The 98,590-nt window shown below is 69.6% G+C and carries 79 protein-coding genes and 1 pseudogene; 35 read left to right on the forward strand and 45 right to left on the reverse strand.

The genetic code is table 11. From position 1 onward, the window contains the following. Positions 1-16: 16 nt before the first annotated feature. Entirely contained in the window at positions 17-1,144 is a 1,128-nt protein-coding gene (locus ENSA5_RS16340) for an Rpn family recombination-promoting nuclease/putative transposase (RefSeq protein ID WP_106392595.1), read from the forward strand. Positions 1,145-1,347: 203 nt separating this feature from the next. Here ENSA5_RS16340 and ENSA5_RS16345 read toward each other — a convergent pair whose 3' ends face one another. Together ENSA5_RS16345 and ENSA5_RS16350 are read right to left on the reverse strand one after the other, a co-directional pair. Next, a complete protein-coding gene (locus ENSA5_RS16345) occupies positions 1,348-1,938 on the reverse strand; it encodes a methyltransferase domain-containing protein (RefSeq protein WP_106392596.1) in 591 nt (196 codons plus the stop codon). Positions 1,939-1,955: 17 nt separating this feature from the next. Next, entirely contained in the window at positions 1,956-2,762 is an 807-nt protein-coding gene (locus ENSA5_RS16350; RefSeq protein WP_181197816.1) for a CmcI family methyltransferase, read from the reverse strand. A 475-nt stretch (positions 2,763-3,237) separates the two neighbouring features. Between ENSA5_RS16350 and ENSA5_RS16355 the strand changes: the two genes are divergently transcribed. The 3 genes from ENSA5_RS16355 (at position 3,238) to ENSA5_RS37750 (ending at position 7,281) form a co-directional block, all read left to right on the forward strand. Then, positions 3,238-4,629, forward strand: a complete 1,392-nt coding sequence (locus ENSA5_RS16355) for an APC family permease (protein WP_106392598.1) — start codon at positions 3,238-3,240, stop codon at positions 4,627-4,629. 134 nt (positions 4,630-4,763) lie between these two features. Then, positions 4,764-5,543: a hypothetical protein gene (locus ENSA5_RS16365; RefSeq protein WP_181197817.1), complete on the forward strand. Its 780-nt coding sequence runs from the start codon at positions 4,764-4,766 to the stop codon at positions 5,541-5,543. 31 nt (positions 5,544-5,574) lie between these two features. Further along, positions 5,575-7,281: an IgGFc-binding protein gene (locus ENSA5_RS37750; protein WP_106392601.1), complete on the forward strand. Its 1,707-nt coding sequence runs from the start codon at positions 5,575-5,577 to the stop codon at positions 7,279-7,281. Positions 7,282-7,303: 22 nt separating this feature from the next. Here ENSA5_RS37750 and ENSA5_RS16375 read toward each other — a convergent pair whose 3' ends face one another. Then, a complete protein-coding gene (locus ENSA5_RS16375) occupies positions 7,304-8,149 on the reverse strand; it encodes a class I SAM-dependent methyltransferase (RefSeq protein ID WP_146155767.1) in 846 nt (281 codons plus the stop codon). A gap of 104 nt (positions 8,150-8,253) precedes the next feature. Here ENSA5_RS16375 and ENSA5_RS16380 point away from each other — a divergent pair, with 104 nt between their 5' ends. Continuing rightward, positions 8,254-9,393 carry an HNH endonuclease gene (locus ENSA5_RS16380; protein ID WP_106392602.1) on the forward strand — a complete coding sequence of 380 codons (1,140 nt, stop codon included), beginning with the start codon at positions 8,254-8,256 and terminating at the stop codon, positions 9,391-9,393. 433 nt (positions 9,394-9,826) lie between these two features. Here the strand turns inward: ENSA5_RS16380 and ENSA5_RS16385 are convergent, their stop codons facing one another. The 3 genes from ENSA5_RS16385 to ENSA5_RS16395 form a co-directional block, all read right to left on the reverse strand. Next, entirely contained in the window at positions 9,827-12,052 is a 2,226-nt protein-coding gene (locus tag ENSA5_RS16385) for an NADP-dependent isocitrate dehydrogenase (RefSeq protein ID WP_106392672.1), read from the reverse strand. Between the two features lie 121 nt (positions 12,053-12,173). Then, on the reverse strand, positions 12,174-12,428 hold the full coding sequence (locus tag ENSA5_RS16390) for a hypothetical protein (protein ID WP_106392603.1): 255 nt from the start codon (positions 12,426-12,428) through the stop codon (positions 12,174-12,176). An 8-nt stretch (positions 12,429-12,436) separates the two neighbouring features. Then, on the reverse strand, positions 12,437-14,188 hold the full coding sequence (locus tag ENSA5_RS16395; protein ID WP_106392604.1) for an AAA family ATPase: 1,752 nt from the start codon (positions 14,186-14,188) through the stop codon (positions 12,437-12,439). 149 nt (positions 14,189-14,337) lie between these two features. On the opposite strand from ENSA5_RS16395, the gene ENSA5_RS16400 reads away from it, so the two are divergent. After that, the gene (locus ENSA5_RS16400) at positions 14,338-16,011 is read left to right on the forward strand and encodes an FG-GAP-like repeat-containing protein (RefSeq protein ID WP_106392605.1); all 1,674 of its coding nucleotides are present in this window, start codon (positions 14,338-14,340) and stop codon (positions 16,009-16,011) included. A gap of 212 nt (positions 16,012-16,223) precedes the next feature. On the opposite strand, the gene ENSA5_RS16405 is transcribed toward ENSA5_RS16400, so the two are convergent. Then, complete coding sequence (locus ENSA5_RS16405; protein WP_181197818.1) at positions 16,224-18,374, reverse strand: DUF3604 domain-containing protein; 2,151 nt, start codon at positions 18,372-18,374, stop codon at positions 16,224-16,226. Between the two features lie 357 nt (positions 18,375-18,731). Here ENSA5_RS16405 and ENSA5_RS16410 point away from each other — a divergent pair, with 357 nt between their 5' ends. From ENSA5_RS16410 to orn, 3 genes are read left to right on the forward strand one after another with little or no spacing between them, the layout of a single operon-like run. Then, on the forward strand, positions 18,732-19,706 hold the full coding sequence (locus ENSA5_RS16410; protein ID WP_106392607.1) for an Rpn family recombination-promoting nuclease/putative transposase: 975 nt from the start codon (positions 18,732-18,734) through the stop codon (positions 19,704-19,706). Between the two features lie 28 nt (positions 19,707-19,734). After that, entirely contained in the window at positions 19,735-20,538 is an 804-nt protein-coding gene (locus ENSA5_RS16415) for a crotonase/enoyl-CoA hydratase family protein (protein WP_106392608.1), read from the forward strand. A 33-nt stretch (positions 20,539-20,571) separates the two neighbouring features. Continuing rightward, the gene (gene orn / locus ENSA5_RS16420; protein WP_106392609.1) at positions 20,572-21,141 is read left to right on the forward strand and encodes an oligoribonuclease; all 570 of its coding nucleotides are present in this window, start codon (positions 20,572-20,574) and stop codon (positions 21,139-21,141) included. On the opposite strand, the gene queC is transcribed toward orn, so the two are convergent. Further along, the gene (gene queC, locus ENSA5_RS16425; RefSeq protein ID WP_106392610.1) at positions 21,125-21,859 is read right to left on the reverse strand and encodes a 7-cyano-7-deazaguanine synthase QueC; all 735 of its coding nucleotides are present in this window, start codon (positions 21,857-21,859) and stop codon (positions 21,125-21,127) included. The genes orn and queC overlap by 17 nt on opposite strands. A gap of 21 nt (positions 21,860-21,880) precedes the next feature. After that, positions 21,881-22,219, reverse strand: a complete 339-nt coding sequence (locus tag ENSA5_RS16430; RefSeq protein WP_106392611.1) for a hypothetical protein — start codon at positions 22,217-22,219, stop codon at positions 21,881-21,883. 75 nt (positions 22,220-22,294) lie between these two features. Here ENSA5_RS16430 and ENSA5_RS16435 point away from each other — a divergent pair, with 75 nt between their 5' ends. The 5 genes from ENSA5_RS16435 to ENSA5_RS16455 all read left to right on the forward strand — a co-directional run bounded on the left by ENSA5_RS16435 (position 22,295) and on the right by ENSA5_RS16455 (position 26,676). Then, positions 22,295-23,239, forward strand: a complete 945-nt coding sequence (locus ENSA5_RS16435; protein ID WP_106392612.1) for a hypothetical protein — start codon at positions 22,295-22,297, stop codon at positions 23,237-23,239. A gap of 2 nt (positions 23,240-23,241) precedes the next feature. Beyond that, the gene (locus ENSA5_RS16440) at positions 23,242-23,631 is read left to right on the forward strand and encodes a hypothetical protein (protein WP_106392613.1); all 390 of its coding nucleotides are present in this window, start codon (positions 23,242-23,244) and stop codon (positions 23,629-23,631) included. A gap of 151 nt (positions 23,632-23,782) precedes the next feature. After that, a complete protein-coding gene (locus tag ENSA5_RS16445) occupies positions 23,783-24,907 on the forward strand; it encodes a tryptophan 2,3-dioxygenase family protein (protein ID WP_106392614.1) in 1,125 nt (374 codons plus the stop codon). Then, the gene (solA, locus tag ENSA5_RS16450; RefSeq protein ID WP_146155768.1) at positions 24,904-26,067 is read left to right on the forward strand and encodes an N-methyl-L-tryptophan oxidase; all 1,164 of its coding nucleotides are present in this window, start codon (positions 24,904-24,906) and stop codon (positions 26,065-26,067) included. Before ENSA5_RS16445 ends, solA begins: the two co-directional genes overlap by 4 nt. 378 nt (positions 26,068-26,445) lie before the next feature. Then, positions 26,446-26,676 carry a hypothetical protein gene (locus tag ENSA5_RS16455; RefSeq protein WP_106392616.1) on the forward strand — a complete coding sequence of 77 codons (231 nt, stop codon included), beginning with the start codon at positions 26,446-26,448 and terminating at the stop codon, positions 26,674-26,676. A 281-nt stretch (positions 26,677-26,957) separates the two neighbouring features. Here ENSA5_RS16455 and ENSA5_RS16460 read toward each other — a convergent pair whose 3' ends face one another. Then, entirely contained in the window at positions 26,958-27,788 is an 831-nt protein-coding gene (locus tag ENSA5_RS16460) for a metallophosphoesterase (protein ID WP_181197819.1), read from the reverse strand. Positions 27,789-27,863: 75 nt separating this feature from the next. Between ENSA5_RS16460 and ENSA5_RS37755 the strand changes: the two genes are divergently transcribed. The 5 genes from ENSA5_RS37755 to ENSA5_RS16480 are packed head-to-tail and all read left to right on the forward strand — an operon-like array spanning position 27,864 to position 32,539. Beyond that, entirely contained in the window at positions 27,864-28,127 is a 264-nt protein-coding gene (locus tag ENSA5_RS37755; protein WP_181197820.1) for a DUF3311 domain-containing protein, read from the forward strand. Next, on the forward strand, positions 28,124-29,647 hold the full coding sequence (locus ENSA5_RS16465; protein ID WP_106392618.1) for a sodium:solute symporter family protein: 1,524 nt from the start codon (positions 28,124-28,126) through the stop codon (positions 29,645-29,647). Before ENSA5_RS37755 ends, ENSA5_RS16465 begins: the two co-directional genes overlap by 4 nt. After that, entirely contained in the window at positions 29,644-31,098 is a 1,455-nt protein-coding gene (locus ENSA5_RS16470; RefSeq protein WP_106392619.1) for a formylglycine-generating enzyme family protein, read from the forward strand. Before ENSA5_RS16465 ends, ENSA5_RS16470 begins: the two co-directional genes overlap by 4 nt. 10 nt (positions 31,099-31,108) lie before the next feature. Further along, positions 31,109-31,684: a hypothetical protein gene (locus ENSA5_RS16475; RefSeq protein WP_146155769.1), complete on the forward strand. Its 576-nt coding sequence runs from the start codon at positions 31,109-31,111 to the stop codon at positions 31,682-31,684. Positions 31,685-31,690: 6 nt separating this feature from the next. Continuing rightward, positions 31,691-32,539, forward strand: a complete 849-nt coding sequence (locus ENSA5_RS16480; protein ID WP_106392621.1) for a fumarylacetoacetate hydrolase family protein — start codon at positions 31,691-31,693, stop codon at positions 32,537-32,539. 244 nt (positions 32,540-32,783) lie between these two features. Here ENSA5_RS16480 and ENSA5_RS37760 read toward each other — a convergent pair whose 3' ends face one another. Then, positions 32,784-33,173 (reverse strand): hypothetical protein, encoded by a 390-nt coding sequence (locus tag ENSA5_RS37760; protein WP_181197821.1) that lies wholly within the window; start codon positions 33,171-33,173, stop codon positions 32,784-32,786. 197 nt (positions 33,174-33,370) lie between these two features. Between ENSA5_RS37760 and ENSA5_RS16490 the strand changes: the two genes are divergently transcribed. Together ENSA5_RS16490 and ENSA5_RS16495 are read left to right on the forward strand one after the other, a co-directional pair. After that, a complete protein-coding gene (locus tag ENSA5_RS16490) occupies positions 33,371-34,456 on the forward strand; it encodes a lysylphosphatidylglycerol synthase transmembrane domain-containing protein (protein WP_106392622.1) in 1,086 nt (361 codons plus the stop codon). Positions 34,457-34,677: 221 nt separating this feature from the next. Further along, positions 34,678-36,207: a tetratricopeptide repeat protein gene (locus ENSA5_RS16495; protein ID WP_181197822.1), complete on the forward strand. Its 1,530-nt coding sequence runs from the start codon at positions 34,678-34,680 to the stop codon at positions 36,205-36,207. An 899-nt stretch (positions 36,208-37,106) separates the two neighbouring features. On the opposite strand, the gene ENSA5_RS16500 is transcribed toward ENSA5_RS16495, so the two are convergent. The 4 genes from ENSA5_RS16500 to ENSA5_RS16515 form a co-directional block, all read right to left on the reverse strand. Next, positions 37,107-37,436: an ATP synthase F0 subunit C gene (locus ENSA5_RS16500; protein ID WP_106392624.1), complete on the reverse strand. Its 330-nt coding sequence runs from the start codon at positions 37,434-37,436 to the stop codon at positions 37,107-37,109. 42 nt (positions 37,437-37,478) lie between these two features. Beyond that, positions 37,479-38,261: a F0F1 ATP synthase subunit A gene (gene atpB, locus ENSA5_RS16505; protein WP_181197823.1), complete on the reverse strand. Its 783-nt coding sequence runs from the start codon at positions 38,259-38,261 to the stop codon at positions 37,479-37,481. 187 nt (positions 38,262-38,448) lie between these two features. After that, entirely contained in the window at positions 38,449-38,916 is a 468-nt protein-coding gene (locus ENSA5_RS16510) for a hypothetical protein (protein WP_146155770.1), read from the reverse strand. Then, entirely contained in the window at positions 38,909-39,295 is a 387-nt protein-coding gene (locus ENSA5_RS16515; RefSeq protein ID WP_106392627.1) for an AtpZ/AtpI family protein, read from the reverse strand. The genes ENSA5_RS16510 and ENSA5_RS16515 overlap by 8 nt, the downstream gene beginning before the upstream one ends. A gap of 45 nt (positions 39,296-39,340) precedes the next feature. Between ENSA5_RS16515 and ENSA5_RS16520 the strand changes: the two genes are divergently transcribed. From ENSA5_RS16520 to ENSA5_RS16530, 3 genes are read left to right on the forward strand one after another with little or no spacing between them, the layout of a single operon-like run. Then, complete coding sequence (locus ENSA5_RS16520) at positions 39,341-40,378, forward strand: DUF2804 domain-containing protein (protein ID WP_106392628.1); 1,038 nt, start codon at positions 39,341-39,343, stop codon at positions 40,376-40,378. Positions 40,379-40,411: 33 nt separating this feature from the next. Next, entirely contained in the window at positions 40,412-43,897 is a 3,486-nt protein-coding gene (locus tag ENSA5_RS16525; protein ID WP_106392629.1) for a type VI secretion system Vgr family protein, read from the forward strand. Beyond that, complete coding sequence (locus ENSA5_RS16530; RefSeq protein ID WP_106392630.1) at positions 43,894-44,919, forward strand: hypothetical protein; 1,026 nt, start codon at positions 43,894-43,896, stop codon at positions 44,917-44,919. Before ENSA5_RS16525 ends, ENSA5_RS16530 begins: the two co-directional genes overlap by 4 nt. A 22-nt stretch (positions 44,920-44,941) precedes the next feature. Here ENSA5_RS16530 and ENSA5_RS16535 read toward each other — a convergent pair whose 3' ends face one another. Then, on the reverse strand, positions 44,942-46,510 hold the full coding sequence (locus ENSA5_RS16535; protein ID WP_181197824.1) for a WD40 repeat domain-containing protein: 1,569 nt from the start codon (positions 46,508-46,510) through the stop codon (positions 44,942-44,944). A 484-nt stretch (positions 46,511-46,994) separates the two neighbouring features. On the opposite strand from ENSA5_RS16535, the gene ENSA5_RS16540 reads away from it, so the two are divergent. Beyond that, positions 46,995-47,837 carry a hypothetical protein gene (locus ENSA5_RS16540; RefSeq protein ID WP_106392632.1) on the forward strand — a complete coding sequence of 281 codons (843 nt, stop codon included), beginning with the start codon at positions 46,995-46,997 and terminating at the stop codon, positions 47,835-47,837. 413 nt (positions 47,838-48,250) lie between these two features. On the opposite strand, the gene hemL is transcribed toward ENSA5_RS16540, so the two are convergent. From hemL to ENSA5_RS16620, 16 genes are all read right to left on the reverse strand, one after another. Beyond that, positions 48,251-49,579, reverse strand: coding sequence for a glutamate-1-semialdehyde 2,1-aminomutase (hemL, locus tag ENSA5_RS16545; protein ID WP_106392633.1), 1,329 nt, complete (start codon positions 49,577-49,579; stop codon positions 48,251-48,253). Continuing rightward, positions 49,576-52,284 carry a DNA gyrase subunit A gene (gene gyrA, locus ENSA5_RS16550; protein ID WP_106392634.1) on the reverse strand — a complete coding sequence of 903 codons (2,709 nt, stop codon included), beginning with the start codon at positions 52,282-52,284 and terminating at the stop codon, positions 49,576-49,578. The genes hemL and gyrA overlap by 4 nt, the downstream gene beginning before the upstream one ends. 243 nt (positions 52,285-52,527) lie before the next feature. Next, positions 52,528-53,124 carry a hypothetical protein gene (locus ENSA5_RS16555; protein ID WP_146155772.1) on the reverse strand — a complete coding sequence of 199 codons (597 nt, stop codon included), beginning with the start codon at positions 53,122-53,124 and terminating at the stop codon, positions 52,528-52,530. Positions 53,125-53,211: 87 nt separating this feature from the next. Continuing rightward, on the reverse strand, positions 53,212-53,994 hold the full coding sequence (locus ENSA5_RS16560) for a hypothetical protein (RefSeq protein WP_106392636.1): 783 nt from the start codon (positions 53,992-53,994) through the stop codon (positions 53,212-53,214). 32 nt (positions 53,995-54,026) lie between these two features. After that, entirely contained in the window at positions 54,027-55,613 is a 1,587-nt protein-coding gene (locus ENSA5_RS16565; RefSeq protein ID WP_106392637.1) for a hypothetical protein, read from the reverse strand. Positions 55,614-55,656: 43 nt separating this feature from the next. Then, positions 55,657-56,406, reverse strand: a complete 750-nt coding sequence (locus ENSA5_RS16570) for a transglutaminase family protein (RefSeq protein WP_106392638.1) — start codon at positions 56,404-56,406, stop codon at positions 55,657-55,659. A 1-nt stretch (position 56,407) separates the two neighbouring features. Then, on the reverse strand, positions 56,408-56,986 hold the full coding sequence (def, locus tag ENSA5_RS16575) for a peptide deformylase (protein ID WP_106392639.1): 579 nt from the start codon (positions 56,984-56,986) through the stop codon (positions 56,408-56,410). Positions 56,987-57,004: 18 nt separating this feature from the next. Continuing rightward, positions 57,005-59,521, reverse strand: a complete 2,517-nt coding sequence (locus ENSA5_RS16580) for a WD40 repeat domain-containing protein (protein ID WP_146155773.1) — start codon at positions 59,519-59,521, stop codon at positions 57,005-57,007. 110 nt (positions 59,522-59,631) lie between these two features. Continuing rightward, positions 59,632-60,945 carry a beta-helix domain-containing protein gene (locus tag ENSA5_RS16585; RefSeq protein WP_146155774.1) on the reverse strand — a complete coding sequence of 438 codons (1,314 nt, stop codon included), beginning with the start codon at positions 60,943-60,945 and terminating at the stop codon, positions 59,632-59,634. A gap of 98 nt (positions 60,946-61,043) precedes the next feature. Next, positions 61,044-64,301: a TonB-dependent receptor gene (locus ENSA5_RS16590; RefSeq protein WP_106392642.1), complete on the reverse strand. Its 3,258-nt coding sequence runs from the start codon at positions 64,299-64,301 to the stop codon at positions 61,044-61,046. A 97-nt stretch (positions 64,302-64,398) separates the two neighbouring features. Beyond that, positions 64,399-64,956: an ExbD/TolR family protein gene (locus tag ENSA5_RS16595; RefSeq protein WP_106392643.1), complete on the reverse strand. Its 558-nt coding sequence runs from the start codon at positions 64,954-64,956 to the stop codon at positions 64,399-64,401. Positions 64,957-64,963: 7 nt separating this feature from the next. Then, the gene (locus ENSA5_RS16600) at positions 64,964-65,428 is read right to left on the reverse strand and encodes a biopolymer transporter ExbD (RefSeq protein WP_106392644.1); all 465 of its coding nucleotides are present in this window, start codon (positions 65,426-65,428) and stop codon (positions 64,964-64,966) included. Further along, a complete protein-coding gene (locus ENSA5_RS16605; RefSeq protein ID WP_106392645.1) occupies positions 65,412-66,080 on the reverse strand; it encodes a MotA/TolQ/ExbB proton channel family protein in 669 nt (222 codons plus the stop codon). The genes ENSA5_RS16600 and ENSA5_RS16605 overlap by 17 nt, the downstream gene beginning before the upstream one ends. Before the next feature lie 20 nt (positions 66,081-66,100). Next, entirely contained in the window at positions 66,101-66,937 is an 837-nt protein-coding gene (locus ENSA5_RS16610) for an energy transducer TonB (protein ID WP_146155776.1), read from the reverse strand. A 164-nt stretch (positions 66,938-67,101) separates the two neighbouring features. Then, on the reverse strand, positions 67,102-67,977 hold the full coding sequence (locus tag ENSA5_RS16615) for a hypothetical protein (RefSeq protein WP_146155777.1): 876 nt from the start codon (positions 67,975-67,977) through the stop codon (positions 67,102-67,104). Further along, complete coding sequence (locus tag ENSA5_RS16620; protein ID WP_146155778.1) at positions 67,961-68,266, reverse strand: hypothetical protein; 306 nt, start codon at positions 68,264-68,266, stop codon at positions 67,961-67,963. The genes ENSA5_RS16615 and ENSA5_RS16620 overlap by 17 nt, the downstream gene beginning before the upstream one ends. A gap of 93 nt (positions 68,267-68,359) precedes the next feature. Here ENSA5_RS16620 and ENSA5_RS16625 point away from each other — a divergent pair, with 93 nt between their 5' ends. From ENSA5_RS16625 to ENSA5_RS16640, 4 genes are all read left to right on the forward strand, one after another. Then, entirely contained in the window at positions 68,360-68,611 is a 252-nt protein-coding gene (locus ENSA5_RS16625; protein WP_146155779.1) for a hypothetical protein, read from the forward strand. Between the two features lie 108 nt (positions 68,612-68,719). Further along, positions 68,720-71,647, forward strand: coding sequence for a serine/threonine-protein kinase (locus ENSA5_RS16630; protein WP_106392650.1), 2,928 nt, complete (start codon positions 68,720-68,722; stop codon positions 71,645-71,647). A gap of 151 nt (positions 71,648-71,798) precedes the next feature. Beyond that, a complete protein-coding gene (locus ENSA5_RS16635; RefSeq protein WP_106392651.1) occupies positions 71,799-73,166 on the forward strand; it encodes a serine/threonine-protein kinase in 1,368 nt (455 codons plus the stop codon). 9 nt (positions 73,167-73,175) lie between these two features. Beyond that, positions 73,176-74,609 (forward strand): RCC1 domain-containing protein, encoded by a 1,434-nt coding sequence (locus ENSA5_RS16640; RefSeq protein ID WP_106392652.1) that lies wholly within the window; start codon positions 73,176-73,178, stop codon positions 74,607-74,609. 202 nt (positions 74,610-74,811) lie between these two features. Here the strand turns inward: ENSA5_RS16640 and ENSA5_RS16645 are convergent, their stop codons facing one another. Then, positions 74,812-75,663, reverse strand: coding sequence for a S1/P1 nuclease (locus tag ENSA5_RS16645; protein WP_181197825.1), 852 nt, complete (start codon positions 75,661-75,663; stop codon positions 74,812-74,814). A gap of 413 nt (positions 75,664-76,076) precedes the next feature. On the opposite strand from ENSA5_RS16645, the gene ENSA5_RS16650 reads away from it, so the two are divergent. The 3 genes from ENSA5_RS16650 (at position 76,077) to ENSA5_RS16660 (ending at position 78,576) form a co-directional block, all read left to right on the forward strand. Continuing rightward, entirely contained in the window at positions 76,077-77,039 is a 963-nt protein-coding gene (locus tag ENSA5_RS16650; RefSeq protein ID WP_106392654.1) for a hypothetical protein, read from the forward strand. 94 nt (positions 77,040-77,133) lie between these two features. Beyond that, the gene (locus ENSA5_RS16655; RefSeq protein ID WP_258182880.1) at positions 77,134-77,574 is read left to right on the forward strand and encodes a response regulator transcription factor; all 441 of its coding nucleotides are present in this window, start codon (positions 77,134-77,136) and stop codon (positions 77,572-77,574) included. 318 nt (positions 77,575-77,892) lie between these two features. Next, positions 77,893-78,576 carry a helix-turn-helix domain-containing protein gene (locus ENSA5_RS16660; RefSeq protein WP_106392655.1) on the forward strand — a complete coding sequence of 228 codons (684 nt, stop codon included), beginning with the start codon at positions 77,893-77,895 and terminating at the stop codon, positions 78,574-78,576. Positions 78,577-78,696: 120 nt separating this feature from the next. Here ENSA5_RS16660 and ENSA5_RS16665 read toward each other — a convergent pair whose 3' ends face one another. The 3 genes from ENSA5_RS16665 to ENSA5_RS16675 form a co-directional block, all read right to left on the reverse strand. Then, a complete protein-coding gene (locus ENSA5_RS16665) occupies positions 78,697-79,125 on the reverse strand; it encodes a glutathione peroxidase (RefSeq protein ID WP_373422440.1) in 429 nt (142 codons plus the stop codon). A gap of 102 nt (positions 79,126-79,227) precedes the next feature. After that, a complete protein-coding gene (locus ENSA5_RS16670; protein WP_181197826.1) occupies positions 79,228-80,325 on the reverse strand; it encodes a strictosidine synthase family protein in 1,098 nt (365 codons plus the stop codon). Between the two features lie 88 nt (positions 80,326-80,413). Next, on the reverse strand, positions 80,414-81,457 hold the full coding sequence (locus ENSA5_RS16675; protein ID WP_181197827.1) for a transporter substrate-binding domain-containing protein: 1,044 nt from the start codon (positions 81,455-81,457) through the stop codon (positions 80,414-80,416). Positions 81,458-81,726: 269 nt separating this feature from the next. Here ENSA5_RS16675 and ENSA5_RS16680 point away from each other — a divergent pair, with 269 nt between their 5' ends. The 3 genes from ENSA5_RS16680 to ENSA5_RS16690 are packed head-to-tail and all read left to right on the forward strand — an operon-like array spanning position 81,727 to position 86,118. Continuing rightward, the gene (locus tag ENSA5_RS16680) at positions 81,727-84,327 is read left to right on the forward strand and encodes a pyruvate formate lyase family protein (protein ID WP_106392659.1); all 2,601 of its coding nucleotides are present in this window, start codon (positions 81,727-81,729) and stop codon (positions 84,325-84,327) included. Next, positions 84,324-85,241 carry a glycyl-radical enzyme activating protein gene (locus ENSA5_RS16685; RefSeq protein WP_106392660.1) on the forward strand — a complete coding sequence of 306 codons (918 nt, stop codon included), beginning with the start codon at positions 84,324-84,326 and terminating at the stop codon, positions 85,239-85,241. Before ENSA5_RS16680 ends, ENSA5_RS16685 begins: the two co-directional genes overlap by 4 nt. Before the next feature lie 13 nt (positions 85,242-85,254). Further along, the gene (locus tag ENSA5_RS16690; protein ID WP_181197828.1) at positions 85,255-86,118 is read left to right on the forward strand and encodes a lipase family protein; all 864 of its coding nucleotides are present in this window, start codon (positions 85,255-85,257) and stop codon (positions 86,116-86,118) included. 94 nt (positions 86,119-86,212) lie between these two features. On the opposite strand, the gene ENSA5_RS16695 is transcribed toward ENSA5_RS16690, so the two are convergent. The 9 genes and pseudogenes from ENSA5_RS16695 to ENSA5_RS37765 form a co-directional block, all read right to left on the reverse strand. After that, positions 86,213-86,845, reverse strand: coding sequence for a TetR/AcrR family transcriptional regulator (locus ENSA5_RS16695; protein WP_106392662.1), 633 nt, complete (start codon positions 86,843-86,845; stop codon positions 86,213-86,215). 44 nt (positions 86,846-86,889) lie between these two features. Further along, a complete protein-coding gene (locus ENSA5_RS16700) occupies positions 86,890-87,525 on the reverse strand; it encodes a YbhB/YbcL family Raf kinase inhibitor-like protein (protein WP_106392663.1) in 636 nt (211 codons plus the stop codon). A 222-nt stretch (positions 87,526-87,747) separates the two neighbouring features. Continuing rightward, on the reverse strand, positions 87,748-88,206 hold the full coding sequence (locus tag ENSA5_RS16705) for a hypothetical protein (protein ID WP_146155781.1): 459 nt from the start codon (positions 88,204-88,206) through the stop codon (positions 87,748-87,750). Between the two features lie 79 nt (positions 88,207-88,285). Continuing rightward, positions 88,286-88,903 (reverse strand): beta/gamma crystallin family protein, encoded by a 618-nt coding sequence (locus ENSA5_RS16710; RefSeq protein ID WP_106392665.1) that lies wholly within the window; start codon positions 88,901-88,903, stop codon positions 88,286-88,288. Between the two features lie 78 nt (positions 88,904-88,981). Continuing rightward, positions 88,982-90,409, reverse strand: a complete 1,428-nt coding sequence (locus tag ENSA5_RS16715; RefSeq protein WP_106392666.1) for a serine hydrolase domain-containing protein — start codon at positions 90,407-90,409, stop codon at positions 88,982-88,984. Positions 90,410-90,431: 22 nt separating this feature from the next. Continuing rightward, a complete protein-coding gene (locus ENSA5_RS16720) occupies positions 90,432-94,382 on the reverse strand; it encodes a UvrD-helicase domain-containing protein (RefSeq protein WP_181197830.1) in 3,951 nt (1,316 codons plus the stop codon). Continuing rightward, positions 94,379-97,786, reverse strand: coding sequence for a PD-(D/E)XK nuclease family protein (locus tag ENSA5_RS16725; RefSeq protein ID WP_146155782.1), 3,408 nt, complete (start codon positions 97,784-97,786; stop codon positions 94,379-94,381). The genes ENSA5_RS16720 and ENSA5_RS16725 overlap by 4 nt, the downstream gene beginning before the upstream one ends. A gap of 44 nt (positions 97,787-97,830) precedes the next feature. Next, positions 97,831-98,295, reverse strand: coding sequence for a hypothetical protein (locus tag ENSA5_RS16730; protein WP_106392669.1), 465 nt, complete (start codon positions 98,293-98,295; stop codon positions 97,831-97,833). 72 nt (positions 98,296-98,367) lie between these two features. Beyond that, a pseudogene (locus ENSA5_RS37765) lies at positions 98,368-98,590 on the reverse strand (hypothetical protein); the annotation flags it as partial.

Genomic DNA, 98,590 nt, shown 5'->3' on the forward strand with positions numbered 1-98,590 from the left:
CTAGCAGCCCGCAACAGTGAGGCTGGCCGGGATCAACTCACCAAGCAAAAGCGACTATCTCTCGGAGGAGCCCAAGCTCCCCATCAAAGTCGCTCCCATGACCACCAAGCCTCACGACGCGCTGTTCAAGGCCGCCTTCGAACACCCGAAGCACGCAGCCGGACTGTTCCAGAGCCGCCTACCGACAGCCGTCACGGCCGCGATCGCCTGGGACACGCTCACGAGCGAACCGGGCTCCTTCATCGATCCCGACCTCGCTGACGGCCACACCGACCTGCTGTTCTCGGCCAGGATCGCCCCTGTTGGCGGCTCGTCAGAGCAATTCGCGGGCGACGAAGCCAACGCGCGCGCCCTCCTCTACCTCCTGCTCGAGCATCAAAGCACCAACGACTACGGCATGCCCTGGCGGATGCTGGTCTATCTCGTCCGTATCTGGAAGCGACACCGCAAAGACCAAGAGGGGCCCTTCGTGCTGATTCTCCCGATGGTCCTCAGCCACGCGCCCGGAGGTTGGACGGCGCCACGCACCTTCCACGCGCTCTTCGAGCCGTCGCCGAGCTCGATCCCCGGCGTGGCCGAGTTGGTGCCCAGCTTCTCCATTCTCATCGAGGACCTCGCCGACCTCACGAACGAGGATCTACGCCAGCGAACCCTCGCGGCCTTTCCCAAGCTGGCCCTATGTCTCCTCCGCGACGCCCGAGACCCACGCGAGTTGATGCAAGACCTCGAGGTCTGGGCCGACGCTTTCCAAGAAGCGCTGCAAACGCCGAATGGCATGGATGCCGTGGCGCAATTGCTGCGCTACATCGCGCTAGTCGCTGGCGAGCTGCACTTCGATCAGTTTCGTGCAAAAATCCGCCAGCAGATCCCCGAGGTCGAGGAGCTTGCCATGACGATCGCCGAACAGCTGCGAAAAGAAGGCCGTGAACAAGGCCGCGAACAAGGCCGCGAGCAAGGCCGCGAACAAGGCCGCGAACAAGGCCGCGCCGAAGTCATCGAGAAGCTGATGATGCTGAAGTTCGGCGCCCTGTCGGATGCTGACTCTGCCCGGATCAAGGCCGCGAGCGAGGCCCAGCTCACGGGCTATATCGAGCGGATCTTGACCGCCGAGAGTCCGGAGGCCGTGTTCGCGGCGAGGCACTAGACTAGCAGCCCGGGCTGCTAGACGCGCTCCGCGCGTTGCGCGTGCGATGGACGCAGGAAACAGTTTGTCAGTCCGGCTGGGCGACCTTGCCCTTCTTGATCGGCGGCTCGGCTTCCTCGTCGGTCATGGCTGCAAGGGTCACGTGCCTTGCAAGCCCACGGAGCCCATGGAGCGGGACTGACCAGATCAGCGTGTCGCGGGGCTCACAGCCGGATCGGGTCCAACCACCAAAGATACTGGCTCGACCGAGTCGACTGCGAGTCCTCGACGCGCTCGCGCTTGCGAATGGAGAACACCCCCGCGACCAGCCGCTCGACCAACACGGGCGTCATGTCAAAGGGCGGGCCCCCCTCGTTGCCGTGATTCCACAGCAGCGCGACCATCGAGCCCTGCGGACGCAACAGCGTGGCCATGGCCTCGAGGTAGGGCCGGCGATCCTCGGGCCGCAGCGCGCACAGGCAGGTCTGCTCCCAGACCAGATCCACCCGCCCCCGCAGCGACGCTGGCGGCGCGGTCACGTCGGCCTCGAGCGCCTCGAGCTCGACGCCGAGCTCGCGCGAGCGCGCGCGCATCGACTCGACCGCCAGCGGCGCGAAGTCGAGCGCCACGACCTCGTGCCCACTGCGGGCCCACGCGAACGCATCGTGACCGTGCCCGGCGCCAGGCACGAGCACGCGCTGGCGTTCGCTGTATCCGGCGATCAGCTGCTCGAGCACCGCAGGTGGGCGCTCGAGCGTCCACTCGTCGCTGCCTTCGGCGTACCTCGCGTCCCAGGAGCTCGCGTCGTCGGCCATCGCCCGAGAGTGTAGCGCTACTTTTTCTGCAAGAAGCCGCCGCGGTACTTGGTGAAGATGAAGCGCTCGTCGAGTTTGGTGTCGCGGCGCCAGTCGGGGTGCTTCTCGAGGAACTCGTCGAGGACCTCGGCCAGGCCCTCGTAGTAGGTGTCCTGCAGGATCATGTAGCTGCCGCTGCTGACGTACTGCGAATAGAGCTCGAGCTCCGCGGCCACGTGCTTGGGCGCGTGGAGGGTGTCGAGGGTGATGAAGACCTTCTTGTCCTCGCCGATCTCGGCCTTGAGTTGCTCGTGGACCTCGGGCGCGATCGAGCTGCCCTTGTAGAACTGGACCCGCTTGGCCCACAGCGGATGGTTGCGGGCCTCGTCGTGGATCTGGTCTTCGTTGATGTCGACGGTCAGGACCTTGCCGTCGGGATTCACGAACTCGAGCATGCCCGAGTAGTAGACCGCGCTGCCACCGTAGAGCGTGCCGGCCTCGACGATGTAGTCGGGCTTGATCTGGAAGATCAGCTCGCTCATCAACCAGTTGTCGGTCGGGATCTGCCGCATCGGCAGGCCGAGGAAGCGGATCGGCTGCTTCTTGCGCAGCTTGAGCGTCATCTGGTCGATCTCGCCGAATTGGTCGATCGACTTCTCGACCTCGTACTCCGCGCCCTTGGCGTAGCGGTGACGCTTGAGCTTGCCCTTGCCCTTCCCCTTCCCCTTCTTGTTGTCCTTGGCGTCCTTGGCGTCCTTGGAGTTCTTGCCCTTCCTCGGGGGCTTGGCCTTCGCGTCCGCGTCCTGGCCTCCATCGGCCTGGGCGACGGCTTGGGGCTGAGCCACGGGAGCTGGAGTGGAGGTACGGCCAAGCAGCACACCGACGGCGACCGCCCCCACGAGCACGGCCCCACCGAGGGCGAGGGTAGTCCAACGAACAGTCACGGTCTCGCTCATTTGCCGGACCCTATCACGGGGCCCGAGCGGGGAACACGCCGTCCACTGCCTCCAAGCTACCGAGCGAAGCGGCGACTCACTTCCCGCGTAGGGTCGAGCAGCGGCTGCGCGTCGGGAGTGAGGGAGTCGTGCCCTTGGGACGCGTGCTTGGGCGACTCTCAGCAATGCTGTGATGTCGGGCAGTGGCGAGAGTATGATGAAACCACGAGCCCTTCATCTGAGCCCGACTGTCTTTAGGGCCCGACAACCTCGCTCCGCTCGGCCCCAAGGTCTTTACCGTCTCCAAGACTCGGGCCTCGTAGGGCGGCTCTGAACCCGATGAGACACCCGCGGTGATCTGGGCTAGCGTCCCCCCGACCTCGAGATGACCGACGCCCCCAAGGACTCGCGCCAACAGCGCAAACTCACCGCGTTGCCAGCGGTCGCGCTCGTCGCCGGGTCGATGCTGGGCATCGGAATCTTCATCATGCCCGGCCAGGTCGCGGCCAATGTCGGCGGGCCCTGGTCGTTCCTGGCCATGTGGATCGTCGGCGGCCTCGCGGCGCTGTTCGGGGCCTTGTGCCTGGCCGAGCTCGGCGCCATGCGACCGCGCTCGGGGGGCGACTACGAGTTCCTCCACATCGGCTGGGGCCACGGGATCGCGTTCGCGGCCGGGTGGCTGCAGCTCCTGGTCATCTTCCCGGGCTCGCTCGCGAGCGTGGCCGTGGCCACTTCCAATTTTCAGCTCCCGGTGCTGCTCGGCGACTGGGCTGGCGGCGACCTGGCGGTCCTGGGCCTGACGATCCCCGCGCCCCGGCTGACAGCCGCGGCGCTGATCCTGGGCCTGACCTTGATCAACCACTTCGGGGTCCGCATCGCCGGGTGGGTCCAGGTCACGGTCACGGTCGTGCCGATCCTCGTGCTGCTGCTGGTCAGCGTCTACGTGCTCGGCGACAGCGGCGCGAGCGAGGCTCTGCGCGAGGGGACCACGGCCACGCCCAAGGGCGACGGCGGCGGCGGGCTCTCGACCCTCGGTCACGCCTACCTCAAGGTCTACTTCGCGTACTCGGGCTGGAACGCGGCGCTCTACGTCGCGGGCGAGATCGACAAGCCGGGCCGCAACCTCCCGCGGGCGCTCGTCGGCGGGACCGCGCTGGTCACCGCGCTCTACGTGCTGCTGTGCCTCGGGTTCCTGGCCGTGTTCGGGTTCGCAGCCCTACCCGAGGTCGGTGAGGCCGGGACCGCCGCCGCGGTCGAGCTGTTCGGGCCCGCGGCCGTGACCGCGATGGCGCTGCTGATCTTGCTGGCGATGATCGGCTCGCTCAACGGCACCGTCTTGATCGGCTCGCGCATCGCCTACGCCATGTCCAAGCGCGGCGACTGCGTGAAGTCGGCCGGGACCCTGCACCCACGCCATGGCACGCCTCACATCGCGCTGTGGCTCCAGGCCCTGATCGCGCTGGCCCTGATCGCCAGCCCCTTCAACCTCGACCAGCTGATCGACTACACCTCGAGCGCGATGCTGATCACGGGCACGCTCACGGTCCTCAGCGTGATCGTGCTGCGGCGCAAGATGCCCGACGCGCCGCGGCCCTACAAGACGACCTTTCACCCGCTGCCCGCGATCGGCTACGCGCTGTCGAGTCTGGTCGTGTTCGTGCTCGTGGTCATCGACCGCGATCCCTCGGTCCTGGTCACGGTCGCGTGGTTCGGGGGCGCGTTGCTCTTCTGGCGTCTGTTCGTCAAGAAGCGCGGCGTCGAGTCGAGCGACGACTGACGGCAGGTTCTGCGGCCCGAGCTCGAGACCCGAGACACCCGCGCTCACGAGCCCGATCGCGCCTCCCAAAATTGGCCGATTTGGGGGCGCGATGGCAGTGTCCGGGCGTGCACAGGCTCCCTGCAATCTGCGCGATGTTCCTGGTCCTCGGCCTCGCTTGCCAGCGAGACCAGGCCGAGCCCCAAGCCAAGCCCAAGGCCGAGGCCGAGGCCAAGACCGAGGCCGAGGCCAAGCCCACGGCCCAGCCCACGGCCGAGGCCTTGCCGCCGAGCGCCCGTACGACGCCGCCTCAGCGCGAGCCCCGAACCCCCTTGGCCCCGACCATGAACGCTCACTTCGCCCACGCCGCGCAGCTCGAGCAGGCGGTCATTGACGGTGACCTCGAGGCCGTCGCTCTCCACGCCGAGTGGCTGGTCAACGAGCTGCCCAAGCAAGAGATGCCCGAGGCGTGGCAGCCTCAGCTCGAGCGGATGCAGGCCGCGGCGGCACAGGCCGCGAAGGCCCAGACCCTCGCCGAAGCCGGCCCGGCCGCGGCTCGGGTCGTCGAGACCTGCGGCGCCTGTCACCAGTCGATCGGCAAGGGCCCGACCCTGCCCGACCCTCCGCCCGTGCCCGAGGGTGACGACACGGCCAAGCGCATGCTCCGTCACCAGTGGGCGGCGTCGCGCATGCGCGAGGCGATGATCAGCGGGTCCGACGAGCGCTGGAAGTTGGGCGCGGGCGCGGTCTCGGTCGCGCCGCCCGAGCCCTGCCCGATCCCCGACGCCGAGATCCTCGACGCCGACACCCTCGCGCTGCGCGAGAAGATCTATGAAATTGGCGCCAAGGCCCTCGCCGCCGCCCCCAGCGATCGAACGGCGCTCTACGGCGAATACCTGACGACCTGCGCGGGCTGTCACGTCGGCGGCTGCTGAGCCCTCGAAGCCAGCGGCTACAATCCGCCGCATGGACCTTCCCGCCGACCTGCGACTGATCCGCTTCGCCACGCCCGCGGCGCTCGTGTGTGCGCTCGGCCTCGCCGGGTGTTCAGGCACCCCAGCCCAAGCCGAGGCCGAGGCCGAGGCCGAGAGCGGTGGCCAGACCGAGTCGAGCGAGAGCGAGAGCGGGACCTCGCAGCTGTGCGAGCCGGGCGAGGTCCGCTGCGTCGACGAGGGCGCGGTCGAGACCTGCTCCGACGACGGCGACGCCTGGGAGCCCACAGCGTGCGCCGAAGACGAGGCCTGCGTGGACTGCGAGGACGGCAGCTGCGTCGCGGCTTGCGTCGGGGTCTGCGATCAGGCCTGGGGTGCGGCCGGCTGCTCGTTCTACACGACAGGGCTCTATCAGGGCTCGCTCCCGCCGATGGCCGAGCCCCCGCGCGACGCGATCGTCGTCACCAACCCCGACCTCAAGCGCAGCGCGACGGTCCAGCTGTTTTGGATCAGCTACGGGCTCACGACCGAGATCCTCGACGGCAACGCCACCCTCGCGCCCGGTGAGTCCAAGGTCTTCGAGCTCGCCCCGGGCTTGACCGATCACGAGTACCCGCCCGAGATCTCGCTGCTGCGCTCGGGCGCCATGTACCACGTGGTCAGCGACTCGCCCGTCGTCGCCCACCTCCACGCGCCCTATGGCGCCGTCAACAGCAACGAGTCGACGCTGCTCCTGCCCGAGCGCAGCCTCGGCCAGGACTACGTGATCCTGAGCCATGGCGCGTGGGTCGAGCCCAACTACTTCGTGGTCATCGCTCTCGAAGACGACACGACGGTGACCTGGGAGCCGCGAGTCGAGACCGCGGGCGACGACATGCCCGTGCCCTTCGTGGACGCGGGCGGCTCCGGGGTGATGGTCCTCGACCGCTACGACAACCTCCGGGTCGAGACCTCGGCCGCGACGGGCCGGCCCAAGTGCGAGCAGGATCTCTCGGGCACCCGGGTCTTCGCCGACAAGCCGATCTGGGTCATGTCCGCGGTCCGGGGCCTTCGCCTGCCGTGGTGCGGCGGCTCGATGGTCGAGGGCTGTGACACGATCATCGACGAGACCTGCAACTTCGGGTCGGACTTTGCGATCGAGCAGGCCGTACCGCCGCAGCTGTGGGGCACGCTGTACGTCGGCGCGCACTCGCCCGTGCGCGGCGCCGAGACCCACTACTGGCGGGTCTACGCCGGAGCCGACAACCTGACCGTATCGACCAACCCGCCGCAGCCCGGCACGCCTGCAGTGCTGGCCGCCGTCGGCGACTGGGTCGACCTGGCGGCGCCGACCGGGGCCAACCTGGTGTTCAGCGCCGACGGGCCAATCTTGCCCGTCCAGTACATCAGCGGCCACCACGACAGCGCCAACGACATGGGCTCGCCGGCGATGGTCCAGGCCATCCCGACCGATCGCTTCCTCGATCGCTATGTGTTCGAGACCGGCTCGGGCTACGAGCAGCACTTCGCCCAGGCGATCCGCGCCGTCGGCGGGGCCGAGGTCACGATCGACGGCAGCCCGGTCGCCGGGTGGGAGGCGATCGGCGCCTGGGAGGTTGCGAACGTCGAGGTCAGCGAGGGCGCGCACGTGGTCGCGAGCGACCAACCCTTTGGCCTGGCGCAGTACGGCTACTCCCAGCACATCGGGCCGACCGACAACTCGTCGGGCTACGCCTACGTCGTCGGGATGCGCCTCGATTAGGACGCCGCCTCGGGGGTCCCGATCAGGGCTTGGTGAATTTCAGCACGAACTTGTCGCTGTATTCACCCGCTTCGGCGCGCTCGGGCGAGCGCCAAGGCAGCGCGTTCCAATCCCGCGTGTCCCCGGGGTTGCGCAAAAAGTCGGCCTGCTCGGACAGCACGAAACCCACGGCCTCGAGCTCGGCGATGACCAAGGCCTCCTCGATCCGATGGAGGCTCTCGGAGTCCGCCGCGCCGTGACCCGCGAGAGCGGAGGCGTCGACGATGACGTAGGTCCCACCGGATCGCAGGGCCGCGAACACGTCCGCGTTGTGAGCGGCGCGGTCGACCCCCTGCCACTCGAAGTCGTGATAAAAGAGCACGTTCACGACCCGGTCGAGGGGCTCGATGTCAGCCGGAAAGGGATCGTCGAAATCGCGCACGAGCCCGACCACGTTGGCGTTGACAGGCTTGGCCAGGCGCTCGGTCCAGCCCTCGCGGGCGAAGCGATCGAGCACGAAGGCCGTGTTGTGGCTGTAGACCACCCCCTCGGGTCCGACGGCGCGAGCGAGGAGCTCCGTCGTGTAGCCAAAGCCCGCGCCGAGGTCGGCCACCTTCATGCCTCGCTCGAGCCGCATGAAGCTCAGCAGCTCGACCGGCTTGCGCTGCGCGTCCGACTCCCGGTCGTCCGGGTCACGGTCGGAGGCGGCGACGATCGCCGCGGGGTCGAGCTCGTCGTCAGGCCCGGCTGCGGCGGGCTCAGGGGCGGCAGCGTCCGGCGTCTCGACGAGCGCGGTCTCGGTCTCGTTCGACACGGCAGCTTTGCAGCTCGCGAGCGCGAGCAGGAGGACGGCGCACGCAGCGGCGTAAGGAGGGCGCGTGGAGATCATTCGAGGCCCACGCTACCAGGCCCGGGCAGGACCGAGGCCCTCAGCCTGAGCTTCGAGCTCGAAGAGCTCCAAGCTCGCTTCGGTGGCATGATCGGGCCACGCCGATGGCCGCCCAGTCCGACGACACGATCGCCTTCGCTACGCAGCTGCTCGAGCTCGTCCACCGGGCCGACACGACCACGAGCTACAAGTACGCGCTGTTGATCGCGCTGACCGAGCTCGCCGTCGAAGGCCACGGCCGCGCGGGCAAGGGCGAGCTCACCACGCGCCAGCTCGCGACCCGGGTGCTCGAGCTCTACTGGCCGCAGGCGCGCGCCTTTCACGGCGGCGAGCACCTGCGTCAGCTCGGGGGCCGCGGCAAGTCGATCGTCGACCACATCGCCGAGTTTCGCGCGAGCCTCGACGGCGGCGCGAGCTCGCCGCAGCTGGCGGCGCGGCGCGATCGCTCCGGCTACGAGCGGCTGCTCGATCGGCTCGAGTGGCTGCTGATCCGCAACCCGATCCCTCGGCTCCAGCGCCTCGGCAAGCAGCCCCTCGACCTGCTCTACGACTCGCTGTCGTGGCCCGAAGAGCCGCCCAAGCGGCCGATCACCGCCTATCAGCGCGCGCTCGCCGACGGCGACGACGAGCTGCGCGAGTTTGACAATCGCATCACCCTGCACGAGGGCGTCGGGGCCAAGCTCGCGACCTTGGCCCCGCTGCTGCTGCCCCTCGTGCGCCGCGAGTGGACTCGCTTCGTCGCCCGTCGCAACCTCGCGCGCTGCAAGGAGGCCCAACTCGAAGACTTCCTGTTCGCGCCCAGCCGCGAGCAGCTCGGCAAGCTCCGGCCGGGCCTCACGCGATTGCAAGATCGGCGCTGCTTCTACTGCGACGAGGCGCTGACGGCTCGGTCCGAGGTCGATCATTTCCTCGCCTGGAGCCGCTGTGGCGCGAGCGCGATCGACAACCTCGTCATCGCCCACTCGGCCTGCAACGGCGACAAGAGCGATCTACTCGTCGCCAGGCACCACCTCGATCGCTGGATCGACCGCCTCGATCGACGGCGCGACGATCTACGCGAGCTCGCCGAGCGCCGACACTGGTACGCCGAACCCGGACGCATCGGCGCCCTCGTCCGGGCCAGCTACGACGGCCTTGGTCAGACCACGCCGCTGTGGGTCGCGCGCGAGACCTGGATCCCCGCTGGCGCCGAGCGCCTCGCCCCGACCCGACGCGCCCTGACCCGAGTGCTGCGCCAGCTGTGAGCAGCGATGCCCGCCGCACCACCCAGATTTTTTCCCGCGCAGTCCCATCGATACAGGAAACGGCCCGTTCAGGGTGAGCGGAGGGGGCTTCGCCGCCGCAGCGAGGGGCCTTTTTGAAAGGCCCCTCGAGGACGAGTACGAGCCGCAAGGCGAGCGTTTGGGGTGAGCGGAGGGGGCTTTGCCGCCGCAGCGAGGGGCCTTTTTGAAAGGCCCCTCGAAGACGAGAAGGCCTGAGTCGAGCGCGCAGCGCTCGATTCAGGCCTAGTACGAGCCACAAGGCGAGCGTTTGGGGTGAGCGGAGGGGGCTTCGCCGCCGCAGCGAGGGGCCTTTTTGAAAGGCCCCTCGAAGACGAGAAGGCCTGAGCCGAGCGCGCAGCGCTCGATTCAGGACTAGTACGAGCCGCAAGGCGAGCGCGCAGCGCTCGATTCAGGCCTAGACCCCCGCGATGATCACGTTGAGGGTCTCGCTCGGCCGCATCGCCTTGGCGACCAGCTCCGCGTCGGGCAGGTAGTAGCCGCCGATGTCGACGGGTGCCCCCTGGGCCGCGATCAGCTCGTCGTTGATCTTGGCCTCGTCGCGCCCGAGGGCCTCGGCGACCTTGGCGAAGCGCGCCGCGAGCTCGGGCTCGTCGGTCTGAGCCGCCAGCGCCTGGGCCCAGTACAGCGCGACGTAGAAGTGCCCGCCGCGGTTGTCGATCTCGTTGACCTTGCGCGAGGGCGACTTGTTCTCGAGCAGGTACTTGGTCGTCGCGGCGTCGAGGGTCGCCGACAAGACCTTGGCCTTGGCCTGGTCGTAGCGCTCACCGAGGTGCTCGAGCGAGACCGCGAGGGCGAGGAACTCACCGAGCGAGTCCCAGCGCAGGTGACCCTCGGCCACCAACTGCTGGACATGCTTGGGCGCCGAGCCCCCCGCGCCGGTCTCGAACAGGCCGCCGCCAGCCATCAGCGGGACGATCGAGAGCATCTTCGCGCTGGTTCCGAGCTCGAGGATCGGGAACAGATCCGTCAGGTAGTCGCGCAGCACGTTGCCCGTGACCGAGATCGTGTCCTTGCCGTCCTTGACCCGCGCGAGGCTGTAGCGCGTGGCCTCGACCGGCGACTTGATCAGGATCTCGAGCCCGTCGGTCTCGAGCCGCCCAAGCTCGGCCTCGACCTTGGCGATCAGCTGAGCGTCGTGGGGCCGCTCGGCGTCGAGCCAGAACACCGCGGGGACCCCGGTCGCCCGGGCCCGCCGGACCGCGAGCTGGACCCAGTCGCGCACGGGCGCGTCCTTGGCCTGGCACCCGCGCCAGATGTCGCCGGCCTCGACGGTGTGCTCGAGCAGCGTGGTCCCGGACGCGTCGACGACCCGGACGACGCCGTCGGCCTCGATCTCGAAGGTCTTGTCGTGCGAGCCGTACTCCTCGGCCTTTTGGGCCATGAGACCGACGTTGGACACGCTGCCCATGGTCCTGGGGTCGAAGGCGCCGTGCTCCTTACAAAAGTCGATCACGGCCTGATAGACGCCCGCGTAGCAGCTGTCGGGGATCACGGCCTTGGTGTCCTGGGTCTCGCCGGCCGCGTTCCACATCTTGCCCGAGGTCCGGATCATCGCGGGCATCGAGGCGTCGACGATCACGTCGCTGGGCACGTGGAGGTTGGTGATGCCCTTGTCCGAGTTGACCATCGCGAGGTCGGGCCCGTTCTCGAACGCGGTCTTGATGTCGGCCTCGATCTCGGCGCGCTTGTCCGCGGGCAGCTCGGCGATCTTGGCGACCAGGTCCCCGAAGCCGTTGTTCACGTCGACCCCGAGCTCGTCGAAGGTCGCGCCGTGCTTCTCGAACAGGCCAGCGAAGAACACCCGGACCGCGTGACCGAAGATGATCGGGTCGGAGACCTTCATCATCGTGGCCTTCATGTGGAGCGAGAACAGCACGCCCGAGCGCTTGGCGTCGGCGACCTGCGTGGCCAGGAACGCGAGCAGGGCCTTCTTGCTCAGGACCGTCGCGTCGAAGATCTCGCCCGCGAGCAGCCCGAGCTCGGGCCTGAGCAAGGTCGTGGTCCCGTCGGCGGCGACGTGCTCGATCCGCACGCTCGTCGCCTCGGCCACGGTCAGGGATTTCTCGTTGGCCCGGAAGTCGCCGCTGGTCATGGTCGCGACGTGGGTCTTGGAGTCACTCGACCACGCGCCCATCGAGTGGGGGTTGTTGCGGGCGTAGGCCTTGACGGCCGCGGGCGCCCGGCGATCCGAGTTGCCCTCGCGCAGGACCGGGTTGACGGCGCTGCCCTTGACCTTGTCGTAGCGGGACTGGATCTCGCGCTCGTCGTCGTTGGCCGGCTCCTCGGGATAGTCGGGCAACGCGTAGCCCTTGGCCTGGAGCTCGGCGATCGCCGCCTTGAGCTGGGGGATCGAGGCGCTGATGTTGGGCAGCTTGATGATGTTGGCCGCCGGGTCCCGGACCAGCGCGCCGAGCTCCGCGAGGGTGTCGGGGACGCGCTGCTCGGGCGTGAGCCGGTCGGGGAACACGGCGAGGATCCGGGCCGCGAGCGAGATGTCGCGGGTCTCGACCCCGACGCCTGCAGCGCCAGCGAAGGCGCGGACGATCGGCAAAAAGGACTGGGTCGCCAGCGCCGGTGCCTCGTCGGTCTGGGTGTAGATGATGGTCGGGGTCTCGTTCATCTTCGCGCTCGTCATTCCGGGCCGTGCGGCCCACTGGGGGCCGTTTATCACGGATCGAGGGAGCGCAGAACAGCCCGCGCGCTTCCCGTGGAACGAGGCACAAAACGGCGCCAGACCGCGCTCAGACCACGGGATCGCGGTCGACCCGATCGCTCTCGATCGGGATGTCGAGCGCGCCAAGGTCGAGCGGCTCGCCAGCTCCCGCCCAGCGTAGCGAGCCGTGCCCGCGCGTCTCGACCTTGGCCGCGTGCGTGATCGCGACCACGACCGCGCCCCTGCTCGGCGCGAGCGCCTGCGCCAGCGCCGGCAGCAGCTCCGACAGCGCCGCCGTCACGACCCCCGCCTCGGGCTCGGGCTCGGGCCCAGGCACGACCACCGATCGGCTCAGTTGGTGGGCGCCGTGGTCGGGCTGGCGGCGCCCCCGACCTTGGCCTCGATCTCGGCCTCGAACGCTTGCCGGGCCCGCTCGGTCGCCTCGCGACCGGCGTTGAGCTGGCGGACCATGTCGGCGACCTCGCGCTCGAAGCGGTCGCGCGCGGCCTTGTCTTCGGCCTCGACCTGGAACTCTGCGAAGTGCCTGATCCGCCCAATCACGTCATCGACTGTCACGCGTCCGCTGCATTGATCGATGATCTCGCGGCGGCGCTCGAGCGTGGCCGTGAAGTACTCGTCGGGGTATTCGAAGTCCTGGACGTGGGCGCGGATGTTGTTGGTGATGCTCTCGACGTTGCGCCCGGACAGGCTGTTGTCGACGCAGGCCTGGCCGGCCTCGATCCAGCGCTCGTCCTCGGGGTGGACGAAGCGCCGGACGTCACGCAAGAGGATGTCGCGCATGAGCTTGACGAATTCCTCGGCGGTCGTCGGGCCCGGGACGGTGAAGGGGTTTTGGGCGATGCGCGAGCGCGTGGCCTCGTCCATCTGCATGTAGTTGGCGTCGCAGATCATGAACCACTTGCCGTCCTTGGGGATCAGCGTGCCGTCGAAGATCCCGAACACCGCGCCGAGGTTGTTCTTCTCTTCCATGCGCAGGTCGCCGCTGCCGCGGCTTGCGAACGCGGTGTCGATGTCGGGCCAGTAGACCCCGACGACGCCGTCGAAGCCGTAGATCTCCTCCTTGAAGATCTTGACCAGCTGGTTGGCGCTCGCGTTTTGGTAAGCGCTGGCCCAGTCGGTCCGACGGATGACCTTGAAGCGGGCCGGGATGTCGCGCTCGCGGCAGTAGTCGAGGAAGTAGTTGCCGATCGCGTGGGCGGTGATGGTCTTGCCGCAGCCCGGGCGGCCGAGCCCGAACAGGACCGGGTTGATGCGCTTGGGGCTGGTCCCGGCCTCCAGATCGAAGGCCGCGACGTCGCGGGCGAGCTTGAGCCCGGCCTGAACGTACTCCTCGTTGCCGACGATGTCCTCGACGCGGACCGGGCTCAGGTCGGTGACCGGCTCCATCGCGTTGCGCGAGTGGAAGCCCTCGTAGCGCAGCTCGCCGACGGTGACCTTGCGCTTGGACAGCGCGACGCCGAAGGGCCGGAGACGCCCGAGGTGGGTCAGGCGCGAGACGGCGCCGTGGAGCTGGGCCGCGAAGGCCAGCAAGGTCGTCACGATCCAGCCCTCGCGGGTCTCGAGCTTGGGATCGCCGGCCTCGGGCTGCTGCTTGGCCTGGACCTGCACGTAGTTGGTCGCCATCTTGGCCAGGCGCGGGAGCAGCTCGCCGACCTCGACCTCGAGCAGCTCCTCGAGCCCGTCGGCCTCGAGGTCGCTCTCGATCCGCGGGCTCGGAGCCAGGGGCACGAGCCCGGCGCGAAGCTTGTCGAGCAAGACGGTGGTCGTGAACGCGCCGACGAACAGGCGCTGGTCACGGGTCGGCTCGGGGATCGCGAGCGAGCCGGTCTGGGCGATGTCCTCCATCAGCGCGCCCTGGATCGCTTGCCCGGCCTGCTGCGCGACGTCGAAGGCCTCGACGATCGCGTCGAGGGTCTGGAGGCTGAGGACCGTGTGACCAAAGGGCGCCTTGACGACCCTGTGGATCGCCGCGGGCAGCTTGCTCTCGCTCAGCAGGCGCCGGGCGCCGGGGCGATCGTAGCCGCCGGGCAGCGGCGCGATGTTGATCGGGGTCGGGGATTGGAGCGGGGCCTCCGCGGACATGCGCGCGAGTGTACTGGACCTGCGGGCCGCGTGGTCAACACGCTTGCGGTCACCGGTCGCCGGGCGCTAGCAGGCTGCTGAAGAGTCCAGACCTCAGGGTCGTGCTCTGGATCGTGGTGGTTTATTCAGCAGCCTGCTAGCGTGCCAGCATGAGCAACTTTCCAGTGCGTGAGCTCGGCTACGCCTGTGTCCTGGTCTCGATGATTGCGGCCTGTGGTGACGACCGCTCGTCCGCGGCCACGTCGGGCGCGGCCACGGGGATCGAGAGCGACGGGACCGGCAGCGCCGACGGTACCGCCGACACCAACGACGGCGACGGCGACGGTGATCCGGGCGACGGCGACGGTGATCCGGGCGACGGCGACACCGAGGGGCCGAAGTTCGACCTCCGCGAGATCCCCGACAACGACGACACCCCGACCGGCCCGACCTGCGAGGTCGTCGACGACATGGACGCGATCGGCAACTGCGAGGACACCGCGCCGCCCGACGCGTTCGAGCCCGACGTCCAGTGGGCGTTCATGGGCCAAGACGGCGAGACTCAGTCGATGGCGACCGTGCTGGTCGCGAACCTGACCGACGACAACAACGACGGCTCGATCGATCTGTGCGATGTGCCCGAGGTCATCGTCGGGCTGTTCGCCACCTACAGCCAGTGGACCGGGCACCTGTGGGCGCTCGACGGCGAGACCGGGGCCGTGGTCTGGAAGAGCGCGGCGACCATCGACACGACCGTGACCCCCGCGCTCGGCGACATCGACGGCGACGGCGTGCCCGAGATCATCGCCGCGACCGGCACCCACCAGCTGATCGCGTTCGAGAACGACGGCAGCGTCAAGTGGCAGAGCGACGAGACCTGGAACACGACCTACGGCTCGTTCGCCCTCGCCGACGTCGACAACGACGGCACGCCCGAGATCATCGCGGGCAACCGGCTCCACGACGTCGACGGCAGCGTCGAGGCCGCGATGCCGATCGTCGATCCGAGCTATTCGGCCACGACCGCGGCCGACCTCGACGGCGACGGCGACCTCGAGATTGTCATGGGCAACGCCGCCTACCACCACGATGGCGTGCTGCTGTGGACCACCAACCTCGACGACGGCTACCCGCAGGTCGCCGATCTCGACGGCGACGGCGAGCCCGAGGTCCTGCTGACCAACTCGCAAGGCCTGTCGGTCATCGAGCACGACGGCGCGATCAAGTACCAGGGTCTTCGGCCGACCGGCGACCCGGCCAGCAGCACCGTGTGGCGGCGGCCAGCGACGATCCACGACTTCGACGGCGACGGCGTGCCCGAGTACGCGGTCTCGTCCCAGAATCACTACGCCGTCTACGAGGCCGACGCCTCGATCTTATGGCAGGCCGACGTGCTCGATAGCACCGGGATCGCGGCCGGGACCGCGTTCGACTTCGACGGCGACAGCATCGCCGAGGCCATGTACGCCGACGAGACCAACCTCTACGTCTACGACGGCATGGGTATGGCGCTGCTCGATGTCCCGCGCAGCAGCGGGACGATCGTCGAGTACCCGGTCGTCGCCGACGTCGACAACGACGGCTCGGCAGAGATCGTCGTGGTCTCGAACACCAGCTTCGACAACAACCAGACCGCGCCCGCCGTGCAGGTCGTGCGCGACATCGAGGATCGCTGGATTCAGGCCCGGCGGATCTGGAATCAGCACACCTATCACGTGACGAACGTCCGCGAAGACGGGACCATCCCGCAGTTCGAGAAGCCCCACTGGGAGCTGCTCAACACCTTTCGGACCAACGCGCAGATCGAAGCTGGCGGCGTCTGCCAGCCGCCACCGCAGGGCTGATCGCCGCTGCGCGAAAGGGAGGGCGTCGCGGCTGTGCCCCCCGCCGCAAACGCGGCGCCCCCCACTACACGTGTTCGCCTGGGGCAGACCATGCTGAGGATGGGGGTGACTCCAAGCGCGGCACTTGCAGCACTGCAACACCCCGAGGCACGCGAACCATCGCGGCGGCAGCAGCAGCCCGTGCACGGATCACTCGGGTCCACAGGGATCGATCAGCTCACGTCAATGTAGATCGGGCTCGACCACGCGATGTGCCCGTCGACCTGCGTGGCCCGTACAAACAGCGCCGTCGTGCCCTCGGGGTCGAGCTCGACCTCCCGCTCGAGCCCGACCGCCAGGTCAGTCGGCGCCTCGGGGTAGCGAGAGATGCTCGCGCGCAGATCCAGGCCGCCGAGCTCGACGGTGTGGCCGTCGGCGTCGAGCGTGGCGAGGTCGACGGTGACCTCGCCGAGACCCGAGCGAAAGGTCACCCGGCCCCGCGCGGCCTGACTGAGCCACAGGTCGAGGCCGTCGCGGTCGCCGGTCGTGCGCGAGCGCAGCTCGACGGTCGTCGGGGTCTGGCGCTGGATCCCGTCCATCGGCGAGTCGAAGGCGAAGACCTCGGCGCGCTCGATCGTGGCCCCCTCGACCTCGACGATCCCGTCCCACTGGGCCCGGCGGCCGCGCCCGCGGATCCTCGCCCCGCCCCAGACCAGGCGGATCCGACGCGAGCTCGCGCAGTCGTCGAACGCGGGCGGGCGCGCGCTGTAAATGACCTCGCGCCCGCGCAGGAGCTCGAGCGCGTCGATCGGCCCGACGCCCCGGACCGCCGCCGCGACCTTCACCGTGCCCGACTCACCAACCAGGCACGAGCCCATCGGCGCGCCCTCGACCTCAAACGAGAGATCGATGCGCGGCCCCGTGGTGCCGTAGCAGCGCCGCTGCTTGAGCGCCTCGAACACCGCCACGCGCGTGAGCGACTCGGCCAAGATGCAGGTCAGCCCGCCGAAGATCCCGAACTGCCCGGCCCCGGGCCCCTCGGCGCCCGGCCGCCCCTTGTGGCCGTCGCTGTTGGCGACGACCCCGACCTTGTAGCCCTTGTCGAACGCGTCCCACAGCAGCCACTCGAACACGCCCCAGCACGACATGACCTCGACCAGCGGCCCGAGCTCCTCGTCAAAATACTCGCGGATGTCCGCGTAGCGCCCCCCGCAGTGCGCCGCGAGCACGACCTTGTTCAGGTCGACGTGCTCGCGCAGCTTGGCGAACAACACGTCGGCCGGGTGCGCCGGACTCCGCTCGTCCTCGGGGGTGTCGGGGATCTGCCAGTGGCTCGAGCGCAGGATCGGCATGTCCTCCTCGAGGTACATGACGTTGCGATCGCCGCCCGCGGGCGTGTTGGCCGACCACTCGTAGCCGGGCAGGACCACGAAGCGGCCGTCCTCGTGGAATTGGCGCACGACCTCGTTGAGCCGGCGCCAGTCCTCGTCGCTCATCTGAAAGTCGTTGCCCTGGTGCGACATCACGTCGAGGTGGGCCCAGCGGCGGCCGAACTCGAAGTACTCGACCTCGGTCCCGGTCCCGACGGTCGCATCGGACTGCGCGTGGAGGTCGGCCCAGAACTGGCCGTGGCGCCGCGCCTCGACGCTCGCGGTGATCGGGTTGCTGACGAAGCGCTGGCCCTTCCAGGTTGCGACCACGCGCCCGGCTCCGGCGGCCTCGCAGCGAAGCTCGCGCCCGCGCAGCTCGGCGCCGCCTTGCCCCTCCCAGCTCAGGACCGCGTCGTCGGGCGCGGGCGTCGGGTTGCCCCAGCGGTCCTCGCCCTTGACGAAGACCTCGACCGGCTGCCCGACCACCGCCTGGGTCGGCACGAGGACCACGAGCACCTCCGGCTCACCGGACACGACCGAGATCACGGGCGAGCTCGGCAGCCGCTCGACGAGGCAGGCGTTGGTCGGATCGACCAAGAAGCGCAGCTCGTGGGCCGACTCGATGAACGACTGCGCGCGGATCCCCGGCGAGCCCTGGCTGCGATCGCCGAGGGTGATCGTGACCGTGTCGCCCGGCGCGAGGCTGCCGTCGTAGACGTCGATGACCAGGCACTTCATCCACGGGCGGACGTGGGCCTTGGGGTCGTAGCGTGGGCGCAGCTTGGCCTCGCCGGTTGTCGTGACGGTCGTGAAACTCTCGGCCGTCGGGTCATCGAACTGCGGCCGCGCCCAGTCCGAGGCGAAGCGCCGGGCGAGCTTGAGCGTCCCTCCCTCGTCGATGCCGTAGCTGCCGACGGTGTAGGTCAAGGTCCACTGGCCCAGGGCGCCGGCCACGACCGGGCCGGTCGGAGACAGCGAGACGTGGCCGAGGCGATGCGTCAGGAGGTCCGTCACGCGGCCATCGTTGCCGCCAGGCTCGCGGTCGGTCAATAGCGCCGCGACCTGCTCGCCCCAGCGCGCTGCCAGTCTGTCGACACCTGGCCGCGGGGTCCGCCGCCGCGTCACCAACTCGTCGCCAGCTCCTCGCTCACCAACCTCAACGATGCCCTCGACAAGGCCGACATGGTCACGCGGCGCTTCGACCACAGCGCCGCGCCCGCCGACGTGCGCGCGGCCTTGGCCGAGCTCTCGTCCCGCGTTCGGGAGCTCGAGTGCGGCGACGCTCGTGAACATGTTCCGGGCCCACCCCGAACATGTTCACGGGTCAACTCATCCCATGAATGATACCTGCGCTCTGCAACGGAACGCACGATGACCACACGCCCCCACGATGCCCTGTTCAAAGCCGCGTTCGAGTCCCCCGCCCACGCCAGCACTCTGTTTCAGGCCATGATCCCGCCCGAGGCCAGCGCCGCGATCGACTGGACGTCGATCACCGGAGAGCCCGGCTCCTTCATCGACCCCAAGCTCGCCAACCGCCACAGCGACCTGCTGTTCTCGGTTCAGCTGTCCGGGCGCACGGTGCTCCTGTACCTGCTCCTCGAGCACCAGAGCACCGTCGCCTCTGACATGCCCCTGCGCATGAACGAGTACCTCACGCGGATCTGGCAGCGTCACCATAAAGACCACGGCCTCGCGCTCCCGCTGATCCTCCCGGCGATGGTCAGCCACGCCCCTGGCGGCTGGACAGCCGCGCGATCGATCCACGAGCTCCTCGAACCCCGCCCGGCGTCGATCCCTGGGGTCGCCGCGCTGGTCCCGAACTACTCGCTGCTCGTCCTCGACCTCACGCACTTCGACGACGCCACGATGCGCGACTGGGCCCTCGAGGCGTTCCCCAAGCTCGCCCTGGTCTTCCTTCGTGATGGCCGCGATCCCGACCGTCTGCGTCGGGACTTCGACCGCTGGCGAGACCTATTCCTCGACGTCCTCCGCGCACCGAATGGCGCCGAGGCCGTCGCGCAAGTCCTGCGCTACGTCGCGCTGGTCACCGGTGACATGCGCTTCGAAGATTTTCATGAGACAATTTATGCACAGCTCCCCGAGGTCCGAGAGATCGCCATGACCATCGCTGAACAACTTCGCCAAGAGGGTCGCCAAGAAGGTCGCCAAGAGGGTCGCCAAGCCGAGCGCGCCGAGTTGCTCGTCAAGCTGCTGACCTTGAAATTCGGCGACCTCCCGCGCGATCCCCTCGCGCGCATCCAGCAGACCGACTACGAACGCCTCGAGGGCCTCATCGCCCGGGTCCTGACCGCCGACTCCGTCGCAGAGGTTCTCGACGACTGAGCGTGTCCACAGGTAGTAGGATGCGGCGGTGTCCACCCAAGACCGGGTCACCTGTACGATCGAGGCCGGCGTCGCCGAGGTCCACCTCAACCGCCCCGACAAGCACAACGGCCTCAATCCGGCGATGTTCGACGCGATCGTCGACACCGGCGAGCAGCTCCGGGCGGACCCTTCGGTCCGCGCGGTGATCCTCGCTGGCGAGGGCCCCTCGTTTTGCGCCGGGCTCGACTTCCTCGCGTTCATGGCCGGCGGTGAGGCCGTCCAGACCAAGCTGTTGAATTGGCGAGACGATCGCATCGGCAACCTCGCCCAGCGCCTCGCCTGGGTCTGGACCGAGGTCCCGGCCCCGGTCATCGCCGCCGTCCACGGGGCCTGCGTCGGCGGCGGCCTCCAGCTGGCGCTGGCCGCAGACATTCGCGTGGTCCACCCCGACGCCAAGCTCGCCGTGCGCGAGATCGTCTACGGGATGATCCCCGACATGAGCATCAGCCAGACCCTGTCGCGGCTGGTCCGACTCGACGTCGCCAAGGAGCTGACCTTCACGGGCCGAGACGTCGACGGGCGCGAAGCCGCGCAGCTCGGGCTCGCAACCCGGCTGAGCGAAGACCCGCTCGCCGCGGCGCGAGCGATCGCCGAGCAGATCGCCGCTCGCTCCCCCCACGCCGTCCGCGCCGCCAAGCAGCTGTGGAACCGCGCCCCCCAGCTAGGCACGGAGGCCGCGCTGCGGCTCGAGACCGAGCTCCAGATGCCCTTGCTCGGCTCTCGCAACCAGCTCGAGGCCGTCCAGGCCCGGTTCATGAAGCGCGCGCCGAAGTTCGAAGACCCCACGTGATCCGTGGGTGGGGGGTAGTACCATCCCTCGCCCATGGCCGACGCACACCCCCCACTGATCTGGCTCGACATGGAGATGACCGGGCTCGACCCGGACACCGATCTCGTGCTCGAGGTCGCCACCTTGATCACCAACGCCGAGCTCGAGATCATCGCAGAAGGGCCCGACATCGTCGTCCATCAGCCCGACGAGGTCCTCGACGCGATGGGCGAGTGGTGCCGCGAGCACCACGGCGCCAGCGGCCTGACCGAGGCCTGCCGTAAGTCCACGGTCACCGTGGCCGAGGCCGAGCGCCAGACCCTCGCGTTCGTCGAGGCCCACTGCGCGCCCGGTCTGTCACCGCTGTGTGGCAACACGATCGGCCAAGATCGCCGCTTCCTGGTCCGGCACATGCCCACGCTCAACGCCTTCCTCCACTACCGCAGCGTCGACGTGACCACGATCAAGGAGCTGTGCGATCGCTGGTATCCCCAGCTGCCGGGGTCGCCGAAGACCGAGGCTCACCGGGCCCTCGACGACATCCGCGAGTCGCTGGCCGAGCTTCGCTACTACCGCGAGCACATCTTCGTGCCGGGGACAGCGGCCCCTACACGTAGCGAGTAGGGTCGGCGACCCCGGCCTGCTCGAAGCCGGCCCGCCGCAGCGTGCAGCTCTCACACCGACCACAAGCCAGGGCGACGCCCTCGCGCTCGACCGGGTCGTAACAGCTGACGGTCTCGGCGTAGTCGACCCCGAGCGCGAGCCCGCGCGCGATGATCTCGTGCTTGTGCAGCTCGATCAGCGGCGCGTGGATCTGGATGCCCTCGGCCCCGCCCGCCGAGACGCCGAGCTTGGTCGCGAGGTTCGCCGTGGTCTCGAACGCGGCGATGAACTCGGGTCGGCAGTCGGGGTAGCCCGAGTAGTCGACGGCGTTGACCCCGAGCCAGATGTCGCGGGCACCGACGACCTCGGCCCAGGCCAGCGCGTAGCTGAGAAACACGGTGTTGCGGGCCGGCACGTAGGTGCTGGGGATGTCGTCGTGACCGGCGCGGGCGCTCGCGCTCGGGACGTCGAGCTCGCTGGCCGCGACCAGCGAGCTCGCGCTCGCGACGAGCTTGCCGAGGTGGCCGAGATCGACGACCTCGTGGGCGACGACGCCGAAGCGCGCGGCCTGGCGTGCAGCTTGGCGCAGCTCAATCGCGTGGCGCTGACCGTAGGCGAAGCTCAGCGCGTGCACGCGCTGGCCGGCCTCGCGCGCGGCGATGGCCAGGACCGTGGTCGAGTCGAGCCCGCCGCTGAGCAGCACGATCGCGGGTGCGTCCTTGGGTTCACGTACGCTCATGGCATCACCTCGAAGACCGGCTCAGAGACCGGAGGTGGCAGTACAAAAATACGCATACATCTCGTTGGTGTAGCCCGGGTTGCAGGTACAAAAGGGCAAGCTCGTGTCGAGGTCGACGCCGCAGGCCCCGTTGCCGCCGCAATAGATGCCCTTGCAGGGATCGACGAGGTCGACGCAGACCTGCTCGTCGACGATGCACTCGACGCCCTGGTTGCAGACGCTGCCCAAACACTTGCCCCCGGGGAAGCCGGCCGGCGGCTGCTTGTCCTCGACGTCGAAGCCGCTGTAGCAGCCCCCGAGCACCAGGCCCGGCACGAAGCCGACGAGCGCCGTGAGCAGTAGGGAGCGCGTGCGGGTCACGACACGCGGGAGCTTAACAGACGTCGACAGAGCGCCGCCATGACAAAGGGCGCGCTCGGGTGCTAAACCTGGGTCGTGCTGCCCGGCACGCGCGCGAAGCTCGTCTGCCTCCCCGCGATCGTTACCTTGTTGGTCTCGAGCCCGGTGCTCGCGAGCGCGCCGCCAGCGTGGACCGACGGGCTCATTGACAGCTTGGGCGACAGCTTGGGCGAGCAACTCGCCAGCTTCGGCGACGAAGACATCACCCCCGAGTCCGCCAGCGAGGCGCGCTTCGGCATCGAGGAGGGCGGCCGCCAGCTGTCCGAGGCCGGCAACTATGGCGCTGCCGCGGAGCTGTTGTGGGCCAAGGGCATCGAGCTCGAGGATCCCGTCCTGATCGTCGAGGCCGCCGAGGCCTGGCGCGACCAGGCCCGGGCCGAGCGCTCGAGCGAGCTGGCCCAGACGGCGATCGATCGGGTCGCCCTCGCCCTCGACATGCTCTACTTCCTGCGCGACGGCGCGACCTCGGAGCGCTGGCAGCCGATCGCGCCCCAGCACGTCACCACGATGATCGGGCGGGCCGAGGCGGTGGTCACCGACGCCAAGGCGCTGATCACCGAGCTCGAGCAAGAGCAGGCCGCGGCCGCAGCGGCCGCCAGCGCAGCCGAAGAGGGCAACGAGCGCGGTCCAGCAAAACCGGGCACCGGCCTCATCGCTGGGGGCGCCGCGGCCATGGTCGTTGGTTTGGCCGGCGCCGGGATCGGCGTCGCCGGGCTCGCGCGCGGGGCCTCGGCACAGTCCGAAGTCGAGGATCCAACGGTCTACGAGCCCGAGCACAGCGCCGCCGCGGCCCGAGGTCGCAGCGCGAACGCGATGGCCGGGGTCGGCATCGGCCTGGCCGGCGTCGGTATCGGCGTCGGCGCGGCCCTGCTCGCGCTCGGGGTCAAGAAGCGCAAACAGGCCGACCTGGGCCCCTCGGCGACCTTCGTACCTGTGCTCGGGCCCGGCAGCGCGGGCCTCGGCGTCGTGGGGAGCTTCTAGCCATGAGCGTGACCCGTCTGATCACGATCGTTGCCCTCGCGCTCCCCTGCGTGCTCGCGCCCCCCAGCGCCCACGCAGCCGAAGAGTGCGGTCCACGAGCCTGCATCTCGGGGGCGAGCTGGTCCGCAAACGAGCAGCTCGACGACGCGACCCGCAGGCGCGAGGCCAAACGCAACCGCAAGCGCCCCGACGCGCAGCTGAGCGTGCAGCTCGACAGCGGCCGGGGCAGCGTGTTCGTCGACGGCGTCTGGATTGCCACTGCGCCCGCGCTCTACGTACCGATCAAGCCAGGCAAGCACGACCTCGAGGTCCGCGACGGTGAGCGGGTCCTCGCCCGCGGGGTGCTCACGATCCCCAAAAAGGGCGGCGAAGTGACCGTCCGCGTGCTTTGATCTGCGTGTCCGGGTCCACGTGTCGTGGTCCGCCTGCGCTGCCCCCCGAGGTCGGCCGCGTGTTTGTGAGCCGCCGCATACGCACGGGCCGGGGTTGGCGCGCGCGCGAGGGCTCGCGTCCGTCGATGGTCCGTGGCAGCGTCTGCCTGTCATGTCGCGCAAATCTCCGACCTACTGGGACTACGTCAAGGTCGAGGAGATCTTGTCGCAGCAAAAGGGCCTGTCCGACAGCGAGGATGATCTGACCAACGACGAGGTCATGTTCATCACGATCCACCAGATCGACGAGCTGTGGTTCAAGCTCGCGCTGCGCGAGCTCGTCTCGATCCGCGACCTGTTCGCGGCCGAGCACGTCGCCGAGCAGTCGCTGTCGAGCGCGGTTCGAGGCCTGCGGCGGACGGTCTTGCTGTTCAAGCAGGTCGCGACCCACTTCGAGCTGATGGAGACGCTCACGACCCGGGACTACCTGTCGTTTCGCGACAAGCTGAGCCCGGCGAGCGGGTTTCAGTCGGCCCAGCTGCGCGAGATCGAGATCATCATGGGCCTCGAGTCATCCGAGCGCATCCCCCTCGGGCACGAGACCTACCTGCGCGCGCTGAAGTACGCCGACGGGAGCGAGTCGCCGGCCTCACGCCGGGTCCGCGCGCGCCTCGAGGACCGTCCGAGCCTGCTTCAGGCGCTCGACGACTGGCTCCACCGCACGCCGATCCACGGCTCGCTACCCGACGATCCCAACGATGACGAGCACATCCGCGCCACGATCGAGGCCTTCTTGCAGGCCCACGTCGACGAGATCAACAAGGTCCGCGCGCGCGCCATCGCCGACGCGCTGACCGAGAAAGATCGCGCGCGCCTCGACGCCCGCTACAGCCGAGAGGTCGACAGCGCGCGAACCTTCCTGCTCGCCGAAGACCTCGAAGACGTCGACGACGCCCAACGCAGGAGGCGCTCACGGATCCGCGCCTCGCTGCTGTTCATCGAGAGCTACCGCGAGCTGCCGCTGCTGGCCTGGCCCCGCGAGATCCTCGACTCGATCGTCGCGCTCGAGCAAACCTTCTTGATCTTCCGCCAGCGACACGCTCGGATGGTCGAACGGGTGATCGGACGTCGGACCGGCACCGGGGGCTCGGCCGGCGTCGACTACCTCGATCAGACCGCGCTGAAATATCGCGTGTTTCGTGACGTGTGGGCCGTACGCACGCTGTTGCTGCGCAAGCAGGCCTTGCCCAAGCTCGGCAACCCCGAGTACTACGGCTTCGCCGAGGGCCGTGAGTGACGAGGCCGCCCCGAGCAGGACCACGAGTTGCGATCGTCGGCGGCGGGACGATGGGCCTGGCCGCCGCCTGGGCCCTCGCGCGCCGCGGCGCGCAGGTCGAGCTGTTCGAGCGTCACGGGCACATCCATGGCCACGGCAGCCACGGCGGCCACACCCGGGTCATCCGCCACGCCTACCACGAGGGCTCCGACTACGTGACGCTGGTCAGCGCGGCCGACCGAGAGTGGTCGGCGCTCGGCGAGCGCGTCGGAGCGGAGCTGCTCGTCCGCTGCGGCCTGCTCGAGTTCGGGGCCGCGGGCGATCCCGAGTTCGAGGCCGCCCTCGCGGCCCTGCGCGAGCACGAGATCCGTCACGAGCTCATGACCGGAGCGGCCGCTCGAGCCCGCTTCGGTCTGCGGGTCCCAGACGAGTGGCCCGCGTGTCTGTCACCGGACAGCGGCTACCTGCGCGTGACACCGTGCCTCGACGCCCTCCGCGATGAAGCTCGGGCCCACGGCGCAAAGCTCCACTACGGCGCCCGTGTACGTGAGCTTGTGTCGGGCGGCGACCGGCCTCGGCTCCTGCTCGACGAGGGCACCGTGGTCGCGGCCGATCACATCGTCGTCGCGGCTGGGGCCTGGTCCAAAGATCTGCTCGGGCACGCGCTCGAGCCCGAACCCCTCCAGGTGCTCAGGCGCGTGCTCGCCTGGGCCCGCGCGGACGAGCCCGGTCGCGCACGCCTGCGCGAGCTCCCGGTCTGGGCCGCGTTTGTGCCCGAGGGCTTCTTTTACGGCTTCCCAGCCAACGACGAGGGCGTGAGCGGGTTCAAGCTCGCGTGCCACTGCTCGACCGATCCGCGGCTCGCGTTCATGAACGAGCCCGTCGACCCGGAGACCGTCGACCGAGCGGTGCACGAGCTCGACCTCGAGCCGCTGCGGGCCTTCTTGGCCCGCTACCTGCCGGACGCGGGGGAGATCTCGACCACGAGCACCTGCCTGTACACCAACACCGCCAGCGGTGATTTCTGGATTGAGCGTCACCCGGGGGACGAGCGCATCGTGATCGCGGCCGGGTTCTCGGGCCACGGGTTCAAGTTCGCCCCGGTGATCGGCCTCGCGCTCGCCGAGTTGACCCTCGACGGCCGCAGCGAGCTCGCGTTGCCACGATTTCGCCGACAATAGAGAGGGTGGGGCTGAACCTGGCCCCACCCCCAAAGATCGCGAGGAGTCTTCTGTTGTTATCGACATGGACCGCCGCGGGGGCGGTCCGTGGGTTCAGTAGTTCGGAAAGCCGCCACGGTCGGTGGACCCTCCACGATCGCTGGACGGTGTTCCGCTCGGGGTTGCGGGCTCCTCGCTCGGCTTGGACACGGATGGGCTGCTCGGTGGCATCTTGCCCGGTGCGTGGGGCATCGCCGGTGAGCTGCTGACCGCAGGCGGAGCCGAGGGCGTGGTCGAAGGAGCGGTGCTCGTGCCCATCTCCTGCCTGGGCTTGGGTAAGGGACCACGGTTCTTGCGAGCCATCCGACGGATCATCCGTCGGAGGGATTTGGCGATCGCGTGGCCAGTGGGCAAGACGACCGCGACGGTCTCTTCGTTCTCTTTTTGGACGACGATGGTGTGTTTGCCGACGACGAGACGAATGCTCTTTTCGCCGGTTCGGTGAAACAGATCGAGCGCTCCATCGAGGACCGGGTACCAGGCGTGGTCGCCGCGGTATTCGCGCGAGTCGCCCTCAGCGACGACGGCCTCGATGCCGGCTGCGATGGCGAGATGATCGATATTGGCTAGAAGACTCATGGTCTACCTTTCCTGGAAGTGCGGGCTTATCGCAAGCCCACCTCAGCATGGCCCAGTTTTTGACCGGCGCCAGTGGAGCCGGAGTCGAGAGCTTTCGTTGGACCAGTGATAGGTGAACGCGATCTGATGGTCACCACTGTACGACCGCGTACGCTGCCGACCATGCTTTGCTGTTGTACGTGACGCAGATCTAGAGGGTTACAAGCGAATGGCCGTCGCCAGCGAGCTTGGATCCTCATGGTCACCGAATCATCACACGTTCGCGCGACAGGTCACCCCGAAAACCTTACGCCCGAGCGATCGCGGCGTAAAGTCAAGAGCCCGACCTCGGGTCGCGACGCGACGCGCAAGGGCGTGACGGCCGAGCCGACCCCGTGGGTGACGTGGAGCCATGGGCCGTCGTTTTCGTAGCGACGCAGGCCACGGAGATGTCGGAGCCCGAGTCGAGCCATGAGCTTCTCGGTCAGGCGAGGCACATAGATCTGACCGCCGTGCGTATGGCCGCTGACACACAGATCGATGTTGTGCCCGAGCTCGAGCACCTCACCGACGCTCTCGGCCTGGTGTGCCAACAAGACCCGCGTGCCGAGCTCCGGAACCCCATTCAGGGCCTCCGCCGGCCGATGACGACGCGTCACGGGGTCGTCGAGGCCGATCAGGTGTAGCGGCGCGCCGCGAAGCTCGATGGTGTGGTGGCGGTTCTCGAGGTGGGTGTAGCCCACGGTTTCGAGCTCGCGCGTCACCTGGCCCGCGTCGACCAGGTGATCGTGGTTCCCGAGCACGAAGTATGTGCGCTCAGTCGGCAGGCCCGTGAGCAGCGTGCCCAGGCGCGAGAGCGGAGCTGCGCGGCGGCTGGCAAAGTCACCCGTCAGCAGGCACAGATCAGGGGCCGCTCGGGCGATGAGCTCGACGGCGTTGCGGATCCGCTGGTCCGGGGTGACCACGCCAACGTGGACGTCGCTGATGTGCCCGATGCGGAGCCCGTCGTGACCGGGCGCGAGCTGGGGGATCCATACGGTCCATTCGCGCAGGCGGACCTCGGTGTCGAGACCGACCACCCGGCGCACGGACTGGCTGGCGCTGTACAGGCGCGGGGCGGCCACCCGGCAACCATGGGGCCCCTGGGCGTCGACGCAAGGCAAATTTTTCCGTGACCCAATGTGGGTTAGCGTACCTCGATGACCTCGACCCGCTCGAAGTGGGGGAGCCGCCTGGCGGTGCTCTACTTCACGCTCGCCACCGCCGCGTTGGTCTGGCCGATCTATCCATGGCTGGGCAACCGCGTCGAGCCGCGCCTGCTCGGCCTGCCCTTCTCGCTGGTCTGGGTCCTGGCGGTGATCGGCAGTAATTTCGCGGTCCTGGTCGTGCTGTATCGACTTCGACTGATCGACGACCACGAGGACAGCCCAGATCTGGACCCCGGCGAGGGGGGCGACCCATGAAGCCCCTGGCCGCGGGCGTGGTGTTCGCCTACCTGCTGATCGCGCTGATCGTCGGCGTGGTCGCCGGGCGCAGGGGCCGAGGCGGGACCGACGACTTCGTCGCGGGCGAGCGCGCGTTCGGCCCGCTGGTCATGTACTTCGTCGTCGGCGCGACGATCTTCTCGGCCTACGCGCTGCTCGGGACGCCCCAGCGGATCGTGGCCAAGGGCTCGGACGCGTTCTACGTCCTCGCCTACGGCGCCGTCGGCCTGGTCCCGCTGTTCTTCTACGGCGCCCGGGTCCGACGGATCGGCGCCCGCGAGGGCTTCGTGACCCAGGCCGAAATGTTCGCGGCGCGCTTCGAGAGCCCGGCGGTCAGCGTGCTCATGGGCGCCGCGACGCTGGTCGCCTTCGTGCCCTACCTGGTCATCCAGCTCAAGGGCGCAGGTCTCGTCATGCACGCGGTCACCGGCTGGCCCGAGCAGCTCGGCGCGGCGCTCGTCTACGGCGTGGTCCTGATCTACGTGCTCGCAGGGGGCGCCCGCGGGGTCGGGTGGACCAACGTGATCCAGGGCATCGTCATGCTCGCGGCCGTGTGGGTCATCGGGATCTGGCTGCCGACCACGCTCTACGGCTCGGTCGGCGCGATGTTCGACCGCGTGGTCGTCGAGCACCCCGAGTACCTCACGCTGCCGGGGCCCGAGGCCAAGACGCCGGTCACGCGCTACAGCTCCGAGATCCTGATGTCGATCCTCGGCTTTGCGATGTGGCCGCACATGTTCATGAAGTGCTTCACTGCCCGCAGCGCGCGCCTCGTGCAGCTCTCGGTCGTGTTCTACCCGAGCTTCTTGTTCTTCATCCTCCCGCTGATGTTCCTCGGCTACGTCGCCGTGCTCAGCGGCGGCCCGGCCGACGACTCGGTCCTGCTGTGGCTCGTCGATCTCGTCCAGGGCGAGGCCGCGCACCCGCTGCTGTTCGCGTTCGTCGCCTTCGCCATCCTCGCGGCCTCGATGTCGACCGGTGACGCGCTGCTCCACGCGGGCGGCTCGATCATGGTCCGCGACGTGCTGCTGCCGCTCGAGTCGCGGCCGCTGGGGCGGGCGCTCCGTCGGGCGCTCGGTCGATCGCAGCAGCCGCTGCGCGAGGACGACCTCGGTCAGACGCGGGCGATCCGCGTGGTCGTGATCGTGCTCGCGCTCGTCAGCTGGGTCCTGCTCGGCAACAGCGGCGGGATCTCGATCGTCGATCTGCTCCTCCTGGCCTACTCGATCCCGATCCAGTTTCTGCCGGTCGTGATGTTCGGGCTGTACTGGAGCCGTGCCAACGGCGTTGGCGCACGGGCCGGGTTGATCGCGGGCTTGACGACGGTCGTCGGGCTGTTCGTGATCCAGAAGACCGCGCCGGGCCTCGCAGCGACGCTCAACCCGCTCGAGCTGGAGATCGGCCTGATAGGGCTTGTCGTCAACACGCTCGCCATGGTCATCTTCTCGCTCGCAGGCCCGCGACCCCACGCTGCCCTGCTTCGCCGCTTCGAGCTATGACCTCCCCCGACACCTCTTACTGTCTCCCAGCCCTCACGGTGCTCGCCGTCGCCGCGTCGCTGCTCGGCTGCGCGCCCCAGGACGCCGAGCCCGGCCAGGGCAAGGCCTACTTCGACGAGCCCCACCAGGTCCCGCTCGGCGTGCCCTACGAGGGCAAGGACCCCGTCGCCGACGAGCCCGAGACCGTCGCCAGCGCCGACGAGTGCGGGCGCGGGCGCGGCATCGACCCCGACGGCAACTGCGTCCCCCTCGTCACGCGCGAGCACGAGTTCGGGGGCATGGTCCAGATCCCCGCGGGCGCGTTCATGCGCGGCGACATCCCGGCCCGCTACAACGCCACTTCGGGTCGCGAGCGGCCCCACCACGAGCACGCCGGTCAGCCGCTGTTCCAGGACCAGCTCCCGAGCTACTGGATCGACGGCTACGAGGTCTCGCGCAAGGCCTACTCCAAGTGCGTCGAGGCGGGCAGCTGCAGCCCGGCGGTCTGCCTCGACGGCACCGACGGGCGGCCGACCGACCGCCAGCTCGGCGACGCCGAGCTCGACGCCTTCCCGCAGACCTGCGTGACCCACGAGCAAGCCGAGGCCTACTGCAGCTCCCGCGGTCATCGGCTCCCGAGCGAGGCCGAGTGGGAGTACGCCGCGCGCGGCCCCGAGGGCTGGATGTTCCCCTGGGGTCACGAGTTCCGCGACGAGCTCGGGCTCGCCCTCGGCCCGGTCGGCTACGACCCCCTCGACGTCAGCTACTTCGGGCTCAAGGGCTTCGGCGGCAACGCGATCGAGTGGGTCGCCGACGCCTACGAGGGCGACGCCAACCTCTCGCGCTACCTCGGCGGCGAATTCCGCAAAAAAGACGGCCCGCTCGCGCGCTCGTGGGCGGCGTGGAAGCGGGGCCTGTGCGGCGGCTCGGACTGCGATCTCGGCACGCGCTACGTCATCAAGGGCGGGCGCTCGGGCGCGCGCGCGGCCGCGTGGCAGCTGGCCAAGGGCCAGACCATCGCCGAGCCCCCGGCCAACAACTTCGAAGACGATCGCGCGATCGCCCAGCACGAGCGCCTCGGGTTCCGCTGCGCGGCCGACCTCGAGCCCGACGCGACGGTCCTGACCGTGCCCAAGCCCGTGGCCCCGCTGCCGCTCTACCGCCAGGTCGACGGCTACGACCTCTTTCTTGGGGTCGCCGAGGCCGTCGACCGCGAAGAGGCCGCGCGCTTTTGCAGCGTGCTGATCGCCCCCGGAGATCCGAAGGAGCTGCCCGAGGGCGGCAACGGCTGGCGCCTGCCGACGCTCGAGGAGATCCGCGCCGTGAGCGTGTGGTTTGGCGGCCCGGGGCCGTTTTGGGCCGTCGAGGGCGCCGCCGAGCAGACCTTCGTCGACACCCAGACCGCCGAGTGGGACATGGTCGAGGCCACGGACGACGAGGCCCTGATGGCCCGCTGCATCCGCAGTCGCTAACATCCGCGCGATGCCGATCCGTCCTCTCGCCCGTATCCGCACCAGCTCTCGCCCGCGGGGATGGTTGCTCCCGCTCGCCGCGAGCGCGCTCGTGTGCCTCGCCTGTCAGCCCCCGGACTCGGGCGCGGGCGAGGCCGCGCCCGCCAAGGCCGGCGCCGACGACAAGCAGCCCGCGCCCGAAGCCAAGCAGCCCGCGCCCGAAGCCAAGCAGCCCGCGCCCGCAGCCAACGATGAGTTCAGCGCCCAGCCCACGCCCGAAGCCGCGCCCAGCCCCGCGCCGCCGTGGTTTGACCCCAACGCGTTCGAGCACGTAGCGATCGTGCGTCAGGATCAGCGGGCGTCCAAGCTCCCGACCGGCCAGTCCTCATCGATGATCGTCCTCGAGCTCCCAGCCGGGACCACGGCCGAGCAGTGCATCGAGAACGCCCGAGCCAAGCTCGGCGAGACCATCTCCGACCTCCCCGCCAGCGCGACGATGCCCCAGGGCTACCTCGAGCTCCGGGGCAAGACCGACACCTTCGAGTACACGATCGTGTGCGGCGTCGCCAAGGACAAGCCGAGCATGTTCCTGAGCTACACCCAGTAGGGAGCCATGACCTCGACCTCGTGGCTCGCACGCACCTGCCTCGACGGCAGGCCGACGACCTTGCGCTGTCGCACCGACGGCAGCGCGCCGACCCCCGAGACCCGCTGGCAGCCGATCGCCGACGTCTTCGCCGAGGCCCGTGACAACCCTGAGCTCAGCGACCCGGCCACGCTCGCGGCCGAGGCCCCCGCCCTCGGTGAGCCCCGCCCCATCGCCGTCCTCCTGCCACCGTGCGCGCCGCAGAAGATCTTCGGCATCGGTCGCAACTACCAAGCCCACGCCGAAGAGCTCGGCAACGCGGTGCCCGAGACGCCGCTGAGCTTCGTCAAGGTCCCCTCCTGTCTGCTCGTGTCCGGCGACGCGCTCGCGCTGCCGCGCGGCTACGAGCGCATCGACATGGAGTCGGAGCTGGTCGTGGTCATCGGTCGACGGGCGCGCGCGGTCGCGGCGGCCGACGCCTGGCAGCACGTCGCCGGTTATCTGCTCGGCAACGACGTGTCCTGCCGCGACCTCCAAAAGCGCGACAAGCAGTGGACGCGGGCCAAGGGCTTCGACGGCTTTGGGCCGGTGTCGGCGTTCATGCGCCTGACGGCGCCGGGCTGGGAGCTGCCCGTCGCCGAGCTCGAGATCCACGGCTACCTCGATGATCTGCGCGTCCAGCAGGGTCGGCTGTCGGACATGATCTTTTCGATCCCAACGCTGATCGAGCATCTGTCCGAGGGCATCACCCTCGAGCCGGGGGATCTGATCTTCACGGGCACGCCGGCCGGCGTCTCGGCGCTGTCGCCAGGCCAGGTCGTGCGCATCGAGCTCGCGGGCCTCGACCTCGGCCGCCTCGTCACTCCAATTGTCTAGCAGCCCGGGGTGCTAGCCCTGAATCAAGCGCTGCGCGCTCGACTCAGGCCTTCTAGTCCTCGAGGGGCCTTTCAAAAAGGCCCCTCGCTGCGGCGGCAAAGCCCCCTCCGCTCACCCCAAACGCTCGCCTTGCGGCTCGTACTAGCCCTAAATCATTCAGCTTTTTGAATTCAGCGCTAGATTTAGGGCTAGCAGCCCGATCTGTTTGGAGTCGCGTCGTCAGCAGATGCCAGCGTCCACACCATCACGGTGCGCCGCCCTCACGATGGAGCGTTGAGCGACGAGTCCTTCGCCTCGGCGTGGGCGAGCGCTGCGAGCGGGCTGGCAGGCTCGAAGCGCTGTCGTCGACCATCTGCGCGTTGCAAACGACCTGACAATCGATGCGCCCCTCGCTCCCGAGGACGCGACTCCCACGGGTCCCGACGCGACCCTCGCTGCCGCCGACGAGACCCTCGCTGCCGCCGACGAGACCCTCGCTGCCGCCGACGCGACCCTCGTCGCCGCCGACGCAGCCCTCGCCGCGCGCGCCCACCGACCGGTCCAGCTCCCGTCGAAGGGCATGCCCGAACGGCTCGGGCGCTACCTCGTCCTCGACCTGCTCGGGCAAGGCGACCTTCGCGGGCCAGGTCTTCATCGCAATGGACTACATCCCGGGCAAGGAGCTGCGTGCGTGGCTCGACGAGGACCACCCGTGGCGCGAGGTCCTCGACGTGTTCTGTGCGGCGGGTCGGGGCCTCGCTCACGCCCACGCCTGAGCGCGAAGCGCTTGTCCCGCTGCAGGAACGCGGAGGGCCCTGGGAGACTGGATGTCGGCCTGCTAGCGTCCCCGCGATGAGCGGGACCGAGCCGAGCGCCGCGAGCGATCTCGATGATCGCCGACCCAGCGCGACGCGGCGCGTGCTGCTGTGGCTGGCCTCGCTCGTCGCGGCCGCGCTCTTGCTGCTGATCGTCGTCCGCTTCGGTCCCATCGATCTGTGGCCCGACCCGCTCGTGCTCCCGGCGCCGTGGCTGTTCGTCGCCGCGTGCGCCCTGCAGATCCCCTACACGCTGACCCGCGCGATGCGTCTGCGCTTCGTGCTCGATCCGCTGGTCACGGCGGCGTCGGACGACGCCCAGCGGCGCTTCGACTGGCGGGTTTTGCAGGGCAGCGGGATGGTCAGCTACCCGATCGTCATCATGCTGCCCTTTCGCCTCGGCGAGCTCTCGCGGCCGCTGCTGCTCACGCGCGCCGAGCAGCCCGGGGTCAAATTCGCGGAGTCGGTCTCGGCGATCGCCGTCGAGCGCGTGGTCGACGGGCTCGTGATCGTCGGCATGCTCTTTTTCGGCCTCGGCTTCGCCACGATCGCGGGTAACGCGGACCCCGAGACCGTCGCCTACGTGCGCGGGTTCGGGCGCCTGATGGCCCTGACCTTCGTGCTCGGGCTCGGCGCGCTCCTGGCCGCGGCCCTGCGCCCGGAGCTGCTCGAGCGGATCGTCGAGCGCACGATCCCGGGTCGCCTCGGTCAGCGCGCTGCGGCGGCCGCGGGCCGGATCGCCGGGACGATCGCGGTCTTGCTCGACTGGCGCCGCGGGCTCCCCTTCTTGCTCTGGTCCCTGATCTACTGGGCGCTGACGATCTGCCAGCTGTGGCTGGTGCTGCTCGCCTGCGGGCTCGCGCTCGGCTTCGCAGACGCGGCCGCGGTCGTAGCGATCGTGGGCCTGGCGATCCAGCTCCCGGGCGGGCCCGCGCAGGCCGGGAGCTTTCAATTCGGCATGGCCGCGGCGCTCGGCCTGCTGACCGCCCCGGCCCAGCAGGCCGCGGCGTCGAGCTTCGCGGCGCTCATGTACCTGCTTCAGCTCGCGGGCGCGTGTGCGCTGGCGCTGCCCGGCGCCTGGCTGCTCGCGCGCGCTCGACGGGCCGAGCCCGACGCCACGTAAGCCCCTCCTGTGCCACCCGTTGGCCCGTGCGCGCTCGCTCACGGCACCCCACTTGGACCGGCCCGGCCAGCCCGGCCCCGAGCATTGCCGAGCCCGACTCGCGGCGGGTATCCTCCCCGCCACCCGTCGCCCCCGGCACAGGCCGTCGCGCGACCAGGAGAACGCGAATGCCCAGCTTCCGTAGCGTCCTCGCTCCCATCACCTTGGGTCTGCTCCTTTGTGTGTCCGCCTCCGGCTGCGACAAGAAGGGCAGCGGTACCAAGACCCCGCGCGGCATGTCCAAGGAGGACGTCGAGGCCGAAAAAGAGAAGGCCAAGACTCAAGCCAAGGTCAACCAGCTGATCGTCCAGGCCAACGAGGCCCTCGGCGCCGGTCGCTACGTGACCGCGCGCAAGATCGCCGAAGACGCGCTGGCCGAGAACCCCGACAACGCCGACGCCTACGTGGTCCTCGGCGCCGCCAACTGGCGCGCAGGCGACTTCGACGCCTCGACCGAGGCCCTGCGCAAGGCCATGGAGCTCGACCCGACCAACTTCGGTGGCGGCGTCGCGCTCTCGCGCAACCTCCGGGCGGCGAGCCTCTACGACGAGTCGCTCGCGATCCTCGAGCCGGTCATCGCCGCCGAGTCCGAGGGCTTCCAGGGCAAGTCCTGCGAGCAGCTCGAGGACTGCGAGGAGGTCGGCGGCTGGTGTGACACCGAGGCCAAGGTCTGCAAGCCGCCGGTCCTCGTCGACACCCGCGCCGCCCAGCTGTGGGCCTACTACATGACCCTCGACACCGAGAAGGGCCCCGCCGTCGCCGACGAGGTCTTCCTCGGTGGCGCCGCCGCGGCCGACGTGACCAACGACGCGATCCGCGGCTACGCCGACTTCCTGCGCGCGTTCGCGGGCAAGGGCGAGCTCGTCGTCATCGAGGGCGAGACCGGCACCGGGGACCTCGGCCTCGACATCTACACCGGGCTGACTCACAGCTTCGCCGTCGTCGGCGGCGAGCCCAGCCGCGCGCTGTTCTCGCCTCTCCAGATCGAGTCGCGGATCGACAAGGAGCTCGCCGACTCGCTCGGCCTCGAGCCCCTGGGCAAGACCGCGCTGCTCAACCTCGGCGAGTACGAGGTCACGCTGATCCCCGAGGTCGAGTTCAAGGGCATCAAGATCAAGAACGTCCCGGCGCTGATCGACGACCTGGCGATCTTCTCCTCGGGCCTGCCCGACAAGGCCGGCGTCATCCTCGGCCACCAGGCTCTGCACAAGATCGGCTCGATCGTCGCCGACTACCCGAACAAGTCGCTGACGATCACCAAGGCCGCCCCGAGCGCCGCTCCCGCTGGCGCCGCCGAGCGCCCGCTGGTCATGCTCGACCAGTGGAGCCTCCACGTCCCGGCCACGCCGATCACGATCGACAGCTCGGACCACACGATCTGGGCCTGGCTCGGCTACGCCAACGCCAGCGCGGTCACCCTGACCGCCAAGTCCTACCTCAAGAGCGGTCACCTCCCGCGCGAGATCGAGAACCCCGAGGACCCCGACAACGGCCGCAAGATGGTCTACGTCGACCAGGTCTCGTTCGGGTCCGTGACGGCCCCCGGCATGGGCGGCCTCGTCTACCTCGAGCAGCCCGGCGAGCCCCAGCTGGCCATGGTCCGCGGCTTCTCCGGCTTCGAGCTCGGCGGCTTCGTGAACGTCGCCCTGCTCGAGCAGCTCAAGGTCACCTACGCGTACGGCCAGGGCAAAATCTGGATCGAGAAGCCGTAAAGAGGTTGAGGGGGGGGGTTGTTTTAGACCCCCCTGGGCGTCAGCGACTCTGCCACGCACGGCCGCAAGCGGCCGGTCGGTCGGTCGCTGCGCTCCCTCCCTCGGTGGGCTAGCATGAGCTTCGCAATCGCCTGCGTGGCCCCCTAGAAGGGGGCTCGTTTGACTGTGGGCATGGGGTGTTTTGGGAGCCCCCGCGGGGTGTTTTAGACCCCCCCGACCGTCGGTTGTTTTAGACCCCCCCGACTGTCAGCGACTCTGCCACGCACGGCCGCAAGCGGCCGGTCGCTCGGTCGCTGCGCTCCCTCCCTCGGTGGGCTAGCATGAGCTTCGCAATCGCCTGCGTGGCCCCCTAGAAGGGGGCTCGTTTGACTGTGGGCATGGGGGGTGTTTTGGGAGCCCCCGCGGGGTGTTTTAGACCCCCCCGACCGTCAGCGACTCTGCCACGCACGGCCGCAAGCGGCCGGTCGCTCGGTCGCTGCGCTCCCTCCCTCGGTGGGCTCGCATGAGCTTCGCAATCGCCTGCGTGGCCCCCTAAAAGGGGGCTCGTTTGACTGTGGGCATAGGCCCCCGGCGGTCAGCGACTCTGCCACGCAGGGCCGGTCGCTCGTTCCTCGCTCGGACCTGCAGTAACCTGCGAGCCTCCCTGGAAGGGGGCTCGAGTCTCAGTAGCAGGCGCGGCTCAAATCTCGTGTGGGCGAGGACCGCAGGGCTCAAAACACCAAATGCCCCAGCACCGCGAGATGCGGTACCGGGGCTGCGGGCTCATGAAACTCAGCCCCTTTAGAGGGGCGCATAGACCGGTGCGTCGCTCACACCAGCCCACCGAGCGGGCACGAGCGACCGGCCGCTTGCGGCCCTGCTTGGCAAAGTCGCAAACGGCCCAGGGGGTCTAAGACAACCTAGAGCCGGCCGTTGAGGATGAAGGAGATCAGGAACGCGAAGATGACCAGGGACTCGATGAAGGCGAGACCGATCAGCATCGGCGTGAACACGGCCGAGCTCGAGTTGGGGTTGCGGCAGATGCCCTCGAGGGCGGATGCAACGGCGCGACCCTGACCGAGACCGCCGCCGAGCGCGGCGAGGCCGATAGCGAGCGCCATGGCGATCGCAACGCCCATGTTGGCGGGCGCGGCAGCCGCTTCAGCTTCGGCCGCCGGGGCAGCGAGGGCGAGGGCGGGAACCAGGAAGGCCACCAGGGCGGCGATGGGGGCAACGATTCGCTTGCTCATTGTCGTGTTTCCTCAGACTCGAATGGGGAAGTCGTTTGGTCCTCAGTGCTCCTCGGCGTGCTCGAGAGCCAGGGACAGGTAGATGACGGTCAGCAGGGTGAAGACCACGGTCTGAATGATCGCGACCATCACGCCCAGCAGCATGAAGGGGACGGGGACCAGCAGCGGCACGAGCACCAACACCGCGCCGACGACCTTGTGGTCGGCGAGCATGTTGCCCATGAGCCGCAGCGAGAGCGAGACCGGGCGGGCGATGTGGCTGACGATCTCGATCGGCAGCATCAGCCAGAACAGCCACGGGAACTTGAGACCACCCGGCTTGAACGAGAAGCTCGGCCCGAGAAAGTGGGCGAGGTAGTGCAAGCCGTTGGTGTAGACCCCGACGACGTTGTAGATGACGAAGACCATGACCGCGAGGGCCAGGTTGGTCTTGAGCGTGTCGGTGGCCGGCAACAGGCCCGGGACCAGGCCCTGGATGTTGCAGATGAAGATGAACAGCGCGAGGGTCCCGATGAAGGGCAGCCACCGCTTGGTGTCCTCCTCACCGAGGACGTCGGCGCTCATGTTGAAGGTCGCGTTGACGAAGCCGTTGAGCATCGCCGGCAGCCGCCACTCGCGCGGGGGCACGACCCCCTCGGTCTTGTTGCCGAGCACGTCCTGGCGCCAGCGGAGCGCGGCGATGATCAGGAACACGACCGTGATCACCGCCGCAGCGACGTGGATCAGGGAGTAGTGCGTGTCCCCGAACATCATCCACTCCCAGCGCCGGATGCCGAACACGCTCTGCTCGGCCTGGTTGGTCAGGCGTGCCCAAAATTCGGGCATCAAGACGGTGTAGAGAGTGTCGTGGTCGCCCATAAGCCGGGTGGGGTAGGGATGAGAAAGCCCACCAGGGGTAGGCCTCGTCGCGCGGCATGTACCAAAGGTTTTGGGGCCTGGCAAGCACGAGAATCGCCGGTCAGCGCGGCCACAAGCGGGCTGTCTGGGGTTTCGTGAGCTGGCTTCGGATCGCCTACGCCCGGGCTCGCTCGTGGCGGTAGGCCGCGGCACTGCCAGCGACCAGAACGAGGACGACCCCGATCGCCAGGCCCATCGGCTCCGTCGCCGGGTACCACAGCACACCGGCGATCAAGAGCACGACGAGGACCAGGCGCAGACCCCCGCCAACGCCGCGGGGACGGTCCACGATGTCCGCCGGGTCGCTCCCCTCCCCGCCCGCTTTCGCGTGAGCCAAGCCCTGCTGAGCCTGGGCGCGCTCGACCCCGGCGACCGTGCGATCGATCGCACCGCCGACCCCCCGCGCCAACAACACGAAGTTGACGGCGCCAACCACGGTCCCGAGCACGATCGAGACCGCGAGCGCGGGATCGCTCAGGGCGACGAGCCCCGCGAGCCCGCCGCCGCCGAGGCAGGCGTAGCGCACGGCGTCCCGCACGAGCACCCGACGATCGACCGGCGCCAAGTCCGGGGCCTCACTCACCGCTCGAGCCCCGATCCTGGCCCTGGTCGGGATCTTGGCCTTGGCCGCCCGCGAGGGCCTGCTCGCGGTCGCGCTCGGCGATCTCGCGCTGGTACTGCCTCGCCGTGCGGACCAGCGCCTTGACGGCCGCGCCGATCCCGATGACGAACCCGATCACGGTCGTCCACGGCGCCCAGTGGGTGTAGGTGCGCTCGAGCCAGCTCGCTATCAAGGTGCAGCCGATCACGGCCACGGCGATCTCGATCCCGATCGAGGCCGAAGATGTGTGGCGAAACCACGGCGCCTTACCGCCCCCGCGCCGCTTGGCGTCGCCGTAGACGTGCTTCTCGACGAGCTTGGCGTGGCGGGCCTCGTCGACGGGCTCGAGATCTTCAGCCATGTCGCCGCCGGAATGTAGCACCGCCTTGGGTACAGTGGCGGCCGCATGCGAGAGATCCTCGAGCCGCCGACCTCGCTGGTCCAAGACGGCCGCGCGTTGTTCGGCACCTACGCGGGGCCGATCGCCGACGTCAACCTGATCGACGCCCAGCCCTTCGCGCTGCCGCTGCCGCGCGCGCTCCGGGCCCTGCGGCTCAAGGAGTGGCAGGCGTTTCAGTTTGGCAACGGGCGCTACTTCTTCGTCGTCGCCCTGTTCAACGCCAAGGTCCTCGCGCTCGCGCAGCTGAAGGTCTACGACCGCGAGCGTCGGTCCAAGCACGTGTTCGAGCGCAAGCTCCCGGGCTGGGCCCTGACCGCGCCGCGCAACCTGCTGTGCTCCGAGATGCGCTACGAAGGCGGCGGCGCGTCGCTGCGCTTCCTCAATCGCCTGGCTGAAGATCGGATCACGATCGAGCTCGACCTGCCGCAGACCGAGGACATGCCCAGGCTCTCGGGCGCGGTCACGGCCCTGGCCGCGGGCTGCGAGCCCGAGGTCGTGTGCATTCCCTTCAGCGCCAAGCGCGGGATGTACTCGCACAAGGGCTGCCTCGCCCTCGAAGGCGAGCTGCGCCTCGGCGACGAGACCCTGCGCTTCTCACCCGCGGACAGCTTCTTGTTGATGGACGATCACAAGGGCTACTACGCCCACGTGATGCGCTGGGACTGGGTCACGGGCGGCGGCTTCGACCCGCGCGGGCGCCGGATCGGCTTCAACCTGACCCGCAACGCCTCGAGCGATCCGAACCACTATAACGAGAACTGCGTGTGGATCGACGGCCGCCTCCACCTGCTGCCGCCGGTCACCTTCACGCGGCGGCCCGAGCTCGAGCCCGAGGTCTGGGAGATCCGCGACGAGGCCGGCGAGGTCGAGGTCGACTTCGTGATCGAGCTCGACGGGCACGTGCGCGTCAACGCGGTGGTCGTCGAGAGTCGCTACCGCGGGCCCTTTGGGCGCGTGCGCGGGTATGTGCGGGGGGTTGAGGGGGAGCGGGTCGAGCTCGATGGGCTGTTTGGGATGGGCGAGGACTTCTACTTGCGCTGCTGAGCGGCCAGGCCTGAAACTGGGGTCGAGTCCCCGATGGCCGACAAACCCGAGATCCGTGACACTGAACGACTCCACCCGGTGACAGCCGAGCTGTGGTTTCCCCGCGGTCCCGCGCTGAATGTGAAGGTCAGACGCGTCAGCGGCCACGAGCGGCTCGCGGGCCCCTACGAGTTCGAGGTCGAGTTCTCGCTCGAGGCTGGCGCGATCGATCTCGAGCAGCTGCTCGGGACCGAGTGCGAGCTCATCCTCGACCGCAGCGGCCTCGGGCGTCACATCTACGGCATCGTCGCCCGCGTCGAATTTGCCCTCGACGCCGACGCCGACGCCCTCGTCGGCGATGAAGGTGCGCGGGTGATCGTGACCCCCGCGTTCTCGCTGCTCAACCAGGACATCGACACGCGCTTCTTCTCGGGCATGAGCGTGATCGAGATCCTCGACGAGGTCCTGGGCGCCAGCTTGCAAGGCTATCGCCGCGAGGTCGACGTCGGCTCGCACATCATCCGCGACTATCCGCGGCGCGACTACTGCGTCCGCTTCCGCGAGTCGACCCTCGCGTTCTGCGAGCGCGTCATGCAAGAGGAGGGGATCGGCTACTTCTTCCAGGCCGACCTCGACGGCGAGCGCGAGCGCATGGTCCTGTTCGACAACAACGAGGACTGCGCCCAGGTCGAGCTCCTGGTCCCCGAGCCGATCCCGATCGTCCGCACCCGACCGGACGAGCTCGACCGCGAGTCGCTGCAGCAGCTCGACTGGCTGGCCCGCAGGGTGCCCAACCGCGTGATCGCCCGGGCCTACAACCTCAAGGACCCGGCCCACATCGAGCAAGCCGCGGCCCAGCGTGAAGCGAGCGTCGAGCAGCAAGTCGTAGTCGAGGGCCAGCGCCGCCACATCATCGACGACCCGATCGACGATCCCGCGGGGACGAACTTCGACGGCGCGGGGCTCGAGCAGTCCCAGCGCACCGCCTCGCTGGCCTTCGAGCGCTACGGCGTCGACGCAGGCGAGGGCCGCGGGCGCGGCAACGCGATCGGGTTCGTGCCCGGCGCCGTGTTCGAGGTCGGCGAGGGCGCTCAGGACTCGCGGCGCGACTCGAGCTTCCTCCTGACCCGCGTCGACCACGAGGCGATTCGCGACGAGAGCCCCGGCGCTGACGGGTTTCGCTACGAGAATCGCTTCTCCTGCACTCCGAGCACCCAACCCTATCGACCCGAGCGTGCGCGCCCGCGGCCGTCGGTCCAAGGCGTGCTCACGGGCGTGATCGTTGGCCCCGAGGGCGAAGAGGTCCACACCGACGCACTCGGCCGGGTCCGGGTTCAATTTCACGCCGACCGCCACGCCGAAGGGCTCGAGCCGAGCTCGTGCTGGGTCCGCGTCGCGCAGATCTGGGCGGGCCAGGGTTACGGCGCCATGGTCATCCCCCGCGTGGGCATGGAGGTCGTCGTGTCCTTCATCGACGGCAACCCCGACTGCCCGATCGTCACGGGCTGCGTCTACAACGGCGCCCAAGAGCCGCCCTACCCGCTGCCCGCCGAGCTGACCAAGACGACCTTCAAGTCGCGCTCGTCACCGGGTGGTGAGGGTTTCAACGAGCTCCGCGTCGAGGACGCCAAGGGCTCGGAGCAGATCTTCGTGCACGGACAGCGGCGCATGGACGTGCGCGTGCGCGGGTCGCTGCTCGAGACCACAGGGGCGAATCGCGAGGAAGTCGTCGGGGGCGATCACAGCACGCTGGTTCGCGGCGACGTCAACCATCATGTGGAGGGCGCCTCATACGTGAAGGTCGACGGGCCCCAGTACAACTGGGCGAACGCGGACGTGTCGGAGCGCTACGAAACCAACCACTTCGTGAACGCTGTCGAGTTGAGCCAGCTGACCGCGGGGAAGGTCGTCATGGAGGCGTCGGGTTCGTTCGGGATCAACGCCAACGATGTCCGACTCGGAGGGACGAACAGCGTGAGCATCTGGAGTGGCGAAAAGCTCGTGCTCGAGAGCTACCGGTCGCTAGAGCTCAAGGTTGGAGATAGCTTCATCATGCTCTCCCGCGGAGGTCTCAGCATTGGCGGACCGCTGGTCCGGATCAACAGCGGCGGCGGCGTGGACAGCCTGGATATCCACAATAATGGTCTTTGGGTCTCGCCCGTTCGCCTCGACTCCTACAAGCCGTGGGACGCGTTGGCGGCAGATGACGGCAAACCGGGTCGCAAGCACGGGGGCGGCGGCGGCGGGCGCCGCACGCATGAGCACGAAGTCATCGAGCCCCAGCGCGCGCCCCCAAAGCCGCTACCAGACCCCCCTCACCCGAGCCCGTCCGATGACGACTATCAGCTGGTTGATGGCAAGGGCGCAGTGACGAGCCTCGCATGGATCGACGAAGAGGCCTGGTGTGGCGAGACCGCCGAATTGGCAATCGAGGCCGCGGACAACTCACCGGGAGCACGCGCGGGCCTGTGGCTGGTCGACGCGATGGATGGCTCCACCCTCCAGGGGGGCATCGGCTTCGATCTTCGCGATGGCACGCACAAGACCGAGATCTACGACATTCTGCCGCGACTCGCGGGCGGTCAGCGCGAAAAAGATCGGCTCGTGCACGGCTTCGCCCTCACGCAACGAACACCCAGCCCGTTGCGCGTTCGTTTCCTCAGCGACCTCCCCGCGTCGACCCAAACAATCGGAGAGCAATCCTTCACGCTGTCGGTGTCCAACTACACGGTCAAAATACGGGGCACAATCCGCTACGTGCGCGCCTGGATGTACTACATCATCAACGTCTCCGGCTGCATGCCAGATGTGACCCCAGGTCGGATCGGGGGCCGCTGTTACGGCACGACCAACTGGTGGTACTGCAAGAAGGTTGCGCCCGAGAAATTCGTGTTTTGGAACGGCGCGCAGTGGCTGCCAGTCCCCAACAGCTGGACGGACCCCCACGGGGTCAACCTCTATGGAACGGCCGTGTGGCGCGAGCCCTATGGGGTGGTCGCCACGCAACACGGGCAGAGCCCATGGCCGGACCCCCTGCCCAGTGAACAGCGCCCCGCGGCGGACGTGAGCGCCGCGCTCGACCGATGGAAAAACGCGATTGGCTCGACCTGGTCTGGCAAACATCAACTCGGGCGTGTCGAGTGCGGCAGCCCCTTCATACCCGAGTGTTGCCGACTAAACGTCGAGTTTAACGTTGACTTCGTCGAGACTGATGTCCGCATGGGGCGAACCATCGTCGTCGCCGACAACACCGCGCGAGCCAACGTCCGCGCGTGGCCCCTCAGCTCTGTCGACAACGTCGCCGCGCACGAATTCGGCCATCTGCTAGGTAACCCGGACGAGTATATCGGCGCGACCTCGGTCGACTCATCCGTCAACGGGGATGGCGCCGTCAACGGCATCGACACCGACTCAATCATGGGCAAGGACCAGGATGTGGTTCGCCTCCGCCACTATCAGACGATCTGCGACGCGCTATCAAGGGCGGTCATGCAGAAGCTCGGCAAGCAGTGGACCTTCAAGCCGGAGCGAAAGCTGTGACCGACGCCCCGCCCCCCTTTCAGCTCGACCTGTGCAGCGCCCACGGGCGCAAGGTCGCGAGCGCCGCGCAGATCGACGACTGCTTCGACGTCCGCGAGTGGACCTCATGGCTCCGGATCCGCAGCGAGGTCTCGGGCTACATCCCCCCGAGCGTGGCCCCGAGCGACGACGAGGCGACCGCCTTCGTACCCCCGGTGTTCGAGCGAGACGGGCTCGCGGTCTTGGTCGTCGCGCGCTCGTTCGAGGACCTCACGGGCTCCGCGATCGGCCTGTTCTACATGCGCCTCGACAAGCAGGCGCTCGAGGGCATCCGCGCCGCCGTCGAGCAGACGCCGTGGATCGACCTGCCCCGGCCGATCGGCGGCGAGTTCACCGCCCCACAGATCCGCCTGCACTACGCCAGGCCAGGCTTCGTGGTCCAGCGAGAGTTCAACGCCGCGTCCGGGAACTTCATCGAGGCGATCGGCCCGCTGTGGCAGCTGCTGTGCCGCCACAGCGAGCGCGTGGCCGCGAACGCCTGCGCGACCCTGGAGATGAGCCTGCGCGCCGACCCCGACCCCGAGAGTCCGCGGACCTGGCGACTGACGCTGACCCTGCGCAACCTCGGCCACGATCCGATCGTGCTCACGGATCCGCGGGTCCCGAGCACCGACGGCGGCCCCCCGCGGCTCGAGCTGCGCTTTGGCAACGAGCCTGCTGACCCGCTGTGGCCGCTCGTCGAGACCACGCCGATCGCCACACCGAGCTTGCCGGGCGATGCCGGGCAGGTTGTCACCCTCGCCCACCGAAAGCGACTCGAGATCGAGATCCCGTGGACACCACCGGGCCCCGGACACTATCGAGTCCTGGCCACATGGCGAGACTATCGCGGACCGCTCGAAGCCGTGCCCGGACAGACGCCGTTCATGCCGCTGCCCCCGTCCGGACCGCCCTACTTTGGCTCGGGGCCCTATCCGATCCGGGGGGCGCTGTTTGGGCGGGTCCTCGTCGAGGTCCCGCCGCCGGATTCGACCACTTGCTGAAGCTGCCCGAGCGTCGCGGCCCTCAGCTACAGATCTGCTCGTAGGGCTGTCCAGGCAGCCAGGACGCCCACTCCTGCTCCGTCGGGCCGCGCCCTACAGCCTCGCACGCAGCTCGAATCAACGCCCGCGCAGACGCGGGCGATACCCTCACCGATCCATCGAGACTCGCTGTCACCAAATAGTCTCCGGGACTCAACATGACCATGCCGGACACCGCCGCGGGGCCGCTGCCTACGATGTGAAGGTACTCCTCGTTCCACGGATCGCGCACTTGGACCGTGCCGTCAGTGTGCCCTGAGTAGAGCCGGTCGCCGAGGGGGGAAAACGAGACCCACTCTACACCACCGACTTCTTCCCTTCGGTGCGAGGTAGTGCCGACATCGCCCCCATTCAGCGACCACCACAGCAGCTCGCCATCTCGACTGGCTGTCGCCAACCAGTTTCCATCGGCCGAAAAGCTCGCCGAGATGATGGTCTCTGAATGCCCACGCAATACTTTTGTTTGTAAGGGACCGGAGCCGACAGTCCACAGCCTCCCATTGCGGTCGGCCGACAGCAGGTGCTTGCTGTCCGGGCTGAACGCCAGGGTCGTGATCGCTTGGTCATGGGCCTTCGATATCGAGCCAGGTCCGCCGTCGTCGTCGAGATCCCACCGATAGATTACGCCGTCGCCGTCGCCTGCGAACAGGTACCTGTCGTCAGGCGTCAGACCCAGCCGCACGATTTCGACCCGTGCGCGACCCCGCTCGGTCCCCAACCAGTCCCGCCCGACGCTCCACTCGCGCACCGAATCGTTGGTCGCGTACGAGAACAGGCGCTCGCCATCGGACGAAAACACTAGATCCCGGATCTCGCCTCGGTGGCCCTCGAGTCGCTTTGGATCGCCAGGTTGGCCCTCCTCGGAGATGTCCCAGACGAGGATCGACTGGTCATGGCCAGCCGTTGCGACCCAGCGCCCCGTTGGGGCGATGGCGAGGATCTCGACCGCGCCTTCGCTATCGGCGAGGATGTTGCGCTCGACCAGCCGGTCGTCACGCAACTCCCACACGATCGCGCCGCCCTTGCCCCCGGAGCCCACGACCAGCGAGCCCGCGCTGGCGAGCTTGATCTTGTCTTTGTCGTCTCCTGACTCGGGCCTGCGGCCCGACCCGCTCGCTTCGTTCGAGCCCTCGGAGCCTGGAAGACTGTCGTTATCATCTCCTGTCGGGACCCGAGCGTTCATGAGCTCGTCGGCGGGCAATGTGGCTAGCAGCTCACGCAACGTACGCTCGGCCCTGGCACCTTCGGGAGTGCGGAGGGAGGGGAGGACGTGCGCCGCCGAGGCGGCGATGAGTACGGCCGTGCGGGGCTCGGTGTCCGCGATTCTCAGCGCGTGTTGTGTCGCTGACCTGACCCTACGGGTACGATTGTAGTTGGGAGGCCCCGTGCACGGCGGCACGACGTTGTACTCCTCATCGGTGATTTCCTCCTCCTCCGGATCGTCGTGCATGAACACCCACGTCAACGCAGCACAAGCTGCCACGATGCCAAGCCCGACGGCGCCCAGCACGAGGCGCCGACGCCGGGGCCCTTCTGTGGTCGTGGAATCCATCTCGGAATCGTACATGGGGCAACCGGACTTTACATGGGGCAACCGGACTTTACATGGGGCAACCGGACTTAGAGTCTCAATTTTGATCCTTCGATCACTTGCGAGGGGCGGGCAACCGGGCCGAGGGGCGGGCAACCGGACTGAGAGTCTCAATTTTGATCCTTCGATCACTTGCGGTGGGGTGGCCCGCCCACGGGCCACGCGGCAGGCAACCGAAGGCAACCGGACTTAGAGTCTCAATTTTGATCCTTCGATCACTTGCCAGAGGGTGGCCCGCCCACGGGCCACGCAGAATCCTGCAACACCCTCGTCCGCGGGCCGACACCCTCGCGTGGCCATCTCCTCCGCCCGCAAACAAGCCAGCTCCGACCGCCGGGCCGCGAACCGGGCCCGAGGCCAGGCACGGCCCCACCCGCGGGTCCGCGCGCGGCCGATTCTCCCCTCGACCAGCTACAAGGTCACGAGGCGGTGCCTCGAGCGTCGCATGTTCCTCGCCCCCGGCCGCGCTCCCGACGAGATCGTCAACTTCATCGGCTACTGCCTCGCGTACACCGCCGCCAAGTTCGGCGTTCAGATCCACGCGGCCGTGATGATGTCGGACCACTACCACATCGACCTCACCGACCCGCGCGGCGATCTCGTCCCCTGGAAGCAGCTGTTCAACAGCTTGATCGCCCGTGGCATCAACGCCCAACGCGGGCGCTTCGACTCCGTCTGGAGTGGCGACGGACCCTGCGACACCTGCCGCCCGAACGATGACGAGACGTTCAAGGATCTCGTGTACACCATCGCTAATCCGGTCGACGCTGGCCTCGTGAAGTGGGCGCGGCTCTGGCCGGGATTCACCACCGCGGACTGGCGTTTTGGCGAGACGCGGACCTTCAAGCGGCCCGAGGGGTTGTTCGACCCTGACGGCAACATGCCCGAAGAGGCGGCGCTGCCCCTGGTCCGACCGCCGATCTTCAGCGAGCTCGACGACGACGCGCTGTACGACAAGCTCGCTGCAGCGGTGCGCGACGTTGAGCTCGAGATTCAGGCCGACTTTCGTGCCCAAAGCCGACGGTTCATGGGGCCGCGCAAGCTCGCGCGGCAACACTGGAACCGGGTGGCGATGAGCTTTGAGGAGCGCTTCACTGTCGCGCCCAAGGTTGCGGCGTCGTCCGTTTGGCGACGCTTGGCGCAGCTGCAGCGGGACCGCGACTGGGAGCGCAAATACGCGGAGGCGCGAGCGGCGTGGCGGATGGGGAAGCCTGCTGTGTTTCCGGCGGGGACCTACTGGCTGCGTCGCTTCGCTGGGGTCAGTGTGGCCCAACATCCGCCCTCGTGAACCTGCGACATGGGGAAAGGCGGGGTGGCTCGAGGCGATCCCGCGGGATGGTAATTGTGTTGTGGCCGCGGGCTGGTGGTGGGGTGTGCGCGTGACCGAAGAATTGGCCTTCTTGGGCCGAAGATGAGCGTAAATTTGCGAATCGTCTGTGCTCGCGGGGCGTGCTCGAACCCCGGCCCGGACCACGTTCCTGCAAAGACTCCCCGTCCGGTATTCTTGGGCCGAAGATGGGCGTAAATTTGCGAATCGTCTGTGCTCGCGGGGCGTGCTCGAACCCCGGCCCGGACCACGTTCCTGCAAAGACTCCCCGTCCGGTATTCTGGACCACGTTCCTGCAAAGACTCCCCGTCCGGTATTCTTCTGTGCTTCCGGTATTCTGCAACGTTGCCCGAGGGAATCGCTCGCCCCAAGCCTCAGCTCGCGGCCGCGCCCGCGAGCGCCTCGAACGCCCCATCAGCCGCAGCCAGCGTCTGCTCGATCGCCGCGTCATCATGCGCCGTCGACACAAACCCCGCCTCGAACTGCGAGGGCGCGAGGTACACCCCACGCCGCAGCATCTCGCTGTGAAACGCCGCAAAGCGGTCCAGATCACTGCGCTTGGCCTCCTCGTAGTCGTGGACCTCGCCGGCCACGAAGAAGAACCCAAACATCGCCCCCACGGCCACATCCGTCCACGCGATCCCATGCTTCGCGGCCCGCTCGGCCAGCCCCTTCGTCAGCCGGAGCGTCGCAGCCTCGAGCGCCTCATGGGGTTTGTCGCGCTTGATCAAGCGCAAGGTCTCGAGCCCCGCCGCGACCGAGAGCGGGTTCCCGCTGAGCGTACCCGCCTGGTACACGGGCCCGAGCGGAGCGATCTTCGACATGATCTCGCGCGGCCCCCCGTAGGCGCCGACGGGCATGCCACCACCCACGATCTTCCCGAGGCAGGTCAGATCCGGCGTGACGCCGAAGCGCTCCTGGGCGCCGCCCGGCGCCACGCGAAAGCCGGTCATGACCTCGTCGAAGATCAGCACCGCGCCCTCGCGCCTGGTGATCTCGCGCAGCCTCTCGAGGTAGCCCGGGAGCGGCGGAATGCAGCCCATGTTCCCCGCGACAGGCTCGACGATGATCGCCGCGATCTCCCCCGGGTGGGCCGCAAACAGCTCGGCCACGGCCTCGGCGTTGTTGTAGGGGACCAGCAGGGTGTCGTGGACAGCGTCGGGCGGCACGCCAGCGCTGCCCGGGATGTTGAGGGTCGCCGCGCCCGAGCCCGCCGCGACCAAGAGCATGTCGGCGTGGCCGTGGTAGCCGCCCGCGCACTTGATGATCTTGTTGCGGCCCGTGTACCCCCGGGCGAGGCGCAGGGCGCTCATGGTCGCCTCGGTGCCCGAAGACACCAGCCGGACCATGCCCCCGCGCAAGCTCGGCACGAACTCGCAGATCAGCTCGGCGAAGTCGACCTCCGCGGCCGTCGCGGCGCCAAAGCTCAGGCCGTCGCGGGCCGCCTTGATCACGGCCTCGACGACCTCGGGGTGCGCGTGGCCAAGCAGCGCGGGGCCCCAGCTGCCGACGTAGTCGATCAGCGCGGCGCCGTCTTCGGTCACGACGTGACAGCCGGTCGCCTTGCGGATGAAGGGCGGCTGACCGCCGACCGAGGCGAAGGCGCGCACGGGGCTGTTGACGCCGCCGGGGATGACCTCGCAAGCGGCGGCGAACAGCTCCTTGCTGCGGGCCTGCGCGCGTCCGTCGTTGTGCTCGGTCATGCCTCGCCTCCGTCCTCCGGCTCCGGCTCCGGCTCCGCGTCGCCCTCGCTGCCTTCACCGCTGTCGCCCTCACTGGACGCCTCGCCCTCGCCCTCGCCCTCAGCCTCGCCCTCGGCTGGCGGGGCCTGGTCGTCGGCCTCGATGTCGTCGGGGTCGTCGACCCGCGCGGTCCCGACCACGAACTCGTCGTCCCCGAGCCGGATCAAGCGAACCCCCTGGGTCGCGCGCCCGAGCTCGCTGATGCCCGAGACGGGCGTGCGGATGATCTTGCCCTGCGAGGTCACGACCATCAGCTGATCAGTCTCGCGGACCTTGACCAAGCTGACGACCTTGCCGTTGCGCTCGCTGACCTTGATCGTCTTCAAGCCGAGGCCCGAGCGACTCTGGGCCCGATACTCGGACGCGGGCGTGCGCTTGCCGTAGCCCTTCTCGCAGACCGTGAGGAACTGGACCTCGTCCTCGTTCTCGCGGTCGAACACGAGGATGTTGACGACCTCGTCGCCCTCGCGCAGGCCCATGCCCCGGACACCGCGCGCGGTCCGACCCATCGGCCGCACCTCGGCCTCGTCGAAGCGGATCGCCTGACCGTCGCGGCTGGCCATGAGGATGTGGCAGCGGCCGTTGGTCAGCTTGGCGTCGATCAGGGTGTCGCCCTCGGCGACGTTGGCGGCGATCAGGCCCGAGCTGCGGATGTTGGCGAAGTCGGCCAGCGAGGTCCGCTTGATGTAGCCGAGCTTCGAGGCCAGGACCACGAAGTGGTCCTCGCCGACCTCCTCTTCGCGGTAGGCGACCATCTCGAGGATCTTCTCGTCTTCTTTGAGGTCCAAGAAGTTGACCAGGGCCTTGGGCCGCTGCCCGCGGGTGCCGAGCGGGAACTCGAACACGCGCTTGCGGAACACCCGACCGGTGTTGGTGAACAGCAAGATGTAGGCGTGGGCCGAGGCCTCGAACAGCTCGATGATCAGATCGTCGTCGTCGCGGCGCGAGCCCGACTTGAGGCCGACGCCGCCGCGATGCTGGACCCGGTACTCGGTCGTGGGGATGCGCTTGACGTAGCCCTGGCGGGTGATCATCAGGACCATCGACTCGTCGGCGACGAGGTCGATCGGCTGAATCTCGAGCTCGTTGGCGATGATCTCGGTCCGCCGCGAGCCCTTGCTGCCGACGGAACCGTCGCCGCTGTCTCGGCCCTCGGGGTCGCCGTAGTCGTAGCGGATCTGCATCAGCTCGTCGCGGATCACGGCCATCAGCTTGGCCGGGTCCGTCAAGATCGCCTCGAGCTCGCTGATCGTCGCCGACAGCTCCCGGTACTCGGCCTCGACCTTCTCGCGCTCGAGCCCGGTCAGCCGCTGGAGCCGCATGTCCAAGATGGCCTTGGCCTGGCGCTCGTTGAGGCGGTAGGGGCCCTGGCGGGCGGCCTCGACCTCCTCGGCCGGACGCCCGCAGCGCTCGAGGAAGCCGGCGAAGCCGTCGAGGTTCTCGGCGAGCAGCTTGGCCTTGGCCTCTTCGGGGTCGCGGCTGCCGCGGATCAGCGCGATGATCCGATCGATCGCGTCGACGGCGACGCCGAGGCCCTCGACGATCTCGCGCCGGGCCATGGCCTTGTCGAGGTCAAAGCGACAGCGCCGGGTCACGACCGTGCGGCGGTGATCGACGAACTCGCTCAGGCAGCGGTAGAGGTTCAGGACCTCGGGCCGCCCGTTGACGATTGCGATCATGTTGACCCCGAACGAGGTCTGGAGATCGCTCATCTTGTACAGCTTGTTGAGGACGATCTGGGCGGCGGCGTCCTTCTTGACCGAGATCCAGATCCGCATGCCCGCGCGGTCCGAGTAGTCCTGGATGTCGGCGATGCCCTCGATCTTCTTGTCGCGGACGAGCTGGGCGATCCGCTCGATCAGCCGGGTCTTGTTGACCTGGTAGGGGATCTCGGTGACGACGATCGACTCGCGGCCCTTGGCGTCTTCCTCGATCTCGGCCCGCGCGCGCACGGTGACCGAGCCGCGGCCGTCGAGGTAGGCCTGGCGGATGCCGGCGGTCCCGAGGATGACCCCGCCGGTCGGGAAGTCCGGGCCCTTCACGTACTCGAGCAGCTCGGGCACGCGGTAGTGGGGGTTGTCGATCAACGCCACGGTCGCGTCGATCAGCTCGGTCAGGTTGTGCGGCGGGATGTTGGTCGCCATGCCCACGGCGATCCCGACCGCGCCGTTGAGCAGCAAGTTGGGCACCTTGGTCGGCAAGACCGCGGGCTCGAGCTCCTTCTCGTCGTAGTTCGGGACCCAGTCGACGGTCTGCTTGTCGAGGTCGGCGAGCAGCTCGCTCGCCAGCTTCTGCATCCGGACCTCGGTGTAGCGCATGGCCGCCGGGGAGTCGCCGTCGATCGAGCCGAAGTTGCCCTGACCGTCGACGAGCGGGTAGCCCATCGCAAAGTCCTGGGCGAGCCGGACCAGCGCGTCGTAGACGGCCGAGTCACCGTGCGGGTGGTACTTACCGATCACGTCGCCGACCACGCGCGCCGACTTCTTGTAGGGCTGCGTGTGCGAGTTCTTGAGCTGGTGCATCGCGTAGAGGATTCGGCGATGAACCGGCTTGAGCCCGTCACGGACGTCCGGGAGGGCGCGAGAGATGATGACGGACATGGCGTAGTCCAAAAAGGAGCTACGCATCTCGTCTTCGATGTGGAGGGTCGATTTCGACTCGGCCATCAGGTTGCTTGGGTGGTCTCGGGGGCCCGGCTCCGGCCGGATTGCGCACTGCACGCACTGCCCACTTCTGACCCCGGCAGCATAGCTCTCGACGGACACGCTTGCACGGGTCCAAACACCTAAAAATAGGCCGAATTCTCTAAAATTACGCGAATTTGGGTCCGCGTGAGCGGCCCCGATCTCGGTCTCGAAGCAGGTCGCTCTTCAGGGTGCTTTTGCGTGAGTCTCGAGCGACCCTGAGCGTCAGCGCCGCAGCGCTCGCGCCCGCTGGGCGTCGCAGCGAAACGGGCACACCCCGCCGGGTTCACGCGCGAGCGCGAGCGGGGCGAAGACCTCTTCAACGAGGCGCTGGAGGCTGGCCCGCTGGTCCCCGAGCCGACGGCTGTCGAGCCCGACGACCATGGCCGCGAGCACGACCGGGAACATCATCGCGGTGCCCAGCAGCAAGCCCGTGGTCCAAAACTGGAGCGGGATGATCAGCAGCGCGACCCCGGCCACGCCCAGGTACCCCGCGCGCGTCAGCGGGTGGAGGCGAAAACGCAGCACGAGCTCGCTCCCGCCCTCCGCCCGGCGCTCGACTCGGCCCTCGAGGACCGCGTAGGCGCCGGGCTCCCACACGCCGGGCTCGGACGCGCGGCCAGCGAGGATGAACCCACGCTCCCCGCGCTCGAGCACGAAGCGGGTGTCCGGGCCGCGCACGGTCCCGAGGGAGGCGAGACGGGCCTCGGTCACGCGCTTGTCAGCGAGCAGCTCGGCGACCACGCGCTCGGGCGCGAGCGGCAGCGCGAAGCGAAGTGGTGGCTGGCGCGCCTCGGGCTCGAGCCGTGCGAGGGGACCCACGAGCACCAACCATACAGTGGCCGCGGCCGACCCGGGAGCGAAGATCTCGCGCGGGCGCCCGCTCCGCGGGGTCCCCAGGCTCGAGCTTCACTCGTCTGCTTGTGACGGTGCTGCCGCGGGCCGACGCGGGACCTGCTCGATGAAGCCGTGATCCGGATCCACGATCGCAACCACGCTCGGCGCCCGACTCGGCGCGTCGATGTCGACGTCGAGCTCCCCGGCCTCTCGATCATCGTCGCCCCCGAGGTAGCCGCCCTCGAGCCGCTCGGGATGCACGTGCACACTCGCGAGGTACACGCGTGAGGGGCGGTCGTCTCCGGCCCCGAGCTCGGCCAGCAGCGCCTCGGGGACGAGGTGGATCCCGAACGCGTCGCGGTCGACGATCAACGCCCGCAGCGGAACCAAGTCGGGCCCGCCCGAGCGATCGAAGCCCGCGTCGACCGCCGCCGCCGCGCGCTCGAGCCACGCGCGATCGAAGCGCCGCTCGTCGTCGAGGCAGAACAACACGACGGCCCGCCCGACGCGCTTGCCCGGCCGCCGCAGCCACTCGTCGCTGCGCAGGACCACGCCCAGGACCAGCGGCCCCGACTCGAGCGCCTGGGCGCGCAGCTTGCCCGAGCGCGACTGCGAGATCGTGCCCCACACGAAGCCCCCGATCCACAGCCCGATGCCCGCGTAGGTCCAGCTGAAGGAGATCTTGTCCATCGCGCCGAGGATCACCGCCGCGACCAGCCCGACCGCCCCGACGCCGGACAACAGGTCGCCGAGGCAGCCCCGATCCCCCCGGGCCATGCGCGTCAGCTCGTCGTCGTCGAGCGAGCGAGGCGTCGCCTCGAAACGGTCGCGGACGCTGACGAGGGCTCGGGACACGGCGGGGACCTTTGCAGATTCGACGCGAGTTGTCATTCGGACGGCGGCTCGAGCTCGCCGGCTTCCGGGTCCGGCTTGTCGGGCTCGACGCCCTCGGGCTCGACCTCCTCGGGCTCGACGTCCTCGGGCTCGGGACCGACGTCGGGCAGCTCGCCCTCGGCCTCGGCCTCGCCTTCGGTCTCGGCCGCGCCCGCGCCCTCCCCTTCGGTCTCGGCCGCGCCCTCCCCTTCGGTCTCGGCCGCGCCCGCGTCCGCCTCTTCGAGCAGCTTCAGCGCCTCCGAGGGCGTGAGCTTGCCGTCCTGGCGCAGCTCCCAGTTCTTCTCGCGCTCGGCCTGGGCCGCGAGGGCCTCCTTCTTCGAGTAGCGCATGGCCTTGCCAAACTCCTTGGCGACCATCTGCAGGACCACCCGCGCCGAGGTCTCGTTGAACTCGTAGCGAAACACCAGCTGCCGCTTGGTCCGCTCGAGGGTCATGCCCGAGATGATCCCGCCCGCGACGTCCCAGGCCCCGACCTTGCGCAGATCCGACTCGAGCTGCTCGGTCCAGTAGCTCTCGGCCAGCTCGGCGTGGTCGGTCTCGAGGAAGTCGAGCTTGATGACCAGCTCGGGCTCCTTGGCGGCCTCCCACATCAGCTCGGCGCGGCTCGGGATCTCGATCGGGAAGTCGGACCCGACCCGGACCATGCTGCGGATGTCCTCGATGACGAGCTGGATCCCGGCCTTGGGCTCGGCGTAGGTGTAGCGCCGGATCTTGGCGATGTTGGCCACGAAGTTGCCCGAGGTCTTGCCCTTGCTCGCGTCGGGCCCGGCCACGACCTGCTCGACGAAGGCCTCGCGGAGGTAGAGCGCGACCTTGTCGCCGGGCAGGAGCACGAACTGGCGATCGTCGGGGTTGCGGTCCTCGATGTCGGGGTCGACGAAGCGCGGGTCGCCGATCTCGACCTCGTCTTCCTCGCGCCAGTCGACGGTCATGCCCTGCTTGGCGCAGGCCCGCTCGATGCCCGCCTTCATCTCGGCGTGGCCGAACTTGTACTGGACGGCGACGAAGGCCTGGGTCTGGTCCGTGGCGTCGGGGCTACCCATGACCACGTACTCGAAGTCCTCCCAGATGTTGAAGCCGGCGTCGTCGACGAGGAGGCGGAAGTCCCGCAGCGGGGCCATGATCTCCGTGGCCGAGTCGCGAAAGGGGAGCTTCTTGATCCGCGAGTTGGCCAGGACCAGGGTCCAGGTCGCGTTGGGCGGGACGAGCGCCTTGATCTTGGACTTGCGGTGGCCGAACTTGGGTTTGGGCTCGGGGTCCGGCTCGGGCTCGGGGGTCGCGGCCTCGGCGTCGGGCTCGACGGGCTGCTCGACCGGCGGCGGCGTCGACTCCTCCTCGGCGGGCGGATCTTTTTCTTCGGGCTGCTCCTCGGGCTGCTCCTCAGGCTCGCCCTGGGCCTCGTCGGGCTCGATCTCCTTGACGTCAAACTCGATGAATTCGATGTCGTAGTCGGGCAGATCCTCGCTCAGCTCCAGATCCTCGGTCTGGATCTCGAACGACCACACGAACGCGAGCACGAAGATCGCGTGAGCGAGGAGCGACAGGGCGCCGGACAGGCTGTATCGGGTCGGCTCGCGCACGGACGGTCGAGCTTAGCAGGGGTGGGCGCCAGCTCAATTGGGCTCAATTCAACAGATGATGCTGTCGGGGGTGCTCGTCGAGCATCTCGCGGATCTGGGGCACGTCGGGGTGGAGGGCGGCGAGCAGCTCCAGGGTATCGGCCACGCGGTCGAGCTCGTGGCCGATGCCGTAGTGCCGCCGCAGGTTCTCGAGCATCCGGGTCAAGATCAGGCGCGAGTGGCACGGGCGCAGCTGCGCGAGCAGCTCGTTCGAGTCGGGCTCGACGTGGTGGCCGACGACGCTGGTGAACAACGCGGCGAGCTCGTCGAGCTGGAGGCGTCGGCCGCCGCGGAAGGGATCCCAGATGTGCGGCTCAGTCTGACTGGCCTCGGGGTCATCGAGCTGGAGCCCGACGAGGAAGTGGCCGGGGAAGCTGATCCCGTGGAGCTCGACCCCGCAGCGCTCGGCGAGGTGGATCGCGAGCACGCACAGGCTGATCGGCAGGCCGAGGCGGCGCTCGAGCACGCGGTCCATCAGGCTGTTGCGCGGATCCTCGTAGTTGCGAATGTTGCCGCGGAAGCGGTTGCGGCGCATGAACTCGAGCACGCCCTCGGTGATGTCGACCGCGCCCTCACGCCCGACGCAGTGGTCGATGACCGCGAGCTCGATCTCCCGCTTGGCGATCCGGGCCTCGGGCCAGGTGTCGCCGTCTTGGAGGGCCGCGGCGTAGGCCATCGACGCGTCGAAGAGCGGGACCGCGGTCTGCGTGGGCCCGACCAGATCGGCGAAGCGGTGCAAGAGATCGACGCGCATGTCAGGCTCCCCAGCGGTCCACGAGCTGCTTGACCCGCGCGCGAAAGCCCTCCTCGCGGTCGCGGCGAAACACGTCCCAGGTGCACAGCGTCTTCGGATCTTCGACGCGATCGACGAACAGCTTGCCCCACAGATGATCGGCCTCGTGCTGGAAGGTGCCCGCGCTGATCCCCCTGATCTCGAAATCGAGCGGCTCGCCGTGGCGGTCGAGGGCGCGCACGCGCAGCTCGGCGTGGCGACGCACGACCCCGCGCAGGTTGGGGACCGAGAGGCAGCCCTCGTAGTTCTCGAAGGTCTCGTCGGACAGGGGCTCGAGCACGGGGTTGACCAGCACGGTCAGCGGGATGCGGGGCTTGTAGGGGTAGCGCGGGTTGTCTTGAACCTCGATCGCGCAGACCTGCACGGGCTCGAACACCTGGTTGGCCGCGAGCCCGGCCCCCTTGGCGTCGCGCATGGTCGCGATCAGGTCGTCGATGAAGGCTTGAAACTCCGCGCTGGTCAGCTCGTCGACGCCGACCTCTCGCGCGCGCTCGCGGAGCACGGGCTCGCCGATCTGCGCTATCGCCCGGATGGTCGGCACCGCGCCAGTCTAGCAGGATTAGCCCTGCGGACTGCTCGAATCGGTCTCGGGCGTCGCGTTTGGGGCTTGTTCGTGGTCCGGCACGGGCTCCGCGGCGCGCGGCTCGGCGCTGGGTTCCTGATCTGCACCAGGCTCAGGTGTGCAGGTCGAGCCCGTGAAGAACTGCTCGAAGAGCTCGGGACCCCGCTCGACCGGCCAGCGCTCGATGGCCTCGTCGGCCACGACCCCCGCGCGGGTGCCGTCGAGGATCCGGCACGGCGGCATGGCGCTGCCCGGGCGCCACACGGCGACGAGGTCCGCGCCGCGCAGGGCCTGGACCGGTGATCCATCATAGCGGGCGAGGGCCGTAGTGTCGGACACGTGGAGATCGAGGGTCGCGGCGTCGACGAGGCGGTGCAAGGTCAAGCCGCGATCGTCGAGCTCGACGAACACGCCCGGCTGTCCGCCGACCGCGGCGATCTCCCAGATGCGCCCCCCGGCCCCGGCGTGGATCGGCTGGACCTCAGCTGCGCCTGCGTCGATCCGCGCGATCGAGCCGTCCTCGAAGCCGACCACGAGCACGGGCGCGTCGGCGCTCGGGACCCACGCGAGCGCCGTCGCGGCCCCGGGCAGCTCGACCGAGTCGCGCTGACCGGCGATGTCGATCCGCTCGAGCGTGCCGCCGCCGAAGGGCTGGACCACAGCGAGGGTCCCGTCATCGGCGATCGCCGCGAGCGTGCCCTCACCGACGTCCTGCTGCACGGGCTGGGCCGCGAGCGTGACGACCGGCTTGCGCGCGAGCAGATCGACGATGTGCCGCTCGAAGCCCGAGACGTGGGCCGACCACTTGCCGTTGGCCGAAAACCGCGGCGCGCCGCCGAGGGCGTTGGGCCCGGCCGCCCAGCCCGCGGCCGACGAAGACGCGGTCCAGCTCGGCGCGGCGGCCCCGGGCGTCCACGCGAGGATGTGCGCGCCGTCGGGGCTCACGCCGACGTCGAGGCCGAGGCCGCTCGGGGCGGTCGCGAGGGTCAAGATCTGCGGGACGCCGTCGGCGACTCGGATCACCCGCACGGCGGCCTGAGTTTCGGCGCTGTAGCTCGACGAGCTCGTGACCAGGATCTGGGCCTTGGCGTCGAGCGCGAGCATGAAGGGGAAGATCGGGAGCCCGGCGGCCGGGTCCTGCCCGCGCTCCTCGTCCTCCTCGGGGAGCACCTGCCAGGGGGCCTCGACGCGGATCGAGCGGTGCTCGGCCGAGTCGAGGGACCACAGGCGGTACTGGGTCCGTGGCTCGAGCGAGGCGGTCACGAGCTGCGCGGTGCCGCTGGCGGCGGTCAGCAGATCCGGGCGCTCCTCGGCGGCCGCGAGCCAGCCGGTCTCGGCCGGACGGGCCCACGCGACGACCGCGAGGTTGCCCTGGCCGTCGCCGATCGCGGCGTGGTGACGATCGATCGCGAGCTCGCGGCGATCGCCCACTCGCCAGCCGCGCTCGGGCGGCTGCGCGCCCCAGCCCGGGAAGTGATCGACGACCAAGATCTCTTCGTTCGGGCCGAGACGAAAATCCCCCGCCGGGAGGTTCGGCCGGCCCATGCTGGCCTCGGTCGGGTGGCCGGCCGCGTCCGTCCAGAACACCCACGGCTTGACCAGCTCGAGCGGGAAGTGGGCCTGATCCTCGAGCCGACGGCCGATCAGCCCGGCGTTGTCGCGGTCGTAGATCTCGCGGTAGACCACGCCGCCGCGCGAGAGCACGGCGAGATCACCGTCGATCGGCGCGCTCGGGATCAGCTGGCGCCCGCGCTCGTGGCCGGGCTGCCAGACCTCGACGTAGTCTGCGACCGCGCCGGGGAAGTCTTGCTCGGCGAGGGCCCGCAGCTGCGCTTGCTCGTCGGGGTCGACGGTCCGCATGCCAGCGTCATCGAAGGTCGCGAGCGGGTGGTTGGCGATGCCCTCGCTCAGGGCCCACTGGCGCAGCTCGGCCGCGGCCACGACCCCGCCGCTGGCCGAGAGCGCGAGCCCGGTGACGAAGCCGTGGCCGACCATCGACCACAGCAGCTGGGGCTGCTCGGCCCGCGACCACATCTGGATCGTGCGGCCGTCGCTGACGACCAGGTGGGGGCCGGCCACGGCCAGCGCGGTGATCGGCCGCCCGAGGGTGAAGGCGCGGACCGGCGTGGTCGACTCTGGTCGCCACTCGAGCAGGCGACCGTCGAAGCCGGCCGTGTACCAGGTCCCGTCAGACGCGAGCTCGAGGGCCGAGAGCCCGCCGGGGTGGGCGCGCGAGGCCGCGAGCAGCTCGCCGTCGGCCCAGACCCGGACCCAGCCCTCGGCGTCACCGCTGGCCAGGCGCCACTGCTCACCGGGCTGCGGAGGCAAGAGCGCGAGGTCGACGATCGCGCCGCTGTGGAAGGGCAGCCCGAGCTCGACCGGGCGCAGCGTCGGGCTGACCTCGGCCAGCGTCGGGGGGCTGCTCGCGGGGGTCGCCGCGAGCTGGGTCGGCGTGCACGCCGAGCACACGGCGAGCACCCCGGTCAGAACCAGCGAAATTCGTGAGCTCGGCACCAAGCCAGAGGCTAGCAAGGAATCCTTGGACCCCCACAGGTGCTCGGGCCCGAGTCACGCAAAAAGCCTCCCCAGGCTGGGGAGGCTTCGAAACAGGCGGCGCCGCCCGACTACTCGGCGTAGTTGATCCAGGCGCCAGCGGTCCAGTCTTCGCCGCTGGGGTCGACCGCGCCGATGTAGCTGGTCCCGCCGCAGCCCGTGCCGTCGCCGGTCACGTCGCCGCTGGGCACGGCGTTGGGGCTGCCCCAGGTGGTGCCGAGGCCCGGATCCGTCCCGAGGTTCGCGCGCGCCGCGTCCTGGACCCACGCGGTCCAGCCCGCGGTGTCGAGGCTCTCGGCCCCGGACACGTGCTCGTCGGCGCCGAGGTTGGCGAAGAAGATGTTGTTGGCGAACTCGATGTTGCCAGCGTCGGCCTCGACGAAGGTCGCCTCGTCGGCCAGGTTGGTGGCCTCGTTGGAGGTGTTGGTGAAGATCGTGGCGTGCCAGGTGCCGTGGGTGCCCTCCTTGATGGTCACGCCCTTGCTCTTCTCACCGCTCGAGCCCGAGCCGATGCAGGTCACGTTGCACAGCTCCGGCGAGGTCTTGGGGGTCGCGTCGAAGTCCGAGCCCTGGTTCGAGATCTCGAAGCAGTTGTCGCCGACGAGCGGGTTTTGCTGGATGAACACGTGCTGGACCCGGCCGCTGAAGCCCTGGTCCATGTCGAGCGAGTCGTCCGAGGCGCCGGTGACGACGAGGTGGTCGGCGTCGAAGGATCCGCCGAACATCTCGATGCCGTCGTCGAGGCCCATGTGCGACTGCACGTAGCTGACCGAGGTCTCGGTCCCGCAGCCGTAGAAGGTGATGCCGTTGAGCTCGTTGCCCTCGGAGATCGCGAAGCCGGCGTACTCGACGCGGACGTAGCGGAGCGAGCCGCAGTTGTGGCTGTCGTCGCTGCCGCCGTAGGTCGGCGGGATCGGGAAGCCCTCGGCCATGCCGACGCCGCCCTCGAGGTTGATCGTCGCCTCACCGATGAGCACGAGGCCGCCCCAGTCGCCGGGCGCGGCGTTCTCGCTGTCGAAGGAGGTGAACACGATCGGCGCGTCGGCGGTGCCCTCGGCGACGAGCATCGAGTCCTTCTCGATGACCAGCGCGGAGCCAGCCTCGCCGCGAATGAGCGTTCCGGGCTCGATCGTCAGCGTCGCGCCGTGGACGAACACGAGCGTGTCGCCCGCGAGGACATAGGTCTTGTCGGCGGTCCAGGTCGTGTCCTCGGTGATGTCCGCCGAGACCGTGACCGTGTCTTCTTCGCCGCTGGTGGTCTCGCCCGTGTCACCGACGGTGTCGGCCGCGTCGTCGTCACCGTCGTCGCCGCTGTCACAGGCAGGAAGAAGGAGCAAGGCGCAGGACAGGCCCGCGGTGTTCAACAACCAAGAAAATCGCTTCATTGTGGGATGTCTCCTGTGAACCGTTTGGTCTTTCGGCCGCCTGGGTACCGCGCCTTTGTGACGAATCACGATCCAGACTGCGAAGTTGGTGTGACGTTCTAATACTTCCACTCGAGGCCGAGGGTGAAGGTCGCGCCGTTGCGGGTGCTGTAGACGAGGTCGTCGCCCTGGGTCTGGTACCTGCGCGAGTCGAGCATGTTGGTGATCTCGAGGGTCAACGACAGCTGATTGCGCATGTCGCCCCAGTCATTGCGCTTGTAGGCCAGCAGCCGCTGCGAGGCGGTGAAGTCGAGCAGGTGGACCGGCTGCTGGTAGATATCGGGGAGCCCCAAGCCACTGACCTGCGTGATGAATGGCCCCACGGCATTGTACAGCAGCCGAATGTTGGTGCCACTCTCGGCGTTATCATAGTCGATGAACGCGTTGGCGACCCAAGGCGACTGGCCCTGCAGCGGCCGCGTGCGATTGGTCGAGACCTGGTATTCGACGCGGCAGCCCTCGACGGGGATCGAGCCCTCGAGCATGGGCGCTTCGCCCGGGAGGTGGCAGGGCGCCCCGATGCGGACCTGCGAATAGACATACGCAAAGTTGGCGCCGATCGAGAAGTCGCGCAGCGTCTGCCGGGCCCGCTTGGCCGCCTTCGGCGCGAGGAAGTCGAGGGCCTTGCGAAACTCGAATTCAGCCCCGCCGTTGATCGCACCTTCGACGTTGGCGTAGGACGCGGTCGGGTTGGTGCTCGCGCCCACGACCGCCTCGATCGGGTCCTGAAACTGCTTGAAGAACACGCTGAGCGCCACGACCTCGGACTTGCGCGGGAACCACTCGAAGCGCAGGTCGGCGTTCCAGATCTTGCTCGACTTCAAGCCCGGGTAGCCCTGCTTGGAGAAGCCGCCGACGTAGTCGCGGAACTGAAAGGGCGCGAGCTCGCGAAACTCCGGTCGCGCGAGGGTCCGGGTCCCGGTCAGGCGAATGTTGAAGTCACCGCCGTGCTCGGGCAGCGGCGGCGAGAACACCAGCGAGGCCGAGGGCAGGACGTCGAGGTCGACGAGGCGCGAGGACGAGAAGGGCTCGTCCTCGGGGGCGGCGAAGGGGTCGACGGGCGTGACCGAGATGACGTTGGACTCGACCCGGACCCCGCCCGAGATCTTGAACCAGTTGACGAAGGGCAGGTCGAGCATCGCGTAGCCAGCGAGGTTGCGCGACCACGCGTCATAGCCGTCTTGGGCCCGGGTCCGATCCCACAAGGTGAAGGGCCGGGTCCCGCCGTTGCTCGCGCTGACTCCGCCGCCGATCGTGTCGTCGTTGATCGGGTCGTCACGGCCGATCGGGATCGGCACCCCCGTCGCGTAGCCGAAGTCGTAGCGCGGGGCCTCGAAGCTGCGCTGCTTGGCCTCGAGCCAGGCGCCGATCTTGATCTTGGAGTCGAGGCCCTTCCACTGACGAAAGGGGAAGCTCAAATTGAGCGCCGCGTTCTCGTTGTTGTCGACGAGGTTCAAGAACAGCTGGCTGCCCGTCGGCCCGATCTGATTGTCGATCGCGTAGTAGTCGTCGGTCTCGTTGTAGAGAAACACCATCTCGCGCAAGGCCGGATCGTCGCGCCGGGCCTGGGAGAAGCTGCCGAAGTAGTCGATCTCCATGTTCGCGGCCCGCGGGATCTTGTGGCGACCGCTGAGCTGGGTCAGGGCCATCGACCGCATCACGTAGCGCAGGCGCGTGTAGTTGAGCTGATCGCCGGGCGCGACCTCGCGGACCTCGCCGTACATGTCGCGGGTCTCGTCTTGAGCCTCGCGCGAGTAGAAGCCCGTCAGCGCGAAGCGGTTGTTGGGGTTCGTGCGCAGCTCGAGCTTGAGCAGGCCGTTGTACGAGGTCTGATAGACGGTCTTGAACGAGTCGAGGTCGACGCGCGGGCTGTCGAGGTCGGGCACGCCGTCGCGGAGCCCGAACAGCTTGATGACCTCGCGGTTGGACTGGTGCTTGTTCTTGTAGCCACCCGCGAACAGGATCCCGAACCGGCCGCCGTGATCGTTGAGGCTCCAGCTGTCGCCGGCGACGAGGCTGACGCCGAAATTGGCCGGGGCCCGGGCGCCACGCATCACCCGAGTCCGGGTGTCGAGGGCCTTGCCCTGGGCCTCGACCTCCTCGGCGCTGAAGCCCTGGCCGCGGCCGACCTTCTGATCGGCGGGGAAGCTGTCGGGCCGCGCGCGCGGGAGGTTGCCGAGCGCGAACAGGTCGTAGCCGGTGTAGCCAGCGTTGGTGACCATCGGCTGAAAGGTCGTGTTGGTCGTGAGCCCCGTGGTCAGGCCGATCTGGACCGTCGGCTCCTCGGGCGCGTCACGGCTGACCAGCTGGACCGAGCCCCCGGTGAAGTCGCCGGGCAGGTCGGGTGAGAAGGTCTTTTGCACGTTGATCGCCGCGAGCGCGCCCGAGGGGATCACGTCGAGGGGCACCGTGCGGATCTCGGGCTCGGGGCTGGGCACCCGGGCGCCGTCGAGCAAGGTGTTGCCGTAGCGGTGGCCGAGGCCGCGGATGACCAGGTAGCGGCCCTCGACCACGGTCGCGCCGACGATGCGCACGGCCACGCTCGACGCCTTGCCGCCGCCGGACTTGCCCATCTCGCTCGCGTCGATGCCGTCGTTGACCGAGGCCTTTTGCTTGCGCGCCTCCTGCAGCGCGCCCTCGGCCTCGAGGTTGAGCTCGTCGGAGACCTCGAAGGTCTCCATGACGCCGGCCATCGGCACGAGCTCGGCGTCGGTGCTCGCAACCGCGCCCTCGACCACCTCGACCCCGGCGATCTCCACGCTCTTGTACAAGTCGAGCTCGACGAGCAGGGTGTAGTCGCCGGGCGGCACGCGCAGCTCGTAGCGTCCGTCGACGCCGGTCCGGCCGACGTATTTGGTGTCCTTGACGCGGACGTAGACCCCCGCGAGGGGCTCCTTCTTGGCGTTGAGGACCACGCCCGAGATCGTGCCGACGACGCCCGCGGCCTGGACCTCGCCGGACTTGAGCTCCTCGTCGAGGGCCTCCTGGTCGTCGGAGATGTCCTCGAAGGTGAAGCCCGAGTCCTCCGAGAGCTCACCGTCGTCCTCCCACTCGTCGTCGTCGGGGGCGCCCCCGGCGTCCTCGGCGTCCTCGGCGGGCGGCTCGAGCTCGCTCGCGTCGACGGGCGCGATGATGAACTCCTCTTCTTCGCCCTCGCCCTCGCCCTCGCCCTCGCCCTCGCCCTCGCCCTCGCCCTCGCCCTCTTGGTCCGGGGGCGGGCTGTCGTCGGAGCCGTCGTCGAAGCTGAAGCCAGCGTCGTCCTCGGGCGGGGCGGCGGCGCCGGTCGTAGACCAGCTCGCAACGGCGAGGCACGGCAACAGCCAAGCCCACCGCGAAAAAATGCGGTGTCGTTTCATCTATGTACGCCTGAGGGAATGCGCCCGTCGCGGACTGCTAGGCTAGAGCTAGAGAGCGTCAGTCAACGGGGATCTCTTTGGTCACGAGCACGGCGGTCACGCGCAAGGTCGCGAGGGACGCGGCGTCTTGGCCCGCGTCGACGGCCTTCTCGCGCACGAGTTGGTTGACGACGTCCTCGGCGTCCTTGGCGAAGCTCATCGCCTGGAGCACGTAGCCGTAGTCGGTGCTGTCGGCCGCGTCGACGTAGATGACCTTGTCGGGCCGCCCGGCGACGAGCCGACCGAGGCGGTCGGGCGCGTCCGCGAGCTCGAGCTCGATGTTGCCGACCTCGAACACGGGCTCGACCTCGGCGCCGCCGAGCTCGCGCTCGGTCACGCGCAAGACCAGCGGCTTGTTGTCGGGGTTGGCCTCGGCGAGCTGCTCGTCCTTGTCGTCGGGCGGCGGCAGGCGCCCGACGTAGTGGGCGTTCACGACCGGAGCCAGGACCATGAAGATGATCAGCAGGACCAGCACGACGTCGACCAGGGGGGTGACGTTCATGTCGGGCGAGACCGCCGCTTTGGGCTTGTGGGCGAAGGTCCGGCCCGCGCCGCGCTTGGATAGCTTGGATGCCATGGTCAGCTCAGCCCTCCTGCCAGCCTTCTTTTTGGGCGCCTACGGCGAGCTGGATGTACGCGAAGCCCAGGTTCTGGCAGTCGTGGAAGACCTCGCGGATCTCGCCGTACTCGATCCGGGCGTCGCCGCGAACGAGGAGCTGGCGGCTGGGATCGGCCTCGTGGATGCCCGCGAGCTCGGCGACGAGGCCGTCGCGGGTCAGCGCGCGCTCGCCCTCGGGATCGGCGATGTAGTAGCCGATCTCGCCGCTGTCCCGGTCGAGGGCGATCGACACGGTGATCGGCTCGGCCTCGGACTCGTCTTGCTCGGCGTTGTTGGCCTTGAACAGCTCGATCGGCACGCCCTCTTGCATGTTGGGGATCACCAACATGAAGATGATCAAGAGGACCAAGACGACGTCGACGAGCGGCGTGACGTTGATGTTCGGCTTGACCTTCTTGTCGCCGCCGCCAGCGTCAAGCGTGACGCCCATCGTGAGCCTCCAGGTGGTCGAGGAGCTCGCCCGCGGCGTGCTGCATGGCCATGTCGAGCTTGTCGAAGCGGGCCGAGAGGTAGTTGAAGACCAGGACCGAGCTGATCGCCACGGCCAGGCCCATCGCGGTGACGATCAGGGCCTCGGCGATGCCGGCCGAGACCGCCTCGATCCCGCCGCCGCCAGCCGCGGCGATGCCCTGGAAGGCCACGATGATGCCGATGACCGTGCCGAACAGCCCGATGAAGGGCGCCGTCGAGCCGACCGAGGCCATGAAGCCCATGCCCTTGCGAGCCTCGGCGCCGAGCTCGTCGAGGCGCCGCTCGAGATCGCGGCGGGCGAGCTCGAGGCGCTCGTCGGCCCCAGCGTGGCGGAGGTAGGCGCCGATGCCCATGCCCGTGAGCTTGGCCAGCGGCGCCTTCTCGAACTCCTGCCCCTTGGCGAGATCGGCGAGCGGCTCGAGGTCGAGGTCGTCGAGCAGCGGGCGGCTGGTCTTGGCGAAGGCCGCCGAGCGGGCGAAGGCCTTGCTGAGCACGATCATGCGCTCGATGGTCACGTAAGCCGTGCCCAATCCCATGACCATCAGCGTGATCGCTACGATCTTGGACAGCAGGCTCATGGTTTCCCAGATATGAACGATGTTGAGATCCATGACGAATTCCTCAGACGAAGCTACGAGAGCGTGAACGGTATGGTGACCGTCAAGAACACCGAGATCGGCTTGCCCTGGTAGGTTGATGGCTTGAATTTCCAGGTCTGGACGGCGGCGGCGACGGCCTTGAGCAGCAGCTTGTTGGCCTTGGCGTGGAGTTCTGGCTCCGCGTCCGCGTCGACTGAATTGGACTTGGCCAGGACCTTGGCGCCCTTGACGGACCCATCTTTGTAGATGGTCAGGCGGACCTTGACCTTGCCGGTGATGTTGCGCTTCTTGAGATCCGGCGGGTAGACCGGCGGGTTGCCGGCGGTCTGCTTGGGGACCGTGGCGTCGGCCGGACGCTCGATTGGCTTGTCGGGGTTGTAAGGGAACGCCTTGGGCTTCGGCTTCGGCTTCGGCTTCGGCTTGGCCTCGGGCTTGGGCTTGGCCTCGGGCTTGGCCTCGCCCTCGCCCTTGCCCTGACTGTTGCCGCCGCCACCTTCGCCGTAGCCCGGGCCCTCGCTGTCGATGTCGCCCTCTTCGGGGTTCTCGTCGATCGCGTCGGGGTTTTGGATGTCGGGCTGGGGCGTGGGCTTGGTGTTGCGCTTGACCGGCTTCGAGCTCGGCGGAGGCTCGGGCGGCGGCGGCTCCTGTTCGAGCTCGGGCTCGTCCTCGAGCTCTTCTTCGAGCTCCAGGGTTTGGATCTCGGCGTCGATGATCTCTTCTTCGACGGGCTCCTCGGCCTCGCGGCTGGCGACGTAAAACGCAGCGCCGAGCCCGCCTCCGACGAGCAGCAGAGCGCCCAGCAGCGAGTGCCATGGCTTGCGCTCGAAGAAGTAGGGAGCGTCCCCGCTCGGGTCGAATGCACCGAACACCGCGGCGAACACTAGGACCGACTCTTGTCCGAAAGGTGCCTTTTAGGTTTCGCCGTCGTTACATGTACCTCGAACGCGCATTGTGCCGGATCGTGAGTGTCACGACTTTGAAACGCCGACGTGACGAAGCTGGCGCCACGCCGCGCAGCGCCCCAATAACGCGGTCAGAACATGGTCTGAACCCCGAACGTGAGCCCGAGGTCGAGATCTCGCTTGGGCGTGAATGGCACCTGGACGCCAAAGATCAGCGCCCAGCGCGGCTGGATCGTCCACGAGCCGCTCGCCAGCGCGGTCGCGCGGACCGAGCCGGGCTCGCGCTGGTCCTCGCCCGCGCGGTTGTCGTTGCAATAGGTCCGCGTGCCGTCGGGATTGGCGCAAAAGTTGGCCGCGCGCACGTCGACGATCACGCCGCCGCCGAGGGCGATCTTGTTGTTCGCGAACTTGCCGCCCGCCTGGCCCCCCACCGACACATCGACCGCGAGCCCGGCCGGCCGGGTCTCGAGGCTCGCGAGACCGATCGCCTGCCAGTACCAGCCCGTGTAGGTGCGCGTGAAGATCGCGCTCGGCGTCACGCTCCACACCCGCCCCGGGTCAACGGTCGCGCGCACGGTCCGGGTTGGAAAGCTCGCGGCGAGGTTGAAGGTCAAGGTCCGGTGGATGAGCTTGTCGGCGTGGGGCGTGACCCGGAGGAAGGCCCGGGTGTCGCCGTAGCCGACCGAGGGTGGGCTGCCGAGCTCGTCGATGACCGTGAAGGGCAGCTGGGCTCCAAACGAGAACGCGGGGACCGGCGCGTACTCGCCGAGCAGCGACAGCTCGTTGCGCAGACCGGGGGTCAGCGCGCTCGGCTGCCAGCTGAACTCTTCGAGCAGCAGCAGCCGCGTCGAGACCTTGCCGCCGCGGTTGCCGAGGCTGTTGATGCTGCGCACGCCCTCGGAGCTGCCGTGGCCGGGGACGTGGTGAGCCCGGGCGCTCGCCGGCCACAGCCACGCGGCGAGGACCACCGCGAGGGCGACGACGATCGCCTCAGCGCGCATGGTCACCTCGGACGACGTGGCAAACCGTGCACTCCCGGGCTTCGGCCATCATCCAGTCACCGACGATCGGCGCGTCGGCGGGGCCCGCCTTCGGGCCCTTCATCCGCGCGAGCGCGTCGGTCTCGCTCTCGTGGCAGGTCATGCAGGTGTCGCGGGTGTCGGCGGGGGTGACGCCAGCGTGGATCCCCCGCGTGTGCAGATCGGGCCCAAACGCGCGCAGACACCCGAGCAAACCGGCGGCGAGGAGACACAGCCAGGCCAGCCAGGGGCTCGGGCTCCGGGTCGCTACACTCACTCGACGCACGCTACATCAGGACTCCGCGACACGCTGTCTCGGCGTCATCCGGTCGCAGGCCGGCGGGCCTCGATCGCGGTAGACATGCCCATCATGAGTGCGCGCCGGTCCATGCTCGGGTTGTCCCTCGCCCTTGGCCTCCTGCTCGGGGCTCCGCTCGGGCTCGTCGGCTGCGACGACAACGACGAGATCGGTACGCCCTGCGAGTCCAACGACGAGTGCTCGGGCGAGCTCATCTGCGACGTGCACGACGGCAAGGGCACCTGTCAGGAAGACCACGGTCACCTGGTCCCCGAACAGGACGGGCACGACCCCGGTCCGGCCGACGTGATCGTCGAGCCCTGATCCGGCTCAACTCTACACTCTCGCGGGCTCCCAGGGCCAGACGCCCGGGCCAGACGCCCGGGAGAATCTGCCATGCGCGAACAGCCCATTGTCTGATAGCGTGGCTGGGTGCTCGACGATAGCTTGACGGCCGGCCACCTCGAGCAGGCGACGCGCCCCGAGTCGCCGACGGTCACGATCAGCGACACCAACGACAACATCCCGACGCGGGGTGTCGATCGTGGTGAGCGCAAGCAGCTCGGCATCGGCGATCGCTTCGCCGGGTTTCAGATCCGCGGGATCCTCGGGCACGGGGCCATGGGCGTGGTCTACGAGGCCTGGGATCCCACGCTCGAGCGCCGCGTCGCCCTCAAGCTGCTGCGTTCGCCGAGCCGCCGCGCGGCCGAGCGGCTCCTGCGAGAGGCTCGCGCGTTGGCGCGCCTCGATCACCCGGGCGTCGTCCGGATCTGGGCGGCCGACGTCCACCGCGGCGCCGTCTACATCGCGATGGAGCTGGTCGAGGGTCAGAACCTGCGCGAGTGGATGCAGACCCCGCGGGGCTGGGGCGAGGTGCTCCCGGTCATGATCGGCGCAGGCCGGGGCCTCGCGGCCGCCCACGCGGCCAGCGTCATCCACCGCGACTTCAAGCCCGAGAACGTCCTCGTTGGCTGGGACGGCCAGGCCCGGGTGCTCGACTTCGGGATCGCGCGGATCTCCGCGCAGCACCCCGAGCACCTCCAGTTCACCCGCGATGGCTCCATTGACGACGCGAGCGACGACGCGAGCGACGCCGCGAGCGACGCCACGAGCGACGCCGAGCCCGGGTCAGCGCCTGATCGGCTCAGCGGCAGCTTCGCGGCCCTGCCGACCCAGCCCGACAAGTCCCTGACCCAAGCCGGATCGCTGATCGGCACCCTCTTGTACATGGCCCCCGAGCAGCACGAGCGCGAGCGCGCCGACGAGCGCTCGGATCAGTTCGCGTTCTGCACGACCCTGTTCGAGGCGATCTACGGCCGCCACCCCTTCCCCGCCCGCACCCGCGAGGAGCTGGCGATGCGGGTGTCCGAGGGCAAGGTCAGCTTCCCCGACAACCACCACACCCAGGCCCCGCGCTGGCTCGAGCGCGTGATCCTCCGGGGCCTCGCGCCCGCCCGCGACGATCGCTTCGCGACGATGGACGAGCTGCTCGACGCGCTCGAGCGCCACCCCTCGCGTCGGCGACGGCGCAATCGCGTGTTGGCGATCTCGGCCGTCGCGCTCGGGGCGGTCGCGCTCGGGCTCATGGTCCCCCGCGCGGAGCCCCAAGATCCCTGCGTCGATGTCGGCGAGGCGCTCGATGAGGAGCTCGGCGACGAGGCCCGCGAGCGGATCACGAACCGCTTCCTCGCCCTCGATCAGCCCTGGGCCATCGAGATGGGCGAGCGCGTCGACACCGAGCTCGAGAGCTGGGCGGGGCGCTGGCTCGAGGCCCGAATTGAGATCTGCCAGGCTCGCCACAGCCACCGCGAGGAGACCACCCTCGACCAGCGCCGCGAGGCTTGCCTCGACAGCCAGCTCGCGCAGGTCGGGGCCCTCGGCGACGTGCTGACCGAGGCCGGCAGCCGGACCCTGAGCAACGCCGAGCGGACCCTCGCCGCGCTGCCCGATCCCACCCTCTGCGTGGGTGACAAGCCCCCGCTCGTCCATCCGAGCCTCGACGGCGCGGAGCAGCTCGTCGACGAGCTCGCCGAGCTCCACTGGCTGACCCTCGCGGGCGGCGACGGCCAGGCCCGCCAGCGCGCCGAGCAGCTCGTCATCAAGGCCCGGGCGCTGCAAGCCAGCGACGAGGCCGAGTCGCTGCTCGCCGACGCCCTGATCGCCCTCGCCCACACGGAGATCACCGACGGCGATCTGGCCCAGGCCGAGCTCCACCTGCGCGAGTCAGCGCGCACGGCCGAGCGGATCGAGGCCGACGGCATCCGGGCCCGCGCGGTCGTCGATCTTGGCTGGACGCTGGCCAACACCCCCGGTCGGGCCGACGACGCCGTCGCGATGCTCGAGGACGCCGCGGCGCTGCTCGAGCGGACTGGCGACCCCCGCTTCGAGCGTGAGCGCCAGCGTCAGGCCCTCGGCGAGGCGCTGCTGGCTTCGGGCGAGCCCGCCCGGGCCCGCGCCGTGTTCGAGGCGATCCTCGCCGACGCGGGCGTCGACGCCCGGGGCAAAGCGAGCACGCCGAGCCCCAAGCACATGGCTCACGCGACCACGCTGATGGGCCTGAGCCGCGTGGCCGCGTTCGAGGGCGACCACGCGAACGCGCTGCGCTACGCCGAGCTCGCCCTCGACATCTACGAGGGTCACGTCGGCGACAGCAACCCGCTCCTGGCCGCGCCGCTGACCAACATCGGCCTCGCGCAGGCCGGCCTCGGCGACCACGACGCCGCGCGGGCGGCCTTCCAGCGCAGCATCAGGCTGCGCCGCAGGCAGCTCGAGGGCGAGTCGACCGCCGGCAACCGACGGCTCCTGGCCGAGGTCTTGATCGGCCTCGCCAACCTCGACAGCTCGCTCGGCGAGGCCGCGGCCGCGGCCGACGGCTACCGCGAGGCGCTCGCGCTGGTGCCCGAGCACGACTTCTCCAATCGCGCGCTGGTCCTGTTCAACCTCGGCGTCGATCACCAGCTCGCCGGTCGGGCCCAGCAGGCCCTCGCCGACTACAAAGAGGCGCTGCGCCTCGCCGAGCGCGTCCACGCCATGGACAGCCCCCAGGTCGTCGGCGCGCGCCTCGGCGTCGGCAGCGCCCTGGTCAGCCTCGGACGCCCCGCCGAGGCCCGCGCCCCGCTCGAGCGCTGCCTCGCCGACTGGCCCCCCTCCATGGTCGGGCGCCCCGACGAGGGTGAGCTGCGATTCATGCTCGCGCGGGCCCTCGAGGCCCTCGACGGCTGGAGCGCCGAGGTCGACGAGCACGCGACCAAGGCGAGCACCATCTACATCCGCCTCGGGTTGACCTCGGCCGCGCGCGAGGTCGACGAGTGGATCGCCGCCCGCCGCCCCCCAGCCCAACCCAGCTCCGAGCATCCATGAGCTGACCCGACCGCCCATCCGCCAGCAGGGGCGCGGCGCTCCGGACCTTTGGCCCGGCATCCTGCGAGCTCTTGGCGACGAGGGCACCGGAGCTCAGGGGCGTGCTCGGGGTCGTGGTGGGTTGTTCAGCGGCCTGTTAGGCTTGACGCGAGTGGAGGCGCCGCCGGGCAATGAAACCGAGCGCGCCGCCGAGGTCCGTGAGACTTGGGGGGCGGCGCTCGAGAGCCACGGGGTCGACGTGTCGTCGACCCTGCTGACCCTTGGTCAGGCCTTCGGCGAGCTCGGCACCCGCTCGATACTGTTGAACCGCGAGGGCGAGGGCGAGGGCGTCTCGCTCAGCGAGTCGGCGAGCCGCTACGAGCACCTGCGCCTGCTCGGCCGCGGCGGCATGGGTCAGGTCGATCAGGTCTGGGATCACGACCTGATGCGCAAGCTCGCCGTCAAGCGCCTCCACCCCGAGCGCGCCGGCAGCAGCCTGGCCCTGCGCCAGTTCCTGTGGGAGGCCCGGGTCACCGCCCACCTCGACCACCCCAACATCGTCCCGGTCCACGACCTCGGCATCGACGAGAAGGGCGAGCTCTACTTCACGATGAAGTTCGTCCACGGGACCTCGCTCGACGAGCTGCTCGGGGCTCTCGCCCGGGTCGAGAAGGCCGCCGCCGAAGGCCGCGAGCCGACCCCCGTCGACGAGATCATCTCGGCCGAGCACCTGACCCAGCTCCGCCGTGTCAGGCTCTTCATCGATCTGTGCCAGGCGATCGACTTCGCCCACCAGCGCGGGGTGTTGCACCGCGACCTCAAGCCCGCCAACGTGATGATCGGCCAGTACGGCGAGGTCCTGATCATGGACTGGGGCCTGGCCCAGCCGCTCCCGGGCCCAAACGGCGAGGGCCTGCGCGAGCTGCTGCCCGAGCTCGTGTGTGACTCCCAGCCCGGTCGGCCTTCGGGCACGCCGCGCTACATGTCGCCCGAGCAGGTGATGGGCCGGCCGCTCGACGAACGGTCCGACATCTACGCCCTCGGCGTGATCCTCTACGAGCTGATGACGCTGAGCTCGCCCTACTCGGCGACCGAGGTCACCCGCCTCCTGCTGCAGGTGTCGGAGGCCAAGATTCGGCCGCTGACGGCGATGGGGCCGAGCGTCCCGGACGCGCTGATCAACGTGGTCAACCGCGCGCTGGCCCACGATCCCGACGATCGCTACCCCACCGTGCGGGCCCTGACCGAAGACATCGAGGCGGTGCTCGACGGCTTTGGCCCGGGGCTGCAGCCGGGCTCGTCGATCATCGGCGAAACCCCGAAGTCCTGGCTCGCGCCCCCCGAGCCGACCCGCCCCAGGCCGCCGCTCGGGCTCGTGCTCGGGGCCGGGATCGCCTCCGGCCTCGTCCTCGCCAGCTTGATGAGCGGGTGGCTCGCAAGCCTCGGGTGGACGGCGACGGTGGTCCTGGCGATTGCCGCGCTCGGGCTCGGGGTCGGCGCGCTCGCCCTCGGTCGTGACCGCCCGCGCGACAGCGAGTAGGTTCGGGCCATGCGACGCGTCGCCATGGCCCTGCTGACCCTCGGGCTCACGACCGCAGCCTGCAAAGCGCGCGAGGTCGAACCGAGCGCGAGCAAGGCCGAGCGCCCCGAGCTCGAGGCCCGCGGGGATGCCAAACAACCGCCGCCCTCGAGCCCGAGCCAGACCCTGCGCGCGGCCGGAGTCGAGCTCACCTTGCCCGGGTCGTGGACCGTGGTCGATGAAGACGAGCCCGAGTTCGCCCTGGCCTGGGGGCCCTCGCGGGTGCCCTCACAGGTGCCGCTGTGCACGATCGAGCTGCGCCGTCAGGGTCCCGGGTCGCTGCCCGAGGGCGTCGAGCTCGGCCAGAGCGCGGGCAAGGGCGTGACCGACTACGCCCGCGGGGGTCTGCGCGGGCGCCTGCTCGAGCTGCCCGGACCGACCCAGAGCTCGACCGTGATCGTCCACTGCCGAGCGCCGAAGTCGGCCCAGTGGGCCGCGATCGAGGCCGCCTTCGACTCGATCGTCAAGCCGGCCACGGCGCCCGCGCTCCCGCCCCTCGTCGGCGGTGACGCGCCGATCGTCGAGCTGTGCGCGGGCACGCCCGCGCGACGGACCCTGGTCTGCGCTCGGCGACGCGACGGCGCGGTGTTCTGTGGGCCGAGCACGGGTGAGGTCTTGACCCGGGTCGAGGACATCCCGAGCGCGACGCAGCTGAGCTGCGAGGGGGCGCGAGCGTGCGTCCGCGATGACGAGGGCCAGGTCAGCTGTTGGCGCGCGGGCGGGGCCGCGGCGGCTGTGCCCGGGCGCGCGCGGGACATCGCCGGGGACTGTGTGGTCAGCGAGGGAGGCGAGCTGCGCTGTCGTCGGCAGGACATCGACGGCTCGACGACCGACGCGCTCGCGGAGCTGCTGCCCTTTGGCGCGGGCGATCGTGCGCTGCGTGAGGTCGAGCGGGTGCTCGCGGGCAGCGACGAGGACACGGGCTGCGTGCTGCGGGGGGGCGGGGAGCTTTGGTGCTGGGATCGCGAGGGCGAGCTGCCGCTCGCGCTCGCGGGGGAGCGCGAGCCCCAGCGGGTCGCCGACGCGCCGGCTGGCGGTCTCGATCTTGCGCTGTGGGGCGGGCGCGTGTGCGTGGCCACAGCCGAACAGTGGACCTGCCTCGCGGACGGGCAGCGCTGGACGCTCGACGGCTGCGAGCGGCGGGCGTGTGGCTGCTCGCTGATCGGGGCGACGCGGATGTCTTGTGATCACGAGCCGCACGAGCGGATCGATACTCGGGTGTTTGGCCGGGTGAGCGGGGTCGTCGCGGCCGCGGGGCCGTGCGTGGCGCGGGTTGACGGTACGGTGGTCTGTCGGGGGCCCGTGAGCGGGCGGGTCGGGGAGGATGCGCGCACGACCCAGGCGGTCGCGGGCGGGCTGCCCGGGGTCGCCCACGTGCTCGAGCTGCGCGAGCGCGGCGACTAGACCTAAATCTAGCAGCCCGGGCTGCAATGCCTCGCGCCGCCTCGCTTGGCCTCTTCGCCGAGGGCTTTGTCGCCAAAACTTGCAGTACGCCCGGTACAGCGGCGTTTTGGCTTCGCGCCCTCGGCGCAAATTCCGGCGCGAGGCGCCACGATGCATTGCACCCCGGGCTGCTAGCACCCCGGGCTGCTAGCAGCCCGGGCTGCTAGAACAGCTCCTCGAGCACCAGCGCGAGGCGCACGCCGCCTTGTTGGAGCCGCTGCTCCGCGACCTCGAGGTTGCGCATGTACCAGTCTTCGCCGAGCGCATCGCCCGAGCGCACCGGGGTCTTGCCGTCGGCGTGGAGGTAGCCATTCGCCGCCGCGAACAGCCGCGACTCCTCGATCCAATCATAGGCCGACCCCCGCCCCCAGCGCGTGATCATCTCGTCGCTGATCCGCCCGTCGAGCTCGACCGCGTAGCGCCGCCAGTCCCAGCCCGCGCGGGCCATCGTGATCGCGACCAAGCCCCCGTCCCAGACCGCGTGGAGGTTGGTCCGCTCCTTGCCCGGGGTGTACTCGAGCATCCGCAGATCGGCGATGTCGTTGCCCCCCTTGTCACCGCTGTGCCCCGTGTGCAGCGGCTGATGAACATCACCGACAAAGTGAATCAACAGACGCAGCGCCTCGGCGCGCTGCTGATCCGACATTCGCTCACTCCGCAGGATCTCGACGTAATAGCTGATCCCCGTAGCGACGCAGCCCGACTTCTCGAGGCACAGCGCGTGGACCTCTCGCGGGCTCAGGCGCCGATCCATGTTGATGTAGTGACTCGAGTAGACAAAGTCGAAGGTGGGATCCTGCTTGGCTTGCTGGTCGGCCCAGGTCGCGGCCGTGGCGATCGTCGAGTACTCGGGCATGTCGGCGAGCAGCGCCTCGATCTTCTCGCGCGCCTCGTCCGAGAGCTGTCGCGCCGCGATCTCACCGATGATCCGGTGACCGTCGTCGTGCCAGGCGCGGGCGCGGCTCGGGCTCATCATAGCGAGCGCCGCTGCGCCAAGAGCGAGCAGGCGGGTCATGGAGCGAGGGATCAGTCGGCGGCGTGGGCGGGCCATACCGGAGGCTAGCAGCTCGAGCTGTCGATCTCGGCGTCGACGCCAAGCTTCGAGCTGGGGCCCCCGCTGGTCGCAGGTCTGGCTCCGGGCCGCCGCGATCTCGCGCCGCGCGGCAGCTTCCGGTGACGCCGCGTCACGCTTCGCCCCGACCGCGCCGAACCGCCCCCCAGGCGAGTGATCGTCGGTGACGTCGGGTCGAGCCCGAACCGCGACTCGGGATCGAAGGGCCGAAGCCGGCTCCGAACGCGGGTTCGAGGCCGATGTCGAGTTCGGTTAACGGACGGCGGCGAACGGTTCGAGGGGCGATCGAACCGTGCGTCACCGTGATCCCATCGTGGCCCTCGCGTCCCTGACGGTCAGGCCTCTCGCGCTTCATCGTGTTCGAGCCCGCCCCCGAGCAGGAACGCATCCCGATGTTCGAAGACCACGATTACGACCACCCGGCCGAACAGGCTTGGACAGAGCCGACCCGACCACCAACGGGGGTCAGCTTCGTCGGTAGCTTCGAGGGGCGGGCTTTCATTACTTGTGACTTTGACGGCAAGCCCTGCTGGCTCGCCGATGAGGTCGCCGCAATCCTCGGCCTCGGCGGCGCCTCGGAGCTCGCCCGGCGCCTCGCAATCGACTGGTCTGAGGACGCCCAGGAGGGCAAGCACTGGGTCCGGATCGGCGAGCTCGAGCTCGACGAGCTCCGCGCGGACTTGAGCGAGCGCGGCGTGATCTTGGCTGCGAGCCTCGCCGAGGCCCGCAGCGCGCTGCTGCTGCTCGAGCCCGGCCTGGCCCTCGCCGTCGAGCGCAGCTCCACGGATCCGAGCCAGCCAAGCGCCGGTCGTCGGCTGCTGCGTCACGTCTGCGAGCGAGTGATCCCGGCGGTCGGCGCGATCCGACGACCGAGCGGCTCGGCGCTCGAGCGCGAGGCCGCCAGCATCACGCGCGAGCGCATCGAGCTCGAGCGGCGACGCTGGGAGTACGACGCGCTCGAGGGCCTGTGCGACGCGCTCGACGGCCGCGCAGAGATCGACGCCGAGGTCATCTGGGCCTACCGCATCGTCGCCGCCGAGATCGCCCTGTCTGGCGAGCTGTGGCAGCTCAAGCCGACGATCGAGCACGGCTGGCTCAGCCCCACGCAGGTCGCGAGGCGTCACCTCGGGGTCACGCCCCAGCGCGTCGGTCAAATCATCAGTTTGCTCGGCCTGCGCGAAAGCAAGGTTCACAGCAAAGCAGTCCTCAACAAGACGGTCGGCCGCGACCGCGCCGTCGTCACCCATATCTACAGTCCGGCCGCGGTCGGGCTAATCGAGCGCGAGCTCAGAAGTCGAGGTTATCGCCGTGTCGAATAATACAACTGTCGCCCTCATTCCTCCTCCCACTCCCACCACGACCACCTCCAGTGAAGTCCGCATTTGGGTCGATCTCGATGAAGACGCCAATCGCGTGAGCGCGGTGCTCGAGGCCCTCGGGTACACCGTCCTGCGCGAGCTCGAGCAGGGCGACGGACCCTCGCGCCTGCGCTGGGCCGTCAACCGCCTCGCGCGTCGACACAAGCTGACCGCGCGCGAGCAAGACATCCTCGAGTGCGTGCTCGCCGGGCGCAACAACGGCGAGATCGGTCTGGATCTGGAGATCAGCCGCGCGACCGTGAAGTGGCACATGCACAACATCTTCGCCAAGACCAACACCTCCAATCGTGAGAGCCTCCTGCGCCTCGCGCTGCAGCTCGGCGGCAGCCGCGAGCAAGACTCGGCCGAGCAAGACTCGCCGCAGCCGCGCCAGTCGCAGCTTCCGACCGAGCCGCACACCTCGGTCACGGTCAAGCCGCACGAGCCCCGCGAGGTCATCCCGGCCGCGGCGGTGCCCTCGAAGTCCTGGTTCTGATCTCGAGGCGTAGCTTACTTACGCGGGCGGCCTTCGGGTCGCCCGCACTTTTTTAACCGCCGCGACCTGCCGAGCTCAGCCGCGGTGACCCCCCGACATCGCGGGCGGGTGATGGTTACAGTCGGTGACGCCAGGTTCGGGATGGGCTCGGCCTTCGCGCACCCCGCCTCAGCGGCCGAATTCGAGGGTTTGGGGCCCATCCCATCGGCCGGCCGTCACCGACTCGCGGTTCGTGTCGGAGACCCGTCGGTGGCACTGGGGTCCCTGACGGTCCGGCCCCTCCGGTCGCATGGTGGCTTCGCAACCGGAGAACAGCTCGTGACCAACACCGACATCACCACCACCACCACTGAAGTCCACATTCGCGTCGCCCACGATCAGGACGCCAGCCGCATCAGCGCCGTGCTCGAGGCCCTCGGCTACAGCGTCCTGCGTCAGCTCGACGAGGGCGACGGCCCCCAGCGCCTGCGCTGGGCGATGACGCGCCTCGCCCGTCGCCACAAGCTGACGGCGCGCGAGCGCGACATCCTCGAGCTCGTGCTCGACGGGCGCTCCAACGTCGAGATCGGGCGCAAGCTCGAGATCAGCCGAGCGACCGTGAAGTGGCACATGCACAACGTGTTCGCCAAGACCAACACCGGCAACCGCGAGAGCCTCCTGCGCCTCGCGCTGCAGCTCGGCGGCGGCGCGGACACGGTCGACGAGACGCCGACGGCCAGCGTCGTCGCGCCCACGCCCGCTGCGTCCGCGCCCGCGCCAATGCCCGCTGCGTCCGCGCCCGCTGTGTCCGCGCCCGCTGCGTCCGCGCCCGCGCCGATGCCCGCCGGACCCACGCGCGAGCCTCAGGTCACCTCTGTCGGCGGGGTCGGGCGCACGCCAAAGCTCAGCAGCCGCAGCGAGCTCGGACACTGGGCCTCGCCCGAGGACGTCACGGCGCGGATCGACTTCGACCAGCCCCGGGTGCCCTCGGCCGACTCGATCCCCTCGAAGAGCTGGCAGTAGCGGACACCAGCTACACATCAGCCCCCTTTGGACCCGCCCACCGAGCGAGGACCGAGCGACCTGCCGCGCAGCGGCAGCGCGTGGCAAAGCCCAAGGTCGCCAGGGGGGTCTAACGAGCCATCAGCCCAACAGCCCCTCGAGCTTGGCCACGAGATCGCGGGGCTTGACGTTGGACGCGATCCGCTCGACGACCTTCCCTTGGCGATCGACGATGAACTTCGTGAAGTTCCACTTGATCGCCGCCGTGCCCAGGATGCCCCGGGCCGCGCGCTTGAGGTACTGGTAGAGCGGATGCGCGCCCTTGCCATTGACCTCGATCTTGGCGTGCATCGGGAACGTGACCCCGTAGTTGGTCTGGGCGAACTCGAGGATCTCGGCGTTGGTGCCCGGCTCCTGACCACCGAACTGATTGCAGGGGAAGGCCAGCACGCGCAGACCCCTGGCTTCGTACTGCTCGTGCAGCGCTTGCAGCTCACCTAGCTGCGGCGTGAAGCCTCACTTGCTCGCGGTGTTGACGATCAGCAAGACCTCGCCGCGATACTTGTCCATCGACTCGCGCTCGCCGGTGATCGTCTCGACCTCGAAATCGTAGATGCTGGTGCTCACGCGCGCATTAGAACCGAATCGAAGCTGCGAGACAAGCCGTCAGGCCTACTCGCTGTCCGCCCCCCGCCAACAATCCAGCAACCAGGCATCAAACACCGACCCAACCAAGAACCGCCCCTCCCCGAGCCCCAGCGCCACGCTCGAGCCCGAGATGTCACTTCCATCCGAGAGCATCACATTTTCGGTGTGCCACGCCCCCGCCTCGCTGCGCTCGAGCCGAAACACCTGCGAGGGCGAGCGCTTGGCGGGGTCCTTCGAGTAGCCCCGAAAGGTCAGCAGCTTCGGGTGCGCCCCAACCCACAGCGCCCCATCCTCGGAGATCGTGATGTTGTCGGGCCCGCGCACGGGCAGCGTCTCACGCCGAGTCAGCGCCCCCGACGCGGCGTCGCGGCTGAACACGTGAATTCGCGCGTCGGTCACCGACGCGACATAGACCGTCGCCCCGTCGTGACTGACCGCGATCCCGTTGGCGAAGTGGATGTCCCGCGCGACGACCGAAAAATTCGCGCCGTCCCAGTACAGCACGTGGCCCCGCGCGAGGCGGCCGTACTCCTCGAGCTTGTGACCGAGCTTGGTCTGCGCGAGGTGATCGTTGGTCACATAGAAGCGCTCCTCGTCGACCGGCGCGACGTCGTTGGGGCTGACCAAGAGCGGATCCGCGATCGTGCGATCGTGCGCGAGCCGAACGACGCCGCCCTCGCCGATCACATCGAAGACCTCGATCGTGTGCCCCGGCCCGTCGGAGTCGTCGTTGGGTCCAAACAGCGACTCCCGCGGGTGGTTGACCACAAACAGGCGCTCCTGCTTCGCGCTGGCCGGGGTCAGGCCGATACCGTGGGGGTGAAACAACGCCGGCTCGTCACCGCTGGCCTCGTAGACCGTGCTGATCCCGGTCGTGAGCGAGTAGTAGTGGATCGCCCCGCGGACGGGCTCGCCCGCGACGGTGGCGCGGCGGTCGTCGGACGACACGAAGGCCCCGCCCTCGGGCATCCCCGACGCGCGCGTGAACGCCATGTCCTCGGGCCCGATCACGCCCTCGACCCGGTGGCACTCCGAATCGGAGTGGTACCCGAGCGAGGATAGCTCGCCAGCGAGAGCCAGCAGGTAGATGCCCCAGCCAAGGCCGGGCACGAGCACGAGCACGAGCAATGCGAGGGCTATCCGACGAGCGCGCAACATGACTCACCGTAGCCCGACGCGAACCCCCTTGCACCCTCGTGCATGAATTGCGTCAGTCGAATTTCAGCCCCCGAACCTTCTCGGGCAACACCCGGTTGACCGCCTCGCGCAGGGCGCTACCCTCGCCGACCGCGATCGCGTAGTCCTGGCGCTGGAACAGCCCGGGGATCAGCTCGATCGACAGCCCCGGCTCCTCGACCATCGCCCGGCGCAGCAGCGGGGCGTCCCAGACCAGCGCCTCGATCTCACCGCCGGTCAACGCAGCCAGGGCCGCGTCGGCGTCGGCGTACTCCTGAGCGACGATCTTCTCGTCGCGCAAGAACGCCGCCCCGGTCGTCGACGCGATCGCGCCGACCTCGAAGCGGCCGAGGTCCTCGGGCCCACGGATCCGCGCGTCGAGTCGCTCGACGGTCAGCGACGAGGCGATCGTCGCGGTCACGCTCGCGATGATCACCATCGACATCAACATCCAGATCAGCGCCACCGCCCGGCCCGGCGCGCTCTTGGGCGCCTTGTCGCCGTAGCCGACCGTCGTCATCGTGACCGTTGCCCACCAAAACCCGGTCGCGACCCCGCGGCTCGGGCTGTCGGGGAATTGCTCGGGGTTGGCCCGTCGCTCGAGCCCCCAGACCACCGTGCCGACCGCGAGCTGGATCAGCGCGAGCGCGCCGATCAGCTCGAGGAAGGCCAGCGAGAACACGGTCTCGAGCACGCCGCGCCAGTAGGGGTCGCGCTTGTTCGAGACCGCGATCGCGAGCCCGGTCGTGTAGAAGGGGTGGGTGAAGTCGACGAGCTCCTCGCGCTCGGAGGTCACGGTCAGCGCGGCCACGCCCGCGTCGTAGCGGCCCGCGGCGACCCCTTCGATCATCTCGTCGAGGCTGACCTCCTCGAGCTCGTAGTCGAGCTCGAGGTCGGCCGCGATCTCGCGCCACAGCTCGATGCTCGTCCCCGTCCACTCGCCGTCGGGGCCGCGGACAGAGAAGGGCGGCGCCGACTTGACCGCGATCTTCAGGGGCTGCTCGGCCGGAGCCGCGCGGACGGGTGCGGCCCACGCGAGCGCCAGAATCGAGAACACGAGAATCTGCAGCCGCGACATGTTTGGAGCTCGACTGTACTCGACACAGCGCGTCGGCGTCGACGTCGACGGCGACATCTGGACGACCCCCGACAAGCGGAGCCGGGCGTCCCCCGTCGACTTGGAGGACTCGAGCCTCCAGTCGATCGAGGGCTTCGTCGGCGCTCGACAGCGTGGCCTGCAACCCGCCGGAGTGATCCGGGCATGGGGCGACGCGACTCCAAACGGATCGCCGCTCTCGCTGCAAGACTTGCAGGTGCCGGGTGCTCGCGGCGACCCATACTGCGCTCATGCAGACAGTGAAAATGGGGCCAGCCCCGAGCGCGGCCGTGGCCAACCATGGGATCCCGGCCTCGGGGATCCCGGCCTTGCCTCGGCTCGAGCGCTTGCGCGAGGCGATCTTGGCTGCGCCCTACGGTCTGTGTACGCAAAAGGCCGAGTTGATGACCGAGGCCATGCGCGTCGAGGCGCCCCAGTCCCGCCTCGCCAAGCACCTCGCCCCGCTGCACTTCGACGCCCTACGCAAGGCGCTCGAAGACAACCTCGCAAGCGGCGCACCGGTCGAGCGCTGGCAACTTCAGATGTCCAAGCGCCTCCAGGAGCTGTGGCTGCGCCTCGACCAACGTGCGCAGACTCAACCGCTCGTCGTGAGCTTCGCCAAGGCGCTCGCCCACACCCTGGCCCGCGCCGAGCTCCAGATCCACGCCGACGAGCTGCTGGTCGGCAACCCCACCCGCCATCGGGTCGGCGCGGCGCTGCACCCCGACTACGGCGGCATGTTGCTCATGCCCGAGCTCGACCGGCTCGACGCCCGAGCCGTGAATCCGATGCGCACGACCCCCGGCCAGCGCTGGCGCCTCGAGCATGAGGTCTTCCCGTTTTGGTTCTCGCGCTCGGTCATGGCTCGGGGGCCGTTGTTCGCCGCGGACCTCGAGCTCCCGAACAAGCTGACCGAGGGCCGGCGCTTCGTGTTGACCCAATTCGCCGGCATCTCGCACGTGACCCCGGACTTTCCCCGGGTCCTCGAGCTCGGCTTCGTCGGGATCCGCGAGCAGCTGCGCGAGGCTCGTCGCGACGCGCGCTCGGACGAGCAGGCCGCGTTCTACGAGGCGGGTGAGATCGTCGCCAGCGCGGTCATCGAATTTGGCGCGCGCTGGTCCAGGCGCTGCGCCGACGAAGCGCGCCGACTCGAGCCCTCGGATCCTGCCCGCGCCGCCGAGCTGCGCGAGCTCGCGCAGATCCTCGCCCGGGTCCCCGCGCACCCGGCCCGCAGCTTCCACGAGGCGCTCCAGAGCGTGATCTCGACCTGGGTCGCCGTCCACCAAGAGAGCTTTCAGCACGGCGTGTCCTTTGGCCGCGTCGACCAGTACCTGTGGCCCTACTACGAGCGGGACCTCGCCGCGGGCCGCATCGATCGGGCCCGCGCCGTCGAGCTGCTCGGCTGCGTGCTCGCCAAGGCCTCGGAGCAGCTGCCGCTGTTCAACCAGATGGCGACCGAGTTCTTCTCGGGTCTGTCGTCAGCCTCGGGCCTGACCCTCGGCGGCACAACGAATCACGGGGCGACAGGGGCCGACGCGAGCAACGAGCTGACTTCGCTGTGGCTGCTGGCCTACGACCGCATGCGCCTGCGCCAGCCCAACTTGCACTTGCGGCTGCACGAGCGAAGCCCGCGAGCGCTACGCGAGCTGGCCTTCGAGATCATCGGCCGCGGCGGCGGGCAACCGGCGTTGTTCAACGAGGCCCAGATCATCCCCGCGCTGCGCGAGCTCGGGGTCTCCGACGAAGACGCCCGCAATTTCTCGATCGTCGGCTGCGTCGAGTGGGGCGTACCCTACTCGTCCTTCCCCGCGGCCGGGGCGGGCTTCATCTCGCTGCCCGCGGTCCTCGACGAGGTCCTGCGCGAGCCGACGCTGCGCAGCCACGTGGCGCTGAGCAGCCTCATGGCCACGATCTGGTCGGCGTTTTGTGAGCGCCTGGCCGAGACCGTGTGCGAGGCCGTGGCCGGCAACGACGCGATCGAGCGCGCCCACGCCCAGTGCCGCCCGACGCCGCTGCTCTCGATCCTCGTCGACGGCTGCATCGAGGCCGGCCGCGACGTCACCCAAGCCGGCGCCCGCTACGACTCGACCGGGATCCAGGGTGTGGGCCTCGCCGACGTCGCCGACTCGCTGGCCGCGATCGAGGAGCTGGTCGTCGAGCAGGGTCGGCTGAGCCTGGCCGAGCTGATGCGGGCGGTCGACCTCGACTTTCGCGGCCACGACCAGCTCCGCAGCCGCCTGGTCGAGAAGGTGCCCAAGTACGGTCAAGACCACGGCCGGCCCGAGCGCTGGGCCGCCGAGGTCGCGCGGGCCTACGCCGAGGAGCTTCGTCGCCACCGCAACCCCCGCGGTGGACCCTACGCGCCGGGCTTTTGGTCGATGACCACCCACGTCGGCTTCGGCGCGCGGCTCGGCGCGCTGCCCAGCGGTCGCGCGGCCGGGCGGCCCCTGGCCAACGGCGTCTCTCCGACCAACGGCGCCGACTCGCGCGGCCCGACGGCCTCACTGCTCGCGGTCACCGGGGTTGGGGGCGCTCACGTCAGCAACGGCCTCGCGCTCAACGAGAGCCTCGATCCCCAGCTCGCGGGCGGGCCGACCGGCGCGGCGCTCGTCGACGCCCTGACCCGCGGCTACTTCGCCGCTGGCGGCATGCAGGTCCAGTACAACGTGATCGACGTCAACGAGCTGATCGACGCCAAGCGCTACCCCGATCGCCACCGCGGCCTCGTCGTGCGGATCTCGGGCTACAGCGCGTATTTCAACGACCTCACGCCAACGATGAAAGACGAGCTCATCGCCCGCGCCTCCCACGGCCGCCCGGGCGCTCAGGTCTCGACCGAGGGGGCCCTGTGAGCGGCGCCGACGCAGCCGTCGTGTTCGACGTGCAGCGCTTCTCGATCCACGACGGGCCGGGGATCCGCACGGTCGTATTCTTCAAGGGCTGCGCGCTCGCGTGTCGGTGGTGCCAGAACCCCGAGAGCCGCCGCGCCCAGCCGGAGCTCGCCTACCACGCCGACCGCTGCTTGCCGGGCTGTCGGCTGTGCGTGAGCGTGTGCCCCGAGGGCGCCATCCTCGACCGTATGAACGAGCGCGTGCGCTGGGACGCCTGTACCCACTGCGGCGCGTGCGTGGACACCTGCCCGAGCGACGCGCTGGTCATGGTCGGCGAGCAGTGGACGGTCGAGCGCCTGCTCGACGCGGTCCTCGCCGACCGCCACTTCTACGAGGCGAGCGGCGGCGGCGTGACCTTGTCGGGCGGCGAGCCGGTCCTGGCCTCGGACTTCCTCAGCGCGTTCTTGCCTCGCGCCAAGCAGGCGGGGCTTCACCTCACGCTCGAGACCAGCGGCCACTATCCCTTCGCCCTGCTCGAGCCGCTGCTGCCCGAGCTCGACTTGATCCTGTTCGACGTCAAGGCCGGCGGCCGCGAGCGGCACCTCGACCTGGTCGGCCACGACAACCACCAGGTCCTCGCCAACCTCGAGCGCTTGCTCGCGCGCGACTCCGGGCCCGAGCTCGAGCTTCGGATGCCCGTGGTCCCCGGCCTCAACGACGGCGACGCGTCCCTCGATCAACTCTGCGCGACGCTCCGCGGCCTCGGTGTCGAGCGGCTCACCCTGCTGCCCTACAATCACCTGTGGGAGGCCAAGCTGGCCCGCCTCGACACCAAGCAGACCGCGCTCGGCATCAGCCCGCCCGCGAAGGACTACTACCGGGCGCTCGAGCAGCGCTTCGCCGCGCGGGGCGTGACGGGCCTGGCCCCCGGCTGAGATACTCTGGCTCGTGGCCTCGAACACGACCGCCTCGACCCTGCCCTTGCGCTTGCCCGACGCGCCCTTCGACCTCGCTCAGGCCCAGCGCGCCGCCGTATTGCTGCGCTGGGCCTACATCCTCACCCGCGCGTGGGAGGCGGACAACAAGCCCGCGCCCGAGTCGTTCTCGTGGGCGCCAACGCAGGCGATCGAGGGGCTCGAGCTCGGCGCGCCGCTGTGGGCCAGCGCGCGCGGCTGGAAACCCTTTCACAACCACCAACCCTTCGGCTTCATCGCCCGCGAGGGCGAGCTCGGGTATCTGGTGTTTCGTGGGACCGAGACCCCGCAGGACTTTGGGACCAACCTTCGCCTCGATCAGATCGAATACCCCTTTGTCTCCGGCTTCGGCCACGTCCACGACGGCTTCGCCGGGCTCTACGCGGCGCTGCGCGAGCCCGTGCTCGCCGAGCTCGAGCGCCTTGGGCTGCGGTCGTTGATCGTCGCGGGTCACAGCATGGGGGCCGGGGTCTCGTCCCTCGCTTTTTGTGACCTCGCGACCAACGTCGAGGCCCTCGGTGGCCGCGTGCTGCACTACTGCTTTGGCTCACCGCGGGTCGGAAACCCCGAGTTCGCCGCGGCCGCGAACGCCCTCGCCAATCCGGACGGCGGCTGGGGCGTGAGCTACCGGCTCAACAACAGCGCCGACCCAGTCGCCCATTTGCCGCCGATGCTCCGCGACAAGCTCCTCGGCGAAGATGTCCTGTACCAGCACTTTGGCGTCGGGATTGAGCTCAGCGCCAACTATGGGTCGATCGGGGTCAACCATAGTGTTTCGCGGACTTATCTGTATGCGATCGAGCACCCCGAGCAGCCGCACAACCCCGACGCGACTTGACTCCTGCGGGGGCGCGTCGCAAGTGGGGGTGTTCGTGTGGGTGCAGACGGGCTCGGACGAAGTCCGCGTGGGGTGAAAGCTGTGAGCAGCCCCGTCAGGCCGCCAGCAGCGACAGCGTGGTGTCGACCGTGTCGCGCAACACCCCCTCCTCGAGCCCACCCCGCGCCATCACCCCGACCCCATGGATCGAGTTGGTCAAGAAGCGCGCCAGCGACCGCGCCCCACGCCCCTCTGGCACCTCCCCCGCCGCGATCGCGCGCTCGAGCGCGCCGTAAAACAGCTCCTCGATATCGCGCAGGTGCTCGGCCACCCGCGCTCTGACCTCGGGATCGCGCTGCCCGAGCTCGAGCGCGGCGTTCGCCATCAGACACGAGCGGTGCTCGGGGTCCTCAACGACCACGCGCATGACAGCCTCGAAGCCCGCCCGGATACCCGCGACACCCGACTCCTCGGTCGCGAGCATCTCTTTGAGTTGCACGCGGAGCTTCGCGCGGTAGCGATCGACCGCGGCCAGGTACAAGCGGTGCTTGTCGCCAAAGGTGTCGTAGAGGCTCTGACGGCTGATGCCCATGAATTCGAGCAATTTAACCATTGACGCGCCGTCATAGCCGCATCGCCAGAACAGCTCGACTGCGCGGTCGAGGGCGACATCCGGATCGAAAGTCTTGGCACGTGGCATGACCGGCACAGACTCTCGCCTGGCGACCCAGTCGGTCAACAAGCGCATCACCCGAGCCGCGCCATCACCGACTTCGGCCGCCTGAGACGCCGTCAGCGGCGCTTGACCTTGGGGTTGAGGGTATAGGTGCCGATCCACCTGGCCTTCGCCAGTGTGTGGCCCTCGATTGCGGCGAGCGCGTCTTTGCCACCAAAGTTACCCGACAAGTTCAGGCTCTCGACATCGAGCGCGTATACCGTGAAGTGATAGTGGTGCAGGCGCTCGTCGTTCCACGGCGGGCACGGACCATCGTAGCCGCCATAGTCGCCGGCCATCTCGGCGTCGCCGGCGAACCACCCGGTGTAGTCGTTGATGCCCTGGACGCCCTGTCCTTGGGGCGCTGCACCCGGCGCCTTGCCGTGGGGCGTGATGCCGTCGCAGTGCGCGCCCGCGGCGATCTCGCTGACGTCGGCGGGCACGTCGACGAGGACCCAGTGGAAGAATTCCACGCGGGGGAGACCGTAGGGGACGCTGCGGCCCTCCTGGTTGACGTCGTCGCCGCGGGAGGGAACGTCGGGATCGTGGCAGATGATCGCGAAGGACTTGGTGCCCTCGGGCGCGTCGGCCCACGCCAAGTGGGGGTTGCGGTTGGGGGCCATGGCGACGTGGCCCTCTTGCGCCGGAACGCAAAACGCGAATTCTCCGGGGATCGGGCCGTGGTTGGGGAAAGACTCGCTGCGTAGTTCCATCGCGGGGGCGAGGGTACGAGGCGAGGAGCCCGGGGCGCAATCCATCGTGGCGCCTCGCGCCGGAATTTTCGGCGAGATCGCGGAGCCGAAACGCAGCTGTATCCCGCGCGCTGCAATTTTCGGGGACAAAGAGCGCGAGGGGTTGCGCCCCGGGCTCCTCCGGGGCCGATTCTCGAGCGAGAACATGAAATGCGCCCCGCCGGGCATCCGACGGGGCGCGAGTCAATGCGACATCGCGTCGCGGAACCAGGACTTGGCCCGCTCGGTGACCGGCCGCGCGACCTGCTTCCACTCGAGGCCGCTGTGCTCGAGCTCGCTGGCGTGCTCGCGCCGGATGTCACCCGCGAGCCACTCGAGGAAGACGCCGAGGCTGCGCATCTCGACCTCCATGCCGTGCTCGGCCAGGTAGTCGAGGCCCTGAGCCAGGCGCGGATCGGTGACCGCGTAGGCGACGAAGGCCTCGACGCTGGCGATCAGCTCGGGGTCGAGCGGCGTGCGCTTGGCCACCCTCGCGCGCACGACGACCTGGTGGCGCTCGCCCTTGGACTTGAACAGCAGCTCGCTGTCGCCAAAGTGCTCGGCGCGGGGCTGCCAGACCACCCCCTCGCCGACGCCCTCGACGCCGAAGCGAGCCGCCCAGGAGCAGCAGGCCTCGACCTCGCGGGTTGCCCCGTCGATCACCGCGGCCGCGCGCTCGACGGTCCGCGGTCAAGCGCATCGGCTCAAATACTCGGTCCACACATGGACCCACATGGCGGGTTCAGGTGACGCGTGACACACGCATTGAGCGGACCGAGTCGTTGAACGAGTAGGGCGCGACCGCGATGTTGGGGATCGAAGTCCCCGGCCCAAAGTTGGCCGGCTGCAGCAGCGCGCCCGAATAGTTCACGTGCTGATAGAAGTTGGCGACGTCGCCCTGGCGGTAGTCCTCGCCCTGCCAGATCCGGACCGAGGACACCTTGTCGCTGAAGCCAATACGGTTGAAGTTGGGCTCGCTGAGCAGCAGATCACGAAACTGCCCGTTGAAGTTCACATGCTCGTAAACACGGACCATGAGCCTGACCCCGAGGCCCGGCGCGAGCGGCTGATAGGGATGAAAGTCCGCCGAAGAGATCTTGCCGCCAAAGGAAAATGGCGCGACGTGGATATTGGCATAACGCCCGGGCCCGAGCTCGAGGTACCCACCGACAAAGTGCGTGTTCGCGTAGAAGCGAATGACGTCACCCTTGCGGTAGTCGTTGCCCTTGTAGATGATGATCGACGAGATCTTGTCATTGAAGCCGAGTTGATTTGGAAAGCTGACGGTGTCACTACGCAAAAAGCGGCTCTGACCGCCAAAATTCGCGTGCTCGAACACCTGGGCAAAAAGCCGGGCCATGGTAATTTCTCCTCGTACACCGTCGATCGTGCGATACGAGTCTCGAGGTGCAAGGCGCGGGCCCGCGCAGAGATTTCCCTACTCGGGCAGCGCCGCGAGGACCGCGGCCGCGAACTCGGCCCGGGGCCACTTGCGCCCGTTGGTCATCCCAAGCCGGACAATCACCGCATCGCGTGAGGGCACCACGAGCACGATCTGCCCCTGGTGACCCGAGGCGAAGTAGGCGTCAGGCGGCACGCCCGGGAGCGCGCGCTGCTCGGGATCCGGCGCCGCGTTGAGCCACCACTGGAGGCCGTAGCCCGCGCTCGGGTCGGTCGGCGTCGGCGCGACGCTCCGCGCGACCCAGCCCTCGGGCAGGATCCGCTCGCCGTCCCACACGCCGTCGTGGAGGTAGAGCAAGCCGAAGCGGGCCCAGTCGCGCGGGGTCGCGTACATGAACGAGGAGCCGACGAAGGTCCCGCTCGGGTCGGTCTCCATGACGGCGCTGTGCATGCCCAGAGGCACGAACAGCGCGTCATGGGGGAAGCGATGGTAGGCGCCGTCGTCGGCGAACAGCTCGCGGATTCGGCGGGAGATCAGGTTGGTCGTGCCGCTCGAGTAGGCAAAGCGCGTGTCGATGGGGTCGGCGAGCTGGCGCCCGAGCGGCAGCGCGCTGGCGTCGTGGCGATCGTAGAGCATCACCGTGACGTCCGTGCGCAGGCCGTAGCTCTCGTCGAACTCGAGGCCGCTGCTCATGCGCAAGAGCTGGTCCCAGGTCAGGCGCCCGCGCTTGGACTCGAGCCAGTCCCCGAAGCCGATCGGCTCGTCGATCGAGAGCTCGCCGCGGGCGACGAGGATCCCGACCAGGGCGCTGGTCACCGACTTGGTCATCGACCAGCCGAGCTGGGGCGTATCGGCGTCGAAGCCCTCGGCGTAGCGCTCGGCGATCAGCTGGCCGGCCCAGACAACGACGACGGCGCGGGTGTTGAGCGGCGGGCCGTCGAAGCTGGAGCTCGCGCCCGCGCCCGGGAAGATCTCGTCGATAGCGAGCTCGAGGGCGGCGCGGTCGAGGCCCGGGGGATCGCCGCTCGGGGGCTCGACGAGGGGTCCGTCGCCGCGGGGCCATGGCGCCGTCTCGGACCCGGCCGGGCGCGGGGTCGGCTCGAAGCCTTCGGCGCGCAGGCTCGCGGGCCCGACCTCGAGCGCGAGGGCGCAGCCGAGCCCGGGTCGGTAGGCGGCGGTCTTGGCCGCGAAGCCGAGGGCGTCGGCGCGCACGACCTGGGCCGAGGGATCGACCTCGTAGCTGACGAAGAAGGCCTTGGGGAACTCCTCGTCGACCAGGCCCTCGGACTCGCGGCCGGCGACGAACACGTCGGAGCACACGGCCTTGGCGACGGCCCCGGTGGCGATCGGGAAGATCCATCCGACCAGCCAGCTCGCGACCCCGATCACGATCACGGCGTTGATCGCGAGGACCGCGAGCACGATCTTTTTGAGCCTCGGCTTGCGGGTCCAACGGAGCTTCACGGCCGAGAGTGTCGCACGAGCTTCAGCTCCCGGGCTCGGCCTCGGACCGCCAGCACCGAGCCACGTGAACGCAAGGTCCGCAGGCGGCGGGCTGATCGAGCTTCGGCCACAGCTCCGTCGAGCCCTCGTCGCCGAGCTCGACGCGGAGCAGCCGGCCCGCCGTCTGGCGCAGGCGCTGATCAAAGCGCGCGAGCGTGGCCGGTTCGAGCGCGCGCAGGCCGGGGTCGGCCTCGGCCTCGCGCAAGAACACGGCCCCGGCGCGCAAGGGGATGGCCGGGCCCCACAGGCGGCGCAGCGCCCAGGCCTGGGTCAGCCGACGAAGGCCCGCGACCTGCTCGGGGTCGAGGACCGACTCGGGCTCGCTCGGCGCCCGCGCGTACTGCCAGTCGACGAGGTTGAGGCGCCCGTCGTCGTCGATCCAGACCAGGTCGATGCGACCGCGCACGATCACGCGGCCCTCGGGCGGCGGCGCCGACTCGGTCGTGACGGGCGCGAAGAGATCGAGCTGCGGGCGAGCTGGGGCCCCGAGCTCGCCGCGACCCGTCTGGCTCGGCTCGGGCCGCGCGTGCTCACCAAAGATCTCCAGCGCGAAGGGCAGCGAGCGCAACACTCGGCGCGGATCCTGGCGGGCGATCTCGATCAGCTCGCGGACCCACGGACGCTCGGCGAAGCGGAGCAGATCCTCGCGCAGCTCGGGCCACAGCTCCTTGGGGATCCGATCTTGATCGGCGAACGCGTCGAAGGCCCGGGCCGGATCACGGCCGAGACGATCGAGGTCGACGCGCCCGAGCAGGTAGTGGACGAGCCGACCGCGGGACCGAGCCTCGGCCAGGCTCGGCGGCGGCCGATCGCCCGCGTCGTCCTCGTCGACGCGCTTGCGCGGGACGAAGGGCAGGAGCTGCAGCCCCTTCATGGCCTCGCGCTCCTCGCTGGCCGGGGTGTCGAGGCCGACGACATGGGTCAGGAGGTAGCGCCGCGGACACTTGTCGAACTCGGCGAGGCCAGACAGCGAGACCTCGAGCTCGCAGTCGCGCAGGTGCAGGGCCTCGCTGCGATCGTAGGCGGTCGGCAGCTCGTCGCGGGCTTCGCTCGGGGCCACGGGCCGCGCGGCGACGGGGGGCTCGCTGCCCGAGGCGTCCGCTACGAAGGAGGGCTCGGGCTCGGGCTCGGGCTCCGACCCGCTGGCTGCAAGGGCCGCTTGACCGACGGCCTCGGCCCGGACGGCCCCGACCCGATCGAGCAACCACCGCATCGCGCTGGCCTCGCCGTCGTCCTGCTCCTGGATCACCAGGCCGTCATCGACGACCTCGACGAGCTCGTCGAGCTCGGGCAGCGCGGCGTCGATCAGCTTGCGCCAGTTCCCCTCCCCGGTCCGGCCCTCGGGCGCCTCACCGAGCAAGACCAAGAGGTCGCGCGCGCGCGTGGTCGCGACGTAGAGCACCCGGCGGCTCTCGGCGTCGCGGCGGGCGGCGAGGCGCTCGTTGACGGCCTGGGCGTGGGGGCTGGGCCGGCGGCGGCCGACGAGGTCCGGCGACACGACCGCGAGGCCGAGCTCGCGCTCGAACACGACCGGGCCCTCCTGCCCGCGCGGGTCGGCCCCGAGCTCGGGCACGATCACGACCGGGAACTCGAGGCCCTTGGCGGCGTGGACCGTCATGATGCGGACGGCGTCGGGGTCGGCGGCGGCGGCGACCTCGGCCGGGGCCTCGCGGTCGAGCAGGTCCTCACCGCGCTCGAGCAGGCGCCGCGCGGTGGTCATGGCCCCGAGCCCGGCGAACTCGCGCGAGCCGAGCAGCGCGAGCAGCTTGTCGACGTTGGCGATCCGCTGCTCGCCCGCGTCGTCCCAGGCCAGGACCTCGCGCAGGCCGAGGCGGTCGACGGCGAAGCGCAGGACCCTCGCGGGGCCGAGGCGATCGAGCTCGTGGTGGAGGCGATCGACGAGGCGCGCGACGACGGTCACGGTCGCGGCGTCCTGCGCGACGCCGAGCTCGACGGCGCAGCCGCTGACGTGGTCGGCGAGGCGCAGGCGCTCGGCGGCGGCCAGCTCGACGATGCTCGCGTCGGTGATGCCCCAGACCGGTGAGCGCCAGACCCCGGCCGAGGCCAGCATGTCGCGGGGATCGGCGATCGCGAGCATCAAGACCGCGAGCTCGCGGATCTCCCGGGCGGCGTAAAAGCCCCGGCCCCCGACGACGACCGAGGCGATGTCGAGCTCGCTGAGGGCCTTGCGGTAGCGCGCGACGTGGCTGTGGGTCCGCATCAAGATCGCGACGTCGGCCCCGCGCAAGGGCTTGGGCCGCCCGTCGGAGCCGGCCCGCCCCAGCGGCGGGCGAGCGTCGAGCAAGAGGCGGACGTGCTCGGCCATGCGCCGGGCCTCCTGGCCTCGACGGGTCCGGGCGTCTTCGCTTGGATCGCTGCACAGCAGCTGGACCGCGGGGAGCCCGGCCTGATCTTCGTGGTCTTCGCGGACCGGCTCGAGCCGATCGACCTCGTCGACCCAGTCGACGGCGAAGCCCTCGGGGTCGTCGCTGATCAGGACTTGGGCGAAGAGCTGGTTGCAAAACTCGACGAGGCTCGGGCGCGAGCGCCACGACCGCCGCAACGCGTGGAGGCGCAGGCCCTCACCGCCGGCCCGGGCCCGAGCGGCCAGGCTCTGAAACAGCGAGACGTCGGCGCCGCGAAATTCGTAGATCGACTGCTTGCGATCGCCGACGGCCGCGAAGCAGCGAGCCCCGAGCGGCAAGACCGCGCTGGCCCGCTGGCCCCGCGGGACCGCCCGCTCGTGATCGCGGGCCTCGGCGAGGAGGTGGACGAGGTCGAGCTGGAGGCCGTTGGTGTCCTGAAACTCGTCGACGAGCAGGGCCCCGACGCGCTGCTTGAGCTGGCGGCGAACGAGGCGGTCGTCGCGGAGCAGATCGTGGGCGCCGCGGACCAGATCGACGAAGTCCAGGACCTGCAGGCGCTGCTTTTCGGCGGCGTAGGCCCGCGACACGGCCCCGAGCAGGGCGACGATCCGCTCGGCGAGCTCCTGCTCCTGCACGCTCGCGACGCAGTCCTGGACCAGCGCCCAGGCCTCGGCGAAGGGCTCCCAGACCCGGCGGGCGCGCTTGGGCAGCGTGCCCTTGCCGCGGCGCTGGCTGGCCACGCGGTGCAGCGCCGGGTACCAGCGTCGGACCTGGTCCGGCTCGCAATCGCCGATCCGCCTCCGCTCGATCGCGAGGGCGCGCAAGGTCGGTCGGAGGCGATCCTCGCGGGACTCCTCGAGCAGCTCGAGGCTCGCGGCGAGCGCTCGACAGGCCTCGCCGAGCTCGGCCCGGGCCTGGCCGCGATCAAAGCCGGGCTGCGGCTGCCCGTCGGCGTCGACGAGCAGGGATCGGGGATCGCGGCCCTCCTCGCCGAGCTTGCCGTGGAGCCGACGCAGCGCGGCGCGGAGGGTGTCGGGGCCGCCGAGGGCCCGGGCGGCGGCGCGGGTGTCCGAGTCGTCCTCGGCCTCGAGCTCGCGGAGCAGGACCTCGTCGAGGGTCCGGGCGAAGAGCTCGGCGGCGGCGTTCTCATCGAGCACGCCGAAGCTGGGGTCGACCCCGGCCTCGACCGCGAAGCCGCGCAGCAGCTGACCGCACAGCGAGTGGAAGGTGCCGATCGGCGCGCCCGGGAGCTGGTCGACGATCGCCCGCCAGCGCGCGGCCGGGACCTCGCGATCACCGAGCATCGCGGCGAGCTCCTCCTCGTCGGCGAGCGCGCCCACGGGGTCGGCGGCGAGCGCCGAGGCCCGCTGCACGATGCGCTGGCGGAGCTCGCGGGCGGCCTTCTCGGTGAAGGTCACGGCCCACACGCGGGCGGGGTCGAGGGGCTCCGCGTCAGGGCGACCGGCCCCGACGTAGAGCCCGAGCGCGACGCTGACCAGCGCGTGGGTCTTGCCCGCGCCCGCGCCCGCGGCCAGGACCAGGTTGGCGTCGAGCTCGAGCTCGCTCACGCCTCGCCCCCTTCGAGCTCGTCGCCCCGCTCGACCCGACACACGGGCCCGAACGCGCAGTAGCGACACGCGCGGCCGGGGTCGTGGGGCCGGACGTCGAAGCGGCCCTCGGCCACGCCGCCGAGCAGGGCCCAGAGGTTGTCGGACAGGTTGCGCTGGCCGACCTCCGGCAGATCCAGGGCCCCGACCGCGACGGGCGGCGGCCCGGGCTCGGTCGTGGCGTCCGGGGGGAGCTCGGCGGCCGCGCGGGCCCGCAGCTCGCGACGTTCGCCGGGGTCGAGAGCCAGGAGCCCGTCGAGCTCGACGCTCGACAGGCACATGTCGAGCAAGCTCGCCTGCGAGCGCTCGCCGTCGCGCAGCGAGACGTAGGCGGCGTCCGCGTCGCTGAGATCGGGGCGGCGCGCGGCCAGCCACGCGGCGTAGAGCGGCAGCTGCAGCTGGGTCCGCCCGAGCTCGATGTAGCGGAGGCGATCGCCGACGCGGCCCGACTTGTAGTCGATGATCAGGCCCTCGCGCTCGCGCCCGTCACCGCGGTAGTCGATCCGATCGACCCGTCCGACGAGCTCGAAGCGGCGCTCACCGCTGCGATCGGGGATCGCCAGGGGCACGCCCTCGAGCTCGCCGCTGCCGTCTTGCGACACCACGCCAAAGCCAAGCTCGAACTCGCCGGGCTCCCACGCCTCGATGCCCACGCGCCGCTCGCCCTCGAGCGTGCGCGCGAGGTCGCGGACGACCAGGTCGCGGTGCAGGTACCAAAGCGGCAGCGGCCCCGTGCGCTCGGAGGCCTGCCAGCGATCGAGCACCTCCTCGCAGACCTCGCGCGCGACGCTGTTTTCGGCCCCGGTTCGATCGCCACCCTCGAGCGGCGTGAGGCCCTCGGCGCGCAGGGCCTGCATGACCTCGGCGAGCACGAGGTGGCGGACGCTGCCCTGCTCGGCGGCGTCGAGGTCGTCGCGGATCGAGGGGCGCGGGCGCAGGCGCAGGACCCGGTTGGCGAAGAAGCGAAAGGGACAGGCGGCGTAGTCCTCGAGCGAGGTCGCCGAGCCCTGCCACACCAGCCCGGGCGCGTCGGGGCGCTGGCCGGTCCACACGAAGTCGAGGCGCGCCAGGGCCAATTCACGACTGCCGCCGTCGAGGCTGACGCCCGCGCGGCTCAGATCCGCGGCGTGGCTCCGCGCCCAGGTCAGCGCGCGCTCGAGCTGAGGGTGGGCGCCGCCAAACGAAGCGAGGCCGGCTCCGGCCCGGGCCAGCATGCTCATGCGCGTGAGCAGCTGACCGCGGGTGCTGCACTGCGAGAAGCTCGGGATCACCCCGGCCTCGAGCGCTCGCGGCTCGCGGTCCGGGGCCAGGGCCCGAGCCAGCGCGGCGAACCACCGCGAGCGCATGACCTCGCGGCCGTCGGCGTCCTGGCGGTGGGCGGCGAGGGTCAGCTGCTCGCGCACGTTGGCGCAGGCCAGGGCGAAGGTCCCGGCGTCCGCGGCCCCGGGCGCGCCGAGGACCGGGCGCCCGGCGGCGCGATCGAGGGCCTGGCGATCGTCGTCGTCGAGGAAGGGCAGCGGCCGCCCAGGCCCGGGGAGCTCGCCCTCGACGGCGTGGATCACGAACACGTAGTCGCTCGGTGAGCGGGCGAGCTCGGCGAGGTCGCGCACGGCGATCCCGGCCCCGCGCACGCCAGCTGGGCGCTCGCGGACGCCCGCGAGCGCGGCCTCGAGGTGGGCGCGAAAGTCCGTGAGCGAGACCCGATCTTCGGCGACGCCGACGGCGACGGCGGCCTCGTCGAGCCCGTGCCCGGCGACCTCGAGGGCCTCGAGGGCCGCGCGGTCCCGGGCCAGCGCGGCGACGGCGTCACGCTCGAGCCGACGCTCGCGCGCGCCCTCGCCGAGGGTTGGGAGCTCGAGGCTGCGCCGCGCGATCCCGAGGCCGCGCAGGGCCGCGAACACGGCGTCGAGGTGGGCGCGCAAGCTGGCCGTGCGCGGGAGCCTGAGCTTGTCGAACAGCGGCGTCCAGCGGTCCGCGAGGCTGAAGTACTTCGCCGCCTGCTTGGCCCGACGCTCGTGCTCCGGGTGCGGCTCGCGGGCGAGCTTGGCCGCGTGGACGCGGAGGCGACCGAGGTGACCGATGCCCCGATCGTCGCGCGAGCCCGCCTCGCGCAGAGCCATGAGCAGCGAGCTGGTGTCGCCGCGCCCGACGTAGGCCGACTCGAGCACGGCGGCGAGGGCCTCGCGCGGGAGGTCGCGCTCGGCGGCGTCGATCAGCGCGATCGCCAGCCGCAGCGGCGCCGCGTGGATCACGGGCTGGCCGCGGGTCTCCTCGCAGGGCAGCTCGGCGGCGTCGAGGGCCGCGAGCACGCGGTGGCGCGCGAGGCCCAGGCGCGGGACCACGATCGCGACCCGGTGCGGCGCGACCCCGCGCTGCAAGAGCGCGCGGATCGAGGCACAGACCCCGCGCAGGGCCGCGCGCTCGTCCTCGGCGTCGAGCAGCTCGAGCTTCGCGCGCAAGGTCGGGTTGACCAGCGCCCGCGCGCGGCTCGGCGTGACGAAGGGGATCAACCCGGCGACGGCGAGCTTGGCCTCCTTCTCACCGCCGAGCGGGCGCGGGACCAGCTCGACGCTCGGCGCGTCCTCGACCAGGTTGCGGCGGCGCAGCTCGAGCGAGGCGAGCAGATCGGGGGCGAAATTTTCTTCGGCGCTGCTCGCAGCCCCCTCGCCAGGCTGCCTGTCTTCGGCGCTGTCGGCCCCGGGCTCGAGCGACCCGCTGGGCAAGACCGGGACCTCGACCGCGACCTCGAGCCCCGCGCGCGCGAGCGCCTCCCACAGCCGCGCGCGGATCACTGGGAGCTCGGCGCCGCGCTCGACCTCGATCACACGCGCGCCGTCGACCAGCGCGGCGAGGCGATGGCGCCCGAGCTCGCCGATCGCCCGCGGCAGCGCGACCCGAGCCCCCACGCCGTCGACGACCTTGCGCGCGCGCAGGCGCGCCTCGTAGGCCCCCGCGATCTTCGCCAGCGCCGCGAAGCGCCGCCCAGACAGGCTGTCCCGCCGGCCCGACAAACGCGAGGCGAGGCGCTCGAACCCGACGCGATCGATCCCCGCCCGGCGCAGCGTGTCCCACAGCTCGAGGAAGGACTCCGCGAAGCCCGGCTCGGTCGCGAGCTCGGCGAGCGTCGTCCCGCGCGCGGCGGCGGGCGCGACCGAGGTCACGATCAGGCGCGCCTCCGTCGTGCTGATCGGCTCCAGCTGCGCGGCCCGGATCAGCCGATCTTCGAACGAGCGCAGATCGATCAGGCCCAGCGCGAGCGCGACGCCCTGAGCCCGGACCCGCTCGCGCAGGACCTCGGCCACCCGCTCGCGCGAGGGCAGCACACGCAGCGTGCGCTCGGGCAGGGCGCGCGGCGGTCCGGGCATGACCGGCACGGTAGCGCAGAGCTCCGCGCCGGACACGACCAGGATCAGCTCTTTTCGTACTCGCCGAGCTTCTCGTCGAGCTTCTTCATGGCCTCATCGAGCTCGTCGAGCGCGCTGCGAGCGGTCGAGGCCGAGGCTGCCTTCGCCGCCTCCATCTTGGCCTTGACCGTCGCCCGGGCGTTGTCCACGTCGGCCTCGAGCTCCTCCTTGGCCTCGGCGCCCTTGGCCTCGAGGGCCTGCCTGGCCTCGGTCGCGCGTTGCTCGAGCTTGGTCATCCGCTCCTCGGCCTCGTCGAGGCGCGCTTGCATGTCGGCGGGCATGGCGTCGGGGTCGGCCTCGGGCTCCTTGACCACCTCGCCCATTTTCTTGGTGGCCTCGCCCTTGGCCTCGCCGGTCTTGACCGCGTCTTCGGGCTTCGCCTTGTCGTCCTTCTTCGCGGTCTGCTCGCACCCGGCGACGCTCAGGAATGCGGCGATTGTGATTGCGACTGTGGTTGACAGCTTGCGCATCTCACGAGCCTGGCTCGATTGAGCGACCTGTCAATCGCTGCTCACGCCCCCACACTTTTTGCCGCCTGCTCTCTACTCCATCGCCTCGACGATCAGCCGGACCATGAGATCGTTGAACAGCTCGACGTCATACTCGCCGATCGACGGCTCGAGGTGCGGCCCACCGATCCCGCTGTGACTGGTCAAGAATGTGTAGGTCGAGCCGGTCGCTATGTCGATGTTGCGCATCAGAAACTCGGTGCTCTTGTCGATCCCGCTCGCGCCGACCGGGATCACCCGGATGCCTTGCTCGGCG

Source organism: Enhygromyxa salina (assembly GCF_002994615.1).
Lineage (GTDB): Bacteria > Myxococcota_A > Polyangia > Nannocystales > Nannocystaceae > Plesiocystis > Plesiocystis salina_A.

Excerpts from the sequence above, each read along its gene's own strand:
- ENSA5_RS16345 (WP_106392596.1), bottom strand. The coding sequence starts at position 1,938 with ATGGCCGACGACGCGAGCTCCTGGGACGCGAGGTACGCCGAAGGCAGC.
- ENSA5_RS16355 (WP_106392598.1), top strand. The coding sequence starts at position 3,238 with ATGACCGACGCCCCCAAGGACTCGCGCCAACAGCGCAAACTCACCGCG.
- ENSA5_RS16365 (WP_181197817.1), top strand. The coding sequence starts at position 4,764 with ATGTTCCTGGTCCTCGGCCTCGCTTGCCAGCGAGACCAGGCCGAGCCC.
- ENSA5_RS37750 (WP_106392601.1), top strand. The coding sequence starts at position 5,575 with ATGGACCTTCCCGCCGACCTGCGACTGATCCGCTTCGCCACGCCCGCG.
- ENSA5_RS16375 (WP_146155767.1), bottom strand. The coding sequence starts at position 8,149 with ATGATCTCCACGCGCCCTCCTTACGCCGCTGCGTGCGCCGTCCTCCTG.
- ENSA5_RS16380 (WP_106392602.1), top strand. The coding sequence starts at position 8,254 with ATGGCCGCCCAGTCCGACGACACGATCGCCTTCGCTACGCAGCTGCTC.
- ENSA5_RS16385 (WP_106392672.1), bottom strand. The coding sequence starts at position 12,052 with ATGAACGAGACCCCGACCATCATCTACACCCAGACCGACGAGGCACCG.
- ENSA5_RS16395 (WP_106392604.1), bottom strand. The coding sequence starts at position 14,188 with ATGTCCGCGGAGGCCCCGCTCCAATCCCCGACCCCGATCAACATCGCG.
- ENSA5_RS16400 (WP_106392605.1), top strand. The coding sequence starts at position 14,338 with ATGAGCAACTTTCCAGTGCGTGAGCTCGGCTACGCCTGTGTCCTGGTC.
- ENSA5_RS16410 (WP_106392607.1), top strand. The coding sequence starts at position 18,732 with ATGACCACACGCCCCCACGATGCCCTGTTCAAAGCCGCGTTCGAGTCC.
- orn (WP_106392609.1), top strand. The coding sequence starts at position 20,572 with ATGGCCGACGCACACCCCCCACTGATCTGGCTCGACATGGAGATGACC.
- queC (WP_106392610.1), bottom strand. The coding sequence starts at position 21,859 with ATGAGCGTACGTGAACCCAAGGACGCACCCGCGATCGTGCTGCTCAGC.
- ENSA5_RS16440 (WP_106392613.1), top strand. The coding sequence starts at position 23,242 with ATGAGCGTGACCCGTCTGATCACGATCGTTGCCCTCGCGCTCCCCTGC.
- ENSA5_RS16445 (WP_106392614.1), top strand. The coding sequence starts at position 23,783 with ATGTCGCGCAAATCTCCGACCTACTGGGACTACGTCAAGGTCGAGGAG.
- ENSA5_RS37755 (WP_181197820.1), top strand. The coding sequence starts at position 27,864 with ATGACCTCGACCCGCTCGAAGTGGGGGAGCCGCCTGGCGGTGCTCTAC.
- ENSA5_RS16465 (WP_106392618.1), top strand. The coding sequence starts at position 28,124 with ATGAAGCCCCTGGCCGCGGGCGTGGTGTTCGCCTACCTGCTGATCGCG.
- ENSA5_RS16470 (WP_106392619.1), top strand. The coding sequence starts at position 29,644 with ATGACCTCCCCCGACACCTCTTACTGTCTCCCAGCCCTCACGGTGCTC.
- ENSA5_RS16475 (WP_146155769.1), top strand. The coding sequence starts at position 31,109 with ATGCCGATCCGTCCTCTCGCCCGTATCCGCACCAGCTCTCGCCCGCGG.
- ENSA5_RS16480 (WP_106392621.1), top strand. The coding sequence starts at position 31,691 with ATGACCTCGACCTCGTGGCTCGCACGCACCTGCCTCGACGGCAGGCCG.
- ENSA5_RS37760 (WP_181197821.1), bottom strand. The coding sequence starts at position 33,173 with ATGAAGACCTGGCCCGCGAAGGTCGCCTTGCCCGAGCAGGTCGAGGAC.
- ENSA5_RS16490 (WP_106392622.1), top strand. The coding sequence starts at position 33,371 with ATGAGCGGGACCGAGCCGAGCGCCGCGAGCGATCTCGATGATCGCCGA.
- ENSA5_RS16500 (WP_106392624.1), bottom strand. The coding sequence starts at position 37,436 with ATGAGCAAGCGAATCGTTGCCCCCATCGCCGCCCTGGTGGCCTTCCTG.
- atpB (WP_181197823.1), bottom strand. The coding sequence starts at position 38,261 with ATGCCCGAATTTTGGGCACGCCTGACCAACCAGGCCGAGCAGAGCGTG.
- ENSA5_RS16515 (WP_106392627.1), bottom strand. The coding sequence starts at position 39,295 with ATGGCTGAAGATCTCGAGCCCGTCGACGAGGCCCGCCACGCCAAGCTC.
- ENSA5_RS16520 (WP_106392628.1), top strand. The coding sequence starts at position 39,341 with ATGCGAGAGATCCTCGAGCCGCCGACCTCGCTGGTCCAAGACGGCCGC.
- ENSA5_RS16525 (WP_106392629.1), top strand. The coding sequence starts at position 40,412 with ATGGCCGACAAACCCGAGATCCGTGACACTGAACGACTCCACCCGGTG.
- ENSA5_RS16535 (WP_181197824.1), bottom strand. The coding sequence starts at position 46,510 with ATGGATTCCACGACCACAGAAGGGCCCCGGCGTCGGCGCCTCGTGCTG.
- ENSA5_RS16540 (WP_106392632.1), top strand. The coding sequence starts at position 46,995 with ATGTTCCTCGCCCCCGGCCGCGCTCCCGACGAGATCGTCAACTTCATC.
- hemL (WP_106392633.1), bottom strand. The coding sequence starts at position 49,579 with ATGACCGAGCACAACGACGGACGCGCGCAGGCCCGCAGCAAGGAGCTG.
- gyrA (WP_106392634.1), bottom strand. The coding sequence starts at position 52,284 with ATGGCCGAGTCGAAATCGACCCTCCACATCGAAGACGAGATGCGTAGC.
- ENSA5_RS16570 (WP_106392638.1), bottom strand. The coding sequence starts at position 56,406 with ATGCGCGTCGATCTCTTGCACCGCTTCGCCGATCTGGTCGGGCCCACG.
- ENSA5_RS16585 (WP_146155774.1), bottom strand. The coding sequence starts at position 60,945 with ATGAAGCGATTTTCTTGGTTGTTGAACACCGCGGGCCTGTCCTGCGCC.
- ENSA5_RS16595 (WP_106392643.1), bottom strand. The coding sequence starts at position 64,956 with ATGGCATCCAAGCTATCCAAGCGCGGCGCGGGCCGGACCTTCGCCCAC.
- ENSA5_RS16600 (WP_106392644.1), bottom strand. The coding sequence starts at position 65,428 with ATGGGCGTCACGCTTGACGCTGGCGGCGGCGACAAGAAGGTCAAGCCG.
- ENSA5_RS16605 (WP_106392645.1), bottom strand. The coding sequence starts at position 66,080 with ATGGATCTCAACATCGTTCATATCTGGGAAACCATGAGCCTGCTGTCC.
- ENSA5_RS16625 (WP_146155779.1), top strand. The coding sequence starts at position 68,360 with ATGAGTGCGCGCCGGTCCATGCTCGGGTTGTCCCTCGCCCTTGGCCTC.
- ENSA5_RS16640 (WP_106392652.1), top strand. The coding sequence starts at position 73,176 with ATGCGACGCGTCGCCATGGCCCTGCTGACCCTCGGGCTCACGACCGCA.
- ENSA5_RS16645 (WP_181197825.1), bottom strand. The coding sequence starts at position 75,663 with ATGACCCGCCTGCTCGCTCTTGGCGCAGCGGCGCTCGCTATGATGAGC.
- ENSA5_RS16675 (WP_181197827.1), bottom strand. The coding sequence starts at position 81,457 with ATGTCGCGGCTGCAGATTCTCGTGTTCTCGATTCTGGCGCTCGCGTGG.
- ENSA5_RS16680 (WP_106392659.1), top strand. The coding sequence starts at position 81,727 with ATGCAGACAGTGAAAATGGGGCCAGCCCCGAGCGCGGCCGTGGCCAAC.
- ENSA5_RS16695 (WP_106392662.1), bottom strand. The coding sequence starts at position 86,845 with ATGCGCTTGTTGACCGACTGGGTCGCCAGGCGAGAGTCTGTGCCGGTC.
- ENSA5_RS16700 (WP_106392663.1), bottom strand. The coding sequence starts at position 87,525 with ATGGAACTACGCAGCGAGTCTTTCCCCAACCACGGCCCGATCCCCGGA.
- ENSA5_RS16710 (WP_106392665.1), bottom strand. The coding sequence starts at position 88,903 with ATGGCCCGGCTTTTTGCCCAGGTGTTCGAGCACGCGAATTTTGGCGGT.
- ENSA5_RS16725 (WP_146155782.1), bottom strand. The coding sequence starts at position 97,786 with ATGCCCGGACCGCCGCGCGCCCTGCCCGAGCGCACGCTGCGTGTGCTG.
- ENSA5_RS16730 (WP_106392669.1), bottom strand. The coding sequence starts at position 98,295 with ATGCGCAAGCTGTCAACCACAGTCGCAATCACAATCGCCGCATTCCTG.